Source organism: Serratia rubidaea (assembly GCF_016026735.1).
Lineage (GTDB): Bacteria > Pseudomonadota > Gammaproteobacteria > Enterobacterales > Enterobacteriaceae > Serratia_B > Serratia_B rubidaea.
In genome coordinates this window covers 3,034,096-3,149,438 of sequence record NZ_CP065640.1, presented here as the reverse complement: position 1 = coordinate 3,149,438, position 115,343 = coordinate 3,034,096, and the positions used below count along the sequence as shown (strand labels likewise).

General features: G+C 57.4%; 103 protein-coding genes and 1 other annotated feature (1 of these 104 running past the window's edge). Of the genes, 45 read left to right on the top strand and 58 right to left on the bottom strand.

Annotated elements, in window-relative coordinates:
- Nucleotides 1–71 precede the first annotated feature (71 nt).
- A complete protein-coding gene (locus I6G83_RS14765) occupies nt 72–1,439 on the top strand; it encodes an L-serine ammonia-lyase (RefSeq protein ID WP_015671693.1) in 1,368 nt (455 codons plus the stop codon).
- A gap of 271 nt (nt 1,440–1,710) precedes the next feature.
- On the opposite strand, the gene I6G83_RS14760 is transcribed toward I6G83_RS14765, so the two are convergent.
- Complete coding sequence (locus I6G83_RS14760) at nt 1,711–2,916, bottom strand: serine hydrolase (RefSeq protein WP_054304857.1); 1,206 nt, start codon at nt 2,914–2,916, stop codon at nt 1,711–1,713.
- A 439-nt stretch (nt 2,917–3,355) separates the two neighbouring features.
- On the opposite strand from I6G83_RS14760, the gene I6G83_RS14755 reads away from it, so the two are divergent.
- The 4 genes from I6G83_RS14755 to I6G83_RS14740 all read left to right on the top strand — a co-directional run bounded on the left by I6G83_RS14755 (nt 3,356) and on the right by I6G83_RS14740 (nt 7,393).
- On the top strand, nt 3,356–4,723 hold the full coding sequence (locus tag I6G83_RS14755; RefSeq protein WP_054304858.1) for a pyridoxal-phosphate dependent enzyme: 1,368 nt from the start codon (nt 3,356–3,358) through the stop codon (nt 4,721–4,723).
- Between the two features lie 14 nt (nt 4,724–4,737).
- Nucleotides 4,738–5,883 (top strand): trans-sulfuration enzyme family protein, encoded by a 1,146-nt coding sequence (locus I6G83_RS14750; RefSeq protein WP_054304859.1) that lies wholly within the window; start codon nt 4,738–4,740, stop codon nt 5,881–5,883.
- A 153-nt stretch (nt 5,884–6,036) separates the two neighbouring features.
- The gene (locus I6G83_RS14745) at nt 6,037–6,693 is read left to right on the top strand and encodes an HAD family hydrolase (RefSeq protein WP_054304860.1); all 657 of its coding nucleotides are present in this window, start codon (nt 6,037–6,039) and stop codon (nt 6,691–6,693) included.
- 79 nt (nt 6,694–6,772) lie between these two features.
- A complete protein-coding gene (locus I6G83_RS14740) occupies nt 6,773–7,393 on the top strand; it encodes a glutathione S-transferase family protein (protein WP_054304861.1) in 621 nt (206 codons plus the stop codon).
- Here the strand turns inward: I6G83_RS14740 and I6G83_RS14735 are convergent.
- Nucleotides 7,385–8,500, bottom strand: a complete 1,116-nt coding sequence (locus tag I6G83_RS14735) for a PQQ-dependent sugar dehydrogenase (protein WP_171020718.1) — start codon at nt 8,498–8,500, stop codon at nt 7,385–7,387. The two genes, I6G83_RS14740 and I6G83_RS14735, sit on opposite strands and share 9 nt — an antisense overlap.
- 120 nt (nt 8,501–8,620) lie before the next feature.
- Here I6G83_RS14735 and I6G83_RS14730 point away from each other — a divergent pair, with 120 nt between their 5' ends.
- From I6G83_RS14730 to I6G83_RS14715, 4 genes are all read left to right on the top strand, one after another.
- Nucleotides 8,621–9,040 carry a GNAT family N-acetyltransferase gene (locus tag I6G83_RS14730; RefSeq protein ID WP_054304862.1) on the top strand — a complete coding sequence of 140 codons (420 nt, stop codon included), beginning with the start codon at nt 8,621–8,623 and terminating at the stop codon, nt 9,038–9,040.
- Between the two features lie 10 nt (nt 9,041–9,050).
- Entirely contained in the window at nt 9,051–10,037 is a 987-nt protein-coding gene (locus I6G83_RS14725; protein ID WP_041411754.1) for a magnesium and cobalt transport protein CorA, read from the top strand.
- A gap of 335 nt (nt 10,038–10,372) precedes the next feature.
- Nucleotides 10,373–11,713 carry an MFS transporter gene (locus I6G83_RS14720; RefSeq protein WP_054304863.1) on the top strand — a complete coding sequence of 447 codons (1,341 nt, stop codon included), beginning with the start codon at nt 10,373–10,375 and terminating at the stop codon, nt 11,711–11,713.
- Nucleotides 11,714–11,793: 80 nt separating this feature from the next.
- Entirely contained in the window at nt 11,794–12,729 is a 936-nt protein-coding gene (locus tag I6G83_RS14715) for an amidohydrolase family protein (protein ID WP_054304864.1), read from the top strand.
- 75 nt (nt 12,730–12,804) lie between these two features.
- Here I6G83_RS14715 and I6G83_RS14710 read toward each other — a convergent pair whose 3' ends face one another.
- From I6G83_RS14710 to I6G83_RS14695, 4 genes are read right to left on the bottom strand one after another with little or no spacing between them, the layout of a single operon-like run.
- Nucleotides 12,805–14,157 (bottom strand): MFS transporter, encoded by a 1,353-nt coding sequence (locus I6G83_RS14710; RefSeq protein WP_054304865.1) that lies wholly within the window; start codon nt 14,155–14,157, stop codon nt 12,805–12,807.
- A gap of 38 nt (nt 14,158–14,195) precedes the next feature.
- The gene (locus I6G83_RS14705; protein WP_054304866.1) at nt 14,196–15,128 is read right to left on the bottom strand and encodes an SMP-30/gluconolactonase/LRE family protein; all 933 of its coding nucleotides are present in this window, start codon (nt 15,126–15,128) and stop codon (nt 14,196–14,198) included.
- On the bottom strand, nt 15,125–16,063 hold the full coding sequence (locus I6G83_RS14700) for an NAD(P)-dependent oxidoreductase (RefSeq protein ID WP_054304867.1): 939 nt from the start codon (nt 16,061–16,063) through the stop codon (nt 15,125–15,127). The genes I6G83_RS14705 and I6G83_RS14700 overlap by 4 nt, the downstream gene beginning before the upstream one ends.
- Nucleotides 16,060–16,755, bottom strand: a complete 696-nt coding sequence (locus I6G83_RS14695) for an RraA family protein (RefSeq protein ID WP_054304868.1) — start codon at nt 16,753–16,755, stop codon at nt 16,060–16,062. Before I6G83_RS14695 ends, I6G83_RS14700 begins: the two co-directional genes overlap by 4 nt.
- A 180-nt stretch (nt 16,756–16,935) precedes the next feature.
- On the opposite strand from I6G83_RS14695, the gene I6G83_RS14690 reads away from it, so the two are divergent.
- Both I6G83_RS14690 and rimO read left to right on the top strand, forming a co-directional pair.
- Nucleotides 16,936–17,649, top strand: a complete 714-nt coding sequence (locus tag I6G83_RS14690) for an IclR family transcriptional regulator (protein WP_054304869.1) — start codon at nt 16,936–16,938, stop codon at nt 17,647–17,649.
- An 89-nt stretch (nt 17,650–17,738) separates the two neighbouring features.
- Complete coding sequence (gene rimO, locus I6G83_RS14685) at nt 17,739–19,046, top strand: 30S ribosomal protein S12 methylthiotransferase RimO (protein ID WP_099050043.1); 1,308 nt, start codon at nt 17,739–17,741, stop codon at nt 19,044–19,046.
- Between the two features lie 42 nt (nt 19,047–19,088).
- Here rimO and I6G83_RS14680 read toward each other — a convergent pair whose 3' ends face one another.
- Both I6G83_RS14680 and speB read right to left on the bottom strand, forming a co-directional pair.
- Nucleotides 19,089–20,477 (bottom strand): sodium:solute symporter, encoded by a 1,389-nt coding sequence (locus I6G83_RS14680; RefSeq protein WP_054304871.1) that lies wholly within the window; start codon nt 20,475–20,477, stop codon nt 19,089–19,091.
- Nucleotides 20,478–20,523: 46 nt separating this feature from the next.
- Nucleotides 20,524–21,456: an agmatinase gene (gene speB / locus I6G83_RS14675; protein WP_054304872.1), complete on the bottom strand. Its 933-nt coding sequence runs from the start codon at nt 21,454–21,456 to the stop codon at nt 20,524–20,526.
- Between the two features lie 238 nt (nt 21,457–21,694).
- On the opposite strand from speB, the gene I6G83_RS14670 reads away from it, so the two are divergent.
- On the top strand, nt 21,695–22,594 hold the full coding sequence (locus I6G83_RS14670; protein ID WP_054304873.1) for a LysR family transcriptional regulator: 900 nt from the start codon (nt 21,695–21,697) through the stop codon (nt 22,592–22,594).
- Here the strand turns inward: I6G83_RS14670 and I6G83_RS14665 are convergent.
- Nucleotides 22,587–23,411 carry an SDR family oxidoreductase gene (locus tag I6G83_RS14665; RefSeq protein ID WP_054304874.1) on the bottom strand — a complete coding sequence of 275 codons (825 nt, stop codon included), beginning with the start codon at nt 23,409–23,411 and terminating at the stop codon, nt 22,587–22,589. The two genes, I6G83_RS14670 and I6G83_RS14665, sit on opposite strands and share 8 nt — an antisense overlap.
- A 229-nt stretch (nt 23,412–23,640) precedes the next feature.
- Here I6G83_RS14665 and hisL point away from each other — a divergent pair, with 229 nt between their 5' ends.
- The 9 genes from hisL to hisIE all read left to right on the top strand — a co-directional run bounded on the left by hisL (nt 23,641) and on the right by hisIE (nt 30,919).
- Nucleotides 23,641–23,688 carry a his operon leader peptide gene (hisL, locus tag I6G83_RS14660; RefSeq protein ID WP_101495319.1) on the top strand — a complete coding sequence of 16 codons (48 nt, stop codon included), beginning with the start codon at nt 23,641–23,643 and terminating at the stop codon, nt 23,686–23,688.
- Nucleotides 23,664–23,790, top strand: a sequence feature (His leader region). It overlaps the preceding gene by 25 nt.
- Nucleotides 23,791–23,859: 69 nt before the next feature.
- On the top strand, nt 23,860–24,759 hold the full coding sequence (gene hisG / locus I6G83_RS14655) for an ATP phosphoribosyltransferase (RefSeq protein WP_015671676.1): 900 nt from the start codon (nt 23,860–23,862) through the stop codon (nt 24,757–24,759).
- A gap of 4 nt (nt 24,760–24,763) precedes the next feature.
- Complete coding sequence (gene hisD, locus I6G83_RS14650; RefSeq protein WP_054304875.1) at nt 24,764–26,071, top strand: histidinol dehydrogenase; 1,308 nt, start codon at nt 24,764–24,766, stop codon at nt 26,069–26,071.
- Entirely contained in the window at nt 26,068–27,156 is a 1,089-nt protein-coding gene (gene hisC / locus I6G83_RS14645; protein ID WP_054304876.1) for a histidinol-phosphate transaminase, read from the top strand. Before hisD ends, hisC begins: the two co-directional genes overlap by 4 nt.
- A complete protein-coding gene (gene hisB, locus I6G83_RS14640; RefSeq protein ID WP_054304877.1) occupies nt 27,153–28,220 on the top strand; it encodes a bifunctional histidinol-phosphatase/imidazoleglycerol-phosphate dehydratase HisB in 1,068 nt (355 codons plus the stop codon). The genes hisC and hisB overlap by 4 nt, the downstream gene beginning before the upstream one ends.
- On the top strand, nt 28,220–28,810 hold the full coding sequence (hisH, locus tag I6G83_RS14635) for an imidazole glycerol phosphate synthase subunit HisH (RefSeq protein ID WP_054304878.1): 591 nt from the start codon (nt 28,220–28,222) through the stop codon (nt 28,808–28,810). The genes hisB and hisH overlap by 1 nt, the downstream gene beginning before the upstream one ends.
- A 5-nt stretch (nt 28,811–28,815) precedes the next feature.
- The gene (gene hisA, locus I6G83_RS14630; RefSeq protein WP_054304879.1) at nt 28,816–29,553 is read left to right on the top strand and encodes a 1-(5-phosphoribosyl)-5-[(5-phosphoribosylamino)methylideneamino]imidazole-4-carboxamide isomerase; all 738 of its coding nucleotides are present in this window, start codon (nt 28,816–28,818) and stop codon (nt 29,551–29,553) included.
- Nucleotides 29,535–30,311 carry an imidazole glycerol phosphate synthase subunit HisF gene (hisF, locus tag I6G83_RS14625; RefSeq protein ID WP_015671670.1) on the top strand — a complete coding sequence of 259 codons (777 nt, stop codon included), beginning with the start codon at nt 29,535–29,537 and terminating at the stop codon, nt 30,309–30,311. The genes hisA and hisF overlap by 19 nt, the downstream gene beginning before the upstream one ends.
- Entirely contained in the window at nt 30,305–30,919 is a 615-nt protein-coding gene (gene hisIE / locus I6G83_RS14620; RefSeq protein ID WP_054304880.1) for a bifunctional phosphoribosyl-AMP cyclohydrolase/phosphoribosyl-ATP diphosphatase HisIE, read from the top strand. The genes hisF and hisIE overlap by 7 nt, the downstream gene beginning before the upstream one ends.
- A 96-nt stretch (nt 30,920–31,015) precedes the next feature.
- Here the strand turns inward: hisIE and gndA are convergent, their stop codons facing one another.
- A complete protein-coding gene (gene gndA, locus I6G83_RS14615; protein WP_015671668.1) occupies nt 31,016–32,422 on the bottom strand; it encodes an NADP-dependent phosphogluconate dehydrogenase in 1,407 nt (468 codons plus the stop codon).
- 291 nt (nt 32,423–32,713) lie between these two features.
- On the opposite strand from gndA, the gene I6G83_RS14610 reads away from it, so the two are divergent.
- The 5 genes from I6G83_RS14610 to I6G83_RS14590 are packed head-to-tail and all read left to right on the top strand — an operon-like array spanning nt 32,714 to nt 38,453.
- Nucleotides 32,714–34,075, top strand: coding sequence for a hypothetical protein (locus I6G83_RS14610; protein WP_232238918.1), 1,362 nt, complete (start codon nt 32,714–32,716; stop codon nt 34,073–34,075).
- Nucleotides 34,056–35,279: an oligosaccharide flippase family protein gene (locus I6G83_RS14605; protein ID WP_054304881.1), complete on the top strand. Its 1,224-nt coding sequence runs from the start codon at nt 34,056–34,058 to the stop codon at nt 35,277–35,279. The genes I6G83_RS14610 and I6G83_RS14605 overlap by 20 nt, the downstream gene beginning before the upstream one ends.
- A gap of 35 nt (nt 35,280–35,314) precedes the next feature.
- On the top strand, nt 35,315–36,208 hold the full coding sequence (locus I6G83_RS14600; protein ID WP_161805772.1) for a glycosyltransferase family 2 protein: 894 nt from the start codon (nt 35,315–35,317) through the stop codon (nt 36,206–36,208).
- A gap of 7 nt (nt 36,209–36,215) precedes the next feature.
- The gene (locus tag I6G83_RS14595; RefSeq protein WP_054304882.1) at nt 36,216–37,298 is read left to right on the top strand and encodes a glycosyltransferase; all 1,083 of its coding nucleotides are present in this window, start codon (nt 36,216–36,218) and stop codon (nt 37,296–37,298) included.
- A gap of 27 nt (nt 37,299–37,325) precedes the next feature.
- Nucleotides 37,326–38,453 (top strand): glycosyltransferase family 4 protein, encoded by a 1,128-nt coding sequence (locus I6G83_RS14590; RefSeq protein WP_054304883.1) that lies wholly within the window; start codon nt 37,326–37,328, stop codon nt 38,451–38,453.
- Between the two features lie 57 nt (nt 38,454–38,510).
- Here the strand turns inward: I6G83_RS14590 and galE are convergent, their stop codons facing one another.
- The 21 genes from galE to galU form a co-directional block, all read right to left on the bottom strand.
- Entirely contained in the window at nt 38,511–39,521 is a 1,011-nt protein-coding gene (gene galE / locus I6G83_RS14585) for a UDP-glucose 4-epimerase GalE (protein ID WP_054304884.1), read from the bottom strand.
- 198 nt (nt 39,522–39,719) lie between these two features.
- The gene (locus I6G83_RS14580; RefSeq protein WP_138112049.1) at nt 39,720–41,039 is read right to left on the bottom strand and encodes a TolC family outer membrane protein; all 1,320 of its coding nucleotides are present in this window, start codon (nt 41,037–41,039) and stop codon (nt 39,720–39,722) included.
- A 59-nt stretch (nt 41,040–41,098) separates the two neighbouring features.
- Complete coding sequence (locus I6G83_RS14575) at nt 41,099–42,430, bottom strand: HlyD family type I secretion periplasmic adaptor subunit (RefSeq protein WP_054304886.1); 1,332 nt, start codon at nt 42,428–42,430, stop codon at nt 41,099–41,101.
- Nucleotides 42,431–42,478: 48 nt separating this feature from the next.
- The gene (locus I6G83_RS14570) at nt 42,479–44,140 is read right to left on the bottom strand and encodes a type I secretion system permease/ATPase (protein ID WP_249220879.1); all 1,662 of its coding nucleotides are present in this window, start codon (nt 44,138–44,140) and stop codon (nt 42,479–42,481) included.
- Between the two features lie 445 nt (nt 44,141–44,585).
- Nucleotides 44,586–46,052, bottom strand: coding sequence for a hypothetical protein (locus I6G83_RS14565; protein ID WP_232238917.1), 1,467 nt, complete (start codon nt 46,050–46,052; stop codon nt 44,586–44,588).
- 157 nt (nt 46,053–46,209) lie between these two features.
- Nucleotides 46,210–47,199 carry a glycosyltransferase gene (locus I6G83_RS14560; protein ID WP_054304888.1) on the bottom strand — a complete coding sequence of 330 codons (990 nt, stop codon included), beginning with the start codon at nt 47,197–47,199 and terminating at the stop codon, nt 46,210–46,212.
- Complete coding sequence (locus I6G83_RS14555; RefSeq protein WP_072186055.1) at nt 47,196–48,152, bottom strand: polysaccharide pyruvyl transferase family protein; 957 nt, start codon at nt 48,150–48,152, stop codon at nt 47,196–47,198. The genes I6G83_RS14560 and I6G83_RS14555 overlap by 4 nt, the downstream gene beginning before the upstream one ends.
- A 2-nt stretch (nt 48,153–48,154) precedes the next feature.
- Entirely contained in the window at nt 48,155–49,636 is a 1,482-nt protein-coding gene (locus I6G83_RS14550) for an MOP flippase family protein (protein ID WP_054304890.1), read from the bottom strand.
- A gap of 202 nt (nt 49,637–49,838) precedes the next feature.
- Nucleotides 49,839–50,672: a glycosyltransferase gene (locus I6G83_RS14545; RefSeq protein WP_054304891.1), complete on the bottom strand. Its 834-nt coding sequence runs from the start codon at nt 50,670–50,672 to the stop codon at nt 49,839–49,841.
- 142 nt (nt 50,673–50,814) lie between these two features.
- Nucleotides 50,815–51,711, bottom strand: coding sequence for a glycosyltransferase (locus I6G83_RS14540; RefSeq protein ID WP_054304892.1), 897 nt, complete (start codon nt 51,709–51,711; stop codon nt 50,815–50,817).
- 161 nt (nt 51,712–51,872) lie between these two features.
- Nucleotides 51,873–52,739, bottom strand: a complete 867-nt coding sequence (rfbD, locus tag I6G83_RS14535; RefSeq protein WP_054304893.1) for a dTDP-4-dehydrorhamnose reductase — start codon at nt 52,737–52,739, stop codon at nt 51,873–51,875.
- A complete protein-coding gene (rfbC, locus tag I6G83_RS14530; RefSeq protein ID WP_054304894.1) occupies nt 52,739–53,272 on the bottom strand; it encodes a dTDP-4-dehydrorhamnose 3,5-epimerase in 534 nt (177 codons plus the stop codon). Before rfbC ends, rfbD begins: the two co-directional genes overlap by 1 nt.
- A 1-nt stretch (nt 53,273) precedes the next feature.
- Nucleotides 53,274–54,143, bottom strand: coding sequence for a glucose-1-phosphate thymidylyltransferase RfbA (rfbA, locus tag I6G83_RS14525; RefSeq protein ID WP_015671650.1), 870 nt, complete (start codon nt 54,141–54,143; stop codon nt 53,274–53,276).
- 22 nt (nt 54,144–54,165) lie between these two features.
- Nucleotides 54,166–55,233, bottom strand: a complete 1,068-nt coding sequence (gene rffG, locus I6G83_RS14520) for a dTDP-glucose 4,6-dehydratase (protein ID WP_054304895.1) — start codon at nt 55,231–55,233, stop codon at nt 54,166–54,168.
- 22 nt (nt 55,234–55,255) lie between these two features.
- Nucleotides 55,256–56,659, bottom strand: a complete 1,404-nt coding sequence (wcaJ, locus tag I6G83_RS14515; RefSeq protein WP_054304896.1) for an undecaprenyl-phosphate glucose phosphotransferase — start codon at nt 56,657–56,659, stop codon at nt 55,256–55,258.
- Between the two features lie 61 nt (nt 56,660–56,720).
- A complete protein-coding gene (locus I6G83_RS14510; RefSeq protein ID WP_054304913.1) occupies nt 56,721–57,629 on the bottom strand; it encodes a glycosyltransferase family 2 protein in 909 nt (302 codons plus the stop codon).
- 145 nt (nt 57,630–57,774) lie between these two features.
- Nucleotides 57,775–59,949 (bottom strand): tyrosine-protein kinase Wzc, encoded by a 2,175-nt coding sequence (wzc, locus tag I6G83_RS14505; RefSeq protein ID WP_054304897.1) that lies wholly within the window; start codon nt 59,947–59,949, stop codon nt 57,775–57,777.
- A 17-nt stretch (nt 59,950–59,966) separates the two neighbouring features.
- Entirely contained in the window at nt 59,967–60,401 is a 435-nt protein-coding gene (locus I6G83_RS14500; RefSeq protein WP_054304898.1) for an arsenate reductase/protein-tyrosine-phosphatase family protein, read from the bottom strand.
- Between the two features lie 20 nt (nt 60,402–60,421).
- Complete coding sequence (locus I6G83_RS14495) at nt 60,422–61,558, bottom strand: polysaccharide export protein (protein ID WP_015671644.1); 1,137 nt, start codon at nt 61,556–61,558, stop codon at nt 60,422–60,424.
- A 265-nt stretch (nt 61,559–61,823) separates the two neighbouring features.
- A complete protein-coding gene (locus tag I6G83_RS14490) occupies nt 61,824–62,717 on the bottom strand; it encodes a UTP--glucose-1-phosphate uridylyltransferase (protein ID WP_054304899.1) in 894 nt (297 codons plus the stop codon).
- A gap of 47 nt (nt 62,718–62,764) precedes the next feature.
- Nucleotides 62,765–63,664, bottom strand: a complete 900-nt coding sequence (galU, locus tag I6G83_RS14485) for a UTP--glucose-1-phosphate uridylyltransferase GalU (protein WP_054304900.1) — start codon at nt 63,662–63,664, stop codon at nt 62,765–62,767.
- Between the two features lie 672 nt (nt 63,665–64,336).
- On the opposite strand from galU, the gene I6G83_RS14480 reads away from it, so the two are divergent.
- Nucleotides 64,337–65,920 carry a TerC family protein gene (locus tag I6G83_RS14480; RefSeq protein WP_054304901.1) on the top strand — a complete coding sequence of 528 codons (1,584 nt, stop codon included), beginning with the start codon at nt 64,337–64,339 and terminating at the stop codon, nt 65,918–65,920.
- Nucleotides 65,921–65,955: 35 nt separating this feature from the next.
- Here the strand turns inward: I6G83_RS14480 and dcuC are convergent, their stop codons facing one another.
- The 4 genes from dcuC to udk form a co-directional block, all read right to left on the bottom strand.
- The gene (gene dcuC, locus I6G83_RS14475) at nt 65,956–67,314 is read right to left on the bottom strand and encodes an anaerobic C4-dicarboxylate transporter DcuC (RefSeq protein WP_054304902.1); all 1,359 of its coding nucleotides are present in this window, start codon (nt 67,312–67,314) and stop codon (nt 65,956–65,958) included.
- A gap of 191 nt (nt 67,315–67,505) precedes the next feature.
- A complete protein-coding gene (asmA, locus tag I6G83_RS14470) occupies nt 67,506–69,347 on the bottom strand; it encodes an outer membrane assembly protein AsmA (protein WP_054304903.1) in 1,842 nt (613 codons plus the stop codon).
- A gap of 34 nt (nt 69,348–69,381) precedes the next feature.
- On the bottom strand, nt 69,382–69,963 hold the full coding sequence (dcd, locus tag I6G83_RS14465) for a dCTP deaminase (RefSeq protein ID WP_015671638.1): 582 nt from the start codon (nt 69,961–69,963) through the stop codon (nt 69,382–69,384).
- 126 nt (nt 69,964–70,089) lie between these two features.
- Complete coding sequence (udk, locus tag I6G83_RS14460; RefSeq protein ID WP_015671637.1) at nt 70,090–70,731, bottom strand: uridine kinase; 642 nt, start codon at nt 70,729–70,731, stop codon at nt 70,090–70,092.
- Between the two features lie 234 nt (nt 70,732–70,965).
- Between udk and I6G83_RS14455 the strand changes: the two genes are divergently transcribed.
- Complete coding sequence (locus I6G83_RS14455) at nt 70,966–71,583, top strand: phosphatase PAP2 family protein (protein WP_443096384.1); 618 nt, start codon at nt 70,966–70,968, stop codon at nt 71,581–71,583.
- Nucleotides 71,584–71,638: 55 nt separating this feature from the next.
- Here the strand turns inward: I6G83_RS14455 and apbC are convergent, their stop codons facing one another.
- Nucleotides 71,639–72,751 carry an iron-sulfur cluster carrier protein ApbC gene (apbC, locus tag I6G83_RS14450; RefSeq protein ID WP_054304905.1) on the bottom strand — a complete coding sequence of 371 codons (1,113 nt, stop codon included), beginning with the start codon at nt 72,749–72,751 and terminating at the stop codon, nt 71,639–71,641.
- Nucleotides 72,752–72,928: 177 nt separating this feature from the next.
- Between apbC and metG the strand changes: the two genes are divergently transcribed.
- From metG to sanA, 7 genes are all read left to right on the top strand, one after another.
- The gene (metG, locus tag I6G83_RS14445) at nt 72,929–74,962 is read left to right on the top strand and encodes a methionine--tRNA ligase (protein WP_054304906.1); all 2,034 of its coding nucleotides are present in this window, start codon (nt 72,929–72,931) and stop codon (nt 74,960–74,962) included.
- A gap of 206 nt (nt 74,963–75,168) precedes the next feature.
- Nucleotides 75,169–76,404, top strand: coding sequence for an MFS transporter (locus I6G83_RS14440; RefSeq protein ID WP_054304907.1), 1,236 nt, complete (start codon nt 75,169–75,171; stop codon nt 76,402–76,404).
- A 111-nt stretch (nt 76,405–76,515) separates the two neighbouring features.
- Nucleotides 76,516–76,923 (top strand): CidA/LrgA family protein, encoded by a 408-nt coding sequence (locus tag I6G83_RS14435; protein ID WP_015671632.1) that lies wholly within the window; start codon nt 76,516–76,518, stop codon nt 76,921–76,923.
- Nucleotides 76,923–77,618 (top strand): CidB/LrgB family autolysis modulator, encoded by a 696-nt coding sequence (locus I6G83_RS14430; RefSeq protein ID WP_015671631.1) that lies wholly within the window; start codon nt 76,923–76,925, stop codon nt 77,616–77,618. Before I6G83_RS14435 ends, I6G83_RS14430 begins: the two co-directional genes overlap by 1 nt.
- A gap of 133 nt (nt 77,619–77,751) precedes the next feature.
- Nucleotides 77,752–78,636 (top strand): cytidine deaminase, encoded by an 885-nt coding sequence (gene cdd, locus I6G83_RS14425; RefSeq protein WP_054304908.1) that lies wholly within the window; start codon nt 77,752–77,754, stop codon nt 78,634–78,636.
- A 219-nt stretch (nt 78,637–78,855) separates the two neighbouring features.
- A complete protein-coding gene (locus I6G83_RS14420) occupies nt 78,856–80,553 on the top strand; it encodes an NAD-dependent malic enzyme (RefSeq protein WP_054304909.1) in 1,698 nt (565 codons plus the stop codon).
- Nucleotides 80,554–80,724: 171 nt separating this feature from the next.
- Nucleotides 80,725–81,468, top strand: a complete 744-nt coding sequence (gene sanA, locus I6G83_RS14415) for an outer membrane permeability protein SanA (RefSeq protein ID WP_015671628.1) — start codon at nt 80,725–80,727, stop codon at nt 81,466–81,468.
- A gap of 40 nt (nt 81,469–81,508) precedes the next feature.
- Here sanA and yeiB read toward each other — a convergent pair whose 3' ends face one another.
- From yeiB to I6G83_RS14380, 7 genes are all read right to left on the bottom strand, one after another.
- Nucleotides 81,509–82,690 carry a DUF418 domain-containing protein YeiB gene (gene yeiB / locus I6G83_RS14410; protein ID WP_054304910.1) on the bottom strand — a complete coding sequence of 394 codons (1,182 nt, stop codon included), beginning with the start codon at nt 82,688–82,690 and terminating at the stop codon, nt 81,509–81,511.
- A 135-nt stretch (nt 82,691–82,825) separates the two neighbouring features.
- The gene (gene lhgO / locus I6G83_RS14405; RefSeq protein WP_015671626.1) at nt 82,826–84,016 is read right to left on the bottom strand and encodes an L-2-hydroxyglutarate oxidase; all 1,191 of its coding nucleotides are present in this window, start codon (nt 84,014–84,016) and stop codon (nt 82,826–82,828) included.
- A 2-nt stretch (nt 84,017–84,018) separates the two neighbouring features.
- Complete coding sequence (locus I6G83_RS14400; protein WP_015671625.1) at nt 84,019–84,735, bottom strand: FadR/GntR family transcriptional regulator; 717 nt, start codon at nt 84,733–84,735, stop codon at nt 84,019–84,021.
- Between the two features lie 15 nt (nt 84,736–84,750).
- The gene (locus I6G83_RS14395) at nt 84,751–86,706 is read right to left on the bottom strand and encodes a TRAP transporter permease (RefSeq protein ID WP_062779001.1); all 1,956 of its coding nucleotides are present in this window, start codon (nt 86,704–86,706) and stop codon (nt 84,751–84,753) included.
- A complete protein-coding gene (locus I6G83_RS14390; protein WP_054307964.1) occupies nt 86,703–87,743 on the bottom strand; it encodes a TAXI family TRAP transporter solute-binding subunit in 1,041 nt (346 codons plus the stop codon). Before I6G83_RS14390 ends, I6G83_RS14395 begins: the two co-directional genes overlap by 4 nt.
- Nucleotides 87,744–87,980: 237 nt before the next feature.
- The gene (gene folE, locus I6G83_RS14385; protein ID WP_015671622.1) at nt 87,981–88,643 is read right to left on the bottom strand and encodes a GTP cyclohydrolase I FolE; all 663 of its coding nucleotides are present in this window, start codon (nt 88,641–88,643) and stop codon (nt 87,981–87,983) included.
- 348 nt (nt 88,644–88,991) lie between these two features.
- Complete coding sequence (locus I6G83_RS14380; protein WP_054306359.1) at nt 88,992–90,149, bottom strand: YbfB/YjiJ family MFS transporter; 1,158 nt, start codon at nt 90,147–90,149, stop codon at nt 88,992–88,994.
- A 103-nt stretch (nt 90,150–90,252) separates the two neighbouring features.
- Between I6G83_RS14380 and ptrR the strand changes: the two genes are divergently transcribed.
- The 3 genes from ptrR to fghA are packed head-to-tail and all read left to right on the top strand — an operon-like array spanning nt 90,253 to nt 93,163.
- Nucleotides 90,253–91,143 (top strand): putrescine utilization regulator PtrR, encoded by an 891-nt coding sequence (gene ptrR, locus I6G83_RS14375; RefSeq protein WP_054306357.1) that lies wholly within the window; start codon nt 90,253–90,255, stop codon nt 91,141–91,143.
- 31 nt (nt 91,144–91,174) lie between these two features.
- Nucleotides 91,175–92,302, top strand: a complete 1,128-nt coding sequence (locus I6G83_RS14370) for an S-(hydroxymethyl)glutathione dehydrogenase/class III alcohol dehydrogenase (protein ID WP_015671619.1) — start codon at nt 91,175–91,177, stop codon at nt 92,300–92,302.
- An 18-nt stretch (nt 92,303–92,320) separates the two neighbouring features.
- Entirely contained in the window at nt 92,321–93,163 is an 843-nt protein-coding gene (gene fghA, locus I6G83_RS14365) for an S-formylglutathione hydrolase (RefSeq protein WP_015671618.1), read from the top strand.
- A gap of 45 nt (nt 93,164–93,208) precedes the next feature.
- Here the strand turns inward: fghA and gsiD are convergent, their stop codons facing one another.
- From gsiD to I6G83_RS14335, 6 genes are all read right to left on the bottom strand, one after another.
- Nucleotides 93,209–94,114, bottom strand: coding sequence for a glutathione ABC transporter permease GsiD (gene gsiD / locus I6G83_RS14360; protein ID WP_054306356.1), 906 nt, complete (start codon nt 94,112–94,114; stop codon nt 93,209–93,211).
- 9 nt (nt 94,115–94,123) lie between these two features.
- Nucleotides 94,124–95,044 (bottom strand): glutathione ABC transporter permease GsiC, encoded by a 921-nt coding sequence (gsiC, locus tag I6G83_RS14355; protein ID WP_054306355.1) that lies wholly within the window; start codon nt 95,042–95,044, stop codon nt 94,124–94,126.
- Nucleotides 95,045–95,090: 46 nt separating this feature from the next.
- Nucleotides 95,091–96,623, bottom strand: a complete 1,533-nt coding sequence (gene gsiB / locus I6G83_RS14350) for a glutathione ABC transporter substrate-binding protein GsiB (RefSeq protein ID WP_015671615.1) — start codon at nt 96,621–96,623, stop codon at nt 95,091–95,093.
- 19 nt (nt 96,624–96,642) lie between these two features.
- Complete coding sequence (locus I6G83_RS14345) at nt 96,643–98,520, bottom strand: dipeptide ABC transporter ATP-binding protein (protein WP_054306354.1); 1,878 nt, start codon at nt 98,518–98,520, stop codon at nt 96,643–96,645.
- A 15-nt stretch (nt 98,521–98,535) separates the two neighbouring features.
- Nucleotides 98,536–99,495: an isoaspartyl peptidase/L-asparaginase family protein gene (locus I6G83_RS14340; RefSeq protein ID WP_054306353.1), complete on the bottom strand. Its 960-nt coding sequence runs from the start codon at nt 99,493–99,495 to the stop codon at nt 98,536–98,538.
- Nucleotides 99,496–99,790: 295 nt separating this feature from the next.
- The gene (locus tag I6G83_RS14335; protein ID WP_054306352.1) at nt 99,791–100,327 is read right to left on the bottom strand and encodes a DUF924 family protein; all 537 of its coding nucleotides are present in this window, start codon (nt 100,325–100,327) and stop codon (nt 99,791–99,793) included.
- A 113-nt stretch (nt 100,328–100,440) separates the two neighbouring features.
- Here I6G83_RS14335 and moeA point away from each other — a divergent pair, with 113 nt between their 5' ends.
- Both moeA and moeB read left to right on the top strand, forming a co-directional pair.
- Nucleotides 100,441–101,679: a molybdopterin molybdotransferase MoeA gene (moeA, locus tag I6G83_RS14330; protein WP_054306351.1), complete on the top strand. Its 1,239-nt coding sequence runs from the start codon at nt 100,441–100,443 to the stop codon at nt 101,677–101,679.
- A gap of 2 nt (nt 101,680–101,681) precedes the next feature.
- Nucleotides 101,682–102,443: a molybdopterin-synthase adenylyltransferase MoeB gene (gene moeB / locus I6G83_RS14325; RefSeq protein ID WP_054306350.1), complete on the top strand. Its 762-nt coding sequence runs from the start codon at nt 101,682–101,684 to the stop codon at nt 102,441–102,443.
- A 71-nt stretch (nt 102,444–102,514) separates the two neighbouring features.
- On the opposite strand, the gene I6G83_RS14320 is transcribed toward moeB, so the two are convergent.
- Nucleotides 102,515–104,146 (bottom strand): ABC-F family ATPase, encoded by a 1,632-nt coding sequence (locus I6G83_RS14320; protein ID WP_225365467.1) that lies wholly within the window; start codon nt 104,144–104,146, stop codon nt 102,515–102,517.
- A 675-nt stretch (nt 104,147–104,821) separates the two neighbouring features.
- Here I6G83_RS14320 and I6G83_RS14315 point away from each other — a divergent pair.
- Nucleotides 104,822–105,136: a hypothetical protein gene (locus tag I6G83_RS14315; RefSeq protein ID WP_072186122.1), complete on the top strand. Its 315-nt coding sequence runs from the start codon at nt 104,822–104,824 to the stop codon at nt 105,134–105,136.
- Between the two features lie 183 nt (nt 105,137–105,319).
- On the opposite strand, the gene I6G83_RS14310 is transcribed toward I6G83_RS14315, so the two are convergent.
- The 6 genes from I6G83_RS14310 to I6G83_RS14285 form a co-directional block, all read right to left on the bottom strand.
- The gene (locus I6G83_RS14310) at nt 105,320–105,760 is read right to left on the bottom strand and encodes a DUF943 family protein (protein ID WP_054306358.1); all 441 of its coding nucleotides are present in this window, start codon (nt 105,758–105,760) and stop codon (nt 105,320–105,322) included.
- 47 nt (nt 105,761–105,807) lie between these two features.
- Complete coding sequence (locus I6G83_RS14305) at nt 105,808–106,272, bottom strand: DUF943 family protein (protein WP_062779007.1); 465 nt, start codon at nt 106,270–106,272, stop codon at nt 105,808–105,810.
- Between the two features lie 91 nt (nt 106,273–106,363).
- Complete coding sequence (locus tag I6G83_RS14300) at nt 106,364–106,834, bottom strand: DUF943 family protein (protein WP_082394712.1); 471 nt, start codon at nt 106,832–106,834, stop codon at nt 106,364–106,366.
- Nucleotides 106,835–106,880: 46 nt separating this feature from the next.
- Nucleotides 106,881–107,345, bottom strand: a complete 465-nt coding sequence (locus I6G83_RS14295; RefSeq protein ID WP_062779010.1) for a DUF943 family protein — start codon at nt 107,343–107,345, stop codon at nt 106,881–106,883.
- On the bottom strand, nt 107,329–108,186 hold the full coding sequence (locus I6G83_RS14290) for a YPO3983 family protein (protein WP_054306828.1): 858 nt from the start codon (nt 108,184–108,186) through the stop codon (nt 107,329–107,331). The genes I6G83_RS14295 and I6G83_RS14290 overlap by 17 nt, the downstream gene beginning before the upstream one ends.
- A gap of 363 nt (nt 108,187–108,549) precedes the next feature.
- Nucleotides 108,550–108,894 (bottom strand): antibiotic biosynthesis monooxygenase family protein, encoded by a 345-nt coding sequence (locus tag I6G83_RS14285; RefSeq protein WP_054306827.1) that lies wholly within the window; start codon nt 108,892–108,894, stop codon nt 108,550–108,552.
- An 88-nt stretch (nt 108,895–108,982) separates the two neighbouring features.
- Between I6G83_RS14285 and I6G83_RS14280 the strand changes: the two genes are divergently transcribed.
- The 4 genes from I6G83_RS14280 to I6G83_RS14265 all read left to right on the top strand — a co-directional run bounded on the left by I6G83_RS14280 (nt 108,983) and on the right by I6G83_RS14265 (nt 113,686).
- Entirely contained in the window at nt 108,983–109,663 is a 681-nt protein-coding gene (locus tag I6G83_RS14280; RefSeq protein WP_015671600.1) for an ArsR/SmtB family transcription factor, read from the top strand.
- 78 nt (nt 109,664–109,741) lie between these two features.
- On the top strand, nt 109,742–110,446 hold the full coding sequence (locus I6G83_RS14275; protein ID WP_054306826.1) for a glutathione S-transferase N-terminal domain-containing protein: 705 nt from the start codon (nt 109,742–109,744) through the stop codon (nt 110,444–110,446).
- Nucleotides 110,447–110,881: 435 nt separating this feature from the next.
- Nucleotides 110,882–112,468: a malate:quinone oxidoreductase gene (locus I6G83_RS14270; RefSeq protein ID WP_015671598.1), complete on the top strand. Its 1,587-nt coding sequence runs from the start codon at nt 110,882–110,884 to the stop codon at nt 112,466–112,468.
- Nucleotides 112,469–113,230: 762 nt separating this feature from the next.
- Nucleotides 113,231–113,686, top strand: a complete 456-nt coding sequence (locus tag I6G83_RS14265) for a helix-turn-helix domain-containing protein (RefSeq protein ID WP_015671597.1) — start codon at nt 113,231–113,233, stop codon at nt 113,684–113,686.
- Nucleotides 113,687–113,763: 77 nt separating this feature from the next.
- Here I6G83_RS14265 and I6G83_RS14260 read toward each other — a convergent pair whose 3' ends face one another.
- Nucleotides 113,764–114,372 carry a fimbrial protein gene (locus I6G83_RS14260; RefSeq protein ID WP_054304914.1) on the bottom strand — a complete coding sequence of 203 codons (609 nt, stop codon included), beginning with the start codon at nt 114,370–114,372 and terminating at the stop codon, nt 113,764–113,766.
- Nucleotides 114,373–114,426: 54 nt separating this feature from the next.
- Nucleotides 114,427–115,343: the 3' portion of a fimbrial protein gene (locus I6G83_RS14255; RefSeq protein WP_054304915.1), read on the bottom strand. It continues 73 nt past the right edge of the window; only the last 917 of its 990 coding nucleotides appear in the window; the start codon falls outside the window, past its right edge; its stop codon occupies nt 114,427–114,429.

Sequence of the window (115,343 nt, the reverse complement as noted above, 5' to 3'; positions counted from 1 at the left end):
GCCACGCGCCGGCCTGCCCCATCCCCCTATTCTGTATTTACCGCCTGACACCTGAAGAAGGAGGCGAGACTATGGTCAGCGTTTTCGATATTTTCAAAATCGGCATCGGCCCGTCCAGTTCCCACACCGTCGGCCCGATGAAAGCCGGCAAACAGTTTATCGACGAACTTATCGCCCATCAGCAGCTGATGGACGCCACCCGGCTGGTGGTGGATGTTTACGGTTCACTCTCCCTGACCGGGAAAGGCCACCATACCGACCTGGCGATCATTATGGGGCTGGCGGGCAATTTGCCCCATGACGTCGATATCGACGCCATCCCCGGTTTTATCCGTCAGGTGGAGCAAACCGGCCGCCTGCCGCTGGCTCACGGCTGCCACGAGGTGGACTTTCCGCTGGCGAGCAGCATGAACTTCCACCGTGATAACCTGCCGCTGCATGAAAACGGCATGCGCATCCGCGCCTTCGACGGCGAACGGCTGCTGCACAGCAAAACCTATTACTCGATCGGCGGCGGTTTTATCGTTGATGAGGCGCATTTCGGCCACGCCGCCGATGCGGCGCTGCCGCTGCCCTATCCGTTCCGCTCCGCGCAGGATCTGCAGCAGCACTGCAAAGACACCGGCCTGTCGCTGTCCGGTCTGGTGATGCAAAACGAGCTGGCGCTGCGCAGCAGAGAAGAGATTGAGTCGCACTTTACCGCCATCTGGCAGGTGATGCGCACCGGCATCGAACGCGGGATGAACACCGAAGGGCTGCTGCCCGGCCCGATGAAAATCCCGCGCCGCGCCGCCGCCCTGCGCCGCCTGCTGGTGACCGGCGATAAGAACAATACCGACCCGATGAACGTGGTGGACTGGCTCAATATGTTCGCCTTTGCGGTCAACGAAGAGAATGCCGCCGGCGGACGGGTGGTCACCGCCCCGACCAACGGCGCCTGCGGGATTATTCCGGCGGTGCTGGCCTATTACGACCAATTTATCCGGCCGGTTAACACCAATTCCTATAGCCGCTTCTTCCTCGCCGCCGGCGCCATCGGCGCGCTCTACAAAATGAACGCGTCGATTTCCGGCGCGGAGGTCGGCTGTCAGGGCGAGGTCGGCGTCGCCTGCTCGATGGCCGCCGCCGGGCTGGCGGAGCTGATGGGCGGCAGCCCGGCGCAGGTATGCATTGCGGCGGAGATCGCCATGGAGCACCACCTGGGGCTGACCTGCGATCCGCTGGCCGGCCAGGTGCAGGTGCCCTGTATCGAGCGCAACGCCATCTCCGCCGTCAAGGCGGTCAACGCCGCGCGGATGGCGCTGCGGCGCACCAGCGAGCCGCGGGTGTGTCTGGATAAGGTGATCGAAACCATGTACGAAACCGGCAAGGACATGAACGCCAAATACCGTGAAACCTCACAGGGCGGGCTGGCGATCAAGGTGGTGGCCTGTAATTAATGACAAAGGCCGCTTGCGCGGCCTGAGGTTGATGACAAAGTTGTCTGATGACCCGAGATACCCGGGCCTAGCGTAACGAGGGGCATTATGGGACGCATCCCTGCGTCCCACCCTACGGGCCAACCTGGCGGTTGTTCAAATTTGCTCCCGGCAAATTTGTCCGGCGGCTAATGCCGCTACGACCCCATCGCCACGCTCTCCCTAATAACAAGCTTTGTCAGCAGTCTGAAAGGGCGCATCAAGCGCCCTTTTTTTACCTCACCGGTCACGGTCAGCCGAAGATGCTGCCGAACCACTGGGTCAGTTTCATCATCACCATGTCCCAGATGCGGCTGAAGAAGTTGCCTTCCTTCACTTCCTCCATCACCACCAGCGGACGCTGGTCAACGGTTTTACCGTCCAGCTGGAAATCAATGGTGCCCACCACCTGGTTCTTCGCCAGCGGCGCTTCCAGCGTAGCGGAATTCAGCTTGTAGCTGGCCTTCAGGTTTTTCATCTGCCCTTTCGGGATGGTGATCGCCGCGTCTTTCGCCACGCCCAGCGGCACTTCGCTCTGCTCGCCGTACCAGACGCGCTGGGTAATAAACGGTTTGTCCGCCTTGATTGGCGTGACGGTTTCAAAGAAGCGGAAGCCCCAGGTCAGCAGCTTCTCGCTTTCGCTAAAGCGCACGCGATCGCTCGGCGCGCCCAGCACCACCGAAATCAGCCGCATCGGCCCTTCCGCCGCCGAGGCCACCAGATTATGGCCGGCGCCGCTGGTATAGCCGGTTTTGATGCCGTCCACCTTCAGGTTGGAGCTCCACAGCAGGCGGTTGCGGTTTACCTGGCGGATTTTATTGAAGGTGAACTCTTTCTCTTTATGCAGCGCATACTCATCCGGCACGTCGCGGATCAGCGCCTGGCTCAGCAGCGCCATATCGCGGGCGGTGCTGTACTGCCCTTCCGCATCCAGGCCATGCACCGTCAGGAAGTGGGTATTCTTCAGCCCCAGATGTTTGACGTAGTTGTTCATCAGCCCGACAAACGCATCCTGGCTGCCGGCCACGTAGTCCGCCAGCGCAATGCTGGCGTCGTTGCCCGACTGGATCACGATGCCTTTGTTCAGCTCCATCACCGGCACCTGATCGCCCGGTTTGATAAACATCAGGGAAGAGCCGCGCAGCGTCGGGTTACCGGTCGCCCAGGCATCTTTACCCACGGTGACCGAATCGGTCGGTTTGATCTTACCGGCTTTAATCGCCTGGCCGATAACGTAGCTGGACATGATTTTGGTCAGGCTGGCCGGATCAAGCCGGGTATCGGGGTTGCCTTCCGCCAGAATGCTGCCGCTGTTGTAATCCATCAGAATAAACGCCTTGGCGTCCACCTGCGGAGGCGCCGGCGGCGCGGCGGCCTGCACGGCCGGCGTTGCCAATAACAGAAAGCCGACGCTGAAGGTCAGCTTTTTCATGGAGGAAGCTAAGTGTGTTTTCATCATGTCGTCGCCAGAGTATCCATTCAATTTATTGAAATCGCGTTACCGTTCAAACTCGTTACGTCAGCCAAACCGGCGAGCAATCCCGGGCACCCACGCCCTGCCGCGTGCTCCCTGCCGGGAGTCGTATCCGGTCAGCGCTGTGTAAAGAGTTTATTAGATTCATCTTATTTTTGCAGGGATTCGCATGAAATTTCAGCATTTTTACATAACTGTACGCTTTCGCGGGTAAATTGTCGAAAATGCCCGCCTGACGCGTTTTTTTAACCCACCGACGGCTGCACGTCCACACGCCTACACCGCTTTACGCCTGCACGTCCAAAAACGAATTAATATATTCTGAAATGGCATATATAGCAGTTATTTGTTCTTTTAATTAAGCAAACTCTCAGAGCTATCATCCAGATAATGGCGAACAACCGCATTATTCTGGAGGAATATCATGGCCATCGCACAATCGGCGCTCGCGACCATCGGCAACACGCCAATGCTGGAGCTGACCCACTTTGATACCGGCCCCTGCCGGCTGTTTATCAAACTGGAGAACCAAAACCCCGGCGGCTCCATCAAAGATCGCGTCGCGCTGTCGATGATCGAGCAGGCCGAACGCGACGGAAAGCTGCAGCCCGGCGGCACCATCATTGAAGCCACCGCCGGCAATACCGGACTGGGGCTGGCGCTGGTCGCCGCGCTGAAGGGTTACCGCCTGACGCTGGTGGTGCCGGATAAAATGAGCCGCGAAAAAATCTTCCACCTGCGCGCGCTGGGGGCTAACGTGGTGCTGACCCGTTCCGACGTCGGCAAAGGGCACCCGGCCTATTATCAGGATTACGCCCAGCGACTGGCGGACGACACGCCGGGCGCCTTCTATATTGACCAGTTCAACAACCCGGCCAACCCGGCGGCGCATACCGCCACCACCGCGCCGGAGCTGTGGCGGCAGATGGATCACGACGTCGACGCCATTGTGGTCGGCGTCGGCTCCAGCGGCACCCTGAGCGGGCTGAGCCGTTACTTTGCCGAGGTGTCTCCCGCGACCCGCTTCGTGCTGGCGGACCCGGCCGGCTCCATTCTGGCGGACTACCTCGACGACGGGAAGATAACCGCCGCCGGCAGTTGGTTGGTGGAGGGCATTGGCGAAGACTTTGTGCCGCCACTCAGCGACTTTCGTCAGGTGGCGGCCGCCTACCGTATCGACGACCGGGAAGCCTTCACCACCGCGCGCCAGCTGCTGCAGAGCGAGGGCATCCTGGCCGGCTCGTCCACCGGCACCTTACTGGCCGCCGCGCTGCGCTACTGCCGGGCGCAGACCGAGCCGCAGCGGGTGGTGACATTCGTCTGCGACAGCGGCAATAAGTACCTGTCCAAAATGTTTAACGACCGCTGGATGCAGGAGCAAGGGCTGCTGGCGACCACCCGGTTCGGCGATCTGCGCGATTTGATCGCCTACCGTCACGATGAAAACGCCGCGGTAACCGCCGCGCCGGACGATACGCTGGCGGTGGTGCACGCCCGCATGCGTTTGTACGACATCTCACAGCTGCCGGTGCTGGACAACGACCGGCTGGTCGGCCTGATCGACGAATGGGATCTGCTGCATACCCTGCAGGCCGACGCCGGCAACTTTCGCCTGCCGGCCGAACAGGCTATGACCCGCCGGGTGCAGACGCTGCAAAAAGACGCCGACCCGCAGGCGCTGCTGGCGACCTTCGACCACGGCCACGTGGCGGTCATTCTCGACGGCGAGCACTTCCTCGGCCTGATTACCCGCACCGACGTTCTGAACGCCTGGCGCCAAAAACTCCGCTAATCAAGGACTCTGTTATGACCAAGTTTGCCACCCAAACCGTACATGCCGGCTATACGCCGGACGCCACCGGCGCCGTGATGCCGGCCATTTACGCCACCTCGACCTATGCCCAGCCGGCGCCGGGCGAGCATACCGGCTATGAATATTCACGCAGCGGCAACCCGACCCGCAGCGCGCTGGAAAACGCCATTGCCGAACTGGAAAACGGCAGCCGCGGCTACGCCTTCGCCTCCGGGCTGGCCGCCTGCTCCACGGTGCTGGAGCTGCTGGATCAGGGCAGCCATTTGGTGGCGGTCGACGACCTGTACGGCGGCACCTACCGCCTGCTGGAAAAAGTGCGCAGCCGCACGGCCGGGCTGCGCGTCACCTATGTCGCGCCGGGCGATACGGCGGCGCTGGAGCAGGCGATCGAAGCCGACACCAAAATGATCTGGGTGGAAACCCCGACCAATCCACTGCTGAAGCTGGCCGATCTGGCGGCCATCGCCGCCATCGCCAAGCGGCACAACCTGATCAGCGTGGCGGACAACACCTTCGCCTCGCCGTATCTGCAGCGCCCGCTGGAACTGGGGTTCGACGTGGTGGTGCACTCCGCCACCAAATACCTGAACGGCCACTCCGACGTGGTGGCCGGCCTGGCGGTGGTCGGCGATAATCCGCCGCTGGCGGAGCAGCTTGGCTTTCTGCAGAACGCGGTGGGCGGCATTCTCGACCCGTTCAGCAGCTTCCTCACCCTGCGCGGCATCCGCACCCTGGCGCTGCGGATGGATCGCCACAGCGCCAGCGCGCTGCGCATCGCCCAGTGGCTGGAACAGCAGCCGCAGGTGGAAAACGTCTACTACCCGGGATTAACCAGCCACCCGCAGCACGCGCTGGCCGGCCGGCAGATGCAGCAGTTCGGCGGCATGATTTCGCTGCGGCTGCGCGGCGATGACGACTACGCGCGCCGGGTCATCGGCAGGCTGGCCCTGTTTACGCTGGCGGAGAGCCTGGGCGGGGTGGAAAGCCTGATCGGCCAGCCCGCCAGCATGACGCACGCCTCCATTCCGCTGGAACAGCGGCTGAAAACCGGCATCACGCCGCAGCTGCTGCGCCTGTCGGTCGGCATTGAAGACGCCGACGATCTGATTGCCGATCTGCAGCAGGCGCTGGCGGAATAAACCTGCCCCCTTTCCCTCTCTCCCCGGCCGCCCGGCCGGGGATACCGGCCGTCATACCAGCGTCATCAATATTCCTTAAGCTCGGCGCAATTTTATCACCCGCGGCGAATCCGCTATCCTGAAGCGCAACCGTACCCGACCGGAGAAAATACCATGGACTTAGCCCTGTTCGACCTGGATGAAACCCTGATTAATGAAGACAGCGCCAGCCTGTGGATCCGCTGGCTGGTTTCCCAGGGGTTTGCGCCGGCGGAGCTGGCGACCGAGGAGCAGCAGCTGATGCAGCACTATTATCAGGGCCGACTGTCGATGGAGCAGTATATGCAGGCCACGCTGTCGCCGCTGGCCGGGCGCAGCGTCCAGACCGTCGCCGGCTGGGTGGCGCGCTATATCCGCCGCGATATTCTGCCGCGCGTCTACCCCGCGGCGCAGCAGCGCCTGCAGTGGCATCGCAGCCGCGGCGACCATATTCTGGTCATCTCCGCCACCGGCGAGCATTTGGTGGCGCCGATCGCCGAGCAGCTCGGCGCCGACGGCGCGCTGGCGATCGGCGTTGAGGTGGACGACGGCCGCTTTACCGGCCGCACCTATGGCACCATGACCTATCAGCAGGGTAAGGTCACCCGGCTGGAGGCGTGGCTGGCGCAGCATCCCGAGCGACGTTTCGGCCAGCTGTACGCCTACAGCGACTCGCTGAACGACCGGCCGATGCTGGAGTATGCCGACCATGCGGCGGTGATAAATCCTGACGCCGAACTTCAGGCGCTGGCGCAGCAAAACGGCTGGGAGGTGTGCAGCTGGACGCGCTAACGCAAACTCCGGGTGACAAACGGCGGATTGTGGCGTAGGAATAAAGCACTCAATGACACCGTCTATCTGGAGGCATGCCATGCTGACTATCTGGGGCAGAGAGAATTCCAACAACGTGCGCAAAGTGCGCTGGTGCGCCGCCGAGCTGGGGCTGAGCTACCAGCACATCAACGCCGGCGGCGCCTACGGCAAGGTGGATGAACAGCAGTACCGCGCGCTTAACCCGAACGGCCTGGTGCCGCTGCTGCAGGACGATGACTTTGTGCTGTGGGAGTCCAACACCATCGTGCGCTATCTGGCGGCCAAATACGGCGACGCGCCGTTTTACCCGCAGGATCTGCAGCAGCGCGCGGCGGCGGAAAAATGGATGGACTGGAATACCGCCAGCGTGACCGAACCGTTCCGCACCGTGTTCTGGGGACTGGTGCGCACCCTGCCAGAGCAGCGCGATATGCTGAAGATTGAAGCGGCGATCGCCTCGCTGGAAAAGTGCTTTGATATCGTCGAGCAGGAGCTGGGGCGGCAGCCTTATCTCTCCGGCGAGGCGTTCGGCATCGGCGATATTCCGCTCGGCAGCTTTATTTACGCCTGGTTCGAAATGCCGATCGAGCGGCAACAGCGCCCCAATATGGAACGCTGGTATCAGCAGCTCTGCGCCCGCCCGGCCTACCGCAGCGGCGTAATGACGCCGTTAACCTGATTGCCCTTCGCCCACGCGCAGCAGTTTGCCGTTGCTTTCATCGGTTAGCAGATACAGATAACCGTCCGGCCCGCTGCGCACCTCACGGATCCGCTCGCCACGATCCTCCAGCAGCCGCTCTTCCGCCACGATTTTATTGTCCACCAGCGTCAGCCGAATCAGCGCCTTCTGCGCCAGCGCGCCGATAAACAGCGAATGCTGCCAGCCGCTAAAGCGCGGGTTATCGTAAAACGCCATGCCGCTGATGCCCGGCGATACCTGCCAGTAGTGCGTCGGCGCCTGCGTCCCCGCGGCAAACTGCCCTTTGGCCTCCGGAATCGGCTGCCCGGAGTAGTTGATGCCGTAGGTAGCGATCGGCCAGCCGTAGTTTTTCCCCGGCTGCAGAATGTTGATCTCATCGCCGCCGCGCGGGCCATGCTCATGCTCCCACAGCTCGCCGCTCCACGGATTGAGCGCCAGCCCCTGCGGGTTACGGATGCCGTACGCCCAAATCTCCGCCCGTTTGCCCGACTGGCCGGCAAACGGATTGCCCGGCGCCGGCTTGCCCTCGGCGGTCAGGCGCACCACCTTGCCCTGCAGCTTGTCGAGGTCCTGCGCCGTCGGCCGCTGGTTGTTTTCCCCCAGGGCGACAAACAGCAGTCCCTGACGGTCAAACACCATCTTGCCGCCAAAGTGGTTGCCCACCGACAGCTTCGGCTGCTGGCGGAAGATAACGCGGAAATCCTCCAGCCGGCGTTTGTCCTCGCTCAGCCGGCCGTAGCCCACCGCGGTGCCGGCTTTTCCGCCGTCGCCGGCTTCGGCAAAGCTGAGGTACACCCGGCGACTGCTGGCGAAGTCCGGCGCCAATACCACGTCCAACAGCCCGCCCTGCCCCTGCGCATAGACCTGCGGCACGCCATCGATCGGCGCCGACAGACCTTGGTCCTGCTGCCACAGGCGTAAACGGCCGGGCCGCTCGGTAATTAACATGCCCTGCTGAGCGGGTAAAAACGCCAGCGACCAGGGATATTCCAGCCGCTCCTGCAGCTGGGTGACCTCGGGCGCAGCCTGTAGGCCGCCGCTCAGCAGCAGGCCGGTGAGTAATGTCGTTCGGGTCAGTCGAAGCATGTATCCTCCTTATTTATCAGCGCCTTTTCAGTGTAGCCCAGCCTCTCCGCGCTGCCGCCGGCCGGCCGTTTATCTTTGGCTTTATCTGTGGTTAAGTTAAGAAAAGCACAAGGAGCAAGTATGAATATCACCGTAACCGAAACCATGAATGATGAGACGTTGGACGCCGTGCGCCAGGGGCTGATGGCGCACAACCGGCCGTTTATCGACACCAGCCTGCGTCAGCCGCTCAGCGTCTACGCCAAAGATGACGACGGCCAGGTGGTCGCCGGCCTGACCGCCGTCACCTGGGGCAACTGGCTGAGTATCGACTGGCTGTGGGTAGCGGAAAGCCAGCGCGGCAGCGGCCTGGGGCGTCAGGTGATGCTGGCGGCGGAGCAGCAGGCGATGGCGCGCGGCTGTCGCTATGCCCGCGTGGACACCTTCAGTTTCCAGGCGCGGCCGTTTTATCAGAAGCTGGGCTATCAGGTGCAGATGACGCTGGAAAACTATCCGCTGGAGCACCAGTGTTATTTCCTGACCAAAACGCTGAAGAATTAACGGGTGGCAAATGGACAGCAAAACCATGGTGGTCAACAGCGTCGCCTATAAGGCGGGCAAGCGTTTGAACGACGTCACGATTGACGACATCAGCGAGGTGGTCAAACAGCCGGACACCTTTGTCTGGCTGGGGCTATGGCAGCCTGAAGACGCCTTTATGCGTAAAATTCAGCAGGAGTTCGGCCTGCACGATTTGGCGATTGAAGATGCGCTCTGCGCCCATCAGCGGCCGAAGATCGAAACCTACGGCGATTCGCTGTTTATCGTGGTGAAAACAGCGCAGATGGCCGGCGCAGAAGACGAGGTGGAGTACGGCGAAACGCACTTTTTCGTCGGCAAAAACTTTCTGATCACCGTACGTCACGGCGCGTCGGTCAGCTACGCGCCGATCCGCGCCAAGGCGGAGGAAAACCCCAAACAGCTGTGCCACGGCCCCGGCTTTGCGCTGTACGCCGTGCTGGATTTTATCGTCGACAATTACCGGCTGATCGTCGCGCGCTTTGAAACGCTGATCGAACGGCTGGAGGCCAGCATGTTCAACGCTGAATTCGATCAGACCGCGATTGAAAATGTCTACGGCCTGCGGCGCCACCTGCTGGCGCTGCGCAACGCCGCCCAGCCGATGGATGAAATCTGCAGCCAGCTGATCCGGCTGCATGAAGAGGTGATTCCGAAGGAGCTGCGCGCCTATGTGCGCGACGTGCAGGACCATGCGCGTCAGGTGGTCAGCACCATCGACGATATGCGCGAAATGCTGACCAACGCCATGCACGTCAATCTGGCGCTGGTGACGGTGAAACAAAACGAAGTGGTGAAAAAGCTGGCCGGCTGGGGGGCGATTCTGGCCATCCCGACGGTGATTTTCAGCCTGTACGGCATGAACTTCGCCGATATGCCGGAGCTGAAATTCCCCTGGGCCTACCACGCGACGCTGGCGGTCACCGTCGGCGGCTGCGCGCTGATGTACCAAAAGCTCAAGCGCGCCGGCTGGCTGTAGCCGGCCCCGGGCCAACGCCCCGACAAGCCTCTCCCCCGTCGGGGCGCCGCCGCAAGTGCCGGCAAGATCGCGCCGGCGACTTCCGCCTGCCCCCTTCCCGCTGACCTGACCCGAATCATGGCCGAATTCGATGTAAGAAATTTCTGCCGCATCACAGAAAAAACCAGATATTGAAACGTTTTTGTGACAAGTCGCTCAAGATGATTACATTTCCGAGCAATCCAAGGCGTTCGTCGTGATAATAATTTTACTGTGTACATTTAAGTTTTACACAGTAAAACAAAAGATTTGTCTTCGTTCGCGGGCTAGCGCCTGACAATTTTGTGAGGAATAGAATGTCTGAGAATATGCACAACGCGGATGCGATACCCGATCTCGAGCAACAGACCGTTAAGCGCGTGATCTGGCGGATCCTGCCGTTTCTGATCGTCTGCTATCTCATCGCCATTATCGATCGCGGTAATATTGGCATGGCCTCCCTGCAGATGAACGAAGAGCTTGGGCTGTCGAAGGCCGTATTCGGCCTGGCGAGCAGCCTGTTCTTCGTCGGCTATTTTATTTTTGAAGTGCCCAGCAACCTGGCGATGCAAAAGATCGGCGCGAAAATATGGATCTCGCGCATTATGGTGAGCTGGGGCATCATTTCCGTGTGCACCGCTTTCGTCTCCAGCGCGGAAATGCTCTATGTGCTGCGCTTCCTGCTGGGGGCGGCCGAGGCGGGCTTTTTCCCCGGCGTAATCCTGTATCTCACCTACTGGATCCCGGGTAAATATCGCGCCCGCGTGATTGCAACCTTTATGGTGGCGATTCCGGCGGCCAACTTTATCGGCTCGCCGATTTCCGGCGCCATTCTGTCGCTGGATGGCTGGCTGGGGCTGCGCGGATGGCACTGGCTATTTATTCTGGAAGGCTTCCCGGCGATCTTCCTCGGCATCGCCGCCTTTTTCTTCCTCAGCAACCGCCCGGAAAACGCCGACTGGCTGACCAAAGCGCAGCGGGAGTGGCTGCAGGCCAAACTGGCGGAAGAAAATGCCCAGCGTAAAGTCATCGGCCATATCTCGCTCTGGCAGCTGCTGCGCCATAAACACATCTGGCTGATGGCGCTGATCTATGCCGGCGCTTCCGCCGCCGGCTCCACGCTCAGCGTCTGGTCGCCGCAGCTGCTGAAGTCTTACGGCCTGGATAACTTCAGCACCGGGCTGGTCAACGCCATTCCTTACGGCCTGGCTTCCGTGCTGATGATCGTCTGGGGCAGAAGCTCCGATCGCAGCGGCGAACGCCGTTGGCATACCGCGCTGACGCTGTTCCTGATCGCCGGCGGCTTACTGTCCGCCTTCCTGCTGAACTCCCTGACGGGCAGCGTGATCGTACTGTCGATGGTGCTGATCGGCGCCTACTCCATGAAAGGCCCGTTCTGGGCGCTGGCGTCCGGCTGGCTCTCTTCCGGCACTGCCGCGGCCGGTCTGGCGGCGATCGGCGCCATGGCCAACCTGATCGGCGGCGGGTTAATGGTGAACGTTTACGGCATCATCAACGATCAGACCGGCAGCCATACCCTGGCCATGCTGCCTCTGGCGCTGCTCTGTGGCGTAGGGGGCGTGGCCGTACTGATAATGGGGCGCAAACAGACGCTGCAGGTCAAGCTGGATAACCCGGTCAGCCCCGTCAATAAATAAGCCAGCCAATCTTCCCCACAAAGCATGCCCAACGGCATGCTTTATTTTTTTATCCGCCGGTAACGACAGGAGTAACATCCATGCCCTTTTCACGCCGCGATTTTCTACAGGCCGGCTGCGCGCTCGGCGCCTATCATGCGTTCTCTGCCTTTGCGCAGACGCCGTTCAGCACCGGCGACGAACAGCCCACGCTCACCATCCCGCCGGGCAGCGTGGACTGCCATATGCACCTCTACGATGACCGTTACCCGGCCGTCGCCGGCGCCCGCCTGCGGCCGCCCAATGCGTCGCTCGCGGATTATCAGCGCCTGCAAACCCGGTTGGGCATGCAACGGATGGTGATCGTTACGCCATCCACTTACGGCACCGACAACCGGCTGCTGCTTGCCGGCCTGCAGCAAAGCGCCGGCAACGCCCGCAGCGTGGCGGTGATCGATACCACGATCGACGACGCAAGGCTTGAACAGATGGACCGGGCCGGCGTGCGCGGCATTCGTTTTAACTTAAGGACCGGAGGTACGCCGCTCGCCGCGCTGGAAACGCTGGCGGCGCGCATTGCGCCGCTCGGCTGGCATATTCAGCTGGTGGCGACCGGCGAGGCGTTTATCGCGTTGGAGCAGCGTCTTGCCGCGCTGCCCGTGCCTCTGGTGATCGACCATATGGGGCATATTCCACAGCCGGCAGGGGTTAATTCAGCGGCATTCCACACGCTTCTGCGCCTGATCGCGCGCGGCAATAGCTGGATAAAGCTGTCGGGGCCTTACATCACATCCCGGGTCGGCCCGCCCTCTTATCACGACGTCGGCCTGGTGGCCGCCGCGCTGGTGCAGGCCAATCCACAGCGCGTATTGTGGGGCAGCGACTGGCCGCATCCGACGGTGAAGCAACACAAGCCCGACGACGCCGCCATCCTCAACCTATTAGCCCGCTGGGCGCCGTCCTCTGCCGAGCAGGAGCGCATTCTGCGGATCAACCCCGGGCAGCTCTACGGCTTTGACGACGGCGAGCAGAGCTGACGCTCAACAACAAGGCCTGGTGAACGCTCCACCAGGCCATTAGCTGCCGCTCGGCAAACGGAATAGATATCAAGCTTACTTTTGCTGCCGATAGGGATCCTTGATCAGCGAGACGCCAACGGCGCCGATAAATAAAAACAGCGCGACCACTAACAGCGGCCACATAAACCCATCGGTCGACTGGCGTATATAACCCATTAACGAAGGCCCGACAAACCCGCCGAGATTGCCGATGGAGACGATCATCGCCAGCCCGCCGGCGGCGGCATTGCCGGTGAGAAAACCCGACGGCAGCGCCCAGAAAGAGGCCTGAAATGACAGAATGCCGCTGACCGTAACGCAAAGCGCCATAATCTTATACAGCGGATCGTCCAGCACGGCGCTGGCAACCAACGCCGCGGCGGCGATCAGCAGCGCAGCGGCAATCCAGCCTATGCGGTGCGACCTATTCGCCCTGCGCGCCCAAAACAGCATGCAAAAAGCGCCGCACACATAAGGTATTGCGGTAAGGTATCCCGTCGCGCCGTGGCTGACGCCCAGCTGTTTGATGATCTGCGGCATCCATAGCCCGACGCCAATAGAGCCGACAATGCCGCAGAAGTTGATCATCGCCAGCAGGTAAAGCAGCGGATTGCGCACGGCATCGCGCAGGCTGGAACCATGGGCCGCAGAGATCTGCCGGCGTTCCGCGTCGAGACGCCGGTTGAGCAGGCTCTTTTCCCTGGCGTTCAGCCACGCCGCCTTTTCTGGCTTATCCTGCAGGTAAAACAGGCACATGATGCCCAGAATCACCGCGGGCAGCCCCTCAATCAGCAGCAGCCATTGCCAGTTGCGGATATGCTCATGGCCGGTGAGCTGCATCAGCGCGCCGGAGACCGGGGCGCCGATAATATTGGCGACGGGGATCCCCACCAGAAATGAGGCGGTAATCCTGGCGCGCCAGTTACCCGGAAACCAATAGGTAAAAAACAGGTAAATGCCGGGGGTAAACCCGGCCTCGGCCACTCCCAGACAAAAACGCGCCAGCGTAAAACTGACGGGGCCGGTCACGAAGGCGGTCAGCATGGAGATCACCCCCCAGGAAATCATGATGCGGGCTATCCATATGCGCGCGCCGACCTTTTGCATAATCAGATTGCTGGGAACTTCAAATAAAAAATAACCGATAAAGAACATGCCGGCGCCAAACCCGAACTGTTCCGCGGTGATCCCCAGATCCGCATTCATGCCCAGCGCGGCAAAGCTGACGTTGGTGCGATCCAGATAGCTGACCACGTAGCAAAGAAAGATAAAGGGCAAAATGCGCCAGAACGCTTTCCTGGCGACGGTTTCACTCTGCGCAAAATCACGGTTACTCATAGCCTCATGCGGCTCAGGGACGGCGTCCGGCGTTGCCGCCGGAGCCGAAGGTAGCGAGTGCAAAGTCATGACGATCTCCGTTGCGTTTGGTTAACGCAGGCTCGTGTTCAGAGAAAAGCGGTCGACAGCGACGGCAGTTGGCGGCCCGGGGTGCGCATCGGACAGGTCAAAATGGCGCCGCTGACGGACTCGGTGACAAACAGCTGCCTGAAGCCTTCTCCGCCAAAACACAAATTGGTGGTTGAACGCCCGGCCGGGCTGAGCAAAATTTCTATCGGTTCAGCAAGCTCATTAAGCAGCCAGACGCGGCCCAGCCCCGGGTTGGCGATCAGCAGCTCGCCGTGCTGATTGACCGTCAATCCGTCCGGCCCGCTGGGGCCGAAAGAGGTGAAAAACTGCCCGACTTTACTCACCGAACCATCAGGCTGCAGCGGCACCCGCCAGACGCAGTTGCCGCGCGTCATCGCCACGTACAGCACCTTTTCGTCCGGCGAGAGCACCAGCCCGTTTGGACTGGGGCAGTTATCCAGCAGCAGATCCAGACGACCGTCCTGGCCCAGCCGGTACACCCGGCCGGTGGGATCGTGCAGGCCGGTTTGACCCTGATCGGTAAAATAGAGGTTGCCCTGAGAGTCCGGCGTCAGGTCGTTCACACCGCGGAAGCTTTCGCTGTTGCGCCTCGACAGCCAGGGGGCGATACGCCTTTCCTGCAGCGACAGCTTCATCAGCCCGTGCCGATAATCGGTAATAATCAGCGTGTCGGGATCGGTCAGCTTCATGCCGTTGGGTTCCCCGTCGTACTGCACCAGCAGCTCCCAGTCGCCCGACATATCAACCCGGAAAATCCGGCCGTAAGGGATATCGCTCACCAACAGGTAGCCGTCAGGGTGCCAGACCGGCCCCTCAAGGAAGGAGTCCGTCAGCTGCCCGCCGCGATTGGCGGCGGCCCAGGCATTGTGCGCGTCAGGGCGGCGGAAATGGTCGGGCAAACGGGAAAATAGCGCCATCTGCCGCGTCTCCGGCGAAGTCAGCCACGTCATGATACGACGTCCTGTTTCTCCACCACTTTCAGCACATTTTCCGCGGCGGTCACCCCCATTTTGATATAGGAATGATCGCTGACGCCGCCGATATGCGGGGAAATAATCACGTTGTCGATGTGCTGCCAGGGGTGCGGCGCGCTCAGCGGCTCCACGGTAAAACTGTCCAGCCCGGCCCAGCGGAGGGTGCCGTTATCCAGCGCCCGCAGCAGCGCGTCATCATCAATCAGGCCGCCGCGGGCGGTGTTCACCAGAATCGCCCCCTTTTTAAAACAGGACAGGGCCTCGTCGTTAATCATTCTGGCGTTCTGCTCGGTCAGCGGACAGTGCAGAGAAACCACGTCAGAACGCGCATACAGCTGCTGCACATCATCAACGGGCTGACAGCCGGCAGGAAAAGCGCCGGCATAGGGATCGTAAGCCAGTACGCGCATGCCAAACGCCTGGCCGACATCGGCAACGCGACGGCCGATGGCGCCCAGCCCCACCAGGCCCAGCGTACGGCCTTCCAGCTCCAGCGATTTGTGCCGGGCTTTATCCCAGTGCCCCTGACGCAGGCGACTATCCAGCGGCAGCACCGATTTGGCGCAGGCGAGAATCATCGCCCAGGTGTGCTCGGCCACCGCGGCGGCATTGGCGCCCGGCGCGGACTTCACCTCAATCTGCCGCGCGGCGGCGGCCGCTTGATCGATAATGTCGATCCCGCTGCCGTGCTTGGAAATCACTTTCAGCCCCGGCGCGGCATCCATAATGCGCGCGTTGATGCGGCCATAGCGCACAATGATGCCAACCGGATTATGACGCTGACACAGCGCCACCAGATCCTCTTCCGACGGCTTCCCACCGGCAAATACCACCTGATAATCGTCCAGCAGCGCCATCGCCTCGGCGGCCAGATCGGCGCCGGTCACTAAAATCACCGCGTTATTGCTCATTGCAGCGCCTCCCCGTCCGTCAGCATGCCAGCAGAACGCAGCGCGCCGTCAAGCCAGGCCGGGCGTAAATCCCCGCCGTGAATCGCCGCGATACGGCGGGTTTCCGTCGCCAGCTTTTTCGCCGCCAGCGCCAGGATCAACGTAACCTCGGCGCGCGGAATAACCACCACGCCGTCGGCATCGCCGACCACCAAATCGCCGGGCGCAACGGCGGCGCCCGCCACGGAAACCGGGTAATTGACGCGTCCCGGAATGGACTTGGTCGGTCCGCAAGGGTTCAGCCCGGATGAAAACACCGGGTAGCCTTTGGCGATCAGGGCATCGGCGTCGCGTACCGCGCCATCAATGATGATGCCGGCAATGCCGGCGGCCTCTGCCTGGGTTGACATGATCTCCCCCAGCAGCGCGCAGCTGAGATCGCCCTTGCCGTCTACTACGATCACATCGCCGGGCTGGGCGACCGCCAGTGCGGCATGGATCGCCAGGTTATCGCCGGGCCGCACTTCCACCGTAATCGCCGGGCCGGCGACTTTCATGCCTGCCGCCAGCGGTTTGACCCGGCCATGCAGCGTCCCCCGGCGTCCTGCGACATCGGCAAGAATTGCCGCCTGAAATTCTGCCGCCTGTCTGACATAATCGGCGCAGACACGGTCAAAATGACGGTTAATCATCGGTTGTTCAGAAGCAGACATAGGACCTCTCATTGCGTGATTTGTTTTACACAGTAAAACTACGTTGTACAGAACAAAACAACTATATCGATGAAACGCTGAATCACGCCAGTGTTACGGGGCTGTTTATGATGTAAACACGATGTTACTCACAGTTTTCAGGTACACTCAGTGCCGACAGAAACTCAGGAGAAGAAAGAAATGGGAAATGAAGGCGTTCATGCGGTGGAGAAAGCGCTGGCCTTACTGGATTGCTTCAAACCAGGGGAAGAGAACCTGTCACTCACCGAGTTATCGCAACTTTCCGGCTACCATAAAACCACGGTGTACCGGCTGATGAACTCTTTGGAGCGCATGGGCTATATCGTGCGACGGGAAAGCGGCATCTATACGCTTGGCCCCAGACTGCTGTATCTGGGCAAACTTTATGAGCAGTCGTTCCATCTGGCCAGCATTGTCCAGCCGGAGCTGCAGGCGCTGGCGTCCGCCACCAATGAAAGCGCCAGCTGGTATGTACTGGACGAAGGCAAGCGCCTTTGCCTGTTCCGCGCCGAAGCTTCTGACGGATTGCGCCATTCCCGCCTGCCCGGCTCCATCTTTCCCCTTGATGACTCCGCCATCAGCCAGGTGCTGCGCTACTGGGGAATGAATGAGCCGCTGTTTGACGCCCCGCCGACGGTGCCGCTCTATACCTCCGGCGCCAGGGACCCGCACATTTCCGCCTTTGCGGTTCCGGTGTTCGCCGAGGGAGAAAAGCTGGCTGCGGCATTAGCCCTGACCGGGCCATCCTCCAGGCTGACGCTGGATAAAAAAGAGAGCGGTCTTGGCGAACTGATGCGCGATACGGCAGCCAGATTGTCCGCCAGGCTCGGCGCCCGCAAGCCGTTCTGCGACCCGATCTACGGCCGCGGTTAGCGACGCCGGCAGCCGTCAGCGGAGATGGCTGTCCCGCTGCGGCCATTGTATAATCCCCCTATTCCGAGCAATGGTATAGTGTGGAAGACATGGCTAAAATTGGATTTTTATCATTAGGTTGCCCTAAAAACCTGGTGGATTCGGAACGGATCCTCACTGAACTGCGTAACGAAGGCTATCAGGTGGTGCCGCGTTACGATGACGCCGAGCTGGTGATCGTCAATACCTGCGGCTTTATCGACAGCGCGGTGCAAGAGTCACTGGAGGCGATCGGCGAAGCGCTGCATGAGAACGGCAAGGTGATCGTCACCGGCTGCCTCGGCGCCAAAGAAGACCAAATCCGCGAAGTGCACCCCAAGGTGCTGGAAATTACCGGGCCGCACAGCTACGAGCAGGTTTTGTCGCACGTTCATCACTATGTGCCGAAGCCGCCGCATAACCCGTTCACCAGCCTGATACCGGCGCAGGGCGTCAAACTGACGCCGAAACACTACGCCTACCTGAAAATCTCCGAAGGCTGCAACCACCGCTGCACCTTCTGCATCATTCCGTCGATGCGCGGCGACCTCGACAGCCGCCCTATCGGCTCGGTGCTGGATGAAGCCAAACGTCTGGTAGACGCCGGCGTCAAAGAGCTGCTGGTGATCTCCCAGGACACCTCCGCCTACGGCGCAGACGTGAAACAGCGCACCGGCTTCTGGAACGGCCAGCCGGTGAAAACCAGCATGGTCAGCCTGTGCGAACAGCTGGCCGGCCTCGGCGTCTGGGTGCGTCTGCACTATGTCTACCCGTACCCGCACGTGGATGAGGTGATCCCGCTGATGGCCGCCGGCAAGATTTTGCCGTATCTGGATATTCCCCTGCAGCACGCCAGTCCGAAGATCCTCAAACTGATGAAGCGCCCGGGCGCGGTCGAACGCACGCTGGAGCGCATCAAACGCTGGCGAGAGATCTGCCCGGAACTGACGCTGCGCTCGACCTTTATCGTCGGCTTCCCGGGGGAAACCGAGGAGGATTTCCAGCTGCTGCTCGACTTCCTGCAGCTGGCCCAGTTGGACCGCGTCGGCTGCTTTAAATACAGCCCGGTGGAAGGCGCCGCGGCCAACGAACTGGCGGACCCGGTGCCGGAAGAGGTCAAAGAGGCGCGCTACCACCGCTTTATGCAGCTGCAGCAGCAGATCTCGGCACAGCGCCTGCAGGAAAAAGTGGGCCGTGAACTGCTGGTGCTGATCGACGACGTCGACGCGGAAGGCGCGACCGGCCGCAGTATGGCCGACGCGCCGGAGATCGACGGCGCGGTGTACCTGAACGGCGACACCGGCGTCAACGTGGGGGATATCGTGAAAGTGAGAATCGACCACGCCGATGAATATGACCTGTGGGGCAGCCGCGTCTGAGTGTGACCATACGGCGCGACGAACCCCGCGCCGTATCGCCGTTTACTTGGACCAGAGCGCCTGCGGCGCTGCCGTCTGCGGCCGCGTCGCCAGGCTGCCGATCACAAACGCCAGCGCGCCGGCGATCAGACCGCCGTAAATCGGGCTGTTCGCCTGGATCCCCTGATAACACATAAAGCCGATCGCCGTCAGGCTGCCCGCCAGCATGCTGGCTATCGCGCCGGTGCTGGTGGCCCGCGGCCAGAACACCGCGCCCACCAGCGGCACCAGCATACCGCCCACCAGCAGGTTATAGGCCAGCGTCAGCGCCGCCAGCACGTCGTGTACCAGTAGCGCCAGCCCCAGCATCAGTACGCCCATCAGCAGCGTGATCCAGCGTCCGCTGCGCAAGCCGGATGCCGGCCGCCGCCGAATCACCGGCAAAACGTCCTCCAGCGTAATGGTGGCGGACGCCAACAGGCAGGCGCTGGCGGTGGACATCAGCGCCGCCAGCGCGGCGGCGGCCACCAGCCCGCTGACTCCGGCCGGCAGCACCGCCTGCGTGATGGCGGCAAACGCGCCGTCGGCGTTCGTCAGCGACGGCAGCACGATTTTTCCCGCCATGCCGATCAGCGCGCCGCACACGCCGTACAGCACGCAGTAAATCCCCGCCCCCAGGCCGGCGTAACGCGCCACCGTCGGGCTGCGGGCGGTAAACACCCGCTGCCAGATATCCTGCCCGATTAAGATGCCGAAGAAATAGATCATAAAGAACAGAATGATGGTATCGCCGCCGATCGACGACAGCTGGTAATAGCTGTCCGGCAGGCGCTGGCTGAATGCCTGCCAGCCGCCGGCTTTGCCGATGCTCATCGGCAGCAGCACCAGCATCATGCCGACGGTCATAATGATAAACTGGATAATATCGGTCAGCGTCAGCGACCACATGCCGCCCAGCGTGGAATACAGCACCACCACGCCGCCGCCCAGCAGAATCGCCGTCACCAGCGATAGGCCGAACATCACCTGCATCACGCTGCCGATGGCGATCGCCGAGGTGACCGCCACCATCAGATCGTAGGCCAGCATAATCACCGCGCTGGTCACCCGCGCCGCCGGGTGATAACGCCGAGCGAACACCTGACTGACGGTATACACTTTCAGCTGCAGCAACGGTTTGGCCAACAGAGTGCTCAGCACTACAATGCCCGCCCCCAGTGACGCGCAGAGCCAGACGCCGGAAATGCCGTAGCTGTACCCCAGCTTGACGCTGCCGATGGTGGACGCGCCGCCCAGCACTACCGCGGACAGAGTGCCGAGATACAGCCCCGGCCCCAGATTACGTCCAGCCACCAGATAATCCTCTTTGGTGGCGGCTTTGCGGATGCCCAGCCAGCCCACCGCGCCGATAACCAGAAAATAGATGGCGATGGTCAACAGATCGAGATTCATAGACCCCTCGTCTTATCAGAATGGATATGAGTTTCCGGTAGCCGACTCACTGCCCCGGCAGCACGCACAGCATCTCGTACAGCAAGTTCGCCGCCAGCAGCGCGGTATTGCCGGAACCGTCATACGGCGGAGAGACCTCCACCAGATCGCCGCCCACCAGCGATAGTCCGCGGCAGCCGCGCACAATTTCCAGCCCCTGCCACACCGACAGCCCGCCCACCTCCGGCGTACCGGTGCCCGGCGCAAACGCCGGATCCAGCCCGTCGATATCAAAGCTGAGATACACCGCGCCGTCGCCCATCTGCTCACGCACTTCCGCCATCAACGCCTCCAGCGAACGGTGCCAGCACTGCTGCGCCGGCACCACGCGGAACCCCTGTCGGCGCGACCAGTCGAAGTCGTCGGCCGCGTAGCCGCTGCCGCGCAGGCCAATCTGCACCACCCGGCGCGCGTCCAGCAGCCCCTCTTCGTGGGCGCGGCGAAACGTCGTGCCGTGCGCCAGCTGTTCGCCAAACATACTGTCATTGGTATCGGCATGCGCATCCACATGAATCAGCCCCACCGGCCCGTGCCGACGCGCCATCGCGCGCAGGATCGGCAGCGTCAGCGTATGGTCGCCGCCCAGCGTCAGCGGAACGCAGCCATGCTGCACGATGGCGTCATAGGCCTGTTCGATACGCCGCACGCTGTCCGCCAGGTTGTACGGATTGGTGGCCACATCGCCCAGATCGGCCACCTGCAGCCGCTCGAACGGCGCCGCGCCGGTGGCCATGTTATACGGGCGTATCATCACCGATTCCTGGCGGATCTGCCGCGGCCCGTAACGCGTGCCGCTGCGGTTCGAGGTGCCGATATCCAGCGGTACGCCGACAAACGCCGCATCCAGTCCCTGCGCGCTCTCGGCGGCCGGCAGGCGCATCATGGTCGGGGTGCCGGCAAAACGCGGCATCTCATTACCGCCCTGAGGTTGGTTGAACATAGTTTCTCCTCGCAATAGCGCTGTAATTGCAACATTTAAGTAACATTCACACGCTAACCGCCGCATCGATGGGTTACCATCCTCAGATGCCAATGTAAGCATTGATAAAACCGATGTTTTATAATGCGTTATTGCTTTTCATTTCCGTTGTGTGACATAAGAAGACGCAGGGGGCGGGGCTTTCAGCGCTGGTGAGGATGTTATTTGAGGGTTAAACCGGGGGGCGGGCGGAGGAGCAATGCTGACCAATCTTAGCGATATCGATCTCAAACTGTTGCGGGTATTTGTCGCAGTGGCGCAGGCGCAGGGGGTCAGCGCCGCCCAGGAGCCGCTGCAGATGAATCAGTCAACCATCAGCACCCACCTCTCCACGTTGGAAACCCGTCTGGGTTTTCGCCTGTGCCAGCGCGGCCGTTCGGGGTTTATGCTCACCCCCAAAGGAGAACGCATCCTGATCGCCTGCCGGACGCTGTTTAGCGCCGCGCGCGATTTTACCCGAGTCAGCCAGTCGCTGAACGGCCTGCTGACCGGCGATCTGCAGATCGGGCTGGTCGATAACCTGGCGTCGCTGCCCGGCAGCCCCTTCAGTCAGGCGCTCAAACAGTTCCTGCAGCGTCGGCAGGACGTACAGCTTCACTGCCGCATCTGCTCGCCGGGAGAAATTGAACAGGGATTATTGAACCGTCAGCTGGATCTGGGCATCGGCTATTTTGGCCAGCAGCTGGCGGCGTTGGCCTATCGCCCCTGGCTGGCGGAAACCCAGGCGGTTTACTGCAGCAGCGATCATCCGCTATTTACTCAGCCCAACCCCGGCCGGGAGCACATTGAGAATGCGCGCTGGATACAGCGCGGTTATCTGCTGGCGCAGCAGCTGTGTCCATTGGCGCCCACCGATCTCGGCGCCGTCGCCTTCCATATGGAGAGCGTGGTGCATCTGATCCTCAGCGGTGAATATATCGGTTATCTGCCCACGCACTACGCCGCGCGCTGGGTCGAACGGGGGGAGCTGCGGCAGCTTGGCGGCCCGCCGCTGAGCTATCAGGCGACGCTCAGCCTGGCGACCCGGCCGCAGCCGGCGGAGGATGCGTTGACGGCGCTGCTGGAAGACCTGCAGCGCCAAAGCGGCACGCTCAGCTGACCGGCATGCGCGCCGGATCCGGATGCTGATAGACAAACCCCAGCTCGCGGCAAATCCGGCTGCCGTCCACCAGTCGCGCCGGCTGTTCCGGCTCGGCCGCAAACTGCGGCGGCGTCAGCTGCAGCTGCGCCGCCAGCTGCGGGTAAAACTCGCGTTTCAGCGGGTGGTGCGGCGCGCACAGATTATAAACGTGTCCGCCTGTCGGCAGCGTCAGCAGCAGTTGAATCGCGGCGATCGCGTCATCCTGATGCAGCAGATTGACGCCCTGCCCGCCGCCTTTGACCGCCACCTTACCGGCCAGAAAACGCCCCGGATGACGCTCGGCGCCCACCAGCCCGGCCAGGCGTAAAATATCCACCGAGGTATTGGGCAGCTCATGCAGCCAGCGCTCCAGCTCCGCCAGCACCCGGCCCGAGGGGCTGACCGGATTGATCGGCGTATCCTCGTTCAGCATGCCGGCGGCCTCGCCGTACACCGAGGTCGAACTGGTGAAAATAATCCGCGATACGCCGTAGGCCATCGCGCTGTCCACCAGCATCCGCACCGCGTTGAAATAGTTTTCGCTGCCCTCGACGGTGCGACGCGCCGGCAGCGTAATCACCAGCGCATCCACCTGCAGCAAGGCGTCCAGATCGTCCGCTTCACACTCCAGTTCCGGCGTCAGCGTCAGCGGGTAGCACTCAACGCCGCTCATGCGCGCGGCCTCCACGCCGTCCGGGGTGGTTTTGCTGCCCACCACCTCAAACCCGCGGCTTATCAGGGACAGGGCCAGCGGCATACCCAGCCAGCCCAGGCCAACAATGGCGACTTTTTTCATCTCTTCCTCTCCTGAAGATTACGGCGCACTCCGGTTATCAAGGCTACGCCAGTCGCGACGGCGTGGCAATCGGCGCCCTGTCGAGTTAGGTAAACCGGCGTATAGCTAATAACTGAACCTGTTTCAATAAATTAAATTTATGACCGTAAAAAAGAGTTGCGCGATCCATAACCTATAGTTTAGGTTAATTAGCAATTCAGTCATTCATGACCCAGATACGAGATTACACATGACGCGCATTCAGTTCAGCCACCATCATCACCATCATCCTGACTAGTCTTTCAGGCGATGAGTGCTGGGAGACGGTTTTTAAATCTTCCAGCGGCGCGCAGATTGTAAGAGAGAGCCCTCGGAAGATTTCTTCCGAGGGTTTTTTTTTGCCCCCGGACAGACAGAGAAAATATTTTTACAACAAATTCATAAAATTACAGATTAAACAGAGGTTACCATGCTGGATAAAACACGCTTACGCATCGCCATGCAGAAGTCAGGTCGTCTGAGCGACGAGTCGCAGGAGCTGCTGGCGCGCTGCGGGATTAAAATCAACCTGCAGCAGCAACGTCTGATCGCCTTCGCAGAAAATATGCCGATTGATATCCTGCGGGTGCGCGATGACGATATCCCCGGCCTGGTGATGGACGGCGTGGTCGACCTGGGCATCATCGGCGAGAACGTGCTGGAAGAAGAGCTGCTGACCCGCCGCGCGCAGGGGGAAGACCCGCGTTACCTCACCCTGCGTCGCCTGGACTTCGGCGGTTGCCGCCTGTCGCTGGCCGCCCCGCTCGATACCGACTACACCGGCCCGCAAAGCCTGCAGAACGCCCGCATCGCCACCTCCTACCCTCACCTGCTGAAGCAGTATCTCGACAAACAGGGCGTCAGCTTTAAATCCTGCCTGCTGAACGGCTCGGTGGAAGTCGCGCCGCGCGCCGGCCTGGCGGACGCCATCTGCGATCTGGTGTCAACCGGCGCCACGCTGGAGGCCAACGGCCTGCGCGAAGTCGAAGTCATCTACCGCTCCAAAGCCTGCCTGATCCAGCGCGACGGCGAAATGCCGGCCGCCAAGCAGCAGCTGATCGACCGCCTGATGACCCGTATTCAGGGCGTGATTCAGGCGCGGGAATCCAAATACATCATGCTGCACGCGCCAAGCGAGCGTCTGGAAGAGATCGTCGCGCTGCTGCCGGGCGCCGAACGCCCGACCATTCTGCCGCTGGCCGGCGCGCAGAACCGCGTGGCGATGCACATGGTCAGCAGCGAGACCCTGTTCTGGGAAACCATGGAGAAGCTGAAGGCGCTCGGCGCCAGCTCGATTCTGGTACTGCCGATCGAAAAGATGATGGAGTAACGCCATGTCTGACTTCAATACCCCCGTCAACTGGGCCGACTGCAGCGCCGAACAGCGCGCCGCCCTGCTGATGCGCCCGGCGATTTCCGCCTCGGACAGCATCAGCGCCACGGTGCGCGGCATTCTCGACAATGTGAAAAACAACGGCGACCGCGCCCTGCGCGAGTACAGCGCCAAATTTGACAGCGTCGAGGTTGACGCCCTGCGGGTAACGCCGGCGCAGATTAACGCCGCCGTCGCCCGGCTCGGTGACGATATCAAGCAGGCGATGGCCGTCGCCGTCGGCAACGTGACCACTTTCCACAACGCGCAGCAGCTGCCGCCGGTCGACGTAGAAACCCAGCCGGGCGTGCGCTGCCAGCAGGTAACGCGGCCGATTGACTCGGTCGGCCTGTATATTCCCGGCGGCTCCGCGCCGCTATTCTCCACCGTGCTGATGCTGGCGACCCCGGCGCGCATCGCCGGCTGCCGCCGTGTGGTGCTGTGCTCGCCGCCGCCGATTGCCGATGAGATCCTGTATGCGGCGCAGCTGTGCGGCGTGCAGGAGGTGTTTCAGGTCGGCGGCGCACAGGCGATCGCCGCCATGGCGTTCGGCACCGAATCCGTCCCGCGGGTCGATAAAATCTTCGGGCCGGGCAACGCCTTCGTTACCGAAGCCAAACGTCAGGTCAGCCAGCGTCTCGACGGCGCGGCGATCGATATGCCGGCCGGCCCGTCGGAAGTGCTGGTGATCGCCGATGCCGGCGCCACGCCGGCGTTCGTCGCCTCCGATTTACTGTCGCAGGCGGAGCACGGCCCGGATTCTCAGGTGATTCTGCTGACCCCGGACGCCGCGATGGCACAGGCGGTGGCCGAGGCGGTGGAACAGCAGCTGGCGGCGCTGCCGCGAGCGGAAACCGCCCGCCAGGCGCTGGCCGCCAGCCGCCTGATCGTGGCGCGCGATCTGGCCGAATGCGTCAGTATCAGCAACCGTTACGGCCCGGAGCACCTGATTATTCAGACGCGCAACGCGCGCGATCTGGTTGACGACATCACCAGCGCCGGCTCGGTGTTCCTCGGCGACTGGTCGCCGGAGTCCGCCGGAGATTACGCCTCCGGCACCAACCACGTGCTGCCGACCTACGGCTATACCGCCACCTGCTCCAGCCTGGGGCTGGCGGATTTCCAAAAACGCATGACGGTGCAGGAACTGTCGCCGCAGGGCTTTATGGGGCTGGCGGCCACCATTGAGGTGCTAGCCGCCGCCGAACAGCTGATCGCCCACAAAAACGCCGTGACCCTGCGCGTCGCCGCGCTGAAGGAGCAAGCATGAGCATTGAAAATCTGGCGCGCCAGAACGTGCGCGACCTGACACCCTACCAGTCGGCGCGTCGCCTTGGCGGCAGCGGCGACGTCTGGCTCAACGCCAACGAATACCCGCTGGCGCCCAGCTTCCAGCCGGCGGCCGATAACCTGAACCGTTACCCGGAGTGCCAGCCGGCGCAGGTGATTGCCCGCTACGCCGAGTATGCCGGCGTCTCCCCGGAGCAGGTGCTGGTCAGCCGCGGCGCGGATGAGGGCATCGAGCTGCTGATTCGCGCCTTCTGCGAACCGGGCCAGGACGCCATTTTATACTGCCCGCCGACCTACGGCATGTACGGCGTCAGCGCCGAAACCTTCGGCGTTGAGCGGCGCACCGTACCGAGCAAAGCCGACTGGCAGCTCGACCTGCCGGCGATTGCCGCCAGCCTCGACAACGTCAAACTGATCTATGTCTGCAGCCCGAACAACCCGACCGGCAACCTGCTGGAGCCGGATTCGCTGCGCGCGCTGCTGGAGATGGCCAAAGGCAAAGCCATTGTGGCGGTGGACGAAGCCTATATCGAGTTTTGCCCGCAGGCCAGCGTGGCCGGCTGGCTGGCAGACTACCCGCACCTGGCGATCCTGCGCACCCTGTCCAAAGCCTTTGCGCTGGCCGGCCTGCGCTGCGGCTTTACGCTGGCGAACCCGGAGCTGATCGCCCTGCTGCTGAAGGTGATCGCCCCCTACCCGCTCTCCAGCCCGGTAGCGGATATCGCCGCCCAGGCGCTCAGTGCCGAAGGCCTGCGCCTGATGCGCCAGCGCGTCGGCGAGATTGCCGCCAACCGCCTGTGGCTGCAGCAGGCGCTGGAAACGTGCGCCTGCGTCGAACAGGTGTTCGCCAGCGACAGCAACTATTTGCTGGTGCGCTTCACCGCCGCCAGCAATGTGTTTAAAAGCTTGTGGGATCAGGGCATTATCTTACGAGACCAAAACAAACAGCCCGGGCTTTCCGGCTGCCTGCGCATCACCATAGGCACCCGTGATGAATGCCAGCGCGTGATTGACGCGCTCCGCCCGCTGCCCGGAACCACCACGACTCGCCAGGAGCCACTGTGAGCCAGAAATATCTGTTTATTGACCGCGACGGCACGCTGATCGCCGAACCCCCTGAAGATTTCCAGGTCGACCGCCTGGATAAACTGGCGCTGGAACCGGCGGTGATCCCTTCCCTGCTGGCGCTGCAGGCGGCCGGCTATACCCTGGTGATGATCACCAATCAGGACGGGCTCGGCACCGCCAGTTTCCCGCAGGACACCTTCGATCCGCCGCACAACCTGATGATGCAGATCCTCAGCTCGCAGGGGATCCGCTTTGAAGAGGTGCTGATCTGTCCGCACCTGCCGGCGGACAACTGCGCCTGCCGCAAGCCAAAAACCGCGCTGGTGACGCGCTACCTGCAGCCGGGCGCGATCGACGCCGAACGCAGCTATGTGATCGGCGACCGCCAGACCGACATCCAGCTGGCGGAAAATATGGGCATTCAGGGGCTGCTGTACCAGCGCGGCGCCTTGGACTGGCCGGCGATTACCCGCCAGCTGACCCAGCGCGATCGCCATGCGCACGTTAACCGCGTTACCAAGGAGACGCAGATCGAAGTAGACGTCTGGTTGGATCGCGAAGGCGACAGCAAGATCAAAACCGGCGTCGGCTTCTTCGATCATATGCTCGATCAGATCGCCACCCACGGCGGCTTCCGCATGAATATTCAGGTCAACGGCGATCTGTATATTGACGATCACCACACGGTGGAGGATACCGCGCTGGCGCTGGGCGAAGCGCTGCACAAGGCGCTGGGCGACAAGCGCGGCATCGCGCGCTTCGGCTTCATGCTGCCGATGGACGAGTGTCTGGCGCGCTGCGCCATGGATATCTCCGGCCGGCCGCACCTGGAGTATAAGGCCGAGTTCAACTATCAGCGCGTCGGCGATTTAAGCACCGAGATGATCGAGCACTTCTTCAGCTCACTCTCTTACACCATGGGCTGCACGCTGCACCTGAAAACCAAGGGCAAAAACGATCACCACCGGGCCGAGAGCCTGTTTAAAGCCTTTGGCCGCACCCTGCGCCAGGCGATTCGCGTGGACGGCAATACGCTGCCCAGCTCGAAAGGAGTGCTGTGATGAACGTGGTCATTCTGGATACCGGCTGCGCCAACCTCTCTTCGGTCAACTATGCGGTCAGGCGGCTGGGTTACCAGCCGGCGGTCAGCCGCGACCCGGAGATCGTGCTGCGCGCCGACAAGCTGTTTCTGCCGGGCGTCGGCACCGCCAAGGCGGCGATGGAACAGCTGGCGCAGCGCGAGCTGATTGAACTGGTCAAAGCCTGCACCCAGCCGGTGCTGGGCATTTGCCTGGGCATGCAGCTGCTGGCGGACAGCAGCGAAGAGAACGGCGGTATCACCACGCTGGGGGTGATCGACGCGCAGGTGAAGCAGATGGACGCCGGCGGCCTGCCGCTGCCGCATATGGGCTGGAACCAGGTTTCCGCCCTGGCCGGCAGCCACCTGTTCCGCGGCATCGATGACGGCGCCTATTTTTACTTCGTCCACAGCTATGCGATGCCGATATGCCCAAACACCATCGCCCAGGCGAACTACGGCGCGCCCTTCACCGCCGCCGTACAAAAAGACAACTTCTTCGGCGTGCAGTTTCACCCAGAACGTTCTGGTGCCGCCGGCGCGCAGTTAATGAAAAACTTTCTGGAGATGTAGGCAGCATGATTATCCCCGCATTGGATTTGATCGACGGCAAGGTGGTGCGCCTGCATCAGGGCGATTACGGCCGGCAGCGCGACTACGGCAGCGACCCGCTGCCGCGCCTGCAGGATTATCAGCAACAGGGCGCGCAGGTGCTGCACCTGGTGGATCTCACCGGAGCGAAAGATCCGGGCGCCCGCCAGCTGCCGCTGCTGCGTCAGCTGTTAGCCGGCGTGTCGGTGCCGGTACAGGTCGGCGGCGGCGTACGTCATGAACAGGACGTGGCGTCCCTGCTGGAAGCCGGCGCCAGCCGCGTGGTGATTGGCTCCACCGCCGTGAAACAGCCTGCGCTGGTGCAGAGCTGGTTTGAACGCTACGGCGCGGACGCGCTGGTGCTGGCGCTGGACGTGCGTATCGACGACGCCGGCGCCAAGCAGGTGGCGATCAGCGGCTGGCAGGAGAACTCTGACGCCACGCTGGAACAGGTGGTTGAACAGTTTCTGCCCTACGGCCTGAAGCACGTGCTGTGCACCGATATTTCCCGCGATGGCACGCTGGCCGGCTCTAACGTGGCGCTGTATCAGGAAATCAGCCAACGCTACCCGCAGGTTGCCTTCCAGGCCTCCGGCGGCATCGGCGGGCTGGATGATATCGCGGCGCTGCGCGGCAGCGGCGTGGAGGGCGTGATCGTCGGCCGGGCGCTGCTGGAAGGTAAATTTAACGTTGAGGAGGCCATTGCATGCTGGCAAAACGGATAATTCCCTGCCTGGACGTCAAAGACGGGCAAGTGGTGAAAGGCGTGCAGTTCCGCAACCACGAAATCATCGGCGATATCGTGCCGCTGGCGCAGCGCTATGCTGAGGAAGGCGCGGACGAGCTGGTATTCTATGATATCACCGCCTCCAGCGACGGTCGCGTGGTGGACAAGAGCTGGGTATCGCGCGTGGCGGAAGTGATCGATATCCCCTTCTGCGTCGCCGGCGGGATTAAAAGCGCCGATGACGCCAGCCAGATCCTGTCGTTCGGCGCCGACAAAATCTCCATCAACTCGCCGGCGCTGGCGGACCCGAGCCTGATCGGCCGGCTGGCCGATCGCTTTGGCGTGCAGTGCATCGTCGTCGGCATCGACACCTGGTATGACGAGAACAGCGGTAAATATCACGTCAACCAGTATACCGGCGATGAAAGCCGCACCCGCATCACCCAGTGGGAAACGCTGGACTGGGTGCAGGAAGTGCAGAAGCTGGGGGCCGGGGAGATCGTGCTCAACATGATGAACCAGGACGGCGTACGCAACGGTTACGATCTGGAGCAGCTGCGCCGCGTGCGTGAGCTGTGCAACGTGCCGTTGATCGCCTCCGGCGGCGCCGGCACCATGGCCCACTTCCTGGAAGCCTTCCGCGACGCCAACGTCGACGGCGCGCTGGCGGCATCGGTATTCCATAAACAAATTATCAATATCGGCGAACTGAAACGGTTCCTGGCCGATAACGGCGTGGAGATTCGCGTGTGTTAACCGAACAACAGAAAGCCCGGCTGGACTGGGAAAAAACCGATAACCTGATGCCGGTTATCGTTCAGCACGCCGTTTCCGGCGAAGTGCTGATGCTGGGCTATATGAACCAGGAAGCGCTGGCCACCACCGAGAGCAGCGGCAAGGTGACCTTTTACTCCCGCACCAAACAGCGCCTGTGGACCAAAGGGGAAAGCTCCGGGCATTTCCTCAACGTGGTCAGCATCACGCCGGACTGCGATAACGATACGCTGCTGATTCTGGCGCAGCCTATCGGCCCGACCTGCCACCTGGGCAACAGCAGCTGCTTCCACCCGGCGGCCAGCGACTGGACCTTCCTGTACCAACTGGAACAGCTGCTGGCGGCGCGCAAGAACGCCGACCCGCAGAGTTCATATACCGCCAGCCTGTACGCCAGCGGCACCAAGCGCATCGCGCAGAAAGTGGGGGAAGAAGGCGTGGAGACCGCGCTGGCGGCAACCGTGAATGACCGCGAGGAGCTGACCAACGAGGCGTCGGATCTGATTTATCACCTGCTGGTGCTGCTGCAGGACCAGCAGTTGGATCTGAGCACGGTGATCGGCCGGCTGCGCGAGCGTCACGCGAAATAAGCCTGCCGCAGGCCAGATAAAGAAAAAGCCGCAGGGGGTTAACCGCTGCGGCTTTTTTTCAGCCGGCGCACAATGCGCCGGCAGCAAGAACGACGCTTATTCCATCCACTCGGTATGGAACACGCCTTCTTTGTCGATACGTTTGTAAGTATGCGCACCGAAGTAGTCACGCTGAGCCTGGATCAGGTTCGCCGGCAGTACCGCAGAACGGTAGCTGTCGTAGTACGCGATAGCCGCGGAGAAGGTTGGCGTAGGAATGCCGTTCTGCACCGCATAAGAGACCACGTCACGCAGCGCCTGCTGATAATCGTCGGCAATCTGCTTGAAGTATGGTGCCAGCAGCAGGTTGGCGATATCGGCGTTTTCCGCGTAGGCATCGGTGATTTTCTGCAGGAACTGGGCGCGGATGATGCAGCCGGCACGGAAGATCTTGGCGATTTCACCGTAGTTCAGATCCCAGTTGTTCTCTTTGGATGCCGCTTTCAGCTGAGAGAAGCCCTGCGCGTAGGAAACAATTTTGCCCAGGTACAGTGCGCGACGCACTTTCTCGATAAACTCGGCCTTATCACCGCTGAAGGTCGCAACCTGCGGACCGGTCAGCACTTTAGACGCGGCTACGCGCTGGTCTTTCAGTGAGGACAGGTAGCGTGCGAAGACGGATTCGGTGATCAGCGACAGCGGTTCGCCCAGATCCAGCGAACTTTGGCTGGTCCACTTGCCGGTGCCTTTGTTTGCCGCTTCATCCAGGATCACATCAACCAGGTATTTACCTTCTTCATCTTTTTTGGTGAAGATATCTTTGGTGATGTCGATCAGGTAGCTGTTCAGCTCGCCCTTGTTCCACTCGGCGAAGGTGTCCGCCAGCTCTTCGTTGCTCAGGTTCAGCGCCTGCTTCAGCAGCGAGTAAGCTTCGGCAATCAACTGCATATCGCCGTATTCGATGCCGTTGTGCACCATTTTCACATAGTGGCCGGCGCCGTCTGCGCCGATGTAGGCCACGCAAGGCTCGCCTTCGGCCACGGCGGCGATCTTCTCAAGGATAGGGGCAACCAACTCGTACGCTTCTTTCTGGCCGCCAGGCATGATGGAAGGCCCTTTCAGCGCGCCCTCTTCACCACCGGAAACGCCGGTGCCGATAAAGTTGAAGCCCTGGTCAGACAGCTCACGGTTACGACGAATGGTGTCCTGATAGTAGGTGTTGCCGCCATCGATCAGAATATCACCTTTATCCAGGTGCGGAGTCAGGGAAGCAATGGTCTTATCGGTCGCTTCGCCCGCTTTTACCATCAGCAAAATGCGGCGCGGTTTTTCCAGCGATTCAACAAACTCTTCAACGCTGTAGTAAGGCGCCAGGTTTTTGCCTGGGTTCTCAGCAATCACTTCGTCAGTCTTATCGCCTGAACGGTTGAAGATGGAAACGGTGTAGCCACGGCTCTCGATGTTCAGTGCCAGATTGCGGCCCATTACCGCCATGCCGACAACGCCGATTTGTTGCTTGGACATTTAGTCACTCCTGTCTGAAGGTACCCCTGCTAACAGCTCTCGGCTAACAGGTTTTGTGATGTGGCCCACATGTTAACTCAGGTTTGCGGGTGGTGGGTAGTGATTGGTGCGATAGATAAAGAGTAACAACACCCTGACATACAACGTGATTATTATTACAAAATAAAAATTATAGGAATAATCCTAGCAAAAAAAGGATTGCTTATATTACAGACATGCAGATAAAGCCCTATTGATACCCCCTGAAGATACTGTACAATTCAGCGGTTTATAATAATTAGGGATAGGAAAGTGCGCTCAATTTCCAGTATTTTTACATTACTTTTCATTGTGTTAGCAATGCTGGGCACTGTTAAAGTCTACATCGGCGGCAACCTTAATTGGCTAATTCTGTTATTACTCCTTGGCGTTGCTACGGTAACCTCATTGACAAGTACTCAGAGTTCTCTCAAGGAATTACTTAGCACACGATTAAGCATCCTGAAACACTATAAATGGATGCTGGCCGGTTGGGTGCTGTTTATCGCAGGTATCTTTATCGCTGCCTTAATGAACGACGGTACAGGCTTATACACCGTAGTAAAATACCTGCTGTTCGTTATCGTCCTCTTGTCACTGCTGCTGATCTCGCCGTTGACGCCAGCGCTACTGGAAAAGGCGTTGAATGTTTCGCTGATCGTTTCCCTGCTCCCGCTGTTGGTTTTCGCCGTGTTGCGACAGACCGACTATTTGCTGGTACTCGGCGATGGCCGTATGGGGTGGTTAGCCAGCTGGCCGGGCGTTATCTGGAAAGCCGGCGCTTATGCATGGCCTTTCATTGCCTGGCGTTGTCTGAAAAACACCAGCTGGCGCAACCTGTTATTAGCCTTCTGCGCAATTTTGATTATGGCGCTCGACGGCAGCCGTACATCCATGCTTTGGATGGCGCTGGTCTGGTGCGCGCTGGCGGTGGTTGCCCTGTTCGCCAAAATCCCTGGCAGAGGCATTAAAGGCCATATCGTCCTTCTGCTTATCACTCTCTTTTCTTTCACCGTGCTGCAGCCAACGCTGGTGGGCTGGGTATGGGGTAAATATGACCCGCTGATCGTTGAATTAATGACCGAGAAGAAGGACGTTAATGAGCCGGCATCCAACGATACATCAGAGAGTAACGACAGTACGGCCGAAATCATCATGGATAACCTTGGTGATACGGTAAAAAAAGCACTCTCTACGCCAAAAGAGGATGCTACGGCGGATCGTCTGATCAAAGGCGATAACACTACCCGTTTGGAGATGATTCAGGCCGGTTGGCATAAAGCGGTTGTGACTTTCCCTTGGGGCGGAGGCTTTGGCGCAACTCGGGTGGCCGATAATGATGTCACCAGCGTGATACATATGACTTATGTACAGCTCCTGGCGGATGAGGGCGTGCTTTCCTTTATCGGCTACCTGTTGATTATTCTGGCTCCGCTGTGTGCCGGCCTAAAATTTGTTTTTGCAGCTCGTGAAACATTTATCGAGCGCTTTGAGCTGATGCTCGCTCCTCTCTCGGCCCTGGCCTTGTTTACCATGATGGGATGTTTCCACCCGTTAAGTAACGAGCTGACCGAATGGGGTATCGTACTGGTCGCGATGACGCTGGTTATGACTCATGTCACGCATCGCAAGTAATACGTTCTGGTTAATGCTGGCGCAAATCGGGGGATTGTTTATTCCCCTGATTGAGCTGCCCGTGTTGGCGCGGGCGCTTGGCCAACAAAGCTATGGCCAGGTGCTCTATGCCTTGGGCATCGCCTTGACCGCCTCCGTGTTCGTTGAGTTCGGTTTCAATTTCAGCGCAGCGCGCAGCCTGGTAAAAATAAAGGATCAACCGCGTCAAATCGCGCAACTGGTGACCAATGTCCTCACTGCCAAGCTGTTTCTCAGCCTGGTGGTGAGTATCGCTGTCGCCCTGCTGATGTTTTCTGGCGTTGGGGCCACCGCTATACCTTCGCACTGGCTACTGTGGATCTCTCTTTTCATCCTGGCCTTCGGCTTCACGCCTCTCTGGTATTATGTCGGCATTGAAAGGCTTATCTTCCCGGCATTGCTCGACCTGGCTTTACGCAGCACCGGGCTCCTGCTCACCGTCATACTGGTTGCCGCCCCGCAACATGCGCAACGCGTGTTAACCATTCAGGCAACCGTTGGAATCATTAATACATTAGTACCGACGCTATTAATGATCCGCAAGACAGGCCTTGCTCCGGTGAGCTTATCGGGAGCAAAACAGGTTATAAAGGAAAGCTGGGAGCTTTTCCTTTATAAAGGTGCGCAAAGCATCATGGGGTCGATAGCCTCTACCTTGCTGGGATTGTTAGGTGGCGCGCGCGCCGTCGGTGCTTTTGTACCGGCAGAAAAACTCGTGCGGGCTGCCAGCGGCCTGGCGGCACCGGTGCTGAATGCCGCGTTCCCCCATCTGGTAAAGGTACAGTCGGATTCCAAACATGCGGCCAAGAGAATTGTTGGTCTGACCCTTTTGGCTTTGGCGGCCATGACGCTTATTTTTGCCTTACTGACCGTCTGGCTGGCTCCTTGGGTAGTGAATATCGTCTTTGGTCCAGGCTATCAGGATGCCATTGAACTATTAAGAATTCTGGTGTGGATTGTCCCGCTACGAATCTGCAGTATGGCGCTCGCCATCCTCTGGTTTATCCCGATAGGCAAGGAGCGTGTTGCAAGTCGAGTCATGATGGTGAATATCATGATGATCTGCCTGCTGGCCTTCCTGTTAGTTCCGACGCTTGGCGGGCTGGGAATGACGATTGCGTTCCTGAGTGCAGAAATCACCATGTTCGTACTACTGATGATATTTTTTATAAATAAAAACAAATAGTTAGTTTGATATTTCCTCTAATAATGGGAGCCAGCTTGAGTCAGTTTAATCTGAGCGTAGTCATCACAACTTATAACCGTCCGGAGCTTGTCCAACGTGCGGTAGCGTCTGTCGCTCAGCAGCGTCGCGACGACTTCAACATTGAAATCATCGTTGTTGATGATGCATCACCGTGCCCTCTTCCCAAATTTATGGAAACGGACGTTGTTACCTACCGCATGCCGGTGAATGGCGGCCCGGGGCCGGCACGCATGCAGGGACTCAACCTGGCTCACTCTACCTGGGTCTTAATGCTTGATGATGACGATACGCTAGAGCCGGATGCGGTTTCCCATTTGATGTCCCACTTGACCGATCCTGAGTTGCAGCAGTACCCGGTTATGCAATTTGCTCGCACAAACGGCAAACTTTCCGGCGATGACCGCGTCATTACTTTCGATGACTATCTGAGCGGAAGCATCACCGGAGACTTCGCACCGATCTTTAATCGGCGTGTTTTTCTGCAGACAATGCTGAGTTATCCAAACAACCGGGCCGGCGGGGAACATATTCTCTGGTGGAAACTGGCGATGGATTACGGCATCCCGACCTTCTCTAAAATTTTGGTTACGCTCTATGATGATGCCCAGGAGCGGCTAACCCACTTCTCTTCGCAAATCAAGAAAGCCGCTGACCATCAGCAGCTCGCAGAAATCACGCTGGCCGAATTTGGCGCTCAGTTACAGACCGCCTACCCAACGGAGTATCAACGAGTATGTCTGGCCAGAATCACCTATAGCATGCTCAATAACCAGTGTCGTTCCGCACGCAGCTACTTAACAACGGCGCCGCTGGGAGAGAAAATGAAATCGGCGCTCTGGTTAGTCAGCTGGCTTCCGCAGCCGTTGATTAAAAAGCTATTTTTGTTTTACCGCCAACGGCAAGGATGAGAATGACATGCGTATAGATTACGTGATTACCGGTCTGGATATCGGCGGCGCAGAATTTCAGGTTGTCGCCCTGCTCGAGCGTTTGGTTCAGCGCGGGCACCAGGTCAGGCTGATTTCGATGACGCCGCCGCGCGCATTTACAGAACGCCTGGAATCAGCCGGCATTCCCGTACATTCATTGGATATGACCTCCGGATTACAACTGCCGCAGGCGCTTTGGCGGCTGAAAAAAATGCTGCGCCAGTCACCGCCGGATATCCTGCACGGCCATATGGTGCATGCCAATATCATCGCGCGTTTAGCACGTTTATTCATTCCCGGGCTGCACGTTATCAGCACTGCCCATAACACACGAGAGGGCGGTAAGCTGCGCGACTGGGCCTATCGGCTGACCAACCCTCTCAGCAAGCTGAATACCACCATCAGTGCAGCGGCAACTCGCCGCTTTACTGAGGAAAAAGTTTTCCCGCGTCACAATACCCAAACCATTTTTAACGGTATTGATACGGAAAAATTTCATGCTGATGATGCGCCCCGCACGCCGGCAAAACCGTTCCGCTGGCTGGCCGTTGGCAGATTAATGGAACAAAAAGATTACCCCACCATGCTGACGGCGTTTAGTCTGTTGCCCGACAGCCGGTTACTGATTGCGGGACAAGGGCCTTTATTACCTCAATTGCAAGAGCAGGTTAGCCAGTTAGGTTTGGAAAACCGCGTAGAATTTTTGGGGGTGCGTCATGATATCGACGAGTTGTACCGGCAGGTCGACGGGTTTGTCCTGTCTTCCGAGTGGGAAGGCTACGGACTGGTCGTTGCCGAAGCCATGGCGTCGCAGCTTCCCGTGGTTGTAACGGACAGCGGCGGACCTGGGGAAATTGTTGGCAGCGATGGTTCCGCAGGTCTCCTTGTTCCTATTAAAGATCCCCAGGCGCTGGCAAATGCTTTAGCAATGATTGAAGCAATGCCGCCAGCCAGCCGCTATGATATGGGTTGCAGGGCGAGAAAAAAAATTCAGGAAAACTTCTCTCTCAACCAGATAGTGACCCAGTGGGAAAACATTTACACAGAATTAAACAAAAAAAATAAATAATTCAGTGAGCTAGGTATAAGGTTTTAAATGAAAATCGTATTGATAGGCACCACAGCAAACTGCGTTGTCGGCTTCCGTGCCGATATGATCAAGTCTCTTCATCAGCAGGGGCATACGGTGTATGCATTAGCCCTGAATTATGATGCGACCACGCGCGCCCAGGTTAAAGCGTTAGGTGCAATCCCGGTAGATTATCGTTTCAGTCGTACCGGGTTGAACCCGATACGTGATATTATTGACACCATTGCGCTGAGCAAACTCCTTAAAGAGCTCAATCCCGACCTTGTCTTTTCCTATTTTTCCAAGCCTTGTATCTTCGGTACGCTGGCGGCATCACTGGCCGGCGTCAAAAAACGCTATGCGATGCTTGAAGGACTGGGCTATCTATTTACCGAGAAACCGGAAGGCGTCAGCCTGAAGGTAAAACTGCTGAAGAAAATCCAGATCGCGCTGTATCGCTTTGCCTTCCCTAAACTTGACGCATTGATCGTTTTAAATCCGGACGATCGCCATGATTTGATGGAAAAATCAGGCGTCAAAGTTAAAAAGGTGCATGTTTTAGGCGGGATCGGGCTAAATTTAGCAGACTATCCTTTTTCTGTGCCGCCCGTAGACCCCGTTTCCTTTATCTTCATTGCCCGCCTGTTAGTCGAAAAAGGCGTTTATGAATATGTAACCGCAGCAAAAAAAGTAAAGCAACGTTACCCTGACGTTCAATTCTACATGTTAGGCGCGGTGGATACGCATAACCCGGGCAGTCTCACGGAACAGCACCTGGCCCAACTGATCAAAGATGACGTAATTAATTACCCGGGCCATGTAAATGATGTCCCCTCATGGATAGCTAAAGCCAGCGTATTCGTACTGCCCTCTTACCGCGAAGGGTTGCCGCGCAGTACGCAAGAAGCAATGGCCATGGGACGCGCCGTACTCAGCAGCGATGTTCCCGGCTGCCGCCAAACGGTAGTACAAGGTGTGAACGGCTTTTTAGTCGAACGCTGGTCCTCTGATGCCTTGGTTGAGAAGATGATCAGCTTTATAGAAAACCCACAAAAAATTATTGAGATGGGCCAGGCCAGCTATCAGATCGCACAAAGTAATTTCGATGCTGAAAAGGTCAACTCGCGCTTACTGGAAATCCTGGACTTACGGTAGACATTCAAAGATTGAGAGACCTAAAAAAGCCAGCAATGCTGGCTTTTTTAATCGCTGTTATTTTTTATAACCCTGAGGATTATTTTTTTGCCAATTCCAGGCGTCATGCATCATTTCATCAAGGTTGCGTTTGGCGCGCCAATCTAACTTTTCAGCAGCCAGTGCAGGGTCAGACCAGCATTCGGCAATGTCGCCAGGGCGGCGAGGGACAATCTGGTAAGCTACTTTTCGTCCTGATGCCTCTTCAAATGCGGCAACCATTTCCAATACCGAATAGCCTTTCCCCGTGCCTAAATTGTATACGGTGAACCCTTCGGTAATATGGTCGATAGCCTTGAGATGCCCCTCGGCCAGATCCATAACATGAATATAATCACGTACGCCGGTTCCGTCTGCGGTGGGGTAGTCATCACCAAAGACAGACAGTTGCTCCAATTTGCCAATGGCGACCTGAGCAATATAAGGTAAAAGATTATTGGGGATCCCGTTAGGATCTTCGCCAATCATGCCAGACTCATGGGCGCCGACAGGGTTGAAATAGCGCAATGCCGTGATCGCGAACTGAGGCTCTGCTGCGGCGAAATCTTGCAGGATCTGTTCAACCATCAGTTTCGAGGTGCCGTATGGGTTAGTTGTCCCCCCCACGCGCGAGGTCTCGACCAGAGGAGTGTGTTCAGGGGTACCATACACCGTTGCCGAGGAGCTGAAAATAAACTGGCGTACGCCGGCGTCTCGCATCGCCTGCAGCAGCACCAAAGTGCCGGCTACGTTGTTCTGATAGTACTCTAACGGTTTGCGCGTCGACTCGCCGACAGCTTTCAGGCCGGCGAAATGGATAACGGAGGTGATTTGATGGGCATCGAAGATACGTTTGAGGCATTGTTCATCAAGAATATCACCTTGATAGAACACAGCGCTCTTGCCGGTCAGTTGTTCGACACGATGCAAGGACTCTTCTGATGAATTGGACAGATTGTCTAGGACAACAACCTCTTCCCCCCGCTCAAGCAGTGCCAAAACCGTGTGCGAACCAATGTAACCTGCACCACCGGTAACCAAAATCGCCATAATCGCTCCTTAATATGCGCTGCTTAACAACGCCAAACTATAGGTGTACGGCTGCTACTTTACACCCGATAAACTCTTTTAACAGCAAACCACGTTTGAAATCGGCCATTACTATAACCTTTTATACCGTGACTCGGGAAAGTTTTCAGATAAGACCGAATGACCAGATCAAGGTTCGCCTGGCCATTCGGATAGGGATTAGGACTGGTAGGTAAAGTACTGCGCAATGCGCTTGATATCTTTCTCATCGAAGGTGCCAGAATCGCTCAACAGCGAAATCCAGGACTTGATGTAGGTATATTTTGCCGAGGCGAGATCGCGCTGGGCGGAGTACAGCTGCTGTTCGGCGTTCAGAACGTCAACGTTGACGCGCTGCCCGGCCAGCACGCTTTTGCGCGTGGCTTCAACCTGCGTGGTGGCCGACTTCACCGCCAGCTCGTAGGCCGCCAGCTTCGCACGGCTGCTGATACACAGATTGTATTGCTTACGCAGATCATTAAGTGTTGTCCCCACCTGCGCATCCATCTCATACATCGCCTGCCCATAGCGGGCCGCCGCCTGACGCGTCGAGGCCGCAACCCCGCCGCCGGAGTAAAGCGACATGCTGACACGCAGGCCGATACTGTCAGTGCGGTATTTTTGGTTGATGGTGTTATCGCTGCTGGAGTCATTTTCCGAATGCGATGCATACAGCTGCACCTGCGGCATAAAGCCGGCGCGATTACGCTCCACGTCATACTTGGCCGCCTCGACGCCATGGCGCGACGCCGCCAGCTCGGGATTATTCTTCAGCGCCAGCTTCTGCCAGTCCTCAAATTTTGACGGGCTCAGGGGAACCACGTTGAACTTGCCGGGTTTAAGAATTTGCAGACTGTCCAGCTGTTCCAACGGTACGCCGATAATCACTTCCAAATCCCGCTGGGCGGAGTCCAGCGCATCGCGCGCTTCAATCTCCTGCGCCACCGCCAGGCTGTAACGCGCCTGGGTTTCAGACAGGTCGGTTACCGTGCCCTCACCGGCGGCAAGCAAGCGATCGTTTAACGCCAGTTGCTCCTGATAGGCATTCTTCTGCGCCACCGCCAACGCAATCTGATCCTTGGCGTACGCCACTTCCACATACGCCGAGATAACCCTGACCGCCAGATCGAACAGCTTGCCGCGGTAGCGTTCATCCGATACCAACGTCTGCGCAATGCCGGCCTTGTAGCGCGCGTAGGCCTCATAGTCGAACAGCGCCTGCGTCAGGGTAACCGAGCCGGCATAACTGCGGTACTGCTGACGCTTGGTGACATCTGACACCCGGCCAAAAATATCCGACTGCTGATACTTTTGCGTCTGCCAGTTACGAGGCGCATTTTGATAGCTCAACGACACCTGCGGCAGCAGCCCGGCCCGGCCGATCTTTTCGTTCTCGTCTCCGGCCTGTTTCTCCTTCAATGCCGCCTGATAGGTCGGGTCCTTCTCAAGCGCTAACGCATAGGCGTCTAATATTCCCAATGCATGGGCTGGCGCAGACATCGCCAGTAATAAGGGGCCGGCCGCCAGGCCGACCGCCTTCCATGGAAATCGAATCAAAATTATTCCTCAGTCAATGAAGTATGAGCGCGATCCAAAATAGGTTTGAACAGATAGCTCAACAGAGAGCGAGACCCCGTTTTCACAAACACTTCTACCGGCATACCAGGCCTGATCTCTTCGGTGTTCAGCAGCTTCATGCCTTCCGGCGTCACCGTTGCCTGCATCTGGTAGTAAGGTTCGCCATTGGCTTTATCCACCAGACGGTCAGCGGAAATCAGCGTCACCGTGCCGGGAATTTTCGGCGTTTTATTTTGATTAAATGCCGTGAACATCAGGTCAACCGGCAGGCCGTTATACACTTTATCGATCAGATCCACCTTCAGACGGGCATCGACAACCAGCGTCGCCTGACTGGGCACCACATCCAGCAGATGATCGCCCGCCGCCACAACGCCGCCCTGGGTGAAGATATTCAGCCCCACGACCGTGCCCGTTACCGGCGCGGTGATCTCGGTGTTGCCCAGATCGAAGTCCGCCATTTGCAGCTTGTTGCGATATTCGCTGGTATCCATCTGTGACTGCGCCAGCTGTGTTCTGACCTCCCGCTGATAATCGGCCAGGCGCTGGTCAATTTTCTGCTGCGACTCCAGCAGCTGTTTTTCCAACTGGCCGATGCGCCCCAGCGTTTCATCGATACCGCCGTTCACTTCGGCAAACTGGCGTTGAATTTCCAGATAGCGATTACGCGGTAAATAGCCGTCGGCCGCCAGCGACTTCATGCTGTTCATCTGTTCGCGCAGGGTGGAAAGCTGAATGCGCTTATTGACCAGCGAATCCTTCGATCCTTTCAGCTGGAAGCGGATGCCATCCATCGACTGCTTATACCCGTCGATTTCGCTCTTCAGCCCCTGACGACGGGAGGTGAACAGCTGCTGCTGCAGTGCCAGAATCTCGGCCACCCGCGGATCGTTTTGCACCGCCTTCAGTACCGGCGAGAAAGTGACGTTCTCATGGCCATCCCGTTCGGCCAGCAGCCGCCCTACCGACGCCAACGTGGTGTAATATTGATCGCGTAAGGAATCGACCTGTGCCTGCGCCTGCGTCTGGCTGAGTTTCACCAGCACCTGGCCGGCTTTGACCTTTTCCCCTTCGCTCACCAGAATATTTTTAATGATGCCGCTGGCCGGCGCCTGTACCGTTTTTCGGTTGCCGGAAACGATCACCGAACCGGAAGAAGCCACCCCTTTATCCAGCGGCGCCAACGCTGCCCAGGCTAAAAAACCCACCACCCCAATCAGAATGACCATCCACCCCATACGGGTGTAGCGCCGTTCATCCAGGGGAAGCAGACCGTTAGGCGCTCTCCCTGCCTCATTTATTTGCGTAGACATTACCACTCCTTCAAACGCATCCGGCCGCTGCCGGCATGCACACCAATTTTAATGAGTTTGTGTTTTTGCCGTATTTTCTTGCTCGAGTTCGCCGTTAACCGCCTGGACGTTCTGCTGCACCGGTGATTTTTGCGCCTGAGAAATCGCCTGGATCACCTGCTGGGTGCCGCCAAAGGCATTAACCTGACCGTTAGTCAGCAACAGCAATTTATTGGTCATTGAGAGCAAATTGGTACGGTGGGTAATTAACACTACGGTGGTTTTACGCTGATGCAGCGTCTGAATGGCGTGGTTAAGGGCACGTTCCCCCACGTCATCCAGGTTGGAGTTCGGCTCATCGAGCACCACAAGCGACGGTTCGCCATACAGCGCGCGCGCCAGACCGATCCTCTGCTTCTGGCCGCCGGACAACCCTGCACCGCCATTGCCGATGATGGAATCGTAGCCTTTCGGGAAACGCAGGATCATGTCGTGTACGCCGGCCAGTTTGGCCGCCTCCAGGACTTTCTCGGCATCCACCTCGTTAAAGCGGGCAATATTTTCGGCAATGGTGCCGGCAAACAGCTCAATATCTTGCGGCAGGTAGCCGATATGCGGCCCCAGTTCATCCTTGTTCCACTGATAAATATCCGCGCCGTCAAGCCGTACAATGCCGGAAGAGACCGGCCAGATGCCGACCAACAGGCGCGCCAGCGTCGATTTACCGGAGGCGCTCGGCCCGATGATGCCCAACACATCCCCCGCCTGCAGCGCAAAGCTCACGTTATGCAACACGGCGGGCACCTGCGACCCTGGAGGCGCAGCGGTAACATTCTCCACGGACAGCTCGCCAACCGGACGCGGCAATGACATCCCCTCGCCGCGTTGCGGGTGGGCGTCCAGCAGTTGCACCAGACGGTTATAGGAAAGCTTGGCCGAGCTGTAACTTTTCCAGACGTTAATCACCTGTTCAATCGGCGCCAGCGTCCGCCCCATCAGAATGGAGCCGGCGATCATCATGCCGGGCGTAATATGCCCGTCAATCGCCAGCCAGCCGCCCAGCCCCAGCACCAGAGACTGCAGGGAGAGACGCACAAACTTGGTGATCGACGTCACCCGCGCCGAACGCTCGCTGGCGATACGCTGATTATTCAGAAAACGCTGATGCAGGCCGAACCAGCGACGCTTCAGATTCGGCAACATCCCGAGCGCTTCAATCACCTCAGCGTTACGCAAATTGGTGCTCGCCAGATTGCCGGACATGATCGACAGCTTGCTGGCCTCCCCCAACGGCTTGCGGGACAGCACTTCGTTCATGATGGCAAGCGCAATCAGCAACAGCGAGCCAACCAGCGCAAATAAACCCAACCATGGATTAAACAGGAAGATGACGAGGAGGTAGATGGGGAACCAGGGGGCATCAAAGAAGGCGAAGAGCGCGCTGCCGGTAAGAAATTGCCGTAAGGTGGTTAAATCATTCAGCATTTGCCCGGCATCCGAGGAGCCATTTTTCAGATTAGACTCAAACGCTGCGGTATAAATTCGCGTATTCAGCTGCATGTCCAACTGGCTGCCGATACGTATGACCACCATGCTGCGCACGTACTCCAGTAATGCCATTACGCCAAACATGGATAACATAATCAGCGTCAGCATTAACAACGTAATTTCGTTACGGGAAGGCAACGCACGGTCATAGACCTGCAGCATATAGATCGAAGGCACCAACATCAGTAAGTTGATTAATGCAGTGAATATGCCAATGGTCCAGAACACCTTGCTACGCGCACGTATTACAGCAGCTATCTCATTATAGGGTAACGTTGGGGTCACACTAATCCCTCTTACAAACTACGGTTATGGTTGGTAGTTTAACTGACGACACTACGTGACCCGGTTATCAAATAACCAGGCAGCGCAGTGTGCAAGAACTGAGATTAACTATGGTAGAGGGATCGGGATATGGCAAGGTTTCAGGAAGGAAAAATTTTAAAAATAAAGATTTACACCTTAATGATTGGTGCCAAAGGTAAAACTGGTGAATAAAAAAACACTTTCCATATGTTTTATCCGGGAAAAGAATAAAAAATAGGCAGAGTAAAAACTCTGCCTATCAAGGACTAACAATAAAAAAAACGACTTTTATAAGCTATGAAAGAAAATAAAACCATATGGTTTATTTGTCATTAGGCATCGGAGCATAACTCGCCGCCATCTGTGGCAGGTTTGAAGAGAAATATTGCCCCTTCACCGTTTTCCAATCAGGTTTTTCATTGGTGTAAATGGCTATCGGCTTATCATCCAGACTGATGCCTTTCGAAATGTCCCCTTTCTTCTCAATGTCAAGGTTCCAGTGTTCAATCGTCACGTCGCCTTTAATACCCGTAACGGTGACCGGTTGTACCTTCGCATGCTTCGGCGGATTCTTCCACATCAGGATGGTGTATTTTTTATCGGTATTGTTACGATTTGATTGCAGTACGTAAGCTTCAACATCTTTTGCCGGGTTAGCCATATACAACAGATGCTTCCCTTTCATGGCGTCAACCGCCATCGCATAGGCCAACAGGCGAATTTTTGGCTGCCAGTTGTCGTCAAACAAGCCAAAATAATAAAGCTTATTGTTGATATAGCGATCTTTCGCCAAGAAGTAATCAACGCGCTTCATATCGTAGACATAAAAACCGCGAGCGAATAGTTTAATCAAATCATAAGGATTTGACTGATAGCGTCCGGAGGAGTTGGTATCAAGCTGCTCCGTATCTAATAATGGCTTGCCTTTTACGCCATACTTCGCCATAACGGAACGCATGTATCCCGGCAAATCATCCGCACCAAACACAAAGTGGTGCATTGAATAAGCATCTGCGTATTTATCGATACCTAATTTAAAGCTTTCATCAACAAAGCGCCGACCGCCGCTAAAACCACCTTTGATCGGCGAGCGCGAATATGTTGCCGCAAAAGCCACGGTTTTAATATCTTGTCCGGACTTCTGTATCTGCTCCTTGAGCATTTTCATCTCTTTGACATACATACCCGGCGTCGATTTCATCCACCATATGCTTGGCGCGTCAACTTCATTACCTAACTCGGCATATTTAACGTTATAGCCCGCCAAGTGCTTTAACGTCACATCGAGGTAATTTCTGTATTTCCCATAATATTTCGGATCTACGCCGGATAGTTTATTATGAGCAACCGTAAACTGGGCCGGAGGGTAACCAAACAGGAATAAATGGCTCATGCCATATTTTTTCGCCATTTTGAGCTGAAAATCCACCTCGGTAAAATTGGTGGGGTTGCCGTTTTTATCCGCCACCCGATGCCAGGCGGTCTCGGCACTGCGCAAACTGTTCACTCCGACGCGTGATAACAGTTCATACGCCTTCTCAATTTTTGCCCGATCGCCGGTTGATTTTACCGCCGGAATCTCCATCCCGTGCAGACCGAAATCTACACCATCATCCGCAGAAGCCTGGGAGAGTTTGCGCTTCATCAACTTGTCGTACACATACTTTGATGAATTATCGCTCAAATCCTCGCGGGTTTTCTTCATTTCCGTGTAATACATCGCCGTATCCGGCGCTGCATAGGCAGACGCCGAGGTCAATGCAATACATAGACAGGACAAACTCAGCACGTTCCTACCTGCAGTGGGGTACAATCTCATATCACCTCTCCGAAAATTTGTTTACCGTAATCACAGCACTCCCCCAAAGGTCCATCACGTTGAAAATGTCCATATCTCAAATGGCCCCGAAAGGTAAAACCTTAACCGGGGCCACTCCGTTGCGCATTTAAGCGTAGATAATTCTATTTATTCGGCGCTTGACGAACGATGTCAGCTTGTAGAGACGCGGACAGTTATCCGCCAACGTCACAGCCAGCGACGTGTTCCGCCTTTTCAACTCATTAAACTGTTTTGCAACATCGGCGCTCAACGTCACCTTGTCATTTTTAACAATGTTAAGAATCGAGATAATGTTGATAGAAATCCGATCGCTGAGATGTTTGCGATTTTTGGCATCGCTGGCATTGTCCCGCAATTGTTCCAGCGCTTTAATCCCCGCAATATACCCAACGACGTTACGCTCACCGCGATTGGTTTGCATAATCGAACCGGCGCGAACCCTGCGTTTGAACAAGATAGCGCGGGAAACGGCAACTTTTCCGGCCTTAAAGAATAAGCGTGGCGTAAACTCTTCATCTTCATGGATGATCGGTTTAAACCAAATGTTATTCTCCGTAATCAGCGCTGAGCGAAAAATATACATCCAGGCGTTCGGGTAGAAAGAGCCATAGCCGGACATGGTATTAAACGCCGAAATTGCATCAGGGAATACCCTGTCCATTTTCCGGTTATAAAATGGCAGCGGCTGCTGTACCGTCGGCGCCGAGTCGAAAAATGAATTGGCCGAGAAGCAGAAAATATCCAGATCGGGATGGCTGCGATAGGTATTTAAAAAGGTTTCCAACAGCGTTGGCACCGCAACATCATCCGAATCAAAATAATAGGTGAACTCCCCGGTAACATGACGACTCCCTTCATTACGCGCTTCGCCCAACCCATGGTTAGTGGTATGAACAATTTTTACGTTCTCAAGGTGACCGTACAGTTCATCCAACAGCTCACCCGAGCCGTCGGTAGCGCCGTCATCAATAATGATCACTTCGTACGGCGCGACGGTTTGCGCCAGGATGGAGTCCACCGCTTCCTGCACGTATTTTTTGACGTTATATACCGGTATAACGACGGAGATTTTAACCTGCTCGTTTGCTACTGTCATAATTTAACCAACTCACAGCCAGGCACGCCTTTGGTCCAGGATTCATAGTACCCCGAGTTTTTACCGTAGGAGTTATCAATCAGCTGAGTATTCATTTTCAGCAGGCAGCACAGGATATGGCCGTGCATACGTGAGGTAATCACCGAGTCATGCGACATAAAACGTTGGTTAACGCGGTCCACCAACTTATCGGTATATTGATACCACATGCTGTTGGTCGGGAATAAATTACCCGGGATCTTGCGGTTCAATTTTTCAAACAGGTGCATAAACTTCATAAAGCGGCGATCGGCATCGGTGCAGATATCATGCCAGTCGACAAAATTGTTAGGATCGGCTTCTGCGCCCAGCGCGGACAGATCCGTTTTTTCAATATCGCGACGGATCATCCACATCGCCTTTTGCTTGATATCACCGCTTTTCTGCTGCGGGAAAACGTTCCACAGCGATTGCGCCATATCCGGGCAAAGGAAGACGTTGTCGCAAAAATGCTCTTTCAGAATCGCTTCGCTGTTGGTATCGCGACAGAAGATGGTCAGGTTCGGATGCTGTTTGAAGATTGCGCCGGACTTAAGCAGATTAGCTTTGTCTTTAAAGTGGACGGTCTGCGGCAAGATCACGACCTGATTGTTCCGGTACTTTTTCACCACGGCTTCACGCAACCGCTGATGGGCAGGGTAAAGATCGCCAAAGTTACCGCCGCCGTGCAGTACAATCACCACATGTTCAGGAATTGAGTCGGTTTTCTCGACAAAACTCATGCTGGTATGGTCGGAGTGGCGCGTGATGACCTTATAGTCATTTTCCTTGAAGAACTGCTCTGCGCCCTTAAGGATTAATAGGTCACCAACGTTCAAATGCAATGGATAGTCTAGATAAATAATTTCGCTACCGCGAGGAACCACCTTCTCAATAACAGACAAATTGTCTTTCAAAACTTGCATTCTTTCCATCTTTAGCATTCCACTCTAAATATTTTACGTAATTTTTCGCTTTTGATCAGTTGTAACTTCACCTCATTAATTAGCGGTGCTTTACTGAAATAAATGACCATAGCAAAAGCAAAAAGACCAAACAGTATTTGCGAAAATAACGTTACAACCGTTGATACTGTCTCAGGCATAAAGTAGCCAATACACCAACTTACCACCACCGTAGGTATGGTTAATTTAAACGGCAACCATAAACTATTAATATATTGGCGATAACTTTCTCCAAGCACTGGTTTTATCAGGATAAAATAACTCAGGTAGGTATTAATGGCCTGCACGGTCAGGAATGCCAAGGCGACGCCAATCGCCCCGCCGAGCTTAACGCCAAGCATCATACTAGGAATAAACAGTAACGTTTTAAAAACGTTAAACTTAAAACTAATATCAACACGGGCCTTCGCCATCAGCAATGAGCCAATCGGGTTACCAATAGAGCGCAGCAGGCCCACGACGCACAGAATTTGCAATATCGGCGTAATAAACTCCCAACGCTCGCCGAAGACAAACAGTACAAAATTATGTGAAACCACCATCAATCCCAGCAGCGCGGGGAAATTAATAATCCCCACCAGGGAAAGCAATTTATAGAACGAGTCCTTAAGTTTGGCGCTATCATCCTGAATCTTGGCAAACGCAGGAAACAATACCCGCGTGATGATCGGGTTCAGCTTGGTTGGAGGCATAACGGCGACATTATAGGCCAAATTATAACCACCGGTAACGATCGTTCCCAGACTCCGCGCCAGAATAGCCGTTGACACGTTGGTATTAATAAAGTTTACCAAACTGTCCGCAGTTAAATAGGCGCCGAATTTAACGTTGGATCTGATCTCAGAAAACGCGAAACGCAGGCTGGGACGATAAATTTTTCTCCCGGCATAGGCGAACAACAGGGTTCTGACGGAGGCATTAATCAAATAGCCGTAAATCGCCACGATAGCGAATGGGTAAACGGTGGCAAGCGCCAGCGTCGCCACAAATCCCAGCAGATAAGAGAACGACTCGATTTTACCGATACTGGCAAAGTTAAGCTCTTTTTGCATCAGGGCACGGAACTGCTGCCCGTGGGGAATCAGTAAAAAGGCGACGGAGATGAGTTGCACCAACGGCTCCAGCCCAGGCGCATGCAGCGCATTGGCAATCACGCCGCTCAGGAGAAATGTCGCTGCGCTGACCGTAAAACCGATGCCCACATTCAGCCAATACAGCGTGGTAAGCTGGGTATTGGTAATGTCTTTTTTCTGAACGATTGAGTTAGAGATCCCGAAATCGGAAATCGTATCAGCCAAAGCAATAACAACCATCGCGATGGTTAATAAACCAAACTCGCTGCGGTCAATCATTCGCGATAACAATGTCATCTGCAAAAAGCTCAGACCGATAATGATTACCGTTGAAATGGCGGACCACTTAGCCCCTCGGACCGTTTTCTCGCGTAGACTCATAGTGATTTTATGACCTGTAATATTCCCATCTTGAATTTACGCTGCGCGTAAATTCAAGGTCGGTTTCCTTGCGATTATTTTCAATAAATAATCTTGGCATAAACAAAAATAGCCTTTGTCATGGATATGTATGGTCATATCACAGCTACCGCACCAAGCATTAGCTTGCCAAGGTTATCAAACATGATATCAATGGATTTATTTATTTTTTCTCAACAAATTTGACCCAGGCAAGCTTGGCCAATGCATACGGCAACGCCCGCCATTTATAACGCCAGGCGACGTCAACATCATTAATGGCCGAATGCCAACGCGCCCAATAAGGCACATCCTTACGTTCGCCGTTCCATCCGCGGCAGTGATACGCCGTCACATCGTTATAAACAGACACGCCCCATCCCTGCCGCTTCAAACGCAGAGACAGTTCAATATCTTCTTTATACATGTAGTAGGAGCTTTCAAAACCAACCTTGCCCTGCTTATCACGGCACTGCAGCAAAGCCGGCACGCGCAGCAGCATAAATGCGCCGCACACCGCGTCAACCGCCGTAGGTTGTTTATCCAGCGTCGATACCGGCTGGTTGGCATCGATGTCATACCAGCGTCCAACCGGGCTGCAGGCAATCCCTACGGAGTCAAAAATTGGCAGCGGCTTTTTCTCATCGATATTAAAACGGATCAGGGGTACGGAAAATAATCCCACCTGTTCCTGCTCTTTCGTCGCGGCAAAGGATAACAGGCGATCCAGGTTTGTCCCTTCAATATGGGCATCAGGATTAAGCAGCAGTACCCAGTCATAAGAGGCGGCATCGAACATGGCCTGGTTGTTACCGGCCACAAAACCCACATTGTTGGTTTTCACCACATCCAACCGGTGCTTACTCTGTATTGCATCCAGATAATCGCTGTTCGTTGAACCTGAATCAATAATTCTAACGACGATGTCATTTTGTGATGACTCTAACCCGTCCAGCACCCACTGAATATGTTTTTGGCTGTTGTAGGTGACGATCACCACCAAACATTTCTGCGACATTTTTACACCTTAAAACTTAGATTATATTTTTCAGAGCAAGGATGACATCATGAGATAAATCCGCACGGCATTAAGCCTCATCCGCACTGGCCAAATCCATTTTAAAATCATTTACTCAGAGATAAACACCTCATGCTCAGGATTATGATTTAATCAATCCAAGATTCAAATTCATCTTATTAAGAAGATATTTTACAATATACTTTGGCGCTGTTTTCTTCACCGTCCAGTAGAGGCTTTCAGAAAGCGATGCGCTTTTATCGCTGGACGCCACGATAAACTTCATAAACTTGGCGTCATCACCTACATAGATATTCTGATTGCGCTGCAGCAAATCGTTCAGTGCGCTGCTGAGAGGGTAACTCTTGGATACCCGCTGCTCATTTTTGGCATGGTCATGATGCATCAGGTACTTATATTCAGGGAAACGCTTGAACGGGCCATGGGAATACGCCAGTCGCAACCAGGTGTCCCAATCCTGCAAGCGGCGTACGCGGGTATCAAAACCGCCGATTTCCTGCAAATTCTTGGTTAACGTGAATATCTGGTTCGACGCGATATTATCAAAAAGCAACGCGCGATAGTCGGCAACCAGGGGCTCATCCTGTTTGTAATAAATATTGTGTGAGCCGTCTGAGTAAACCTCTTTAAAGTTACAGCACAAAAATGAATATTGATCATCCCAGTTTTTCACCAAAAATGAGATGCGATCCGGGGTAAACTCATCATCGTCATCCAGGCCGGCAATGAATTTACCGGATGCGGTAAAGATGCCAAGATTCCTGGTGGCGCAGGCTCCCATATTCTTTTCATTACGCAAATAGTGAACGCGTTCGTCTTTGGCGCACAGTTCCGCCATATAGTCTGCGGTGCCATCAACCGAGGCGTCATCACAGACCAGCACTTCGATATTAGGATAGTCCTGATTCAAGACGGATTGAACCGCTCGTTTCAACCGATCAACGCGATTGCAGGTTGAGATATAAATACTGACCTTAGGCAATGCATCCTGGTCAATAACACCTGATTCAGCAGTCATAGTACCTCTAAATATTCCTAATTCATTCGGACATGGCCTGTTTTCTATAAAACAGACGATATTGGGCCGCGCATAAACAAAACCAACGTGCGCAACCCAATATCCCCTGGCCATTAATCCGGCCAGGGTTCGGTCATGCTTCTAAAAATATTTTACCCAGACTACTGATTGTTTTTGATATCAATCAATACCTTACGCAACCCCTCTTCCCAAGCGGATGAGGCAATGCCGGCGGCATTTATTTTACGGCAGGACAGGGTTGAATATTGCGGTCTTTCCGCCGGCGTCGGGTAGTCAGCCGTGGTAATCTCAGCCACCTGCGGCACCTTGCTGAGCAGCTGCAGCTGCTGCGCATGCGTAAAGATCGACTTGGCGAAATCACTCCAGCTTACTTCTCGATCGCCGCAGAAGTGATAAACGCCGCCCTCGGCATTTTGCTTCAGCAGATCGATAATTGCCTGTGCAATATCGCCGGCATAGGTCGGGCAACCGCGCTGATCGGCCACAATGCCCAAGCTATCGCGGTCTTTCGCCAAACGCAGCATGGTCTTAACGAAATTATTGCCGTATTCGCTAAATACCCAGGCGGTGCGGACGATCAATGATGCGGGTAAAATCTCTGCAACGGCGATTTCACCATCCAGCTTGGTTTGCCCGTAAACGCCCAGCGGGTTGGTCGCATCGGTTTCGCTGTAGGCGACGCTGGCCTTACCGTCAAACACATAGTCGGTGGAGACATGCACCAACCGAGCGCCGGCTTCTTTCGCCGCCAGCGCCAGGTTTTTCGGCCCGACAACGTTAATCAACGCCGCCAGTTCACGATCCTGCTCCGCCTTATCAACCGCCGTATAGGCCGCCGCATTCACGATAGCATCAGGCTGAAACTCCGCGACCGCCGCTTTGACCTTCTCTAAATCGGTGATATCAAGTACATCGGCGTCCGTTGCCCAAACCTGCCATCCTTCAGGAAGGCGATCCTGGAAACAGCTGCCCAGCTGGCCTTTCGAGCCCGTCAGCAATACTTTCATTACGCCAGCTCCTTGAGCAACTTGCCCACTTTGTCTTTTTCAGACAGCAGCGGATTATCGATTGGCCATTCAATACCTACCTCTGGGTCGTTCCACAGCAGGCAACCTTCGTGGCTAGGGTTGTAGTAATCGGTGCATTTGTACTCAAAATCGGCAATGTCAGACAGCACGACAAAACCATGCGCTAGGCCCGGCGGCACCCAGAACTGGGTTTTATTCTCTTCGGACAGGATGACCCCTTCCCACTGGCCGAACGTCGGCGAGCCAGGACGAATATCCACGGCGACATCAAAGACTTCGCCACGCACCACACGCACCAACTTGCCCTGCGGGTTTACCTTTTGGAAATGTAAACCGCGCAGCACGCCTTTGGCAGAGCGTGAATGGTTATCCTGCACAAAATCGAGGTCAATATTCAGCATTTCCTGGTAGCGCTTTTTCTCGAAAGTTTCCAGGAAAAAACCGCGCGCGTCGCCAAATACCTTCGGCTGGATAATTTTGACGCCGTCAATTTTGCTATCAGTTACTTGCATGTTACTTCTCCCGGATGATATGTGCGAGGTATTGCCCATACAGCGTTTTACTCAGGAGCTTGGCCTCATCGGCAACCTGTTCGCGTGACAGCCAGCCCTTGCGGAAAGCGATCTCTTCCAGGCATGCCACCTTGAAACCCTGGCGCTTTTCAATGGTGTGAATAAACTGCGACGCCTCGATCAGGCTGTCGTGGGTGCCGGTATCCAGCCAGGCAAAACCGCGCCCCAGCAGCTCGACATTCAACTTGCCCTGATCCAGATACATCTGGTTCAGCGTGGTGATTTCCAGTTCGCCGCGCGGAGAAGGTTTTACCTGCTTCGCCATTTCAACCACGTTCTCGTCATAGAAATAGAGGCCGGTCACCGCCCAGTTGGATTTTGGCACCGCCGGTTTTTCTTCCAGCGACAGCGCACGGAACTGATCGTCAAACTCAACCACGCCAAAGCGTTCCGGATCCATCACCTGGTAGCCGAATACGGTGGCACCTTCATTACGCGCCACCACGTTTTCCAACTTGGCGCCAAAGCTCTGACCAAAGTAGATGTTGTCGCCCAGAACCAGCGCGCAGCGATCGCCGTTGATAAACTCTTCGCCAATCAGGAATGCCTGCGCCAGGCCGTCCGGACTTGGCTGGATTTCATAGCTCAGATTGATGCCGAAGCGGCTGCCGTCGCCCAACAGGCGCTGGAAGGAAGGCATATCTTCCGGCGTGGAAATAATCAGAATATCGCGGATCCCGGCCAGCATCAGCACCGAGATCGGGTAATACACCATCGGCTTATCATAGATAGGCAGCAGCTGTTTTGAGACACCGCGAGTGATGGGATATAAACGCGTGCCGGAGCCACCCGCTAAGACAATACCTTTCATGTTGAAACTCCTTACTTAAAATTTAACGGGTCAGGCCCAGACGTTCACCGGCATAAGAGCCATCTTTAACGCGGCTCCACCAGGCTTCATTTGCCAGATACCATTCCACGGTTTTTCTGATGCCGCTTTCGAAGGTTTCTTGCGGTTTCCAGCCCAGCTCACGGTCAATTTTGGATGCGTCGATCGCATAGCGCATATCGTGACCAGGACGGTCGGCAACGTAGGTGATCAGATCTTCATACAGGTTGACGTTCGCCGGCTTGTTCGGCACCAGTTCGTCCAACAGACGGCAGATGGTTTGTACAACCTCGATATTCTTACGTTCGTTATGACCGCCGATGTTGTAGGTTTCGCCAACCTCACCTTCGGTAACGACTTTGTACAGCGCACGCGCGTGATCTTCCACATACAGCCAGTCGCGGATCTGCGCGCCGTTGCCATACACCGGCAGCGGTTTGCCGTCCAGCGCGTTCAGGATGATCAGCGGGATCAATTTTTCCGGGAAATGATAAGGACCATAGTTATTTGAACAGTTGGTCACGATAGTCGGCAGCCCGTAAGTACGCAGCCACGCGCGCACCAGATGGTCGCTCGAAGCCTTGGAAGCGGAATATGGGCTGCTTGGCGCATACGGCGTGGTTTCCGTGAACAGGTCGTCGGTACCGTGCAGGTCGCCGTAAACTTCATCGGTAGAGATGTGATGGAAGCGGAAAGCCTGCTTCGCATCGTTGTCCAGCGTATTCCAATACTGACGCGTTGCTTCCAACAGGGTGTAGGTACCAACGACGTTGGTTTCAATAAACGCGGCCGGGCCATCGATTGAACGGTCCACATGGCTCTCTGCCGCCAGGTGCATGACCGCATCAGGTTTGAACTCGCTAAAGACGCGATCCAACTCCGCACGGTTACAGATATCAACGTGCTCGAATTTAAAACGGGCGTTGTCAGCCACCGTTTTCAGCGATTCCAGATTGCCGGCATAGGTCAGGCTATCCAGAACCAAGATTTCATCCGCGGTATCGTTAATAATATGGCGGGCCACTGCGGACCCAATAAACCCAGCACCACCGGTAACGATAATTTTCATAATATCCTCAATCTTGAACTATCAACTAATAAGCCGACTTATTGATAAAACCTTTGAAAACGGTCAGGAAAATAATTTTTAAATCCATCCACAAACTCCAGTTCTGGATATAGTAGAGGTCATATTCAACCCTTTTTTCCATTTTCTCCAAAACATCCGTTTCTCCACGCCAGCCATTTATTTGGGCCCAGCCGGTAATACCCGGTTTCATTTTATGGCGCAGCATATATCCCTTGATCAGTTTGCGGTACTGTTCATTGTGTGCAACGGCGTGCGGCCGTGGACCAACAATAGACATATCCCCTTTGATCACATTGAAAAACTGCGGCAGCTCGTCCAGAGAGGTTCTGCGTAGCAGGCCGCCAAACGGCGTAATACGGCTATCCCCCTTTTTCGCCTGGATAACCTTATCGCCGTTTTCCATCACGGTCATACTGCGGAACTTCCAAACTTTGATCGCCCGCCCGTCAATGCCGTAGCGCAACTGTTTAAACAGCACCGGTCCCGGTGAGGTGACCTTGATGATTAAGGCAATCGTCAGCAATACCGGGGAGATGAAAAGCAGAATACAGGTTGAAAATATGATGTCTTCAATACGTTTCAACACCATATTCACACCGCTCATCGGCGTGTCATATAAAGAAATCACCGGCACGCCGTAGATCATTTCACTGCGCGAGTGCAAGACATTGAAGGTAAAGATGTCCGGTATCAACATGACGGTACATGTACTGTCAGCCAACGCAGAGAGGATATAGTTAATCTCTTTGGACTGCTCCATCGGCAAAGCAATATAAACCCTATCAATATTATTTTCGTTCACCTGAGCAATCAAAGCATCAATATCGCCCAAATGATTCATATCGAGTTTATCGTACCCCTGCACCTGCCCCGTCGTCGAGAAGTACCCCAACAGATTCAGCCCCAGCCACGGCGCATTTTTAATGCTTTCGGCCAAATGCACGCCGGAAGCAAGATCGCCAATCATCACAACCTTACGGTTGTTATAACCGACCTTACGCAAGTGTCCCAGGATGACGCGAATGAGGCTACGGAAAAAGACGAACAATACTAATGAGAAGAATGACCATAAAGCATAAAACTTGATGGTGATATTAATCTCATTAATAAAGGCAATAATACCCGCGGTGAAGATTACGCTGAGCAACCAGTTTCTTAATAAAAACTGCAGCTCCAGACGGAAACTTACCCCTCGCCACGAACGATAAAAATCGGTCATCCCACCGATCATCTGGAACAGCACAAGACAGATTAAAGCAACAATGCCGTGAACAAGGCCGATTTGCTGATGACTGATATACCCAACCAGCATCATACCAAGCAGCATGCTGAATATATCGGAAAATCGCTGTAGCATTGAGATAATGGAAGCGTTGGAGTGAGTCATGCTTCTACTTGATTCATTCATTATGTGTCTCTTTCCCCATTAATCTACCAAGCCGATATGAATCCACGCTGGTTTAGATTCATTATTTCCAAAACCGGCTATGCATACTTAATTTTGGCAACCATTTCCGCGGCAGCTTAGGATACTTCATCCCCAACTTATAGCCCACGATCTTCAGAAAATTGTGCACACAAGCTCGAGGTATCCATAGCGGATGATTTTTTAATAAGAAAGATAACTCAGATTTAATAAAACGCATCCCTTCACCGCCAGCTCCACCAAACTTATCTCTGATCCAGGACTCATCATAGTGAAAGACACCAATATCAAAATAGCGCTTAAACTCTTCAAGCGGCGTGTAGTTATGAGAGTGGCGAACTTCAGCGCCGGCGCAATAGCTGACTTTATAACCTGCCATCACCGCCTTGGCGGCAAAATACATATCTTCGGAAAGAATAGTGTTCGAAGGAAAACCACCCAACTCTTTAAATACGGAGGTACGATACGCAGCAAAAGAATTAGACGTGAAAACGGTTTTTATACCCAGTCTTTCTTTATCTTTAAATTCGCTGGTATAGCTCTCCGCGCTATAATTAAACATCCTGGCATGCGTAGCTAAAGGGTTCGCATCCTTATGAGGAAGTTGTCGTCCATACGCACAGGCCACTTTAGGATCGTTGAAGACCTGCGTAATCTCATCCAGAAACCCTGGCTGCGGGATCGCATCCTGGGTGAGAAAAATTATAACATCGGCGCGATCAATATTATTTTCAACGGCCTGATTTCTGGTTCCGCCATGATTGAAATCCTTAGAATCAATAGACAGCGTTTCGAAATCATGCTGTTTTGCAATAGCCAGCGTATCATCCTTACTGCCTGAGTCTACGACATACACCACGGCCTTATTAAGATTGAATTCCGATATTCCGTCAGCGGATTCCTGCCACACCTTCCCCCCATTATATGTGGGAATGGCAATTAGATATTTCATCGTGATCACCCGATCTTTATTATATTGCAATATATGACATGCAATGCTCTCTATGCAAGAGAGACAACAAATCTTGGATAGTTAATTAGATTTTTTAGGATAACGGCTGGCTATAGAATTATAGCCAGCTTTATACAGGAGAGATTTATTTTTCAGAGTCGTAGTTATAACTGTAGTTATCGTAACCATAGCTATAATAATTCGACAGCTTGCGCACCACGGCGTTCAGAATGACGCCTTTAATCTCAATGCCATTCTGTTCGAAACGACGGATACTGACTTCGACTTCTTTAGGGCTGTTCAGCTCAAAACGGGCCACCAGCAGTGAAGTACCTGCATGCTTACCGATAATCGCCGCATCGGTAACCGCCAGAATCGGCGGCGTATCCACCAGAACCAGATCGTAGTTTTCAGACGCCCATTTCAGCACCTCTTCGAAACGGCGGTGCATCAGCAGTTCAGAAGGATTCGGCGGGATCTGACCGCGAGAAATAAAGTCGAACACATTGGACTGAGTATGCTGTACGGCTTCATTAATCGACAGTTTGCCCGACAAGACATTGGACAGGCCCTGTTTACCATCGGCGCCGATCAGTTCGTGCACATAACCTTTACGCATATCGCTATCGATTAACAGCACGCGCTGACCCGTTTGCGCCACAACGGCCGCCAAGTTGGCGCTGATAAAGGTCTTACCGATGCCAGGGCTGGCGCCGGAAATCATCAGCACATTATTTTTGGCTTCCATCATCGCAAAGTGCAAACTGGTACGCAGGCTGCGAATCGCTTCAATCGCCAGGTCAGCCGGGTTACCGAATGCCAGCAGCGAATCGGCGTCCGCATTTTGTTTCCGGCCTTTGATTTTAGAAATCAGCTCCATATCGCGCTTACGCTGCCATTCGGAAAGCGGAACGCTCGCATAGACATTGATGCCCATCTCTTCAAGCTGCTCAGGGCTTTCGATACCGCGATGCAGATAGCTGCGCGCCAGAACATAGCCGCAGGACACCATGCCGCCCAGAACCAGGCTCAACAGCATGATGATCGCTTTGCGCGGCTGTACCGGGCTGTCGCCGGTCATCGCACGGTCAACGATACGCACGTTGCCGATGGTGCTGGCTTTCGAAATGTTCAGCTCTTGCTCACGGTTAAGCAGCTGCATGTAGACTTCTTTACCGGAGTCGACATCACGGCTCAAACGCACCACTTCCTGCTGTGTTTCAGGCATCGCGTTTACCCGCTTGTTCAAGCGATCGCGCTCTTCTTCCAGCGTCTTACGCTTTTCAAGCAGGGAGCGGTAAGCCGGGTGCTCTTTGGTATACAGTTTGGAAATATCAGCTTCTTTGAAGGTCAGTTCATTCAACTGCCCTTCCACCGCTACGATGCTATCAAGAATAGATTTCGCTTCCATCGTCAGGTCAACGGAATCTTTCTGCTGACGATAGTGGCTCAATTTATCTTCGGCGCCATCCAGAGAAGCACGTACCTTAGGCAGCTGCATACGCAGGAAGACCAGGCTTTTCGCATCTTCTTCAGATTTACGCTCAATATTCTGTTCCAGATAGTTACGCGTGATGCTATTTAGAATTTTTTGGATCATCACCGGGTTGTCCCCGGTCAACGTCAGCCCCAGGACGCCGGTATCTTTACCCTGGTCAACCACTTCATACTGATCGGCCAGCTGATTGATGGCTGACAGATAGGTTCTGGAAGTGATGGTAAAGGTCGTGCCCGGTTCAGCAACGATATCGCTGACCAGGATAGATACGCCTTTTTGCTGCGCAAACACGCCGACTTTACCTTTGAACAACTCGTCACCATCCTTGCTGATGGTGTAGTCCGTTGCGCTGTCGACGGTCAGTTTGAACGAAGGGGAAGCCCAGCCTTTCGGCAGCGTCAGCTTGGACACCGACAGCTGACCGGGATCCTTATGCATCAGGCGTGCAAATCCGCGGCCAAGGATCGGGAAGTAATCCTGTTGAATATCCGTGGTCAGATTAAGATCTTCAACGGTTTTCCCCAGAATCATACGCGACTTCAGCAGTTCGATTTCCGGCGCTGACTGCGGCTGGCCGGAAGGCAGCATCTGGTTGATGTTGCTTAACAGCTTATTACCGACATTTTGCTCAACCTGAACAATCGCGTTAGCGCTGTATATCGGCGTTGCAAACAAGCAATAGATGATGCCGAAGGTCAGGAAGATGGCGGTAATACCAATAATCAACCAACGATTGTCAATCAGCTCGCCAACCAAACGTCCAATATCCAGCTCATCCGAACTATCGTTTTGAGACACATTAACTCTATTCTTATCTGCCATTGGTAATCCTGATTGACTTAGCGGCTTAAAGCATGAGCCCATTTTTGGGCTGATTTATCAAGAAGCTCATACACAAACTCGAAGGCTTCGCGGGATTGCCTATAGGGGTCAGCGATTTCTCGCTGTCCAATCCAGTGCCCATAAAGCATGGTTTTTCCCCTGACCTCAGGCGCCAAACGGCAAACGGAATCAATATGTTCCTTTTCCATCACCAGAATCAGATCATATTCACGGCACATTTTTGATGTGAGTTGCCGAGCCTGGTGACCATCAAGTGACGTGCCTCGCTGCAGCGCGACATCTGCAGCCGTAGCATCCGCGGGTTTATCAACCAACGCCCCCAAACCGGCAGAAGCGATTTCTTTATTCGGCAGTAGATTTTTCAGCAACCGCTCCCCGGTTGGGGAGCGGCAGATATTGCCGACACAAACGACCAATATCGAATTAAACATAAACGTTACCTATCTACACACTACGGCCAATTACGAATACGCAATGTCCCTTCGGTGAGGTTGTTGAAACCAGAGATGGTCGGCACCAGCTGGCTGATGACGCGGTTCCAACGAACGACAGGCGCTGTCGTGACATAAACGATATCGTAAGGCTGCAGATGGAATTCGGTACCCATTACCATCGCCGCCGCATCGGACGCATTGAGCTGATAGATATTCGCCAGTTTGCTGCCTTCGGCACCGCGTAACGGACGAATCACAAAAATACCGGTCGCGTCGGAGAAAGATTGATCCATCCCTTCCGCATTGCCCAACGCTTCGGTCAACGTCATACCGCTGCGGTCCATCTTCAGGGTGGTCTGTTTTTTCACCTCACCCATCACGAACACTTTCAGATCGTCATTGCGCGGGATATAGAGGATGTCGCCCGGGTACAGCAGATGGTTTTGCGTCAGGTCGCCTTTTTGCATCAGCGCCTGCAGTGAAATACGCTTCTCTTTGCCGTTATGCGTCAGGATAACGTTGCGCCAGTCGGCGTTCTCTGACAAGCCGCCGGCGGCGTTGACGGCATCCATCACGGTCAGAGGCACGTTGGTGATCGCCTGCTGGCCGGATTTGGACACTTCGCCGGTCACATAAGCTTTTTGCGAGCGGAACGCGGCGACGCTGACGTCAACCTGAGGGCTTTCAATATATTGCGCCAGGCGGTTGGTGATATCGGTACGCACCTGCTGCAGGGTTTTACCCGCAACCTTCACTTTACCAATATAAGGATAGAAGATGGAGCCGTCGGAATTTACCCAGTTGCCGGTATCGCTGGCGCTACGGTACTGACCCGCAGGCGTGGTCAATTCAGGGTGATCCCAAACGGTCACCATTAACACATCGCCAATACCAATCCGGTACTCGTAGTTCTGCAACTCACGTTCCAGCGATTTATTAGGCTGCGCCACGACGCTCTGCGGCCGCATTTTATCAACCAGGCGTGGCGTCAACGGATAAATATTGACCAGTTTATCGAGGTCGTAGTCGCTATCCTGCTGCTTAACAACATCTTTTCCGCTGGTAGAAAGGTGGGAGCCGGGGAAAACCGTACAGCCGCTAATCACACTGATCGATACCAAAAGAGGTATCAGTTTCCATTGTTTTTTTGCCATCGAGTTATCATCACTTTCAAAGTAAACATGTATGCTGTGCCAAGTCCCCTGCCAACCATGGCGCCATTACGGCACTCAGCAAAAATGAAGAATTTGTCAAAATTCCGCACATGCATTTACCAAAAATGCAGTGCGTTGAGCGTTCATTGAAACCGAACTTGCTATTATCAGTCGCCGTCCGGTACGGCGGCTGCGTACTCGCCGAAACGGCCCCGGACAGCACCTAACTATAAAGCTTATTCCATGTTACGCCAGAATAAAGTTATTAAAGTACCTGCTGCTCGGCCCACGCGCGGAACGCCTTGCCCTGGGTCGGGTGGCGTAAACCGTAGGTGACAAATGCGCGTAAATAACCCATTTTTTCGCCGCAGTTAAATGACTGCCCGACCAGTTCGGTGGCTTCCACCGGTTGCTGGCGCAGCAGCTCGGCAATCGCATCAGTCAGCTGCACACGACCCCAGGCACCCGGCTCGGTTTTTTCCAGAATAGGCCAGATATCGGCGCCAAGCACATAGCGGCCCACAGCGGAATAGTTAGACTTTAACTGCACATCAAGGCCCGGCTTTTCAATAATGGACGTCATCCGTGAAGTCTCGCCTGGTTTCAACGTATCCGTTTCACATTCAACAACCGAATAATCATGCAGCACATGTTCGTCTGCTGCCTGCACCAGCACCTGACTAAGCCCCGTCTGTTCAAAGCGGGCAATCATATGCGGCAGGTTATCCTTGCTCAGGTCAGCTTGCGCATCGTCAAGCAAGACATCCGGCAACAGCACGACGAAAGGAGAATCACCAACCAATGGCTTGGCGCACAGCACCGCATGACCCAGACCTTTTGGCTGCCCCTGACGAATGTGCATCAGCGTCACCCCTTTCGGCGTGATTGACTGCACTTCATCAAGCAGCTGGCGTTTAACGCGTGCTTCCAGCATCGCTTCCAGCTCAAACGAGGTATCGAAATGATTCTCAATGGCATTTTTGGACGAATGCGTAACCAGAATGATCTCGTTGATCCCGGCAGCTACGCATTCATTAACGATATACTGAATGAGCGGCTTATCGACGATCGGCAACATTTCTTTTGGAATTGCCTTGGTTGCCGGCAGCATGCGCATGCCGAGGCCGGCAACGGGAATGACAGCTTTCAACTTCGTCATGGTAATCCTCTTTCAATCTTGTGATCGTTTTTAAGCCAACAGCGAAACTATTTGCTTTCCAGGGTCTGTTTCAGCCACTGGCTGAAGCCTTCGCCCTCGGAAGTATGGCGCAGGCCATATTGTACGAAGGCCTTCATATAGCCCAATTTATCACCACAGTCGTGCGACTTGCCACTCATATGGAAGGCTTCCACGGTCTCCTGCCCCATCAGCATGGCGATCGCATCGGTCAGCTGGATTTCGTCGCCGGCACCCGGAGGCGTTTTCTCCAGCAGCGGCCAAATGTCCGCCGACAGCACATAGCGCCCGACGACGGCCAGGTTAGAAGGCGCTTCCTCACGGGCCGGCTTTTCCACCACCGCGGTCATCGGCGCACTTTCGCCGGCAGCCAGAGCCGCGCCGCCGCAGTCCACTACGCCGTATTTGGACACGTCCTTCTCCGGCACCGGCTCAACCATAATCTGGCTATAGCCCGTCTGCTCGAAACGCTGCAGCATTTTAGCCAGGTTCTCTTTACGCAGATCCGCCGTGGCATCATCCAGCAGAACATCCGGCAACAGCACGACGAAAGGCTCATCACCCACCATCGGTTTAGCGCACAATACCGCGTGACCCAGGCCTTTAGCCTGACCTTGACGCACCTGCATCACCGTTACGTCCGGCGGGCAGATACCCTGAATTTCCGCCAACAGCTGGCGTTTGACCCGCGATTCCAATACCGCTTCCAATTCGAAAGAGGTATCAAAGTGGTTTTCAATCGCATTTTTGGAAGAGTGGGTAACTAAAACAATGTCTTTGATTCCAGCCGCAACGCATTCACTGACAATGTATTGGATCAACGGTTTATCAACCACCGGCAACATTTCTTTAGGAATAGCTTTCGTTGCAGGCAGCATACGCGTACCCAATCCGGCTACCGGAATCACTGCTTTCAGTCGTTTTTGCATGCTTTAATCCACCAACAAATTACAAAATAAGAGTCACGGTTACAGGCTAAATCAGCGCTCCAGCGAGCAACATCGGAAAAGTCCATGTCATGGCAGCTAACCCGTTAACTTCTCTTGATGAAGAAGTCTTCAGACACGCTACCGCCCTTGGCTTTCAGCTACCAATGCACTGTAAACACGTTCATATGGCAAACGGATGGTTCTCATCGCGTTTGGTCAGTCAACTCAAGTGCTCTGTGGCATTTAATGCCGAGCAAGTCACAAAAAAGTAAAAAAGCTCTACGCCCTTTATAACGAAACGGTGATACTTGTTCACTTTTATATATGGCTAAGATTCTTATACTAATGACTAACTGAAACAAGCCTTAGATAGGTTCAGACAAGTCTTTTCAGAATAAGACTACTTATTGCCAGAAATTCTAAGGTTTTCTCCATTCAATACGCTTATAACTTAATGATAAACATAATGTTATTCCGGCATAAAATCGTTAAAAAGCTCATTGATTGAGCGCTAATCGTGCGGATAATCATCAATTGTTTTCAGCACCTGCCAGGTTGCCTCCCCCCGAATTTTCCCTTCCCAGTCCAGCTTCACAGTTGAATTTTTCCGATGCTGCACGCATCCTTTTTTAAGGGGATAACTCCCGTAAACTCAAAGGGGTAATCAGACTTATGGAATGGATCGCCGATCCAACAATCTGGGCGGGGTTAGCCACGCTGGTGGTGCTGGAGATCGTCCTGGGGATAGACAACCTGGTGTTTATCGCCATTCTGGCGGAGAAGCTCCCCAAAGAGCAGCGCGACAAGGCGCGGGTGGTCGGCCTGCTGCTGGCGTTGCTGATGCGTCTGGTGCTTCTCGCCTCCATTTCCTGGCTGGCGACCCTGACCAAACCCCTGTTTGCCGTACTCGATCATCCGTTCAGCGGCCGCGATCTGATCATGCTGGTCGGCGGCATCTTCCTGCTGTTTAAAGCCACCATGGAGCTAAACGAAAGACTGGAAGGGAAAGACGAGGAGCAGCACGGCCAGCGTAAAGGCGCTCGCTTCTGGCCGGTAGTTGCGCAGATCGTGGTGCTGGATGCGGTCTTTTCGCTGGATTCGGTGATCACCGCGGTTGGCATGGTCGATCATCTGGCGGTGATGATGCTGGCGGTGTGTATCGCCATCGGCCTGATGCTGTTGGCCAGCAAGCCGCTGACGCGCTTTGTCAACGCGCATCCCACTATCGTGATTTTGTGCCTCAGCTTCCTGCTGATGATCGGCTTTAGCCTGGTGGCGGAAGGCTTCGGCTATCACATTCCGAAAGGTTACCTGTACGCCGCCATCGGCTTCTCGGTCATGATTGAGGCGCTGAATCAGCTGGCGCAGTTTAACCGTCGCCGCTTCCTGTCGCAGGTACGGCCGCTGCGGGAACGTACGGCGGAAGCCGTATTGCGCATGCTAAGCGGCAAGCATGAAGATGCGGAAGTCGACCGCGACGCCGCGCAGCTGATCGCTGACAGCGGCGAGGGTAAAGAGATCTTCAACCAGCAGGAGCGCCATATGATTGAGAGAGTGCTGGGGATGGCGCAGCGCACCGTCAGCAGCATTATGACGTCGCGCCATGATGTCGAATACCTTGAACTCAACGACCCGCAGGAAAAGCTCCGGCAGCTGTTGGAAAGAAACCTGCATACGCGCATCGTGGTGGCGGAAGACAGCGCCAGCGACGAGCCGCTCGGCGTGATTCACACCATCGACGTGCTGAAACAGCAGCTGGCTCAGCAGGAACTGGATCTGCGCGCGCTGATCCATCAACCGCTGATTTTCCCGGAGCAGCTGACGCTGCTCGGCGCACTGGAACAGTTCCGTCAGGCACAGACCCACTTCGCCTTTGTCGTCGATGAGTTTGGCTCAGTGGAAGGGGTGGTCACCCTCACCGACGTGATGGAAACCATCGCCGGCAACCTGCCTGAAGCCGGTACAGAGCTGGATCCGCGCCATGACATTGAGCAGTTGGAAGACGGCAGCTGGGTCGCCAACGGCTATATGCCGCTGGAAGACCTGACGATTTATCTGCCGCTGCCGCTGGAGGAAAAACGGGAATATCATACGCTGGCCGGGCTGCTGATGGAGCATTGCCAGCGTATACCGCAGGAAGGCGAACAGCTGACTATCGGCGATTATCTGTTCGAACCGCTGGTCATCAACAGCCACCGCATCATCAAGGTGAAAATCACCCCGCTGCAACAGCCGGATCCCGATTACGAGGTGTAAAACGCCGGGCGAGCCACACGCCCGGCGCTATCACATTACAGCTGTACCGGCACCAGGATCTCGGTGGCGACAATCACCACGATAAGCCCGACGATCACCGGCACCGAGGTACGCTTCACCACTTCCATCGGAGAGATTTTCGCCATCCCCGCCACCGCCACCACCACGCCGGAAACCGGCGACAGCGTACGGCCAAGGTTGGAAGCCTGCAGCATAGGGATCACCAGGTAAGCCGGGTTAACGCTCATTTGCGCGGCCAGTTTGGGGATCAGCTCGACAAATGCGTAAAACGGCGCGTTGCCGGAACCGGTCGCCATCGCCGCCAGCATGGTGATCGTCACCAGCACCAGCATCATGATGATGCCGCCGGTGCCGAACGACTGCGCAGTAGCGATCAGGCCGCTGATAAAGCCGACGGTGCTCAGCCCCTGGGCGAAGACGCCCGCCGCCACCAGCAGCATTACCACGCCGGCAAACGCATCCGCCATGCCGCGGTATGCCACTTCCAGCCCGCTGAAGACGGTTTTGGCATCAAAACTGCGGATAAACTCAATCAGCGCGGCCAGCAGCATGCACAACACCAGCACGGTGATGATATGCAGCTCCGGCCCCCATTTGCCGTCGAAGATCAACACGCCGAGAATCGGCGTAAACGGCAAAATGGCGTAAAAACCGGGCGCCTTTGTCACAATTTCGCTGACATCCATCACGTGATGCTGTTCGTCGTTTTTCCTGTCCAGATAGCGCTGCCAAAAGAAATGCGCAACGGCCATACAGACAATGGCCGCCACGGAGATCGGCAAGGTGGTTTTAAAGGCGAAGTCCACCAGCGGCATTTCCGCCGCTTTGGCCGCCAGCACCACGTCGCCGGAGGTCGGCGCCAGAATGATCGCCGCCGGCGAGGCGCAGATCGCCGCCGCCGCGCCGCGGCTGATGCCGACATTCACCATCAGCGGGAACAGCGTCGCCATCAGCAGCACGCCCAATCCGGTTGCCGACGACACGGCCAGCGACATCAGGCAGGCGACGATGTACGCCGCCACCATCAGTAAATAAGGCGAGTTGATCATCTGCAGCGGACGGGAAGCCAGCTTCACCACCATATCGTTAGCGCCGATATGCGTCATATAGGCGGCAAAGCCGCACAGCATCATAATCATCATGCCGAGATCGCCGCCGCGGCTCATCAGCAGAATCTTGACGTACTCAATGATATCCGTAGCGCGCCAGCCGGTGGAACTGGCGCTGGCCGGCAGCACGCTTTTGCCCATCAGCGCGCTGATGGCCAGCAGCAGCAATCCGCCGACCATCAGCACGCCGGTGGCCGAATACCCTTTGATGATATAGCGTACCACTCCCCCCGCTACCCCTACCCCGATCAGAAGCTCAATCATAAACCCTCTATATATAATTATTAGCCGCCTATTATTTGGCCAGCAGAATCACGCTCCACTGTGCCCAAATTAACTATACGGGAATATGACTTTTATCAAAGTTGCAATCAGAAACTATCAGGGAAAACGACGGGTAAAGGCGGGTTGTGCGCCGATGCGGGCCAAACGTGCGGCCCACATCGGCAGAGGCATTACAGCTTGTCGAGCAGTTTTTTCAGATCTTGCCCGTTGCGGGACTCTTTATTTTTTTCAGCCCATTTATTCAGCGCATCCTTGGCACGATCCTGTAAGGAGTCGCGCAGCACCCGATCGACCTTCAGCTGATAGTTCAGCTGCTGCCATGGCCCGAACACGCGTAATGGAATCGGCGTCTTCTGCAGCTGTTCGATCAGTTCGCTGCGTCCCTGCCAACCGCCGGTCACCTGGACGTTCAGCGTAATATCACACTGTTTTTCAGGCAGGTTCAACGTACCGTCACCACTAAGGTGCAGCAACGGCGACTGCGCACTCAGCTCACGGAGCGTCACCGCACCGCGGTTCAGGTTCGCCTTGGCCGCCAACTTTTGCACCTCGGTATAGCGCTGATATTTATCCTGTCCGCGTACGCCCCGCTCATTGCGCGCCACCGCCTGCTGAATCAGCTGCTGAATATTCAGCCCGTGCAGTTGAGCATTGTCTACCGCCAGCTGCGCATTGCCCTGCCAGCTATTCAGCAAGGCATCAATCGCCAGACGGTCGCCGCTCAACGCGCCGTTCATCGTCAGCTGCCCGGTCATAAACTGCGGAATATCAAACGCTTTGAACACCGTCGCCAGATCAATCCGCTGCAAATTCGGCTGTACCTGCGCCACGGCGTTATTACCGCGCACGTCCAGTGAACCAGGTAAGGAGAACTCGCCGCCGGCTACCTGTCCCGTCAGGGTCGGCATCGTCACCTTGCCGCGCTGATTATCGGCCTGCAGTTTCAGCTGCGCGACGTTCATACCGCGGTAGGTCAGTTGGTCGGCGTGCACATCCAGCCGGGCATTAAAATCGCGCAGCGCCTGCAGATCCCGCTGCTGCTCGGTACCGCTGGCGATCACCGGCCCGGCGGTCATCGCCCGCACCGGCTGCTCGTCGCTGCCGCCGCTGCTGTTATGCCAGCCGGAAAGCGCATCCAGATTCAGATTCGGCGAACTCAGGTTCAGGATATAGTCGGGGATATCCCCCAGGCCGGCGCTGATACTGCCGGAAAATTGGCTGTTGTTGGCGCTGATCTGCAGCTGGTTGAGCGCGATCCGGCGCGGCGTCTGCTGATACTGCGCCTGCAGCGAGCCCTGGCCTTTAATGCCGCCCACCAGAATATCGGCGCCTTCCAGTTGATAGTTAAACTGGCTGACCGTAGCGCTGGCCTGGCGCGGATACTGGCTCAGATCCAGCTCGGCCGTCAGGTTGACGCTCAGATCGCGCTGATCGCGGTTGATACGGCTGGCCAGCTCCAGCTCCGCCTGGCGATCGCCGCTGCGCTGCAGCGAAAGATTGATATCGCGGACGTTAATTTGCTCATTATTGGCGCGCTGCCAAATCAGCAGGCTGTCCACCACCTGCAGATTATCAATATCGAACTTCCAGCTCGCGGCGGGCGACTCTTCACCGTTGTTACCGCCCGGCGCAATCGGCGCATCCGGTAAACTCTGTTCTTCGGAATCCGGCGTAAGACGAATAACCGCATTCTTCAGCATCACCTGCTTAACGAACAGCTGATGAGAGAGCAGCGGCAGCAGTTTGACATCCAGACGCATATTGTCCGCGCTGACGACCGGCGCCTTGGCGCCTGGCGCGGTCAGCGTCATGCGGCCGGCCAGAATGCTCAGCTGCGGCCAAACGTGCCAGCGTAAATCACCCTCCAAGGTCAGGTGATACCCGCTACGCTGCTCGACCTTTTTGATCATGTAGCTGCGGAATTCATTCGGGTTGACCAGCAGCACCAGCGCAGACATCCCCGCCACCAGCACTACCAGCAAAATCACCAAAGTCGTCAGTAATCGTCTCATGCCTTCCTCTTGTCAGCACGGCGTCCGCGCGCCGTTAGTCCTTGTCGATGCGGCTGGCTACGGCGCCCTGCTGATCTTTGTATTTTGCATCTTCGCGACTGTGATAAGGCCGGGCGGCAGGTCCGGAGAGCGGTTCGAAACTCAGCGCGCCGATCAGCATGCCCGGGCGCAACGCCAGCGGCAGCTTACCTGAATTATAGAACTCCAGGACGATGCGCCCGTGCCAGCCGGGATCGATACGGTGCGCAGTCACGTGCACCATCAGCCCCAGACGCGCCAGCGAAGAGCGGCCGTCCAGCCAGCCGACCAAATCATTCGGCAGCGTCACCGACTCCAGCGTCACCGCCAGCGCCAGCTCGCCGGGATGCAGGAAGAACGCTTCCCCTTCCGGCAAGACGATTTCATCGCTCATCACGCGGTCCAGCGCCGCGCTAACCTCATCCTTCGGCCCGCTCAGATCGATAAAGGCGGCGGTATGACCGCGGAATACGCGGAACTGGTTGCCCAAACGGACATCCACTGTGGCCCCGCTAATGCGCTCAATCGGCGGTCGCGGCGTAATGGCCAGTTTTCCGCTATCCAGCCAGGCTTCGATATCGCGGTCGCACAGTCTCATCTCTATTCTCTCCATCAAGAAGACGCGTAAACAACAAAAATTGCCATACAAAGGGCGAAAGGTCTACGTCAGGACGTAAATAGTTGACGCCGGACCAGAAAACCACGCTTCAGGCCCGGCGGCGAATTATTCAAAGAACTGACTGATTTTGGCTTTCAGAATATCGATGGCAATGCGGTTTTTACCACCGCGCGGCACGATAATGTCGGCATACTGTTTGGAAGGTTCAATAAACTGCAGGAACATCGGGCGTACGGTTTTCTGATACTGCGCCATCACGGAATCCATAGAGCGTCCGCGCTCATTGACGTCGCGCTTCATGCGGCGCATCAGGCAGATATCCAGCGGCGTGTCGACAAAGATGGAGAAGTTCATTTCCTGACGCAGACGCGGGTCGGTCAACAGCAGGATCCCTTCCAGGATAATCACCTTCTTCGGCTCCAGATGCACCGTTTCGGTTTTACGCGTGTGCTCGGTGTAACTATACAGCGGCAGTTCTATCGGCTTGCCCGCCTTCAGCATCTGCAGGTGCTGGAACAGCAGGCTGTGGTCCATGGCGCTCGGGTGGTCGTAATTGGTTTTGACCCGTTCTTCCATGGTCAGATGGGTTTGGTCTTTGTAATAACTGTCTTCAGGGATCACGCCGATGTGTTCATCGCCGACCTGTTCGCGGAGTTCACGATACAACGTACTGGCGATAAGGCTTTTCCCGGAGGCAGATGCGCCAGCTATACCAATAATGACGCACTGATGCGGCTTGTCAGTCATAAAATTAAAGACCTGAATTCGTAGTGTGTTAGGGGGGACATAAAACGCGACAATTATAGGGAGTAAGCGCCCGCCGCGCCACTCTATTGTGGCCCTGGGACGGCGAAATGCCGTGTTTTTTCAGCCGTATTTAGGAACTTTGTCGGTTGGGCTACGCCGTCGCGCAGAGTAAACTCAGCGGCCAAACGCATTATTCCGATTCGCGGGATAAGTGAATAAATGGAGAGTTCCCCGTTGGATTGGCATTTTCTGACCTTTTTCGGCGACAGCATGCTGCTGCTGCCTACCGCTTTGATTCTGTTCCTCGTCCTGCTCTCTTCGGCCGCGACGCGCCGCGCCGGCTGGCAGTGGGGCTTTATCTTCGGCAGCGTCGGCGCGATTGTCTGCGCCTCCAAGCTGGCCTTTATCGGCTGGGGCATCGGCAGCGCCGAGTATGACTTTACCGGTTTCAGCGGCCACTCGGCGCTCTCCGCCAGCATCTGGCCGGCATTTCTGTGGCTGATTTGCGCCCGCTGCCGTCCGCTGCTGCGACGCACCGCCGTGCTGATCGGCTATCTGCTGCCGCTTGCTATCGGCTGGTCGCGGCTGGTTATTCACGCCCACTCAACGTCTGAAGTCATCGCCGGCCTGGCGCTGGGGCTCTCCGCCAGTTCGCTGTTCCTGCTGCTGCAGCGCCGCAGCGGTCCGCCGCGGCTCGGCGTGGTCAAAACCCTGATTCTGCTGGCGCTGCCGGTGCTATTGATGGGCCACCGCCAGCCGGCGCCGACCCAGAGCCTGCTGGAAAAAATAGCGGTAACCCTGGCGGACCGGGAACGCCCTTATACCCGTGCGGACCTGCATAAGTTACGGTGACAATTTGGCGATAAAAAAACCGGCGCATGGCCGGTTTTTTTGTGCCGTCAGACGGTCACACCGCGCGGAACGCGATCTCCGTCGGGATCGCTTCGCCCTGCCAGTACATCTGCGCCGCCACGCGTCCCGCCAGCTGGCGGTACATCTCGGCAAATTCGCTGTCCGGACGGCTCACCACCGTCGGCTGGCCGCGGTCCAGATCTTCACGCAGCGAAATATGCAGCGGCATCTGCCCCAGCAGACGGCTGTTATATTTCTGCACCAGCTTCTCCGCCCCGCCGGTGCCGAAAATCGGCTCATGATGCCCGCAGTTGCTGCAGATATGCATGCTCATGTTTTCCACAATGCCCAATACCGGCACCTGGACTTTTTCAAACATCACGATGCCCTTCGCCGCATCCAGCAGCGCGATATCCTGCGGGGTGGTGACCACCAGCGCGCCGGTAACCGGAATGTTTTGCGACAGCGTCAGCTGAATGTCGCCGGTGCCCGGCGGCATATCCAGCACCAGATAATCCAGATCCGGCCACAGCGTATCCTGCAGCAGCTGCATCAGCGCCTTGCTGGCCATCGGACCGCGCCAGACCATGGCGTTGTCATCGGTCACCAGATAGCCGATGGAGTTGGTCGCCAGGCCGTGCGCCATAATCGGCGCCATATGCTGGCCGTCCGGCGAGGTCGGACGCTCATGTTCCGTGCCCAGCATATTGGGGATCGACGGACCATAAATATCCGCATCGAGGATGCCGACCTTGGCGCCTTCCGCCGCCAATGCCAGCGCCAGGTTTACCGCGGTGCTGGATTTCCCCACCCCGCCCTTACCGGAGCTGACGGCGATAATATTACGCACGCCTTTGACGCCGGCCTGCGCATTGGCGCGCTTCAGCGTGGCGATATCATGTTTCAGTTTCCAGTCGATGGCCTGTGCGCCGGTCACGCGCAGCAGCTCCGCGCTCACGCTGTCCTGCAGCGCCGCGAAACCGCTGTTCCAGGCGAACGGCATGGCGAGTTCGATATGCAGCACGTTGTCCAGCAGCGCGCAGTGGTGGATGGCTTTCAGCGCCGTCAGGTTATTTTTTAACGTCGGGTGTTCAAAGGCGGCCAGTACACCGGTCACCAGGGCGCGCAGAACTTCGGGGTTGGTCTGCTCAGGGGATTTTGCGTTCATCCCGGCTCCTCGATTGAAATAAATGCAAGTGAATAGCTTCAACGACAAGCATACCAGAACTAACCGACGCTGACTCGCACCACAACGTCGCCATCGCGGTATAGCCCTAGCCGCGAGGCGTGCGATCGGTTAACATCGAAGGCCCTTTTTACTCAATACAGAAAGCAAGTTCTTACTATGGCTCAAGTCGCGAAAAAATTATTGGTGACGTGCGCGCTACCGTACGCAAATGGTTCCATCCATCTCGGCCACATGCTCGAGCACATCCAGGCGGATATCTGGGTTCGTTACCAACGAATGCGCGGCAACGAAGTTCATTTCATTTGCGCGGACGACGCGCACGGCACGCCAATCATGCTGAAAGCACAGCAGCTGGGCGTCTCGCCGGAAGACATGATTGCCGAAATGAGCCAGGAGCATCAGCAGGATTTCGCCGGTTTCAACATCAGCTACGACAACTACCACTCGACGCACAGCGAAGAGAACCGCGAGCTGTCCAGCCTGATTTACCGTCGCCTGAAAGAGAACGGCTTTATCAAGAACCGGACGATTTCTCAGCTGTACGATCCGGAGAAAGGCATGTTCCTGCCGGACCGCTTTGTGAAAGGCACCTGTCCGAAGTGTAAATCACCGGATCAGTACGGCGATAACTGCGAAGTGTGCGGCGCCACCTACAGCCCGACCGAGCTTATCGATCCGAAGTCCGCGGTGTCCGGCGCCACGCCGGTCATGCGCGACTCCGAGCACTTCTTCTTCGACCTGCCGTCCTTCAGCGAAATGCTGCAGGCGTGGACGCGCTCCGGCGCGCTGCAGGAACAGGTGGCGAACAAAATGCAGGAGTGGTTCGACTCCGGCCTGCACCAGTGGGACATCTCCCGCGACGCGCCCTATTTCGGCTTCGAAATTCCCGACGCGCCGGGCAAATACTTCTACGTCTGGCTGGACGCGCCGATCGGCTACATGGGTTCCTTCAAGAACCTGTGCGACAAGCGTGGCGACCTGGACTTCGACGAGTTCTGGCGCAAGGACTCCACCACCGAGCTGTATCACTTTATCGGTAAAGACATCGTCTATTTCCACAGCCTGTTCTGGCCGGCGATGCTGGAAGGCAGCAACTTCCGCAAGCCGACCAACCTGTTCGTTCACGGCTATGTGACGGTTAACGGCGCCAAGATGTCCAAATCGCGCGGCACCTTTATCAAGGCCGGCACCTACCTGAAGCATCTGGACGCCGACTGCCTGCGCTATTACTACGCCGCCAAGCTGTCGTCGCGCATCGACGACATCGACCTCAACCTGGAAGATTTCGTGCAGCGCGTCAACGCCGATATCGTCAACAAGGTGGTCAACCTGGCGTCGCGCAACGCCGGCTTTATCAAGAAACGTTTCGACGGCCGTCTGGCGGACCAACTGGCGGATCCGGCGCTGTATCAGACCTTTACCGATGCGGCCGACAGCATCGCCGACGCCTACGCCAGCCGCGAATTCAGCCGCGCCGTGCGTGAAATCATGGCGCTGGCGGATCTGGCCAACCGCTATGTGGACGAGCAGGCGCCGTGGGTGGTGGCGAAGGAAGAGGGTCGCGACGCCGATCTGCAGGCTATCTGCTCAATGGGCATCAACCTGTTCCGCGTGCTGATGACCTACCTGAAGCCGGTACTGCCGTCGCTGGCGCAGCGCGCCGAAGAGTTTCTGAACGGCGAACTGAGCTGGGACAGCATTCAGCAGCCGCTGTTGGGTCATCAGGTCAACGCCTTTAAGGCGCTGTTCAACCGTATCGATCTCGACAAGGTCAACGACATGGTCAACGCGTCCAAAGAAGATCTGATCGCCAGCCAGGCGCCGGCAGTCACCGGTCCGCTGGCGGACGATCCGATCCAGGACGCCATCACCTTTGACGACTTCGCCAAAGTGGATATGCGCATTGCGCTGATCAAAAGCGCCGATTTCGTTGAAGGCTCGGACAAACTGCTGAAGCTGCAGCTGGATCTGGGCGGCGAAAACCGTCAGATCTTCTCCGGCATCCGTTCCGCTTACCCGGATCCGAAGCTGCTGGAAGGACGCCTGACGATCATGGTCGCCAACCTGGCGCCGCGCAAAATGCGCTTCGGCATCTCCGAAGGCATGGTGATGGCCGCCGGCCCGGGCGGGAAGGAAATCTTCCTGCTGAGCCCGGACAGCGGCGCACAGCCGGGCATGCAGGTGAAGTAACGCCGTCAACGCAACAAGGGTCGAGCCAGCTCGGCCCTTTTTTATGGTCGTCACGCAGCGCAACGCCGCCAGCATCAGTGGTTAATCCTGTCATTCTCCCCTGCGGCGGAAATTACCGCTGTTTCGCACTTTCCGTACCGCCGCCCGCCGCCAATAGGCTATGTTATCAACTCTGATTTAATGACCGAGCATCCACGGGTGATGTTATGAAGGGATTCCCACCGCTAATCAACACGCTGCTGGCTACCTCGCTGGTGCTGACCATCGGCCGCGGCATCACGCTGCCGTTTATCGCCATTTACCTCAGCGAGCACTTCCGTCTGCTGCCCGCCGGCGTTGGCGTGATCCTCGGCTGCAGCCTGAGTATCGGCATCATCACCAGCCTGTACGGCGGCTATCTGGTGGACAAGTTCAGCAAAAATACGCTGATGGTCGCCGCCATTGTGCTGTACGGGCTGAGCTTCTTCCTGATGCCGTCGATCGCACGCCCGGGCGGCATGGTGGCGCTGCTGGCGGTACTGCATACCACCTACTCGGTGCTGAGCATCACCATCAAGGCCTGTTTTGCCGAATGGCTGCCGGTTGCGCAGCGCACCCGCGCCTTCTCCATGAACTACACGCTGATCAACGTCGGCTGGGCGATCGGCTCCTCGCTCGGCGTCTGGGTGGCCGGCTTCGGGGTTCTGCTGCCGTTTTATCTGTCCGGCGGCCTGACGCTGCTGGTGGTGATCGTGCTGCATTTCCGCCTGCGCCGCTCGCCGTCGCCGCCGGCAGCGGCAGGCGTCTCCGCCCCCCTGCCCGCCAGCTTCCGCCAGACGTTCGGCATTCTGCGCCGCGACCGGCGGCTGATTTTCTTTACCCTCGGCAGTACGCTGGGCGCGGTGGTCTTCGGCCAGTTCACCGGTTACCTGTCGCAGTATCTGATTATCGCCACCAACGCGGAATTCGCCTACCGGGTCATCGGGCTGGTGATGCTGGTTAACGCCTGCATGGTGATTGCGCTGCAATATCTGCTGAGCCGCGGAATGCGGCAGGACAATATGCTGCGCTGGCTGGCGTTCGGCACGCTGTTCTTCGTGCTCGGCCTGCTGGGCTTCGCGCTGGCCGGACAGTCGCTGTGGCTGTGGGCGTTGGCGATGGCGGTTTTCACCCTGGGCGAAATCATCGTGATCCCGGTGGAATACATGTTTATCGACTTTATTGCACCGGCGCATCTGAAGGGCAGCTACTACGGCATGCAGAACCTCAGCAACCTCGGCGGCGCCGCCAACCCGGTGCTGTGCGGCTTGCTGCTCAGCTACGCCGCGCCGCCGCTGATGTTCGCCATGCTGATCGCCGCGGCGCTGTTCAGCCTGCTGTTCTTTTTCCTCGGGCACCGGCTGGCACAGCGCCAGCCGACGGAGCCGTTGGCCGAACAGGCGTCATCTACACTTAACTCGTAACGTCAATAGCCAGGATGGGCATGGCTGGGATAACGATTTTTCATGATTGGTTATGTGGCGCAGATCACAGTTTAATTGTATGATGAATGCATCCGTTAAACAGGAAGGCTTATGAACAAGATGCTCACATCATGTTGGCAATACCTTAGAGCATTCGCTTTGATTTACCTGTGTCTGCTGATCGGCAACGCGGTCTCCGCCCTGCTGCCGATCGCCATTCCCGGCAGCATTCTCGGCATGCTGCTGCTGTTCGCCCTGCTGGCCCTGCAGCTGCTGCCGGCCGCCTGGGTGCGTCCCGGCTGCAACCTGCTCATCCGCTATATGGTGCTGCTGTTTGTGCCCATCGGCGTCGGGGTAATGCAGTACTACCGGGAGATTTTCGACCATCTGGCGCCGCTGGTGGTCGCCTGCGCCGCCAGCACCCTGATCGTCTTGGTGGCCGTGGGGTACTCATCCCACTATTTTCATCGCGAACGCCCGCTGGTCGGCAAGCAGAACGACGCCGAGGGGGATAAATAATGTTGCATACCATCTGGTGGTCGCTGCCGTTAACCCTGCTGGTGTTTTTCGCCGCGCGCAAGCTGGCGCAGAAACTGAACATGCCGCTGCTCAATCCGCTGCTGGTCTCTATGGCGGTGATCATTCCGCTGCTGCTGCTGACCGGCATTCCCTATAAGGACTATTTTCAGGGCAGCAAAATCCTCAACGATTTGCTGCAGCCTGCGGTAGTCGCGCTGGCGTTTCCGCTGTATGAGCAGCTGCACCAAATCCGCGCCCGCTGGAAATCAATTATCGCGGTGTGCTTTATCGGCAGCCTCGCCGCGATGATCAGCGGCGGCGCCATCGCCCTGTGGATGGGCGCCACGCCGGAGATTGCCGCGTCCATCCTGCCCAAATCGGTCACCACGCCGATCGCCATGGCGGTGGCGGAATCACTCGGCGGCATCCCGGCCATCAGCGCGGTGTGCGTGATTTTTGTCGGCATCCTCGGCGCCGTGCTCGGCCATACGCTGTTCAACGCGCTGAAGATCACCACCAAATCCGCCCGCGGCCTGGCGATGGGCAGCGCTTCGCACGCGCTGGGCACCGCCCGCTGCGTGGAGCTGGATTACCAGGAAGGCGCTTTCGGTTCGCTGGCGCTGGTGATCTGCGGCATTATCACCTCGCTGCTGGCGCCGTTTTTATTCCCGGTGCTGTTGCACCTGTTCGCCTGAGGCTAAAACTTGCGATATATCGCGCAATATCGCCACCGATTACATTAATTTCATCAATAAGTAGATATAAATCACATTTTATCCGCTAAAGGCTGCCTAGAATGTCCTCCCGTTAACACTGGAGAGACGTTCTATGCATCCGCGTTTTCACACCGCATTCAGCACCCTGCCCGACACATTGCAATCCGCCCTGCAGCCTTATCTGGACGCAGCTGATTTTCCGGCCATGTTCAGCGCCGAGCAGGTTGAAGCAATCAAGCAGCGCTGCGGGCTGGACGATGATGCGCTGGCGTTTGCCCTGCTGCCGCTGGCCGCGGCCTGCTCGTTAACCCCGATTTCTCAGTTCAACGTCGGCGCCATCGCCCGCGGCGTCAGCGGCAACCTCTATTTTGGCGCCAATATGGAGTTCAGCGGCGCGCCGATGCAGCAGACGGTGCACGCCGAACAGTGCGTCGTCACCCACGCCTGGCTGCGCGGCGAAGCGGCGCTGGCCGCCGTCACCGTCAATTACACCCCGTGCGGCCACTGCCGCCAGTTTATGAATGAGCTGAACAGCGGCGGCGATCTGCGCATCCAGCTGCCGGGCCGCCCGGCCGCCACGCTCAGTCACTATCTGCCGGACGCCTTCGGCCCGCGCGATCTGGATATTCACACCCTGCTGATGGACCCGGCGGACCACGGCCACCGGCTGGCGCTGGACGACGCGCTGGCGATCGCCGCGCTCGACGCCGCCAACCGCAGCCACGCGCCCTACAGTCAGGCCCACAGCGGCGTAGCGCTGGAAACGAGCGACGGCAAGATCTACGCCGGTCGCTACGCGGAAAATGCCGCCTTCAACCCCAGCCTGCCGCCGCTGCAGGCTGCGCTGATCCTGCTGAATATGTCCGGCGGCGACTGCCGGCGCATCCGCCGCGCGGTGCTGGCGGAGCCGCAAAGCGCCGTCCTCAGCCAGCATGACGCCACCCGCGCCCTGCTGGCCGCACTCGGCTGCCGGACGCTGCAGCACCTCACCTTCTGATCCCCAGCGCGGGGCCGTCCGGCCCCGCAAATAACAGCCCTGCCCGGCGAATACAATGCCATTTACGTCTGAAAACACTTTTTTTAGTTAAATAAGTCTTTGATCGTCGATAATTAGCGCAACTTCCCTCATGATCCGATAACAATTACTGTACATATTTCCCTTATCTTTTAGGATCTGCGGTGATAAAAACAATCTGATACGTCTAAGAGTGAACTGATGGAACTTGAATACGAAAGCAAACGCCCGCTGTACATCCCTTACGCCGGCCCGATTCTGTTGGAATTTCCGTTACTTAACAAAGGCAGCGCCTTCACCGAAGAAGAACGCAGCCACTTCAACCTGCGCGGCCTGCTGCCCGAAGCGGTAGAAACCATCGAAGAACAGGTCGAGCGCGCTTACCGCCAGTATCAAGATTTCAAAAACGACAACGACAAGCATATCTACCTGCGCAACATCCAGGACACCAACGAAACGCTGTTCTACCGCCTGCTGGACTCGCACCTGAGCGAAATGATGCCCATCATCTACACGCCGACGGTCGGCGAGGCCTGCGAGCACTTCTCCGATATCTACCGCCGCGCGCGCGGGCTGTTTATCTCCTACCCGAACCGCGACCGCATTGACGACATGCTGCAGAACGCCACCAAGCAGAACGTGAAGGTGATCGTCGTCACCGACGGCGAGCGTATCCTCGGCCTCGGCGATCAGGGCATCGGCGGCATGGGCATTCCGATCGGTAAACTGTCGCTGTACACCGCCTGCGGCGGCATCAGCCCGGCCTATACGCTGCCGGTGGTGCTGGATGTCGGCACCAACAACCCTCAGCGCCTGAACGACCCGCTGTATATGGGCTGGCGTCACCCGCGTATTTCCGGCGATGAGTACCATGAGTTTGTCGAGGCGTTTATCCAGGCGGTCAAACGCCGCTGGCCAAACGTGCTGCTGCAGTTCGAGGACTTCGCGCAGAATAACGCCACCCCGCTGCTGAACCGCTACCGCGACGAAATCTGCTGCTTCAACGACGACATCCAAGGCACCGCGGCGGTCACGCTCGGCAGCCTGATCGCCGCCAGCCGCGCCGCCGGCTGCCGCCTGCGCGACCAGACCGTCACCTTCCTCGGCGCGGGTTCCGCCGGCTGCGGCATCGCCGAGCAGATTATCGCCCAGATGAAGTCGGAAGGCCTGAGTGAAGACGAAGCGCGGGCGCGCGTGTTTATGGTCGACCGCTTCGGCCTGCTGACCGACAAACTGCCGAACCTGCTCGACTTCCAGAGCAAGCTGGTGCAAAAGAGCGAGACGCTGGCGCACTGGAACGTGAGCAACGACGCCATCTCGCTGATGGACGTGGTGCGCAACGCCAAACCAAGCATTCTGATCGGCGTTTCCGGCCAGCCGGGGCTGTTCACCGAAGAGCTGATCCGCGAAATGCATCAGCACTGCCCGCGGCCGATCGTGATGCCGCTGTCCAACCCGACCTCACGCGTTGAGGCGCGCCCGGAAGATATCATCAACTGGACCGACGGCGCCGCGCTGGTGGCGACCGGCAGCCCGTTTGCGCCGGTCAACCACCGCGATCGCCAGTACCCTATCGCCCAGTGCAACAACTCGTATATCTTCCCGGGCATTGGCCTCGGCGTGCTGGCCTCCGGCGCGTCGCGCGTCACCGACGCGATGCTGATGGCCGCCAGCCGCGCGCTGGCCGACTGTTCGCCGCTGGCGACCGACGGCTACGGCGCGCTGCTGCCGGATATCGACGATATTCAGGGCGTGTCGAAATGCATCGCGATGGAAGTCGGCAAGGCCGCGCAGCTGCAGGGCGTGGCGGTGGTCACCTCAGAAGAAGCGCTGTCCAAAGCGATTGAGCACAACTTCTGGCGTCCGCAGTACCGCAGCTACAAACGCACCTCGTTCTGATCCGTCTCCCGCCGGCCAGCATCGTCTGGCCGGTTTTTCCTCATCCGATCTCCGCACCAACAAAAAGTGCCCTGCTGGGGCCCCATCCGCAGGTCGACCGCTTGCGTCAGATAGTCAGGTAAAGTAGCCTTAATCCACCTTTTTTCAGATTTATGCGCGTAAGGCCAAAACATGTGGAAACGCCTGATAATTAGCCTGTTCATCATCGCCACGGCGCTGATGTTAACGGCTATCGCGCTCGATCGCTGGATCAGCTGGAAAACCGCACCTTATATCTACGAAGAGGTGCAGCAGCTGCCGGATCGCCAGGTCGGCGTGGTGCTCGGCACCGCCAAATATTACCGCACCGGGGTGATTAATCAGTATTACCGCTACCGCATGCAGGGGGCGATTAACGCCTACAACAGCGGTAAGGTGAAGTATCTGCTGCTGAGCGGCGACAACGCGCTGCAGAGCTACAATGAGCCGATGACCATGCGCCGCGATCTGATCGCCGCCGGCGTGGCGCCGAGCGATATCGTGCTGGACTACGCCGGTTTCCGTACGCTGGACTCCATCGTGCGGACGCGCAAGGTGTTCGACGCCAACGACTTTATTATTATCACCCAGCGCTTCCACTGCGAGCGGGCGCTGTTTATCGCCCTGCATATGGGCATCCAGGCGCAGTGCTTCGCCGTGCCTTCGCCCAAAAATATGCTGTCGGTGCGCGTGCGTGAAATCTTCGCCCGTCTCGGCGCGCTGAACGATCTGTACATCCTCAAGCGCGAGCCGCGCTTCCTCGGGCCGCTGATCCCGATTTCCGCCATGCATAAAGTGCCGGAGGACGCCCAGGGCTATCCGGCGGTATCGCCGGAACAGCTGGTGGAATTGGAACAAAAACTGGCGGCGGAAAGGCAAAAGGCGCAGGCCAAATAAGCCCGCGGCCGGTATCTGCCGGCCGCGCTGCTTTCCTTACTCAGCGCCGCAGGTGGCGCTCTCCCTCGCCGGCGCCGAGCGCGGTCAGCCGACGCCACAGCCACTCTGCCGGCCCCTGTTCGAAATAGCGCAGCCACAGCTGTGAGAACAGCAGGTTCGCCAGCCACACCAGCGGCACTATCGCCACCAGCTGCCAGCGGTCAAGCTGCTGATAGAGGCCAAAGCGGTAGAACAGCGTGGTGCAGATCAGCGTTTGCAGCAGATAGTTACTGAGCGCCATACGGCCGACCTGCGTCAGCCAGCGCCCCAGCGGCCAGCGTGCCAGCCGCCCCCAGAAGCCGTAACACAGCGCCAGATAGCCCATCGCCTGCAGCGGCGCGCCCAGCTCGCGCGGCACCTGCAGCAAAAAGCCGCTCCAGCGGTAGTCCCACTGCAGATGCCACTGCAGCGCCACCGCCGGCAGCTGGATCAGCAGCGACAGCGGGATCAGCCAGGCCGCCTGCCGCCGGTAATACGCCGGCGCAAAGTGGCCGCGCAGCCAGCCGCTGCGCATCAGGCCGGCGCCGAACAGCATCAGCCCCGCCAGCTCCCAGCCGTACTGCGCGCCAATCGCCAGCAGGCTGGATGAGAGCAGATCCACCCGGTTGCGCCAGGCTTCCAGCCCGCCCTGCAGTTTCCACAGCTGTTCATACTGCAGATCCGCCGGGCCGGGCAGCCAGAAGCTGCCCGGCGTGCCATCGGTGGCAAAACTGAGCAGCAGCAACAGCGTAACGCCGATCCCATACAGCACCGCGCCGGTTTTCAGCAGGGTAAAGGTGTTTTTCGCTTCGCGGATCATGCGCCAGCACACCAGGCCGATCAGGCCGTACGCCAGCAGAATATCGCCGTCCCATAAAAAAATGCCGTGCCCCAGCCCGAACAGCACCAGCCAGCTCAGGCGCGCGCGGATCCAGCCTTTGCCGCGGTGCAGCAGCAGCTGCAGCCCCGCGCCGAACAATAGTGCAAACATCGCCAGAAACTTGGCCTGGGTGAACAGATCCAGCAGCGCCCAGGCCCAGGCGTCGGACAATGACGGCTGGCCCTGATAGGCCGGGTTAAGATACGCCGCTTTCGGCAGCCCAAAGGCGCTGATATTCATCAGCAGAATACCGAGAATGGCGATGCCGCGCGCGCAGTCCAGAGTGGCAATACGCGGCAGCGGCGCCGATGCAGGAGGGTTCATGAGATACCGCTGTTATTCAATCCAATAAAATACGCCCGCAGGCGCAACACCCGCCCCGCTCCCGATGGGAGCCGGGCGTTATATTAAGCATTAAAAATAGCGTAGATACCATCCTTTCGCTGGCGCTGCGGATGATTACAGGTGGGCAAGATGTTGGCGCACGATGTCGCGGCCAATTTCCAGTGAGGCGGTCGCCGCCGGGGAAGGCGCATTGCACACGTGCAGCGAACGGCGGCCGGTCACGAAGTGGAAATCGTCCACCAGCTTGCCGTCAGCCGTCAGCGCCTGCGCCCGCACGCCGGCGGGGCCGGGCTGAATATCCGCTTCCTGCAGCGCCGGGATCAGCCGGCGGGCGTTTTCCGTAAACCGGCGGCGCGACAGCGAACGCCGCACCTCCGCCAGCCCCTCGCCCATATAGCGGCCGGCAATCTTCCAAAAGCCGCGGTAGCTCAGCACCTCGCCCAGATCGCGCAGGCTGACGTCGCACTTGCGGTAGCCTTCGCGCTTGAATGCCAGCACCGCATTCGGCCCCACATCCCGCTTGCCGTTGTACATGCGGGTAAAGTGCACGCCGAGGAAGGGGAAGTCCGGGTTCGGCACCGGATAAATCAGGTGATTAACCAGATAGTTCTTTTCACTGTTCAGCACAAAATATTCGCCGCGGAACGGCACGATTTTCATGCCGGTGTCATACCCCGCCAGTTTGGCAATGCGGTCGCTGAACAACCCCGCGCAGTTGACCAGCCATTTGCCCTGATAGTTCTGCCCCGGCGTCTGCACCTCAACGCCGTCGCCGTGCTCGGCAATCCCCACCACCTGCCGGCCGAAGTGAATCTCGCCGCCGCGCTGTTGAACAATTTCCGCCAGCTTGGCGGCCACCTGCGCATAGTTGACGATGCCGGCGTCCGGCACCAGCAGCGCCTCCAGTCCGTTAACGTGGGGTTCCCGCTCCCGCAGCTCGGCGGCCGACAGGCGGCGCACCGCCAGGCCGTTCTCCAGGCCGCGCCGGTAGATATTCTCCAACAGTTCCAGCTCCTGCAGCTGGGTGGCGACAATCACTTTGCCGCAGCGGTCGTGATACAGCTCATGCTGGCGGCAGAAGGCAAACATGCTCTGATTGCCCTGCTTCGCCAGGCGCGCCTTCAGGCTGCCGGGCTGATAGTAGATGCCGGAGTGCACCACGTTGCTGTTATGGCCGCTCTGATGCGCCGCCGGGCCGGGCTCTTTATCCACGATCAGCAGCTTCAGGCGCGGATTATGTTCCTGCAGCGCGTTGGCGACGCCCAGCCCCACCAGCCCGCTGCCGATAATGATCACGTCATACATGGTTATGCTTTTCCTTCTTGTTCCAGCCTGCGCAGCTTGCCGCGCACGTTACTCAGATGATGCTGCATACTGCCGGCCGCCGCCGCCGCATCGCCGGCCTTGATCGCCAGCCATACCCGCTCATGTTCATCGACCACCCGCTGGCGCTCGTCGGCGCGCCCCAGGTTGCGGCTGAGCGAATACACCAGCACGCCGAGATACAGCTCATGCATATTGTCGAGGATTTGCACAAAAAACGGATTGTGCGAAGCCTGCATAATGGCGCGGTGAAACAGGTAATCCTGCTGATGGCCAATCTGCCCGTCGTGCAGCGTAGTGTGGCGAAAGGCCAGAAACGCCTGTTCGATCTGTTGCAGCTCCTGCTCGCTGCGCCGCTGCGCGGCCATGCTCGCCGCCTGCTGCTCCATCACCTCGCGCATTTCCAGCAGCGATTCCACCTCGCTGCGGCTGGCGACCTCCATCACCAGCGGCTCATACTTGCTGAGCAGCGAATGCTGCTCAACCCGATGGCCGCCCCCCTGACGTGAAGAGATAATGCCGCCGACCTCCAGGATCCCCAGCGCCTCACGCACCGGCGCGCGGCTGACGCCAAAGGCGTCGGCCAGCTCATTTTCCGACGGCAGCTTATCCCCCACCGGGTAGGTGCCGTCATGAATACCCGCCTTCAGCTGCGCCAGTACCTGGTGCGACGCTTTCCGCCGGGTGACTTTATTGATCATGGGCCTCCCCGTTTTTCATGCCGACTCCCCCGGCGCGGCCGCGCGCTGTCTGAAACGCAGCAGGTGTATCGTGCCGGCGGTAATAATCAGCGCCAGCCCGCCCAGATCGGTCATCATTCCCGGCTTAATCAGCAAAATGGCGGCGCAGGTGAACAGTACGCGCTCCAGCCAGTGGGCCTTCATCAGCCAGAAGTTGGCGCTGGCAATGGAGAGCGCATAGATGCCCACCAGCGCGGTGGCCACCATATGGATCACCGACAGCACGTTCACCGCCTCCCCCTGCATCAGCAGCATCGGGTTGTACACCAGAATAAACGGGATGATAAAACCGGGCAGCGCCAGCCGCACCGCTTCCCACGAGGTTTGCATCGGGTCGGCGCGGGCAATGCTGGCGGCGGTGTAGCTGGCCAGCGCCACCGGCGGCGTGATATTGGACAGCGCGCCAAACCAGAACACAAAGAAGTGCGCCGCCAGCGGCATCACGCCGGCCTTGATCAGAATCGGCGATACCGTCACCGCCACCACGATATACAGCGCGGTGGAAGGCAGCCCCATGCTCAGCACGATGCACACCAGCATCACCACCAGCAGGATCATCCACAGCGTATTGTCGGTCATCGACACGATATTAAACGCCAGCGTCGAGCCGATGCCGGTCATGGTCACCACGCAGATAATCACCCCGATCGCCGCACAGGCGATCGTCACCTGAATCGAGCCGCGGGCCGCCTCATTCAGCGCCTCGGCAATTTTCCGCGGCGTCATGCGCACCGCGCTGTCCGGCGTCAGCCAGCTGGCGACGATGATGGCGACAATCCCCAGAAAGCCGGCGTAAATCGGCGTTTTACCCAGCAGCAGAGCGCCAATAACGATAAACAGCGGCAGCAGCAGCAGCCCGCGCGCCTTCAGCACCGCCTTGACCTGCGGGATATTCTCCTTGCTGATGCCCTTCAGCCCCTGCTTTTTGGCCTCCAGATCGATGGCGATAATCAGCGCCGCGTAGTAGAGCAGCGCCGGCACGATGGCGGCAATGACGATGGTGGTGTAAGAAATACCGAGGAAACCGGCCATGATAAACGCCGCCGCACCCATAATCGGCGGCATGATCATGCCGCCGGTGGACGCCGTGGCCTCGACCGCGCCGGCAAACTTAGGCGACAAACCGATGCTTTTCATCAACGGAATGGTAAAGGTGCCGGTGGTGGCGACGTTGGCCACCGCGCTGCCGCTCAGCGAGCCGGTCAGCGCCGAAGAGATCACCGCCACCTGCGCCGGGCCGCCGCGACGGCGTCCGGCCATCGCCAGCGCCAGATCGTTAAACAACTGCGTCGCACCGCTGACGCTGAGAAATGCACCGAACAGAATAAACACCGCTATTGCAGTGGCGGCGGTCGACAGGGTGATGCCGAAAATGCCTTCACTGGTCATAAACAGCCGGTACAGCAGGCGTTCGACCGAAAAGCCGCTGTGGCCGAAAATGCCCATAAAATACTGGCCGAACAGCGCATAGATAATGGCGAACGTCGCCAGGCTGGGAATAAACAGGCCGGTGGTGCGGCGCGCGGCCTCAAACAGCACGCCGATGCCCAGCGCCGCCATCAGGTAGTCGGTGGTATTGGGCAGGCTTTTGCGCACCACGTGCAGATCGAGGTAGTTAAAATAGAAATAGCCGTAGCTGACCAGCGTCAGCGCAATAAACAGGTAGTCCCAGCGGTTAAATTTGGCCGTCGCGTGCTTTTTGGAGAACGGGAACAGAATAAAGCCCAGCAGCAGAATCCCGGTCAGGAAGGTGGTGTTGCGATAAAACTCCTGGGTATTGGCCAGCGCGTTGGAGTACACCGCATACAGTGAGATCGCGATCGCCAGCACGGTGGCGAACAGCGCGTAGCGTCCGGCCAGCGGACGGCTGCCGGCGCCCGCCTCTTTATCCAGCGAGGTGTCCGGCTGCGGCGTTAAGGGCGTGGTATTCATAGCGCCTCCGTAGCGCGATCGGCGCGCGCTTCTGGTGGGATCAGCTCTGCGGGGATGTTGACCCCGGCTTCGCGGAAATAACGGTACGCTCCCAGATGCAGGGGCACGGACACCCCTTTCAGGGCATTTTCCAGTGAGATATTTTTGGCCGCGCTGTGCACCTGATGCACTTCCGGCAGGTTCTCAAACATCGCCTTGGTCAGGTCATAGACAATCTGGTCGTCGATGCCGCGCGTGGCGACCAGAATATTGGGCTGGGCAATGGTCGCTACCGCCTTGCTCTGCCGCGGGTAGGTGTCCGCCTCAATCACAAAGCGGAACCAGGCGTTGGCGACGGCGTTAATGCTGGCCAGCTGTTCATCGGTCACCTCCAGGATGCGCGAGGGCACGCCGCTGGCGTACATATCGGTCACCGCGGCGGCCGGCACCCCGGCGGGCAGCGCGCCGCCGTCGAGCCGACCGTCACGCATCGCCGAGACGGTGTCGCCATAGCCCAGGTATTCCGGCGAAATATTTTTCTTACTCATGTTGACGCCGCGCAGGATCACCAGCGTCGACTGCTCCGTGCCGCTGGCCTGCGGCCCGACCGAAAAACGGCTGCCGGCGATATCGTTCAGCGTGCCGTCCTTCACCTTGCTTTCCAGCATCACAAAATGCTCGACGTTGGGCCACAGCATGGAGATAGCGCGCAGATCGCCGTAGGCGCGTCCGGCGAAGTTGCCTACCCCCTGATAGGCTTCCACCGCCAGCAGGCTCTGCAGAATGGCCAGCTGGGCTTCGTCCTTCTGCAGCAGATCGATATTTTCGATTGAGCCGGCGGAAGACTGCCCGGTCACCTGAATGCCATCCTGTTTCAGGCGGGTGCTCCAGACATTGGCCAGGCCGACGCCCATCGGGTAATAGGTTCCCCCGGTTGAGGCGGTCGCCACGGACAGGAACGTCTTGTTTTCATTCTCTATTTTGCCGACGACCGCCAGTGCCGCCACGGCAACCGCCGCGGCGCTGAACAGCAACAGTTTGATTTTTCTATTTTTCATTCGACTCACCTGATGTTTTGAAACAAATAGAAAACATTTACGCAAACTTGTATACAACATGACAAATTCGTTTAGCTAACCGCCATTGACGGATTTGTGATCGGAGTGAGCAAAAAACGGGCGCTTCGGCGACAGGAATGTGACGCAGCTAGAAGAACGGCAGCGGGATAGAAAGTGCGGGAAAAAGGGGGAAAAACGACCGGCGCCCTCAGAACGAGCGCGCCGGTTTACCGTGCGTTACTGGTGGTGACGCACCGCGCGCAGGAACTCCTGCCGCGTGTTCTGGCTGGACTTGAACAGCCCGCCCAGCGAGGTGGTGGTGGTGGCGCTGGTGGCGTCGCGAATGCCGCGCGCCTTGACGCAGTAGTGCACCGCGTCAATCGATACCGCCACGTTGTTGGTGCCGAGCAGCGTTTGCAGCGCGATCAGGATCTGCTGGGTCAGACGCTCCTGCACCTGCGGACGCTGGGCAAAGAACTGGACGATACGGTTGATTTTGGACAGCCCGATCACCCCGTCTTTCGGGATATAGGCCACGGTGGCCTTCCCGTCGATGGTGACAAAATGGTGTTCGCAGGTGCTGGTCAGGGTGATGTCGCGCACCGTCACCATTTCATCCACCTTCATTTTGTTTTCAATCACGGTGATTTTCGGGAAATTGGCGTAATCCAGACCGGAAAAGATCTCATCGACATACATCTTGGCGATGCGGTGCGGCGTTTCCGCCAGGCTGTCATCGCTCAGATCGAGGTTCAGCAGCTGCATGATTTCCGTCATGTGCTCCTGAATACGCCGTTTACGCGTTTCGCGATCCAACATTTCACCACGCAGCGGGGTTTCCAGGCCGCGTGCCTCCAGCGCTGCATGAACCAGAGCCGCTTCTTTACTGAGTGTCGTCATTTATGTGTCTCCAGCAGGTGGCCCTTGCGCGCGCGGCCTGCCGGCCGCCCAACGTTCAGAGCTACTCTCTTTATAACTGCAAGGGTTCAGCAGGGCCTCTTTCCGCCAGGCTCCGGGATGCTGACGGCTGGCAAACAAACTTCCCTCAGCCGCCTGGCGCGCCAGGCGACGGGGAATAAGAAGCGCAGCCAACGCGCCGGCAACTTGAAAGGAGGGAGAATAGAGCGTGAACCCGATCAAGATTTTGCCCCACTGTAGATGAGAGTGACGCGTTTATCCAGTGATTGTGTTTCAACCAGCGATGAAAAATCCGCATCACCCTGTACACAGACGCCCGAACCACCCGGCTTATTCCCCTGCCAGCTGGCGTCGTGCGGCGCGTGCGGGGATCTTGAACACCAGCAGCCCGGCCGCCAGCAAAGCCAGCGTCGCCACAAACAGCGCCGGCTCCAGACGGTGGGTCAGCGCGGTGGACAACGCGGACAGCACCGGCCCGGCCAGCTGGCCGACGGCATAGCCGGTGGTCAGCAAGCCGGCCATATAGCGGGCGTGGTTCGGCGCCAGCTCACGGCCGTGCTGAATGGACAGCTGCACCACGCTGAGAAAACCGCCGCCGGTAAACAGCGCCCCCAGCAGCAGCCCGCTGACGCCCGGCAGCGCTTCGGCGCACAGCACGCCCAGCGCCTGCACCCACAGCGTCAGCGCCAGCCGGTTCTGGGTGGTCAGCCGATGACGGGTCAGGATGCCGATGCCGATCCCCAGCACCGCCGCGCCGCCGAAAATCGGCCAGACAAACTGGGCGAACAGGCTGCCGGGAAAGCGCTCGGCGGCCATCTGCGACAGAAAGGTCGCCGGCAGAATATAGCCGAAGCCCGCCAGGCTGTAGCTCCATACCAGCCGCTTCAGCGCCGCCGTCAGCCGCAGCGGTTCCGCCGGCGCTTCGCCGCGCTGCAGCTCCCCCGCCCGCGGCAGGCTGAGGCTGATAGCGCCGACCAGCACCAGCGCCGCCGCGCCGTACAGCAGCCAGGCCTGCGCCGCGCTCAGCGCCAGGCTGTGAATGGCCACCGCCAGCATGCCGCTGATAAAAATCCCGGCGCCGGGGCCGGCAAACACCGCCGCGCTCAACGCCGGACGGCCGTAGTGCGCCAGACGTTCGTTGGTCCAGGCCGCCACCAGCACCATCGCCCAGCCGCTGGCCCAACCGATCATAAAGCGCAGCACGCCGTGCCACAGCGCGCCGTCCGCCCACGCCGACAGCAGCGTCAGCGCCACCGCGCCCCATACGCCGAGCCACAGGCGGCGCTCCACGTGACGGCCGGCGCGCATCGCGTCATAGGCGCCGCACAGGTAACCGAGATAGTTCAGCGCCGCCACCAGTCCGGCGCTGGTCAGCGTGAACTGATGTTCGGCAATCATCAGCGGCACCTGCGGCGTAAACGCGAAGCGGCCGATTCCCATTGCTACAATTAAAGCGATAAAACCGCTTAGGGCTGTTTTGAGTGCCATATCGTTGTCCCGATAGTGAAAAAAGTTGCCACTATCATGCCGCCGCATTACACTCACAAAAACTGAATAATCATCACAAAGTTGCTTACGAAAAGAGAATGGCATGGATCTGACCCAGCTTCGTATGTTTTGCAGCGTCGCCGAAACCGGCTCCGTTGCCCGCGCGGCCGAACTGCTGCACCGGGTGCCGTCGAACCTGACCACCCGCCTGCGTCAGCTTGAACAGGAGCTGGGCGCCGATCTGTTTATCCGTGAGAAACAGCGCCTGCGGCTGTCGCCGATGGGGCACAACTTCCTGTGTTACGCCCACCGCATTCTGGCGCTGAGCGAAGAGGCGCTGAGCATCACCCACGCCGGCGAGCCGGCGGGCACCTTTGCCCTCGGTTCGATGGAGAGCACCGCCGCCACCCGCCTGCCCGCCCTGCTGGCCGCCTACCACCAGCGCTATCCCCAGGTTTCCCTGTCGCTGCTGACCGGCACCTCCGGGGAGATTACCGAGCGCGTGCGCGCCGGCACCCTGGCGGCGGCGCTGGTGGACGGCCCGCTGCAGCATGACGAACTGAACGGCTGCGTCGCCTTCGCCGAACATATGGTGGTGATTTCCAGCCTTGATCATGCCGACATTCACAGCGCGCAGGACGCGCGCGGAGAGACGCTGTTCGCCTTCCGCCCCAGCTGCTCCTACCGGCTGCGGCTGGAGGCCTGGTACAAACGCGACGGCGCGCAGCCCGGCCCGGTCATGGAGATTCAGTCCTACCACGCGATGCTGGCCTGCGTCGCCAGCGGCGCCGGGCTGGCGATGATCCCGCATTCGGTGCTCAGCCTGCTGCCGGGCCACGAGCGGGTGAAGATCCACACGCTGCCCGACGATATCGCCGACACCGCCACCTGGCTGCTGTGGCGGCGCGACGCCTTCAGCCCCAACGTGCGCGCGCTGAAACAACTGATTATTGAACTGGCTGAAACGCCGCAAACAGACCATGAACCTGCCTAACCCTTTACCTGAGATCACTGAGGAGACAATGATGGAGATGATCAAAACCCGCGCGGCCGTAGCCTGGGGCCCCAACCAACCGCTGAAGATCGAAGAAGTCGATCTGATGCCGCCGCAGAAAGGCGAAGTGCTGGTGCGGATCGTCGCCAGCGGCGTCTGTCATACCGACGCCTACACGCTGTCCGGTAAAGATCCGGAAGGCGTGTTCCCGGCGATCCTCGGCCATGAGGGCGGCGGCGTGGTGGAAGCGGTCGGCGAAGGCGTCACCAGCGTCGCCGTGGGCGATCATGTGATCCCGCTGTACACGCCGGAATGCGGCGAGTGCAAATTCTGTAAATCCGGCAAAACCAACCTGTGCCAGGCGATCCGCACCACCCAGGGCAAAGGCCTGATGCCGGACGGCACCACCCGCTTCTTCAAGGACGGCCAGCCTATCTTCCACTATATGGGCACCTCCACCTTCTCCGAATACACCGTGGTGCCGGAAATCTCGCTGGCGAAAATCAGCAAAGAAGCGCCGCTGGAAGAAGTGTGCCTGCTGGGCTGCGGCGTCACCACCGGCATGGGCGCGGTGATGAACACCGCCAAAGTCCAGCCGGGCGATACCGTCGCCATTTTCGGCCTCGGCGGCATCGGCCTGTCGGCGATTATCGGCGCGCAGATGGCCGGCGCCGGCCGCATTATCGGCATCGATATCAACACCAGCAAATTTGATCTGGCGCGCAAACTGGGCGCTACCGACCTGATCAACCCGCAGGATTATGACAAGCCGATTCAGGAAGTGATCGTCGAGCTGACCGACGGCGGCGTGGACTTCTCCTTCGAGTGCATCGGCAACGTCAACGTGATGCGCTCCGCGCTGGAGTGCTGCCACAAAGGCTGGGGCGAATCAGTGATTATCGGCGTGGCCGGCGCCGGTGAAGAGATCGCCACCCGTCCCTTCCAGCTGGTGACCGGGCGCGTCTGGCGCGGCTCGGCGTTCGGCGGCGTCAAAGGCCGTTCGCAGCTGCCGGGCATCGTGCAACGCTACCTGGACGGCGAATTCGCGCTGAACGACTTTATCACCCACACCATGCCGCTGGAGCAGATTAACGAGGCGTTCGATCTGATGCACGAAGGCAAATCGATCCGCACCGTGGTGCATTTCGACAAACGCTGAGCAGGGAGACGAATGATTATGACGACGTCACTTGAACTGCTTGAGGAACACCGAATGTTCGGCGGCTGGCAGCAACGCTACCGTCATGCGGCGCAGACTGTGGACTGCCCGATGACGTTCAGCATCTACCTGCCGCCGCCGCGTGATGACAACCCGCCGCCGGTGCTGTACTGGCTGTCGGGGCTGACCTGCAACGATGAGAACTTCACCCTGAAAGCCGGCGCGCAGCGCATCGCCGCCGAGCTGGGGCTGGTGCTGGTGATGGCCGACACCAGCCCGCGCGGCGACGACGTGCCGGACGATGAGGGCTACGATCTCGGTCAGGGCGCCGGATTTTATCTCAACGCCACCCAGGCGCCGTGGGATCGGCACTTCCGCATGTACGACTACATCAGCGAGGAGCTGCCGGCGCTGATCCGTCAGCACTTCAGCATCAGCGATCGCCAGTCGATCTTCGGCCACTCCATGGGCGGCCACGGCGCGCTGATCATGGCGCTGCGCAACCCGCAGCGTTACCGCTCCGCCTCGGCGTTTGCGCCGATCGTCAACCCTTGCCAGGTGCCGTGGGGGCGTCGCGCCTTCCGCGCCTATCTGGGCGACGACGAAAGTCAGTGGCTGCAGTACGACAGCTGCCATCTGCTGGCAAGCGGCGCGGAAAAACTGCCGGTGCTGGTCGATCAGGGGGATGACGATCAGTTCCTGGCGGATCAGCTGCAGCCGGCCAAGCTGGCCGAACTGGCGCGCCAGCGCGACTGGCCGCTGACGCTGCGCATCCAGCCGGGTTACGACCACAGTTACTTCACCATCGCCACCTTTATCGAAGACCACCTGCGCTTCCACGCGGAACACCTGTTCCGCTGATGCGCCGGCCGCCGCCCCATCCGGGGCGGCGCTTTACCCGCCGCGTTACCCTTTCAGCTTCGGATCCAGCGCGTCGCGCAGTCCGTCTCCCAACAGATTAAACGCCAGCACGGTCAGGAAAATCGCCAGGCTGGGGAAGATCGCCACGTGCGGCGCAATCACCATATCGGCGCGCGCCTCGTTCAGCATTGCGCCCCACTCCGGCGTCGGCGGCTGCGCCCCCAGCCCGAGAAACGACAGGCTGGCGGCGGTAATGATGGAGGTGCCGATACGCATGGTGAAATAGACCACGATCGACGAGAGGGTGCCGGGCAGAATATGCCGCAGCAGGATGGTCCAATCCGAGGCGCCGATGCTGCGCGCCGATTCGATATAGGTCAGCCGCTTCAGCACCAGCGTATTGCCGCGTACCAGCCGGGCAAACGCCGGTATGCTGAAAATCGCCACCGCCACGATCACGTTGGTCATGCCGCTGCCCATCACCGCCACCACGCCGATCGCCAGCAAAATGCCCGGAAAGGCGAACAGCACGTCGCTGATGCGCATCACGATGCGGTCCCACCAGCCTTCGTAATAGCCGGCCAGCAGCCCCAGCAGGGTGCCGATCGCGCCGCCGACCAGCACGGAAAACACGCCGGCGGCCAGCGAGATGCGGGTGCCGATCAGCACCCGGCTGAAGATATCGCGCCCCAGCGAATCCACGCCCAGCCAGTGCACCAGCGACGGCCCTTCGTTCAGCCGGTCGTAGTCGAAATAGTTTTCGGCGTCGTACGGCGCCAGCCAGGGCGCAAACAGCGCCGCCGCCACCAACAGCAGCACAAACGCGCCGGCGATCAGCGCCACGCGCTGCCGGCGGAAGCGGCGCCAGAACTCGTGCCAGGGAGTGCGCACCGCCTGCGGCTCAAGCCGCGGCATCGCCTTGAGCGCGGCGTTGCGTCGCCAGTTAATCATGCCGTCTCCTCACTGGTAACGTATCGCCGGGTTAATCGCCGCATACAGCATATCCACCAACAGGTTAATCAAAATAAACTCCAGCGAGAACAGCAGCACCTCGGCCTGAATCACCGGGTAGTCGCGCATCTCCACCGAATCCACCAGCAGCCGTCCCAGGCCGGGCCAGTTGAACACCTTCTCCACCACGATCGAACCGCCCAGCAGAAAGCCAAACTGCAGCCCCATCATGGTCACCACCGGGATCATCGCGTTGCGCAGCCCGTGTTTGATCACCACGCGGGTTTCGCGCACCCCTTTGGCGCGCGCGGTGCGCATATAGTCTTCCTGCATCACCTCGACGAACGAGGCGCGGGTAAAGCGCGCCATCACCGCGGCTACCGCCGCCCCCAGCGTCAGCGACGGCAGAATATAGTGCCGCCAGCTGTCGGCGCCCACCGTCGGCAGCCAGCCCAGATCGACGGAAAAGACCTGCATCAGCAGCATGCCGAGCGCAAACGCCGGAAACGAAATGCCGGACACCGCCAGCGTCATGCCCAGACGATCCGGCCAGCGGTTGCGCCAGACGGCGGACACCACGCCAACCGCCATGCCGAAAATCACCGCCCACGCCATGCTGGCGACGGTCAGCCAGAAGGTCGGCATAAAGCGCGTGGCGATCTCCTCACTCACCGGCCGTTTCGACACCATCGAATGGCCGAAGTCGCCCTGCAGCGCGTTGATAAAAAAGTGCGCGAACTGCTGCGGCAACGGCCGGTCCAGCCCCAGCTCCTGGCGCACCAGCTGCACCACCGCCTCGTCGGCGTCCGGCCCGGCCGCCAGCCGCGCCGGATCCCCCGGCAGCAGGTGCACGAACAGAAACACCAGCACCGCGACGATCAGCAGCGTCGGGATCAGCCCCAACAGTCGTTTAATAAAATAATTCAGCATCACAGATTCCAGGGCGCAGGGGCAGCGTCTCCCCTGCGCCGCGCGCTTATTTCAGGTCGGCGTCGTCAAAGCTGAACGAGGTGTCCGGCATCACGTAGAACCCGCTCAGCTGCTTGCTGCCGGCCGACAGCAGGCGCTCGGTCGCCAGGAAAATCCACGGCGCATCGGCCCAGATATGGTCCTGCGCGTCTTTGTACAGCGCCTGCTTCTTGCTGCGGTCGGTGGTCGCCAGCGCATCGCTCAGGTCTTTGTCCACCTGCGGATTGCTGTAAAACGCGGTGTTGAACTGCTTCGGCGGCGCCGCCTGGCTGGCGAACAGCGGCGACAGCGCCCAGTCCGCTTCGCCGGTGGAGGCCGACCAGCCGGTATAGAACATCCGCACGCCGGTGTCCTTCACGCCGACGCTTTCCACCTGCGCCGCGCGCTGGCCGGCGTCCATCGCGGTGACCTTGACCTTCACCCCCACCTGCGCCAGCTGCTGCTGGGTAAACTGCAGCACCTTCTGCGCGGTGCTGTGGTTATGGGACGACCACAGCGTGGTGCTGAAGCCGTTCGGATAGCCGGCCTCCTTCAGCAGTTCGCGCGCCTTGGCCGGATCATACGGCCACGGCTGGTAGCGGGCGGCAAAATCGATGGTCGGCGGCAGCGGCCCCTGCGCCGGCGCGGCATAGCCGGCAAAGGCCACCTTGATCAGCGCCTCTTTGTTGATGGCATAGTTCAGCGCCTGACGCACCTTCGGGTTATCGAACGGCTTTTGCGTCACGTTCATGCTGATATAACGCTGCTGGATCGACGGTGCGACCACCAGATTCAGCTTGGCGTTTTTCTCCAGCACCTTGGCCTGCTCATACGGGATCGGGAACGCGAAGTCGGCCTCGCCGGTTTGCAGCATCGCCGCGCGGGTGTTGTTGTCCACCACCGGACGCCAGGTGATGCTGTCCAGCTTTGGCTGCCCCGCCTTCCAGTAGCCGGCGAATTTCTTCACCTTGACGAAGTCGGTCTGGTTCCAGGTTTCAAACTGGTACGGGCCGGTGCCCACCGGATGGAAGCCGATCTGTTTGCCGTACTGCTTCAGCGCCGCCGGCGAGATCATCGCCGCCGCCGGGTGCGCCAGGTTGTTGATAAACGCCGAGAACGGCGTCTTCAGCACGATCTTCACCGTCAGCGGATCGACCACTTCGGTCTTGTCGATCATTTTGAACAGGTTGTAGCGTTTCAGGTGGCTGTCCGGGTTGCTGGCGCGATCCAGGTTCACCTTCACCGCCTCGGCATTAAAGTCGCTGCCGTCGTGGAACTTCACCCCCGGATGCAGCTTGATGGTGTAGCTCAGGCCGTCGTCGCTGACCTGATAGCCGTCCGCCAGCACGTTGACCAGCTTCATATCCTTATCAAAGCCGAACAGCCCCTGATAGAACGACTTCGCCACCGCCTGCGACAGCGTATCGTTGGCGTCGTAAGGGTCGAGCGAGGTGAAGTTGGACGCCACGGCGATCACCGCGTCCTTCGCCGCCCACGCCGGGCTGCTGCCGACCGCGGCCAGCAGCACGGCAACGGCCAATACACTACGTTTCTGAGTCATGTCGCTTTTCTCCTGGGAGCTAATAGGCACCGGCAATCGGGTGGCGCGCGACAAAGTGTCCCGGGCCAACTTCCACCAGCGGTGCGGTAACGGGTTCATCCCCCAGCGCGCGGATCGGGCTGGGAATATCGTCCGCCAACAGCGGTTGGCGATGTTGCACATGACGCGGGTCGGCCACCGGCACCGCCGCCATCAGTTTACGGGTATAGGCATGCTGCGGGTTGGCGAACACCGCCCGCCGCGGGCCGATTTCAACAATCTGGCCGAGGTACATCACCGCCACGCGGTGGCAGATGCGCTCCACCACCGCCATATCGTGGGAAATAAACAGAAAGGCGATGCCGAACTCGCGCTGCAGATCGAGCAGCAGATTGACGATCTGCGCCTGAATGGAGACGTCCAGCGCCGACACCGCTTCATCGGCGATCACCACCTTCGGGTTCAGCGCCAGCGCGCGCGCAATGCAGATACGCTGGCGCTGGCCGCCGGAGAACTCATGCGGATAGCGCTGCGCGTGCTCCGGCCGCAGCCCCACCCGCTCCAGCAGCCAGGCCACCCGCTGCTGCGCCTGCTCGCCGCGGGCGATGTTATGCACCAGCAGCGGCTCCATAATGGAAAAGCCCACCGTCAGGCGCGGATCCAGCGAGGCGTACGGATCCTGAAAAATAAACTGGATATCGCGCCGCAGGTGCTGCAGCGCCGCGCCTTTCAGCTGATTGACGCTCTGCCCGTCAAAGGTGATGGTGCCGCGCTGGCTCTCCACCAGGCGCAGCAGCGAGCGGCCGGTGGTGGATTTGCCGCAGCCGGACTCCCCCACCAGCCCCAGCGTTTCCCCGGGGTGGAGATCGAAGCTGACGTTCTCCACCGCATGCACCCGCCGCGTAACCCGGTTCAGCAGGCCGCTGCGCAGATCGAAGCGCGTGACCAGATTCTGCACCTGCAGAATCGGCGCGCTCCCCGGCGGCACGCTGTCCTGCGCCGCATCGCTGTCCGCCTCGCCCGGCAGGGGAAATTTGGCCGGCAGGTCGCGCCCGGCCATCGCGCCGAGCTTCGGCACCGCCGCCAGCAGCGCCCGGGTATAGGGCTGCTGCGGCGCGCTGAACAGCGGCCGCACCGCGTTTTGCTCCACCGCTTCGCCCTGGCGCATCACCAGCACGCGGTCGGCCATTTCCGCCACCACGCCCATATCGTGGGTGATAAATATCACCCCCATCTGCATCTCCTGCTGCAGCAGACGGATCAGCTGCAGGATCTGCGCCTGAATGGTGACGTCCAGCGCGGTGGTCGGCTCATCGGCGATCAGCAGCGCCGGCTTGCACGACAGCGCCATGGCGATCATCACCCGCTGACGCATGCCGCCGGACAGCTGGTGCGGATAGCGACCGAGCACGTTTTTCGCTTCGGGAATGCGCACCAGATCCAGCATGCGCAGCGCTTCCTGCCGCGCGCTGCGCTGATCCATGCCCTGATGCAGGCGCAGCGCTTCGGCGATCTGCTCGCCCACCGGAAATACCGGATTCAGCGAGGTCATCGGCTCCTGGAAAATCATCGCCATATCGGCGCCGCGCAGGGTGCGCAGCGTACGCGACCGTGCGGCCGCCAGATCCACCACCTCGCCGCTGCGGCGACGCAGCATCATGCTGCCGCCGACGATTTGCCCGCCGCCCTGCTCCACCAGCCGCATCAGCGCCAGCGAGGTGACTGACTTGCCGGAGCCGGATTCACCGACCACCGCCAGAGTTTCACCGCGGTCGACGTCAAAGCTGACGCCGCGCACCGCGTCAACCACCGCGTCTTCGCTGTGAAAGCGCACGCGAAGGTCGCGCACCGCCAGCACCCGCTGCGGCGGCAGAACCAGACTGCCGGCCGACGCCGGTTCAAGAATGTTTTCGCTCATGCAGCCCCCGGCCGGTTAACGGTAGATGCCCACCGAGGGCGCATCGCCGACGTAGCCAAAACCGCGGTACATGCCTTCGCTGTTGAACGGCAGCGCGATATTGCCGTGGCGATCGACGGCGATCAGGCCGCCGCTGCCGCCCAGCTGCAGCAGTTTCTCCATCACCACTTTGTCAGTTGCCTGCTGCAGGCTGAGGCCGGCGTACTCCATCAGGGCGGAAACGTCATAGGCCGACACGCCGCGCATAAAGGTTTCGCCGGTGCCGGTGGTGGAGACCGCCACCGTCGCATTGTTGGCGTAACAGCCGGCGCCGACGATCGGCGTATCGCCGATACGCCCCGCCTGTTTGTTGGTCATGCCGCCGGTCGAGGTGGCCGCCGCCAGATTGCCGGCGGCGTCCAACGCCACCGCGCCAACGGTGCCGAATTTGCGATCGGGATCGATAGGATCGTCATGCAGCGCCGCCGCGCCGTCATGATCGAGCAGCACCCGTCCGTGCTCCGCCTGGGCGCGGTGCAGTTGATCGAAGCGTTCCTGGGTAAAAAAGAAATCCGGTTCCACCATTTCCAGACCGTGCGCAGCGGCGAACTTTTCCGCCCCCTCGCAGGCAAACATCACGTGCGGACTCCGCTCCAGCACCGCGCGCGCCGCCAGCACCGGGTTGCGCACCCGGCTGACGCCGGCAACCGCCCCGGCGTCGCAGCCGCGGCCGTCCATCACGCAGGCGTCCAGCTCATGGGTGCCCTGATGGGTGAACACCGCGCCCTTGCCGGCGTTGAACAACGGGCACTCTTCCAGCAGCCTGACCGCCTCGGTCACCGCGTCCAGCGCGCTGCCGCCGCCGGCCAGCACCGCCTGCCCGGCCTCCACCACGGACGATAATGCCTGAATATACTGTTGCTCTTTCTCCGCATTCATTGCCGCACGGCTGATTGCGCCCGCGCCGCCGTGAATGGCAATCACTGGTTTGCTCATGGCCTGTCACCCTGTCTTAACGCTCCGATCCCATTGATATGACGGGACGATTATTATTCTTTTTTGACTATATTTAGCGCAGCGGATGATGTAAAGCCTTTCATCCCCAAGGCGGGCCGCCTAACTTTTTATTAGATTCTTTTGCACATAAATATTTTTTTATGGAATAAAAACAGCGGGTTAATTAATCAGAATGATGTCATGTGCGGCGTGGGGAGGCTATCGGCCATGCGCCCGCCTGACGGCATGCTGTTTGCCAGGCGGGGCAAGGCAGGTTTGCTAACGCGTCGCCCCGTTAAAATGACGAGCCGGGCTGACGCAGGAATTCCTCTTCTTCCGCCGTGCTGCGGCGGCCTAAAATAGCATTGCGGTGCGGATAACGGCCAAAGCGGTCGATAATCGCCTTGTGCCGCAGTTCATAATCCAGCTGCTCGGGATTATTGAGCTCACGGTACAGCGCCAGCGCCTGCTGATGAATCAGCGGCGATTCTGAATGCATAAACGGCAAATAGAGAAAGCCGCGCTGCACCGGCGTCAACCGTTCGCACTCGCCGCTGCGTATCGCCTCCTGCGCCAGAATCAGCGCCATACCGTCGCAGGAAAACGAGCGCGGCGTGCCGCGGAACAGGTTACGGCTGAACTGATCGAGCACGATCACCTCCGCCAGCCGGCCTTCGATATCGTCACGCCAGGCGGCCAGCTCCCCCGCCGCCGCCGCATGCCACAGCGCGGCAAATCGCTGGTGCAGCTGGCGATCGAAGTCATCGTCCTTGCGGAACCACATCACCGGGTCTATCTCGTCGAACCAGAAATCTATCACCTGCTTATGCATTTTTTGCTCCTCCACGCGTGACCCGCCGGGTCATTCTCCCGTCAGGGGTTATCTGCCATAATAGACCCACTTCGCCGAATTTTTCGCGCCTTCTGATTATGGAGTTCTTTTTTATGGACCATTGCCATACTGCCGATCTGATTTCCCTTGAACAGGCGCTGGACAACATGCTCAGCCGGGTCACGCCGCTCGACGACACCGAAGCCGTCGCGCTGACCGACGCCGCCGGGCGCATTACCGCCACGCCGGTGATCTCGCCGCTCAACGTGCCGCCGTTCGCCAATTCGGCGATGGACGGCTATGCGGTGCGCCTGGCCGACCTCAACGCCAACGCGCCGCTGCCGGTTGCCGGCAAGGCGTTCGCCGGCGCCCCCTTTAATGACGAGTGGCCCGCCCATAGCTGCGTACGCATTATGACCGGCGCGCCGGTGCCCGCCGGCGCTGAAGCGGTGATTATGCAGGAGCAGGCGGAAGTGACCGATGACGGCGTGCGTTTCAACGCCGTGGTGCACGCCGGGCAGAATATCCGCCTGGCGGGCGAAGATATCCGTCAGGGCGCCAGCGTGCTGCCCGCCGGGGTGAAGCTGGGCGCCGCGCAGCTGCCGCTGCTGGCCTCGCTGGGCATTGCCGAACTGCGCGTGATGCGCAAACTGAAGGTGGCGGTGTTCTCCACCGGCGACGAGCTGCAGCCGGTCGGCCAGCCGCTGCAGGACGGCCAGATTTACGACACCAACCGTTTTGCGGTGCGTCTGATGCTGGAGCAGCTGGGCTGTGACGTGCTCGACCTCGGCATTATCCGCGACGATCAGGCGGCGTTGCGCGCCGCCTTCAACCGGGCCGACAGCGAGGCCGACGTGGTGATCAGCAGCGGCGGCGTCTCCGTCGGCGAGGCCGATTACACCAAACAGATGCTCGATGAGCTGGGCGAAGTCGGCTTCTGGAAGCTGGCGATCAAGCCGGGCAAACCGTTCGCCTTCGGTAAATTGCATAACGCCTGGTTCTGCGGCCTGCCGGGCAATCCGGTTTCCGCGGCGCTGACCTTCTATCAGCTGGTGCAGCCGCTGCTGGCCAAACTGGCCGGCCACAGCGAATGGCGCCTGCCGCCGCGCCTGCGCGCCCGTGCGCTGACGCCGCTGAAAAAATCCCCGGGCCGCCTCGACTTTCAGCGCGGCCTGTTCGCCAGCAACGCGCAGGGTGAACTGGAAGTCAGCACCACCGGCCATCAGGGCTCGCACGTATTCAGCTCCTTTAGCCAGGGCAACTGCTTTATCGTGCTGGAGCGTGAGCGCGGTTCCGTCGCCGCCGGCGAGATGGTGGAGATCGAGCCGTTTAATGCGCTGCTGAGGAGCTGATCATGCTGCCGGAATTAACCGATGCCGAAACCCTGCGCTACAACCGCCAGATCGTCCTGCGCGGTTTCGACTTCGACGGGCAGGAGCGGCTGAAAGCCTCCCACGCGCTGATCGTCGGCCTGGGCGGGCTAGGCTGCGCGGCGGCGCCCTATCTGGCCGCCGCCGGCGTCGGCCGGCTGACGCTGGTGGATTTCGACAGCGTGGCGCTCTCCAACCTGCAGCGCCAGATCCTGCACAGCGATCGGCGCATCGGCATGAGCAAGGTGGCCTCCGCCCGGCAAACGCTGGCGGAGATCAACCCGCACGTGACGATCGACACCGTGGATCGGCAGTTGGACGATCAGCAGATGGCGGCGCTGATCGCCGCCTGCGACGTGGTGCTGGACTGCACCGACAATGTCACCACCCGCGACCAGCTGAACCGCCTGTGCCACGCGCAGCGCACGCCGCTGGTTTCCGGCGCGGCTATCCGCATGGAAGGCCAGCTGAGCGTATTTACCTACCAGCCGGGCGAACCCTGCTACCGCTGCCTGAGCCGGCTGTTCGGCGACAACGCGCTGACCTGCGTGGAAGCCGGGGTGATGGCGCCGCTGGTCGGCACCGTCGGCAGCCTGCAGGCGATGGAGGCGATTAAACTGCTGGCCCACTACGGGCAGCCGCTGGTGGGAAAACTGCTGATGTTTGACGCCATGAGCATGCAGTTCCGCGAAATGAAACTGCCGAAGAACCCGCAGTGCGAGGTGTGCGGCGCAGCGGCCGAATAAAGCGGGGAAATAACGAAGCGGCGCGGCGGACGCTGATACTGCGCCCGCCGCGCCGTTAATCCGTCAGAGGATTAGGCGATACCCTGGCTACGCAGATAGTCTTCGTAGTTGCCGGTAAAGTCGATCACCTTGTTCGGGGTGATTTCCAGAATGCGCGTCGCCAGCGAGCTGACGAACTCACGGTCGTGGGAAACGAAGATCAGCGTGCCTTCATACATTTCCAACGCCATGTTCAGCGATTCGATGGATTCCATATCCAGGTGGTTGGTTGGCTCGTCCATAATCAGGATATTAGGACGCTGCATCATCAGCTTGCCAAACAGCATGCGCCCCTTCTCACCACCGGACAGCACCTTCACTTTCTTCTTGATGTCATCCTGGCTGAACAGCAGACGGCCGAGCACGCTGCGTACCGCCTGCTCGTCTTCGTTTTCCTGTTTCCACTGGCTCATCCAGTCGAATACCGTCAGCGTCTCATCGAACTCATATTCGTGATCCTGAGCGTAGTAACCGATCTTGGCGTTTTCCGACCATTTAACGCTGCCGCTGTCCGGCTGCAGATCGCCCACCAGCGTTTTCAGCAGCGTGGTTTTACCGATACCGTTGGTACCCAGCACCGCGACCTTCTCGCCGACTTCCAGCATCAGGTTCAGCTTGTTGAACAGCGGACCGTTGTCGAAGCCCTTGCTCAGCGCTTCGACTTCCAGCGCGTTGCGGAACAGCTTCTTGTTCTGCTCAAAGCGGATAAACGGGTTCTGGCGGCTGGAGGCTTTAACCTCATCCAGCTGAATTTTATCGATCTGGCGCGCACGCGAAGTAGCCTGCTTGGACTTGGAGGCGTTGGCGCTGAAGCGGCTGACGAACGACTGCAGCTCGGCAATCTGCGCCTTCTTCTTGGCGTTGTCCGCCAGCAGACGTTCGCGCGCCTGGGTGGCCGCCGTCATATATTCGTCGTAGTTGCCCGGGTAGACGCGCAGTTCGCCGTAGTCCAGATCCGCCATATGGGTGCACACCATGTTCAGGAAGTGACGGTCGTGCGAAATGATGATCATGGTGCTGTTACGTTCGTTCAGCACCTGCTCCAGCCAGCGGATGGTGTCGATATCCAGGTTGTTGGTCGGTTCGTCGAGCAGCAGAATTTCCGGATCGGAGAACAGCGCCTGCGCCAACAGCACGCGCAGTTTCCAGCCCGGGGCGATCTCGCTCATCGGGCCGTAGTGCTGTTCCACCGGAATGCCGACGCCCAGCAGCAGCTCGCCGGCGCGCGCTTCGGCGCTGTAGCCGTCCATCTCGCCGTAGGCAACTTCCAGATCGGCCACTTTATAGCCGTCTTCTTCGCTCATTTCCGGCAGCGCATAGATACGGTCGCGCTCTTCTTTCACTTCCCACAGCTCGGTGTGGCCCATGATCACGGTATCGAGCACGCTGTACTGCTCAAAGGCGAACTGATCCTGACGCAGCTTACCCAGACGCTCGTTCGGGTCGAGCGCCACGTTGCCGCCGCTCGGCACCAGATCGCCGCCGAGGATCTTCATAAAGGTGGATTTGCCGCAGCCGTTGGCGCCGATCAAACCGTAACGGTTACCGCCGCCAAACTTAACGGAAATGTTTTCAAACAGCGGCTTACTGCCGAACTGCATAGTGATGTTGTTAGTACTTAGCACAACGCTCGCTCTTAATTGGGAATGTGATTTGGCGCGCATTATGCCACAACGGGCCGCCGGGATCGCCCATAGTTGTGCTCATTTTTACAACAAGCGGTCAGTGAGACGGGATGGCGCGTGCGACACAAGGGGGAAATAGAGTAGAGATTCGCTATTAGAGATAGGTTGAAAATTTCTAGAGAAATAACTGAAATCTTGGTATCAGCACATATTTCAAAGACCATTTCATCTTGTAACGCACCATTCATTAAAGAGTTTTCAGAACCGTTCCCCATACAGAAAACCCCAGTCACATTGATAGTATTAACCTATCCCCACCACATACTCATTTATTATTGAAATGATCAAAAATATCAAAGAATGAATCATCACCATTTCAATCAGCATTGAATTAATTAAAAAACATAATATACACCACCAAGAACTAAAAACACGCTATTAAGAAATTTTTTCACAAGCAACAAACCGTAATCATCTTAACGCTGGGAATGACATTTTAAAATAAAAAATCGAAAAATAAAACTTATCACACGCAAAACTGCATGACAAAATAATAAACAAACAAAATGAAATTTAATAATTAATAAAAATAACAAATGAATTGATTTCATTTAATGCTTATTGTTGCTAATTTTGCCAAGCAAGTCACTTTCAAAAATAAAATTCAGAGTTACATTTTTGACTCAACGTAAAACATTCAACCAAGGAGTGTAAATGTCTACGTACGAAATCATTAAAGATGCAATCCTGAATAAAAAGCAAATAATCGCCACTTATCAAGGGTATGTCCGTGAATTATGTCCACATGCAATTGGCACTAAAAATGGTAGGGAGCAAGCCTTATTCTATCAATTTGGAGGATACAGTAGCCAAGGTCGTATTGTACCCGGCTCCCCGTCCAATTGGCGATGCCTACCAATTGATGGATTGAGTAATATTAGTGTTAGAAATGGGGATTGGCATACAGCCGGTAATCATAGTATAGCACAGACTTGCGTTGATTTAATTGATGTAGAAGTTATGCCATAATAATATGAACTGGCAGTTACTCTGCCAGTTCACTTTTAAATTAACTTCCAACCATTCTTTAATCTATTTACAGTGCACAATTATAAATATCGTTACAAATTAAAAATAAATAATCAGTAAATTACATTATTACTCCTGAACAAATAAGTTCTCTAGTTGTATATACTTCAACACCTTATTATTCTATTGCTGCAGGTAGCCATCGCCATCATATATCGTAAAGTGTATTCGGTTGCGGCTATCGTTATTGACAGAAAAAACCGCATCCTTTTCAATACAGTTAAATTTTGTATCCATATCATCAAAACACAACCTGTCATATTTTCCCTCTTCTTTATAACCATCACCAAATAGCCAGAATGTGATGGTAAAACTACCGTAGGAAGCAGGCTTAGGAATTCCGTAGCGCATTTTCAGCATATCTTTATTCTTCATCCACCAAGATATTTTTCCCTGATCGGTAAGTGGAAAGTTCTTGACTAACACTGCGCTGAAATTGTTTCTCTGATGAACGGCAACAATCTCCACTGGTCGCAAAAACAACCAGGAGATATAAGCAATTGAAACACAGGCGCTCAACAACAGGACTCGCTTACCCCTCACGCATAAAGACCTTATCGACATAATTTCCTTCCCTAAATCCTCCATGTGTGATGCACTAGTCTTTATCATTAGTCTATATTTACCTTTGTTATCTTACCGTTTTTATCGATTCGGTATATCCCGTGATCCACAATAAAAACAACGCCAAGGTTTTTACTCTTGCTTACAGAGAAAACGATATCCTTCTCAATACAGTTAATGTTTGTCTTCATATCATTAAAACAGCGTCTGTCGTACTTACCTTCTTCTTTATAGCCGTCACCAAACAGCCAGAAAGTGATGCTGAAATTACCATAGGACGCCGGTTTTGGGATGCCATAACGCTCTTTTAGCATATCCTTATTCTGCAACCACCACTCTATTTTTCCTCTGGTGGTAAGCGGAAAGCTTTTAACCAATACAGAGCTGAAGTGTTTATCCTCATGTACTGCCACGATTTGCACCGGGCGTAAAAACCACCAGGCGATATAAACGGTTAGAACGCCGACTACCAGTAGTAAAAACGTTTTTCTATTTTTATTTATAACAGTCATTGATATCTTCCATGATATTTGTCGGTTAGATTTTACATATACCTAATTAATGAACCCACTATTACAGACATTGTACAGTAGATGAGTATATCTATTTATACTTCTCCTTTATCATTTCACCATTCCCCTTTATACGATATACCCCGCCATCCAGCCGAAAAGACAGGCCGGTGTTTTTAGCGTACCTGACCATCATCAGCAAATTTTTATCAATACAATTTTTCTTGGTTGGCATATCATCGAAGCACAGGCGATCATACTTACCTTCCTCCTGATAGCCATCACCAAACAACCAGAAGGTTATGGTAAAACTACCGTAGGAGGCGGGTTGCGGGATATTATACTGCGTCTTAAGTTTATCCTTATTTTCAAACCACCACTGAATTCTCCCCTTATCGGTGGCGGGAAAATTCTTAACTAAAATATCGCTATAATCACCCCTTTGATGAACAGCAACGATCAAAATTGGGCGCAAAAACAACCAGGAGATATAAACAATTGAAACACAAGCGGTCAACAACAGGACTCGCTTACCCCTCACGTCTATAGGCCTTATCGACATAGTTTCCTCCCTACCGCCCCATGTGAGATAAATCTAAGCTCTATCTTTAGTCTATATTTACCTTTGTTATCTTACCGTTTTTATCGATTCGGTATATTCCTCCATTAGCAAAAAATACAACTCCCATATTTTTGCTATTGCGCACATTTAAAACGATATCCTTTTCAATACAATTAACCTTAGTCTTCATATCACTAAAACAGCGCCTGTCGTACTTACCTTCCTCTTTATAGCCGTCACCAAACAGCCAAAAAGTGATGCTGAAATTACCATAGGACGCCGGTTTTGGGATGCCATAGCGCTCTTTTAGCATATCCTTATTCTGCAACCACCACTCTATTTTTCCCCTAGTAGTAAACGGAAAGCTTTTGACCAGAACGGAGCTAAAATTTCCATCCTCATGAACCGCCACGATTTTAACCGGGCGCAGCAGCAGCCAGAGAATATAACCGAGAAAAATACAGCCCATAATTAAAATGATTTTTTTTGTTTTTTTATTTTTTACGTTCATCTTCACTCCCAACAATTTCCACTGTAGCATTCATGTTAGTCATAAAAGGCTTAAATCCAAATTGATTATATCGTTGCAGTAAAAACCAAATGCGAAAAAACCGGAACTGATTAAATTTAAACTTTGAAATATCACCATCATCCAATCCAAAGTGATCCTGAACCTGGTAATGAATTAACGCACGATAGCGGTCTTTCTCAATATGTAATGACTTTATGGTAATATGGGTTGCCCAGGTATCATGCACAGTGATCCCCATTCCGTTAAAATTATCCTGGAAACGGTCAAATTTTGGCAGTTTGCTATCAAGAATAGTTTTTGTAATCTCTTCTCGAATCGCAGGTAGATAGGTTCTGTTCTTCCAATCAATGTTTTCAATTAAAGCAAATTTTATTTTTAATAACGAACTGTCATCCGTTTTATCCCCCAAAATATGCTCCCTTAGCGCCCTGTCCAGATGCGGGCTGGCAAACGGTGTGCCGTTGCCGTACTGCAGGTGATCGATCATCTTGCCGATCAGGTACTTGTAGGGGCCATAAAGGGCAAACATCCGCGACAGCTGGCGCAGCTCATCAAATAGTATGGCGGCGCACTCGCGGCGGGTCAGCGTCTGTTGCGGGGCGGACAGGCGGTTGACCATCGCGTAGGCGCGCGGGTGCGCCTGGTGAAGGCGTTTTCTGGTCAGCGTCCACGGGTCTACGGTGGTGGAAACGTCCGCCAGTCGAAAATGCGTTTTTAGCTGTGATGCGGATAGGTCTCCACAACGCATATCGCTCGCTCCGTAATCGTCCATGCGCTTTTGCGTTTTAAATATCGTACAGGGAAACTGCAGTGCAGCCATCATGATACATTCCTTGTGTCATCGTCCAATGATCGTCACAAGCGAATGATACCCGGCGGGCAAACTTAGTATAGATATTGCCCACAACTGCGGCGAAAAACAGGATTTATGCTGCTATATTCCAAATAAAACCAAGACAACTCCTGGTATTTTCCCGCTCCGGCGGCGAATGCGCAGCCGTCGTTTCGTTTATTAAGAAACAATCGTCATCACACATGCCAGTAATACCGGTAAATTTTGGCGTTTACAGAAACTCACCGGCGCTGCGCTTTCTCTTGCCGCGCCGATGCCTTCACTGTGCCCGTCACCGCGACGCCGCACGCCGCGCAGTGACAGACGCTTCCTCCCGTACGGCGGACCTAATCAGCCGTGCGCCTGCCGGCTGTCCGCCGGCGCCTGTTCGCGTTGGCTGTCGCCGTAATCACGCACCACCTGCGCCACCCGCAGCCGGTAGTCGCGCAATACGCCGTCGCGGCCGCGCGTCTGCGCAGCCCGGTGCGCCTCCAGATTGCGCCACTGGCGCACCGCCTCTTCATCGCGCCAGAAAGAGAGCGACAGCAGCTTGTCCGGCTCACTCAGGCTCTGGAAGCGTTCAATGGAAATAAAGCCGTCAATCTGCGCCAGCAGCGGCTTCAGCTGCGCCGCCATCGCCAGATAGGTCTCCTGCCGGCCTTCGGCCGCGTGCAGTTCAAAAATTACCGCGATCATCGGTTCCTCCCGGCGCTATGCGCCTTGTCGATAAGCTGACGCCAGCCTAAACTCATTCTCACCGCGACACTTCGCTATGGAGCGAACTATGCATCACGATGAAATCGACCAGCGGCTGGCGGCGATTGGCGCCGCCATTGCCGACCGCTCACGGGCACGCATGCTGTGCCTGCTGATGGACGGCCGCGCCTACACCGCTACCGAGCTGAGCAGCGCGGTCGATATCGCGCCGTCAACCGCCAGCAGCCATCTGGCGCGGCTGCTGGATCAGCGGCTGATCGCCTGCGTCAAGCAGGGGCGCTACCGCTACTTCCGGCTGGCGGACGGCGAAGTGGCCGCCGCGCTGGAATCGCTGATGGCGCTGGCGGGCGGGCCGCGGCCGGTGGTGAAGAGCAGCACGCCGACGGCGCTGCAGCTGGCCCGCACCTGTTATGACCATATGGCCGGCGAGGTGGCCGTCACGCTGCACAACCGGCTGTTTGCACAGGAATGGCTGCGCGGCGACGACTATCAGCTGACGCCGCAGGGGCGCAGCGCGCTGGAACGGTTAGGGGTCGACTGCACCCCGCCCGCCTCCCGTCGCCATTTTGCCTGCGGCTGCCTGGACTGGAGCGAACGGCGCGAACACCTGGGCGGCGCACTGGGCGCGGCGCTATTAGCCGCCTTCGAACGGCGCAGCTGGGTGCGTAAACAGCTCGACAGCCGCCAGCTGCACATCACGCCGGCGGGAAAAAAGGCGCTGGCCGCACATTTTGGCATATCGCTGTAACGGCGCGCTGCGCTAGCCTTAGAGATTGCACTACCCTGCGGGCGCTGCCCGGTGCCCCGTCCAACGTGAGGAACCACTATGTTTGATGCCACCGAATTCCCCATCACCCGCCGCTGGCCGGCGCAGCATCCGGAGCGGCTGCAGCTCTATTCCCTGCCGACGCCTAACGGCGTCAAAGTATCGATTATGCTGGAAGAGACCGGCCTGCCTTATGAAGCGCACCTGATTGATATCGGCCAGAACGAAACCTGGACGCCGGAGTTTCTGTCATTGAACCCCAACGGCAAAATCCCGGCGATCCTCGATCCGGCCGGGCCGGACGGCAAGCCGCTGGCGCTGTTCGAATCCGGCGCCATCTTGCTGTATCTGGCGGAGAAGTGCGGCGAATTTCTGCCGCAGGATCCGGTGCAGCGCATTGAAACCATTCAATGGGTCTTCTTCCAGATGGCGGCGGTGGGGCCGATGTTCGGCCAGCTCGGCTTCTTCCACAAATTCGCCGGACGGGAATACGAAGACAAGCGCCCGCTGCAGCGCTATCAGAAAGAGTCGCAGCGCCTGCTCGGCGTGCTGGAAACCCGGCTGGAAAACCGTGAATGGATCATGGGCGCGGACTACACCATCGCCGATATCTCCCTGCTCGGCTGGGTGCGCAACCTGATTGGTTTTTACGAGGCGCGCGAGCTGGTGTCGTTCGACAGCTTCCCCCGCGTCGGCGCCTGGCTGGAGCGCGGCCTGGAACGCCCGGCGGTGCAACGCGGCCTGAACATCCCGGCGCGTCCGTAAGCGCCATCATCGGCCGCCTGCCCAGCGGCCGTTATTTTTTGTTACCTGTTTCTCTTAGCGCACCCGCTCGATCGCTTAAATCCTCGGCAGGTGCGAATATTATTAGCCGGCGAATAATACAATTCCTGCAAAATTTAAATAAAATTTTCACTAAACCTTATATTTTTTGTAAGTTTTGAAACTTTTTTTAGTTACAAAAGTAGTTTTTAACATTCTTGCAAACAATAATATCCCGTCCGTAAACGTGAGCTGCACATTTACTCTTCAGCGTCGCTACGAATAAGCCACTTTTCGTTAAATACCCTGTTAACAAAAAGGGCTTATCGCTATTTTCGCGCCGGAGATCATGCGCGATTTCACGGCTATCCAGGGTTATTACCGATAAATTCTTTCACCTGCCAATGAGTAGAATTTACACACAAGAGATTTGATTTAATGAGAAAATTACTCGTTCTGTTTTTCTGCGCCAACCTGTTCGGCCTTGGCCAGCAGGCCGTCGCCGCAGAAAATAAAAACGTCGACGTTATGCTGATCGGCGGCGGTATCATGAGCGCCACGCTGGGCACCTACCTGCGTGAGCTGGAGCCGGACTGGACCATCGATATGGTCGAGCGTATGGACGGCGTGGCGGAAGAGAGCTCCAACGGCTGGAACAACGCCGGCACCGGCCACTCCGCGTTCAGTGAAATGAACTACACCCCGGAAAAGAAAGACGGCACCATCGATATCAGCAAAGCGATCACCGTTAACGAGTCTTTCGAAATCTCCCGCCAGTTCTGGTCTTATCAGGTCAAAAACAACGTCCTGCACGATCCGAAATCCTTTATTAACAGCGTGCCGCACATGAGCTTTGTCTGGGGGGACGATAACATCAACTTCCTGCGCAAACGCTACGCGGCGCTGCAGCACAGCACCCTGTTCCGCGGCATGGAGTACTCTGAAGATCCTGCGCAGATCAAACAGTGGGCGCCGCTGATGATGGAAGGCCGCGACCCGGCGCAGAAGATCGCCGCCACCCGCATGCCGCTGGGCACCGACGTGAACTTCGGCGTCATCACCCACCAGCTGGTGGACAGCCTGTCCAAAGACAAAAAGTTCAGCCTGAGCCTGGGCCATGAAGTGCGCGATATCAAGCGCAACCCGGACAACAGCTGGGCGGTGACCGTTGCCGACCTGCATAACGGTGGTAAAGAAACCACCACCAACGCCAAGTTCGTGTTTATCGGCGCCGGCGGCGCGGCGCTGCACCTGCTGCAGAAGTCCGGCATTCCGGAAGCTGACGGCTACGGCGGCTTCCCGGTCGGCGGTCAGTTCCTGGTGACCACCAATCAGGACGTTGCCAACCAGCACCTGGCAAAAGCGTACGGCCTGGCCAGCGTCGGTTCCCCGCCGATGTCGGTGCCGCACCTGGATACCCGTATGCTGGACGGCAAGCGCGTGCTGCTGTTCGGACCGTTCGCCACCTTCTCCAGCAAGTTCCTGAAAAACGGCTCGCTGTTTGACCTGATCGTCTCCATGAACAGCTCCAACCTGATGCCAATGACCCACGTCGGCATGGATAACTTCGATCTGGTGAAATACCTGATCGGCCAGCTGATGATGAGCGATGACGACCGTTTCGCCGCGCTGAAGGAGTACTACCCGGACGCCAAGCAGGAAGACTGGAAACTGTGGACCGCCGGCCAACGCGTGCAGATCATCAAGAAAGATGCTGACAAAGGCGGCGTGCTGCAGTTCGGCACCGAAGTAGTCAGCTCGCAGGACGGCAGCATCGCCGCACTGCTGGGCGCATCGCCGGGCGCGTCCACCGCAGCGCCGATCATGCTGCACCTGATGGAAAAAGTGTTCAAAGATAAAGTGGCGACGCCGCAGTGGCAGAGCAAGCTGAAAGAGATCATTCCGTCCTACGGCCACACGCTGAACGGCAACGTGGAAATGACCAACAAGATCCGCAGCTACACCAGCAACACGCTGCAGCTGAACTATATTGAAGTCAAACCGGAAGCCGCAGCAGTCCAGTAAGCATATACAGACGCAACGGCAAAGTAGCACTCCACAATAGCAACGCTATGCGCCGCCCAAAAAGCCAGTTAGTGAATACTGACTGGCTTTTTTACACAAGGTATCTGCAAGTTCAGGATGTTCAGAATTGCCACAAACGAAAGGTATTTCTCTGTTACGGCAGTGACAGGCAATTGAAGGGGCCGTAGGCGCGGCCCCTTCACCCGCGCCCGCGCCCGCGCTTAGGCACGTTCTGCCCTTCGGGTTTATTCGGCCCATCCCTGGGCCTCACCCTGCGGGCCGCTGCAAGCAGCGTTCAAATCTGCTCCCGGCAGATTTGTCCTCACGGCGTCACCGTCGCCGGGCGGGTCGGCTCTACAGGCATCCCTGCCTGTGCCGCCTCAACCGGACCTCCCTGTCCGGTTGCCCCTGGCTCAGGTTCCTTGTTCGGCAGCCCGTGATGCGCGCTAAAGGTCAACACCCGAATCTGCTATTACCGGGTAACTTAACTACTCATTTTGACATTAATCACGAATAAGCCGTTAAACCGCAGGATTATCTCCCAACAACCAAACCTTTCTTATTATCCCTACCGCCAGCGGAGCATTTTTCGCGCCCCCTATTTACCAAGTTCCCTCTTGCGTAATGGATTCCGCCCGCCTATTATCAAAGCACAAACTTGGATAATTAGCCTGTTCATACCTGAAACCCCGGTTTTACGTATGAATGGCGACGCCTTATCTCTTGAGATCTGAATGTCGTACCTGCGGGAGAATTTAAATAATGGATCGCGCCAATATCATTCACGACTTACTGAACTGGATTGAAACTCACCTGGACCAACCGCTGCTGCTGGATAACGTGGCGGCAAAATCGGGCTACTCCAAATGGCACCTGCAACGCATGTTCCGCAGCACCACCGGCCACGCCCTTGGCAGCTATATCCGCGAACGCCGGCTGTCGAAAGCCGCTCAGGCGCTGAGATCGACGCCGCGCCCGATCCTGGATATCGCCCTGCAATATCATTTTGATTCCCAACCGTCGTTCTCCCGGGCGTTCAAAAAGCAGTTCGGCAAAACGCCGGCGGTTTATCGCCGCAGCGACTGGGATGCCTTTGACGATGCGCCGCTGCCCGCTTCCGCGCAGCCGGCGCAGTACCAGGAGTCGCCGGGGCTGCAGCTGCTGTACGCTAAGCAGTGCGTCGACGGCAAGTGCAGCAACTGGGTGGGCCAGCGCTAAGGCGCTTTCCCCGGCCGATAAAAAAGGGCGCCGTTATCACGGCGCCCTGATTGTTTGCGGCTTACGCGGCCAGGCGATCAGTTATACACAATCTCATAGGTAGCGTAGCTCCTCACCGGCCCGGAGGTGGCTTTCTTCGGCGTCTGCGTCACATAGCCGATGTAGTAGGTAAAGGTGCCGATATCCTTGGCGCCGATTTCCGGCTGCACACTGTTCTGATCCGGATCGGCCGGGATAATTTTATTCGTCTTGTCCAGCGTGTCGTTGCCGTTTATCGACAGGGCCAGCGCAATATTACTGGCGCCGTCGCTCAGGCTGTTGGCCAGGTAGCCGGCGTCCTCATTGCCCCCCTGCAGCAGATTACCGCCCACCCAGCTGACGCTGATCCTGTCCGGCCCCTCATCCTCATCCATCATGCGCACCCTTATCTGGCAGTTGCCCAGCTGAATGGTAAACGGTTTCGGCTTCAGGTAGGCGCCGGCGCCGCGGTTATGCACTTCCTGCAGCGATACCGGCGCCAGGTAGACGTTGGCGTCGCTGCCCTGGCCGTTGACCGAAACGGTGCAGGAGGTGTCGGTGATTTTCCCCAGAAAATCGACCCGTCCACCGTCGGCATTCGGCGTCGCAGCCTGCGCCAGCGCGCAATACCCCATCCCCGCAAGCAGCAATGATACACAGCGTTTCATGATAATGTTCCTTTATACAGAGGCGCAGATAAACTGCGCCCCGGACGTTTTCCGTTAGTCGTAGGTCAGGTTGAACACCATATGGGCTTCAACCGCGCCGGAGGTAATCTTGGACAGATACTGGTAAAAACGCGCGGTATACGACAGGTCGATATACTGCGTCTGGTTATTTGCCAGGCGGCCGACGTTATACGCCTTTTTGAACTGCAGCGGGTTCATCTGGCTGTCCAGCACCTGAATGCCGACGCCCTGCGCCGCGCTGCTGTCGGTGCGTTCGTTTTTCAACACGCCCTGGCTCAGCGTGGTGCCGGTCGCCAGGTTGCCGTCAAAGGTCATATTGACGTTGGCATAGCCGGCAACGCTGACGCCGCCGCTGCACTGCAGCTGGATCGGGAATCTTCGCCCGCCGGCAAAGGTGCCGACGCCGTTCAGATCGCTGGTTTTAATCGCGCCGACATCCACGCTGAAGTTATTGCCGCCCATCACCGTACAGGACGGCGAAACGATGGTCAGCGCATTGGCGCTCAGGTAGGTTTCCAGAATCGGGTTGGAGCCGTACACATAGTCGTATGAGGTATATTTACCGCTGGCGACGCTGCCGCTGCCGGTCACCGCCGCGGTCTTGATCACCTGCAGGGTAAAGGTAGAGCCGGCCAGGTAATAACGGGTGCCGCGGCCGGCATCAAAGTTTTTCACCTCCGGGTAGGTGAACTGGATCGCCCCGCCGCGGCGGAAGCGCAGCCCGATGCCCGGCACGTTGGTGGAATAGACCTTGTTGCCCAGATCCTGCACGCCGGTGGCGACGATCCGGGCGGAGAAGTCGTTGCGGCCGGTGCAGTAGTAGTTAATGCCGCTCTGACTCATGGTCCAGCTTTTTTCATACAGCACCGATCCGACCGGCGCGTTCGGGTCTACCACCACGCGGCCCACCACCATATCCAGCTGCACGGTCGGCGTATTGTAACGGGTAC

Excerpts from the sequence above, each read along its gene's own strand:
- hisG (WP_015671676.1), top strand. The coding sequence starts at position 23,860 with ATGCTGGATAAAACACGCTTACGCATCGCCATGCAGAAGTCAGGTCGT.
- I6G83_RS14760 (WP_054304857.1), bottom strand. The coding sequence starts at position 2,916 with ATGATGAAAACACACTTAGCTTCCTCCATGAAAAAGCTGACCTTCAGC.
- I6G83_RS14345 (WP_054306354.1), bottom strand. The coding sequence starts at position 98,520 with ATGAGCGAAAACATTCTTGAACCGGCGTCGGCCGGCAGTCTGGTTCTG.
- I6G83_RS14665 (WP_054304874.1), bottom strand. The coding sequence starts at position 23,411 with ATGAAAAAAGTCGCCATTGTTGGCCTGGGCTGGCTGGGTATGCCGCTG.
- I6G83_RS14265 (WP_015671597.1), top strand. The coding sequence starts at position 113,231 with ATGGATCGCGCCAATATCATTCACGACTTACTGAACTGGATTGAAACT.
- udk (WP_015671637.1), bottom strand. The coding sequence starts at position 70,731 with ATGACTGACAAGCCGCATCAGTGCGTCATTATTGGTATAGCTGGCGCA.
- gsiD (WP_054306356.1), bottom strand. The coding sequence starts at position 94,114 with ATGATTAACTGGCGACGCAACGCCGCGCTCAAGGCGATGCCGCGGCTT.
- I6G83_RS14735 (WP_171020718.1), bottom strand. The coding sequence starts at position 8,500 with ATGCTTCGACTGACCCGAACGACATTACTCACCGGCCTGCTGCTGAGC.
- I6G83_RS14550 (WP_054304890.1), bottom strand. The coding sequence starts at position 49,636 with ATGAGTCTACGCGAGAAAACGGTCCGAGGGGCTAAGTGGTCCGCCATT.
- I6G83_RS14305 (WP_062779007.1), bottom strand. The coding sequence starts at position 106,272 with ATGACTGTTATAAATAAAAATAGAAAAACGTTTTTACTACTGGTAGTC.
- galU (WP_054304900.1), bottom strand. The coding sequence starts at position 63,664 with ATGCAAAAACGACTGAAAGCAGTGATTCCGGTAGCCGGATTGGGTACG.
- gsiB (WP_015671615.1), bottom strand. The coding sequence starts at position 96,623 with ATGACTCAGAAACGTAGTGTATTGGCCGTTGCCGTGCTGCTGGCCGCG.
- I6G83_RS14340 (WP_054306353.1), bottom strand. The coding sequence starts at position 99,495 with ATGAGCAAACCAGTGATTGCCATTCACGGCGGCGCGGGCGCAATCAGC.
- hisC (WP_054304876.1), top strand. The coding sequence starts at position 26,068 with ATGAGCATTGAAAATCTGGCGCGCCAGAACGTGCGCGACCTGACACCC.
- speB (WP_054304872.1), bottom strand. The coding sequence starts at position 21,456 with ATGTTCAACCAACCTCAGGGCGGTAATGAGATGCCGCGTTTTGCCGGC.
- I6G83_RS14750 (WP_054304859.1), top strand. The coding sequence starts at position 4,738 with ATGACCAAGTTTGCCACCCAAACCGTACATGCCGGCTATACGCCGGAC.
- metG (WP_054304906.1), top strand. The coding sequence starts at position 72,929 with ATGGCTCAAGTCGCGAAAAAATTATTGGTGACGTGCGCGCTACCGTAC.
- I6G83_RS14555 (WP_072186055.1), bottom strand. The coding sequence starts at position 48,152 with ATGGAAAGAATGCAAGTTTTGAAAGACAATTTGTCTGTTATTGAGAAG.
- I6G83_RS14690 (WP_054304869.1), top strand. The coding sequence starts at position 16,936 with ATGGGAAATGAAGGCGTTCATGCGGTGGAGAAAGCGCTGGCCTTACTG.
- I6G83_RS14590 (WP_054304883.1), top strand. The coding sequence starts at position 37,326 with ATGAAAATCGTATTGATAGGCACCACAGCAAACTGCGTTGTCGGCTTC.
- I6G83_RS14705 (WP_054304866.1), bottom strand. The coding sequence starts at position 15,128 with ATGACGTGGCTGACTTCGCCGGAGACGCGGCAGATGGCGCTATTTTCC.
- rfbC (WP_054304894.1), bottom strand. The coding sequence starts at position 53,272 with ATGCAAGTAACTGATAGCAAAATTGACGGCGTCAAAATTATCCAGCCG.
- hisH (WP_054304878.1), top strand. The coding sequence starts at position 28,220 with ATGAACGTGGTCATTCTGGATACCGGCTGCGCCAACCTCTCTTCGGTC.
- rimO (WP_099050043.1), top strand. The coding sequence starts at position 17,739 with ATGGCTAAAATTGGATTTTTATCATTAGGTTGCCCTAAAAACCTGGTG.
- I6G83_RS14765 (WP_015671693.1), top strand. The coding sequence starts at position 72 with ATGGTCAGCGTTTTCGATATTTTCAAAATCGGCATCGGCCCGTCCAGT.
- I6G83_RS14275 (WP_054306826.1), top strand. The coding sequence starts at position 109,742 with ATGTTTGATGCCACCGAATTCCCCATCACCCGCCGCTGGCCGGCGCAG.
- I6G83_RS14510 (WP_054304913.1), bottom strand. The coding sequence starts at position 57,629 with ATGAAATATCTAATTGCCATTCCCACATATAATGGGGGGAAGGTGTGG.
- I6G83_RS14290 (WP_054306828.1), bottom strand. The coding sequence starts at position 108,186 with ATGGCTGCACTGCAGTTTCCCTGTACGATATTTAAAACGCAAAAGCGC.
- I6G83_RS14560 (WP_054304888.1), bottom strand. The coding sequence starts at position 47,199 with ATGACAGTAGCAAACGAGCAGGTTAAAATCTCCGTCGTTATACCGGTA.
- I6G83_RS14580 (WP_138112049.1), bottom strand. The coding sequence starts at position 41,039 with ATGTCTGCGCCAGCCCATGCATTGGGAATATTAGACGCCTATGCGTTA.
- wzc (WP_054304897.1), bottom strand. The coding sequence starts at position 59,949 with ATGGCAGATAAGAATAGAGTTAATGTGTCTCAAAACGATAGTTCGGAT.
- I6G83_RS14395 (WP_062779001.1), bottom strand. The coding sequence starts at position 86,706 with ATGAATACCACGCCCTTAACGCCGCAGCCGGACACCTCGCTGGATAAA.
- I6G83_RS14540 (WP_054304892.1), bottom strand. The coding sequence starts at position 51,711 with ATGACTGCTGAATCAGGTGTTATTGACCAGGATGCATTGCCTAAGGTC.
- I6G83_RS14670 (WP_054304873.1), top strand. The coding sequence starts at position 21,695 with ATGCTGACCAATCTTAGCGATATCGATCTCAAACTGTTGCGGGTATTT.
- I6G83_RS14480 (WP_054304901.1), top strand. The coding sequence starts at position 64,337 with ATGGAATGGATCGCCGATCCAACAATCTGGGCGGGGTTAGCCACGCTG.
- I6G83_RS14745 (WP_054304860.1), top strand. The coding sequence starts at position 6,037 with ATGGACTTAGCCCTGTTCGACCTGGATGAAACCCTGATTAATGAAGAC.
- I6G83_RS14570 (WP_249220879.1), bottom strand. The coding sequence starts at position 44,140 with ATGTTGGTGCCTTCGATCTATATGCTGCAGGTCTATGACCGTGCGTTG.
- I6G83_RS14270 (WP_015671598.1), top strand. The coding sequence starts at position 110,882 with ATGAGAAAATTACTCGTTCTGTTTTTCTGCGCCAACCTGTTCGGCCTT.
- I6G83_RS14680 (WP_054304871.1), bottom strand. The coding sequence starts at position 20,477 with ATGAATCTCGATCTGTTGACCATCGCCATCTATTTTCTGGTTATCGGC.
- moeA (WP_054306351.1), top strand. The coding sequence starts at position 100,441 with ATGGACCATTGCCATACTGCCGATCTGATTTCCCTTGAACAGGCGCTG.
- galE (WP_054304884.1), bottom strand. The coding sequence starts at position 39,521 with ATGGCGATTTTGGTTACCGGTGGTGCAGGTTACATTGGTTCGCACACG.
- I6G83_RS14315 (WP_072186122.1), top strand. The coding sequence starts at position 104,822 with ATGTCTACGTACGAAATCATTAAAGATGCAATCCTGAATAAAAAGCAA.
- I6G83_RS14320 (WP_225365467.1), bottom strand. The coding sequence starts at position 104,146 with ATGCGCGCCAAATCACATTCCCAATTAAGAGCGAGCGTTGTGCTAAGT.
- I6G83_RS14400 (WP_015671625.1), bottom strand. The coding sequence starts at position 84,735 with ATGATCAATAAAGTCACCCGGCGGAAAGCGTCGCACCAGGTACTGGCG.
- I6G83_RS14720 (WP_054304863.1), top strand. The coding sequence starts at position 10,373 with ATGTCTGAGAATATGCACAACGCGGATGCGATACCCGATCTCGAGCAA.
- gndA (WP_015671668.1), bottom strand. The coding sequence starts at position 32,422 with ATGTCCAAGCAACAAATCGGCGTTGTCGGCATGGCGGTAATGGGCCGC.
- I6G83_RS14370 (WP_015671619.1), top strand. The coding sequence starts at position 91,175 with ATGGAGATGATCAAAACCCGCGCGGCCGTAGCCTGGGGCCCCAACCAA.
- I6G83_RS14420 (WP_054304909.1), top strand. The coding sequence starts at position 78,856 with ATGGAACTTGAATACGAAAGCAAACGCCCGCTGTACATCCCTTACGCC.
- cdd (WP_054304908.1), top strand. The coding sequence starts at position 77,752 with ATGCATCCGCGTTTTCACACCGCATTCAGCACCCTGCCCGACACATTG.
- I6G83_RS14715 (WP_054304864.1), top strand. The coding sequence starts at position 11,794 with ATGCCCTTTTCACGCCGCGATTTTCTACAGGCCGGCTGCGCGCTCGGC.
- I6G83_RS14755 (WP_054304858.1), top strand. The coding sequence starts at position 3,356 with ATGGCCATCGCACAATCGGCGCTCGCGACCATCGGCAACACGCCAATG.
- I6G83_RS14440 (WP_054304907.1), top strand. The coding sequence starts at position 75,169 with ATGAAGGGATTCCCACCGCTAATCAACACGCTGCTGGCTACCTCGCTG.
- I6G83_RS14730 (WP_054304862.1), top strand. The coding sequence starts at position 8,621 with ATGAATATCACCGTAACCGAAACCATGAATGATGAGACGTTGGACGCC.
- I6G83_RS14300 (WP_082394712.1), bottom strand. The coding sequence starts at position 106,834 with ATGTCGATAAGGCCTATAGACGTGAGGGGTAAGCGAGTCCTGTTGTTG.
- I6G83_RS14545 (WP_054304891.1), bottom strand. The coding sequence starts at position 50,672 with ATGTCGCAGAAATGTTTGGTGGTGATCGTCACCTACAACAGCCAAAAA.
- hisA (WP_054304879.1), top strand. The coding sequence starts at position 28,816 with ATGATTATCCCCGCATTGGATTTGATCGACGGCAAGGTGGTGCGCCTG.
- I6G83_RS14430 (WP_015671631.1), top strand. The coding sequence starts at position 76,923 with ATGTTGCATACCATCTGGTGGTCGCTGCCGTTAACCCTGCTGGTGTTT.
- ptrR (WP_054306357.1), top strand. The coding sequence starts at position 90,253 with ATGGATCTGACCCAGCTTCGTATGTTTTGCAGCGTCGCCGAAACCGGC.
- apbC (WP_054304905.1), bottom strand. The coding sequence starts at position 72,751 with ATGAACGCAAAATCCCCTGAGCAGACCAACCCCGAAGTTCTGCGCGCC.
- I6G83_RS14390 (WP_054307964.1), bottom strand. The coding sequence starts at position 87,743 with ATGAAAAATAGAAAAATCAAACTGTTGCTGTTCAGCGCCGCGGCGGTT.
- rfbD (WP_054304893.1), bottom strand. The coding sequence starts at position 52,739 with ATGAAAGTATTGCTGACGGGCTCGAAAGGCCAGCTGGGCAGCTGTTTC.
- gsiC (WP_054306355.1), bottom strand. The coding sequence starts at position 95,044 with ATGCTGAATTATTTTATTAAACGACTGTTGGGGCTGATCCCGACGCTG.
- hisD (WP_054304875.1), top strand. The coding sequence starts at position 24,764 with ATGTCTGACTTCAATACCCCCGTCAACTGGGCCGACTGCAGCGCCGAA.
- I6G83_RS14285 (WP_054306827.1), bottom strand. The coding sequence starts at position 108,894 with ATGATCGCGGTAATTTTTGAACTGCACGCGGCCGAAGGCCGGCAGGAG.
- I6G83_RS14725 (WP_041411754.1), top strand. The coding sequence starts at position 9,051 with ATGGACAGCAAAACCATGGTGGTCAACAGCGTCGCCTATAAGGCGGGC.
- hisF (WP_015671670.1), top strand. The coding sequence starts at position 29,535 with ATGCTGGCAAAACGGATAATTCCCTGCCTGGACGTCAAAGACGGGCAA.
- I6G83_RS14380 (WP_054306359.1), bottom strand. The coding sequence starts at position 90,149 with ATGGCACTCAAAACAGCCCTAAGCGGTTTTATCGCTTTAATTGTAGCA.
- I6G83_RS14575 (WP_054304886.1), bottom strand. The coding sequence starts at position 42,430 with ATGTCTACGCAAATAAATGAGGCAGGGAGAGCGCCTAACGGTCTGCTT.
- I6G83_RS14435 (WP_015671632.1), top strand. The coding sequence starts at position 76,516 with ATGAACAAGATGCTCACATCATGTTGGCAATACCTTAGAGCATTCGCT.
- I6G83_RS14740 (WP_054304861.1), top strand. The coding sequence starts at position 6,773 with ATGCTGACTATCTGGGGCAGAGAGAATTCCAACAACGTGCGCAAAGTG.
- sanA (WP_015671628.1), top strand. The coding sequence starts at position 80,725 with ATGTGGAAACGCCTGATAATTAGCCTGTTCATCATCGCCACGGCGCTG.
- I6G83_RS14595 (WP_054304882.1), top strand. The coding sequence starts at position 36,216 with ATGCGTATAGATTACGTGATTACCGGTCTGGATATCGGCGGCGCAGAA.
- moeB (WP_054306350.1), top strand. The coding sequence starts at position 101,682 with ATGCTGCCGGAATTAACCGATGCCGAAACCCTGCGCTACAACCGCCAG.
- I6G83_RS14280 (WP_015671600.1), top strand. The coding sequence starts at position 108,983 with ATGCATCACGATGAAATCGACCAGCGGCTGGCGGCGATTGGCGCCGCC.
- rfbA (WP_015671650.1), bottom strand. The coding sequence starts at position 54,143 with ATGAAAGGTATTGTCTTAGCGGGTGGCTCCGGCACGCGTTTATATCCC.
- I6G83_RS14490 (WP_054304899.1), bottom strand. The coding sequence starts at position 62,717 with ATGACGAAGTTGAAAGCTGTCATTCCCGTTGCCGGCCTCGGCATGCGC.
- dcuC (WP_054304902.1), bottom strand. The coding sequence starts at position 67,314 with ATGATTGAGCTTCTGATCGGGGTAGGGGTAGCGGGGGGAGTGGTACGC.
- I6G83_RS14310 (WP_054306358.1), bottom strand. The coding sequence starts at position 105,760 with ATGTCGATAAGGTCTTTATGCGTGAGGGGTAAGCGAGTCCTGTTGTTG.
- wcaJ (WP_054304896.1), bottom strand. The coding sequence starts at position 56,659 with ATGAATGAATCAAGTAGAAGCATGACTCACTCCAACGCTTCCATTATC.
- lhgO (WP_015671626.1), bottom strand. The coding sequence starts at position 84,016 with ATGTATGACGTGATCATTATCGGCAGCGGGCTGGTGGGGCTGGGCGTC.
- I6G83_RS14710 (WP_054304865.1), bottom strand. The coding sequence starts at position 14,157 with ATGACTTTGCACTCGCTACCTTCGGCTCCGGCGGCAACGCCGGACGCC.
- I6G83_RS14500 (WP_054304898.1), bottom strand. The coding sequence starts at position 60,401 with ATGTTTAATTCGATATTGGTCGTTTGTGTCGGCAATATCTGCCGCTCC.
- fghA (WP_015671618.1), top strand. The coding sequence starts at position 92,321 with ATGACGACGTCACTTGAACTGCTTGAGGAACACCGAATGTTCGGCGGC.
- dcd (WP_015671638.1), bottom strand. The coding sequence starts at position 69,963 with ATGAGACTGTGCGACCGCGATATCGAAGCCTGGCTGGATAGCGGAAAA.
- I6G83_RS14605 (WP_054304881.1), top strand. The coding sequence starts at position 34,056 with ATGTCACGCATCGCAAGTAATACGTTCTGGTTAATGCTGGCGCAAATC.
- I6G83_RS14260 (WP_054304914.1), bottom strand. The coding sequence starts at position 114,372 with ATGAAACGCTGTGTATCATTGCTGCTTGCGGGGATGGGGTATTGCGCG.
- I6G83_RS14295 (WP_062779010.1), bottom strand. The coding sequence starts at position 107,345 with ATGAACGTAAAAAATAAAAAAACAAAAAAAATCATTTTAATTATGGGC.
- I6G83_RS14495 (WP_015671644.1), bottom strand. The coding sequence starts at position 61,558 with ATGGCAAAAAAACAATGGAAACTGATACCTCTTTTGGTATCGATCAGT.
- yeiB (WP_054304910.1), bottom strand. The coding sequence starts at position 82,690 with ATGAACCCTCCTGCATCGGCGCCGCTGCCGCGTATTGCCACTCTGGAC.
- asmA (WP_054304903.1), bottom strand. The coding sequence starts at position 69,347 with ATGAGACGATTACTGACGACTTTGGTGATTTTGCTGGTAGTGCTGGTG.
- I6G83_RS14695 (WP_054304868.1), bottom strand. The coding sequence starts at position 16,755 with ATGTCTGCTTCTGAACAACCGATGATTAACCGTCATTTTGACCGTGTC.
- I6G83_RS14335 (WP_054306352.1), bottom strand. The coding sequence starts at position 100,327 with ATGCATAAGCAGGTGATAGATTTCTGGTTCGACGAGATAGACCCGGTG.
- folE (WP_015671622.1), bottom strand. The coding sequence starts at position 88,643 with ATGACGACACTCAGTAAAGAAGCGGCTCTGGTTCATGCAGCGCTGGAG.
- I6G83_RS14700 (WP_054304867.1), bottom strand. The coding sequence starts at position 16,063 with ATGAGCAATAACGCGGTGATTTTAGTGACCGGCGCCGATCTGGCCGCC.